The sequence below is a fragment of the Haemophilus haemolyticus genome (assembly GCF_003493685.1).
GTDB lineage: Bacteria > Pseudomonadota > Gammaproteobacteria > Enterobacterales > Pasteurellaceae > Haemophilus > Haemophilus haemolyticus_O.
In genome coordinates this window covers 1-91,072 of the sequence record NZ_QQJW01000008.1, presented here as the reverse complement: position 1 = coordinate 91,072, position 91,072 = coordinate 1, and the positions used below count along the sequence as shown (strand labels likewise).

78 protein-coding genes, 2 tRNA genes, 2 rRNA genes and 1 pseudogene are annotated in these 91,072 nt (G+C 38.0%); 34 read left to right on the top strand and 49 right to left on the bottom strand.

Annotation, left to right across the window (positions count from 1 at the left end):
- Both DV434_RS07545 and ppc read left to right on the top strand, forming a co-directional pair.
- Positions 1–101 (top strand): annotated as a pseudogene (locus tag DV434_RS07545) (IS1595 family transposase); the annotation flags it as partial.
- Positions 102–308: 207 nt separating this feature from the next.
- Complete coding sequence (ppc, locus tag DV434_RS07540) at positions 309–2,948, top strand: phosphoenolpyruvate carboxylase (protein ID WP_118785661.1); 2,640 nt, start codon at positions 309–311, stop codon at positions 2,946–2,948.
- A 36-nt stretch (positions 2,949–2,984) separates the two neighbouring features.
- Here the strand turns inward: ppc and DV434_RS07535 are convergent, their stop codons facing one another.
- The gene (locus DV434_RS07535) at positions 2,985–4,397 is read right to left on the bottom strand and encodes a YcjX family GTP-binding protein (protein ID WP_118785660.1); all 1,413 of its coding nucleotides are present in this window, start codon (positions 4,395–4,397) and stop codon (positions 2,985–2,987) included.
- A gap of 69 nt (positions 4,398–4,466) precedes the next feature.
- Between DV434_RS07535 and DV434_RS07530 the strand changes: the two genes are divergently transcribed.
- The 6 genes from DV434_RS07530 to DV434_RS07505 are packed head-to-tail and all read left to right on the top strand — an operon-like array spanning position 4,467 to position 10,893.
- On the top strand, positions 4,467–6,161 hold the full coding sequence (locus DV434_RS07530) for an ABC transporter substrate-binding protein (protein ID WP_118785659.1): 1,695 nt from the start codon (positions 4,467–4,469) through the stop codon (positions 6,159–6,161).
- Complete coding sequence (locus DV434_RS07525; RefSeq protein ID WP_118785658.1) at positions 6,161–7,126, top strand: ABC transporter permease; 966 nt, start codon at positions 6,161–6,163, stop codon at positions 7,124–7,126. The genes DV434_RS07530 and DV434_RS07525 overlap by 1 nt, the downstream gene beginning before the upstream one ends.
- Positions 7,116–8,003 carry an ABC transporter permease subunit gene (locus DV434_RS07520; RefSeq protein WP_005635811.1) on the top strand — a complete coding sequence of 296 codons (888 nt, stop codon included), beginning with the start codon at positions 7,116–7,118 and terminating at the stop codon, positions 8,001–8,003. The genes DV434_RS07525 and DV434_RS07520 overlap by 11 nt, the downstream gene beginning before the upstream one ends.
- A gap of 3 nt (positions 8,004–8,006) precedes the next feature.
- Positions 8,007–9,056 (top strand): peptide ABC transporter ATP-binding protein, encoded by a 1,050-nt coding sequence (locus DV434_RS07515; protein WP_118785657.1) that lies wholly within the window; start codon positions 8,007–8,009, stop codon positions 9,054–9,056.
- Positions 9,056–9,865 (top strand): peptide ABC transporter ATP-binding protein, encoded by an 810-nt coding sequence (locus tag DV434_RS07510; protein WP_118785656.1) that lies wholly within the window; start codon positions 9,056–9,058, stop codon positions 9,863–9,865. Before DV434_RS07515 ends, DV434_RS07510 begins: the two co-directional genes overlap by 1 nt.
- A gap of 11 nt (positions 9,866–9,876) precedes the next feature.
- Positions 9,877–10,893 (top strand): YeiH family protein, encoded by a 1,017-nt coding sequence (locus tag DV434_RS07505; RefSeq protein ID WP_118785655.1) that lies wholly within the window; start codon positions 9,877–9,879, stop codon positions 10,891–10,893.
- Positions 10,894–10,985: 92 nt separating this feature from the next.
- Here the strand turns inward: DV434_RS07505 and truA are convergent, their stop codons facing one another.
- Entirely contained in the window at positions 10,986–11,795 is an 810-nt protein-coding gene (gene truA / locus DV434_RS07500; protein ID WP_118785654.1) for a tRNA pseudouridine(38-40) synthase TruA, read from the bottom strand.
- A gap of 234 nt (positions 11,796–12,029) precedes the next feature.
- On the opposite strand from truA, the gene fbp reads away from it, so the two are divergent.
- The gene (gene fbp, locus DV434_RS07495) at positions 12,030–13,031 is read left to right on the top strand and encodes a class 1 fructose-bisphosphatase (protein ID WP_118785653.1); all 1,002 of its coding nucleotides are present in this window, start codon (positions 12,030–12,032) and stop codon (positions 13,029–13,031) included.
- 84 nt (positions 13,032–13,115) lie between these two features.
- Here fbp and DV434_RS07490 read toward each other — a convergent pair whose 3' ends face one another.
- The 3 genes from DV434_RS07490 to rsmI all read right to left on the bottom strand — a co-directional run bounded on the left by DV434_RS07490 (position 13,116) and on the right by rsmI (position 16,185).
- Positions 13,116–13,667, bottom strand: a complete 552-nt coding sequence (locus DV434_RS07490; protein WP_118785652.1) for an NlpC/P60 family protein — start codon at positions 13,665–13,667, stop codon at positions 13,116–13,118.
- A gap of 115 nt (positions 13,668–13,782) precedes the next feature.
- Positions 13,783–15,231: a metalloprotease TldD gene (gene tldD / locus DV434_RS07485; RefSeq protein ID WP_118785651.1), complete on the bottom strand. Its 1,449-nt coding sequence runs from the start codon at positions 15,229–15,231 to the stop codon at positions 13,783–13,785.
- A gap of 102 nt (positions 15,232–15,333) precedes the next feature.
- Positions 15,334–16,185, bottom strand: a complete 852-nt coding sequence (gene rsmI, locus DV434_RS07480) for a 16S rRNA (cytidine(1402)-2'-O)-methyltransferase (RefSeq protein WP_118785650.1) — start codon at positions 16,183–16,185, stop codon at positions 15,334–15,336.
- Positions 16,186–16,256: 71 nt separating this feature from the next.
- Here rsmI and DV434_RS07475 point away from each other — a divergent pair, with 71 nt between their 5' ends.
- From DV434_RS07475 to nrdB, 7 genes are all read left to right on the top strand, one after another.
- Complete coding sequence (locus tag DV434_RS07475) at positions 16,257–17,984, top strand: penicillin-binding protein activator (RefSeq protein ID WP_118785649.1); 1,728 nt, start codon at positions 16,257–16,259, stop codon at positions 17,982–17,984.
- Positions 17,984–18,343, top strand: a complete 360-nt coding sequence (locus DV434_RS07470) for a YraN family protein (RefSeq protein WP_118785648.1) — start codon at positions 17,984–17,986, stop codon at positions 18,341–18,343. Before DV434_RS07475 ends, DV434_RS07470 begins: the two co-directional genes overlap by 1 nt.
- 12 nt (positions 18,344–18,355) lie before the next feature.
- The gene (locus DV434_RS07465; protein ID WP_118785647.1) at positions 18,356–18,940 is read left to right on the top strand and encodes a D-sedoheptulose-7-phosphate isomerase; all 585 of its coding nucleotides are present in this window, start codon (positions 18,356–18,358) and stop codon (positions 18,938–18,940) included.
- A 55-nt stretch (positions 18,941–18,995) separates the two neighbouring features.
- Positions 18,996–19,577 (top strand): division/outer membrane stress-associated lipid-binding lipoprotein, encoded by a 582-nt coding sequence (gene dolP / locus DV434_RS07460; protein ID WP_118785646.1) that lies wholly within the window; start codon positions 18,996–18,998, stop codon positions 19,575–19,577.
- 244 nt (positions 19,578–19,821) lie between these two features.
- Positions 19,822–22,092, top strand: coding sequence for a class 1a ribonucleoside-diphosphate reductase subunit alpha (gene nrdA, locus DV434_RS07455; protein ID WP_118785645.1), 2,271 nt, complete (start codon positions 19,822–19,824; stop codon positions 22,090–22,092).
- Positions 22,093–22,109: 17 nt separating this feature from the next.
- A complete protein-coding gene (locus tag DV434_RS07450) occupies positions 22,110–22,871 on the top strand; it encodes a TIR domain-containing protein (protein WP_118785644.1) in 762 nt (253 codons plus the stop codon).
- A gap of 4 nt (positions 22,872–22,875) precedes the next feature.
- Positions 22,876–24,006 carry a class Ia ribonucleoside-diphosphate reductase subunit beta gene (gene nrdB / locus DV434_RS07445; RefSeq protein ID WP_118785643.1) on the top strand — a complete coding sequence of 377 codons (1,131 nt, stop codon included), beginning with the start codon at positions 22,876–22,878 and terminating at the stop codon, positions 24,004–24,006.
- Positions 24,007–24,120: 114 nt separating this feature from the next.
- Here the strand turns inward: nrdB and odhB are convergent, their stop codons facing one another.
- The 10 genes from odhB to proQ all read right to left on the bottom strand — a co-directional run bounded on the left by odhB (position 24,121) and on the right by proQ (position 36,518).
- A complete protein-coding gene (gene odhB, locus DV434_RS07440; protein ID WP_118785642.1) occupies positions 24,121–25,350 on the bottom strand; it encodes a 2-oxoglutarate dehydrogenase complex dihydrolipoyllysine-residue succinyltransferase in 1,230 nt (409 codons plus the stop codon).
- Positions 25,351–25,470: 120 nt separating this feature from the next.
- Positions 25,471–28,278: a 2-oxoglutarate dehydrogenase E1 component gene (sucA, locus tag DV434_RS07435; protein ID WP_118785641.1), complete on the bottom strand. Its 2,808-nt coding sequence runs from the start codon at positions 28,276–28,278 to the stop codon at positions 25,471–25,473.
- 255 nt (positions 28,279–28,533) lie between these two features.
- Positions 28,534–29,031, bottom strand: coding sequence for a hypothetical protein (locus tag DV434_RS07430; RefSeq protein WP_005664978.1), 498 nt, complete (start codon positions 29,029–29,031; stop codon positions 28,534–28,536).
- Positions 29,028–30,125, bottom strand: a complete 1,098-nt coding sequence (locus DV434_RS07425; RefSeq protein ID WP_118785640.1) for an AAA family ATPase — start codon at positions 30,123–30,125, stop codon at positions 29,028–29,030. Before DV434_RS07425 ends, DV434_RS07430 begins: the two co-directional genes overlap by 4 nt.
- A gap of 75 nt (positions 30,126–30,200) precedes the next feature.
- Complete coding sequence (locus DV434_RS07420; protein ID WP_118811574.1) at positions 30,201–30,833, bottom strand: MBL fold metallo-hydrolase; 633 nt, start codon at positions 30,831–30,833, stop codon at positions 30,201–30,203.
- Positions 30,834–30,842: 9 nt separating this feature from the next.
- Complete coding sequence (locus DV434_RS07415) at positions 30,843–31,598, bottom strand: TatD family hydrolase (RefSeq protein ID WP_118811573.1); 756 nt, start codon at positions 31,596–31,598, stop codon at positions 30,843–30,845.
- 52 nt (positions 31,599–31,650) lie between these two features.
- Complete coding sequence (gene mepK, locus DV434_RS07410; RefSeq protein WP_118811572.1) at positions 31,651–32,211, bottom strand: peptidoglycan L,D-endopeptidase MepK; 561 nt, start codon at positions 32,209–32,211, stop codon at positions 31,651–31,653.
- A 30-nt stretch (positions 32,212–32,241) separates the two neighbouring features.
- Positions 32,242–33,702 (bottom strand): L,D-transpeptidase family protein, encoded by a 1,461-nt coding sequence (locus DV434_RS07405; RefSeq protein WP_479680711.1) that lies wholly within the window; start codon positions 33,700–33,702, stop codon positions 32,242–32,244.
- 75 nt (positions 33,703–33,777) lie between these two features.
- A complete protein-coding gene (prc, locus tag DV434_RS07400; protein ID WP_118811570.1) occupies positions 33,778–35,853 on the bottom strand; it encodes a carboxy terminal-processing peptidase in 2,076 nt (691 codons plus the stop codon).
- A gap of 26 nt (positions 35,854–35,879) precedes the next feature.
- Positions 35,880–36,518 carry an RNA chaperone ProQ gene (gene proQ / locus DV434_RS07395; RefSeq protein WP_192881498.1) on the bottom strand — a complete coding sequence of 213 codons (639 nt, stop codon included), beginning with the start codon at positions 36,516–36,518 and terminating at the stop codon, positions 35,880–35,882.
- A 179-nt stretch (positions 36,519–36,697) separates the two neighbouring features.
- Between proQ and DV434_RS07390 the strand changes: the two genes are divergently transcribed.
- Complete coding sequence (locus tag DV434_RS07390) at positions 36,698–37,948, top strand: PqiA/YebS family transporter subunit (RefSeq protein ID WP_118785635.1); 1,251 nt, start codon at positions 36,698–36,700, stop codon at positions 37,946–37,948.
- Positions 37,932–40,574 (top strand): PqiB family protein, encoded by a 2,643-nt coding sequence (locus tag DV434_RS07385; RefSeq protein WP_118785634.1) that lies wholly within the window; start codon positions 37,932–37,934, stop codon positions 40,572–40,574. The genes DV434_RS07390 and DV434_RS07385 overlap by 17 nt, the downstream gene beginning before the upstream one ends.
- Positions 40,575–40,617: 43 nt before the next feature.
- Here the strand turns inward: DV434_RS07385 and DV434_RS07380 are convergent, their stop codons facing one another.
- The 3 genes from DV434_RS07380 to lptF form a co-directional block, all read right to left on the bottom strand.
- Positions 40,618–41,460, bottom strand: a complete 843-nt coding sequence (locus DV434_RS07380; RefSeq protein WP_192881499.1) for a patatin-like phospholipase family protein — start codon at positions 41,458–41,460, stop codon at positions 40,618–40,620.
- Positions 41,461–41,546: 86 nt separating this feature from the next.
- The gene (gene lptG / locus DV434_RS07375) at positions 41,547–42,623 is read right to left on the bottom strand and encodes an LPS export ABC transporter permease LptG (protein WP_118785633.1); all 1,077 of its coding nucleotides are present in this window, start codon (positions 42,621–42,623) and stop codon (positions 41,547–41,549) included.
- Positions 42,624–42,628: 5 nt separating this feature from the next.
- Positions 42,629–43,723, bottom strand: coding sequence for an LPS export ABC transporter permease LptF (gene lptF / locus DV434_RS07370; protein ID WP_118785632.1), 1,095 nt, complete (start codon positions 43,721–43,723; stop codon positions 42,629–42,631).
- 107 nt (positions 43,724–43,830) lie between these two features.
- Here lptF and DV434_RS07365 point away from each other — a divergent pair, with 107 nt between their 5' ends.
- The gene (locus DV434_RS07365) at positions 43,831–45,306 is read left to right on the top strand and encodes a leucyl aminopeptidase (RefSeq protein ID WP_118785631.1); all 1,476 of its coding nucleotides are present in this window, start codon (positions 43,831–43,833) and stop codon (positions 45,304–45,306) included.
- Positions 45,307–45,341: 35 nt separating this feature from the next.
- Here DV434_RS07365 and DV434_RS07360 read toward each other — a convergent pair whose 3' ends face one another.
- The 4 genes from DV434_RS07360 to modA all read right to left on the bottom strand — a co-directional run bounded on the left by DV434_RS07360 (position 45,342) and on the right by modA (position 50,381).
- Positions 45,342–47,369 carry a BCCT family transporter gene (locus DV434_RS07360; protein WP_118785630.1) on the bottom strand — a complete coding sequence of 676 codons (2,028 nt, stop codon included), beginning with the start codon at positions 47,367–47,369 and terminating at the stop codon, positions 45,342–45,344.
- A gap of 364 nt (positions 47,370–47,733) precedes the next feature.
- Positions 47,734–48,789: a molybdenum ABC transporter ATP-binding protein ModC gene (gene modC, locus DV434_RS07355; RefSeq protein WP_118808394.1), complete on the bottom strand. Its 1,056-nt coding sequence runs from the start codon at positions 48,787–48,789 to the stop codon at positions 47,734–47,736.
- Positions 48,776–49,504 carry a molybdate ABC transporter permease subunit gene (gene modB / locus DV434_RS07350; protein ID WP_180978658.1) on the bottom strand — a complete coding sequence of 243 codons (729 nt, stop codon included), beginning with the start codon at positions 49,502–49,504 and terminating at the stop codon, positions 48,776–48,778. The genes modC and modB overlap by 14 nt, the downstream gene beginning before the upstream one ends.
- A gap of 112 nt (positions 49,505–49,616) precedes the next feature.
- On the bottom strand, positions 49,617–50,381 hold the full coding sequence (gene modA / locus DV434_RS07345; protein WP_118808393.1) for a molybdate ABC transporter substrate-binding protein: 765 nt from the start codon (positions 50,379–50,381) through the stop codon (positions 49,617–49,619).
- A 137-nt stretch (positions 50,382–50,518) separates the two neighbouring features.
- On the opposite strand from modA, the gene DV434_RS07340 reads away from it, so the two are divergent.
- Positions 50,519–51,286: a TOBE domain-containing protein gene (locus DV434_RS07340; RefSeq protein WP_118811569.1), complete on the top strand. Its 768-nt coding sequence runs from the start codon at positions 50,519–50,521 to the stop codon at positions 51,284–51,286.
- Positions 51,287–51,380: 94 nt separating this feature from the next.
- Here DV434_RS07340 and DV434_RS07335 read toward each other — a convergent pair whose 3' ends face one another.
- The 7 genes from DV434_RS07335 to rsgA form a co-directional block, all read right to left on the bottom strand.
- Entirely contained in the window at positions 51,381–51,836 is a 456-nt protein-coding gene (locus DV434_RS07335) for an NfeD family protein (protein WP_118811568.1), read from the bottom strand.
- 84 nt (positions 51,837–51,920) lie between these two features.
- On the bottom strand, positions 51,921–52,838 hold the full coding sequence (locus tag DV434_RS07330) for an SPFH domain-containing protein (protein WP_005628412.1): 918 nt from the start codon (positions 52,836–52,838) through the stop codon (positions 51,921–51,923).
- A gap of 79 nt (positions 52,839–52,917) precedes the next feature.
- Positions 52,918–54,117, bottom strand: coding sequence for a mannose-6-phosphate isomerase, class I (manA, locus tag DV434_RS07325; RefSeq protein ID WP_118811567.1), 1,200 nt, complete (start codon positions 54,115–54,117; stop codon positions 52,918–52,920).
- A 174-nt stretch (positions 54,118–54,291) separates the two neighbouring features.
- On the bottom strand, positions 54,292–54,792 hold the full coding sequence (gene crr, locus DV434_RS07320; RefSeq protein ID WP_005632596.1) for a PTS glucose transporter subunit IIA: 501 nt from the start codon (positions 54,790–54,792) through the stop codon (positions 54,292–54,294).
- A 60-nt stretch (positions 54,793–54,852) separates the two neighbouring features.
- A complete protein-coding gene (gene ptsI, locus DV434_RS07315; protein WP_118811566.1) occupies positions 54,853–56,580 on the bottom strand; it encodes a phosphoenolpyruvate-protein phosphotransferase PtsI in 1,728 nt (575 codons plus the stop codon).
- 78 nt (positions 56,581–56,658) lie between these two features.
- Positions 56,659–56,916 carry a phosphocarrier protein Hpr gene (gene ptsH / locus DV434_RS07310; protein ID WP_005628404.1) on the bottom strand — a complete coding sequence of 86 codons (258 nt, stop codon included), beginning with the start codon at positions 56,914–56,916 and terminating at the stop codon, positions 56,659–56,661.
- 162 nt (positions 56,917–57,078) lie between these two features.
- Positions 57,079–58,119, bottom strand: coding sequence for a small ribosomal subunit biogenesis GTPase RsgA (rsgA, locus tag DV434_RS07305; protein WP_118785663.1), 1,041 nt, complete (start codon positions 58,117–58,119; stop codon positions 57,079–57,081).
- Positions 58,120–58,188: 69 nt separating this feature from the next.
- Here rsgA and orn point away from each other — a divergent pair, with 69 nt between their 5' ends.
- The 3 genes from orn to DV434_RS07290 all read left to right on the top strand — a co-directional run bounded on the left by orn (position 58,189) and on the right by DV434_RS07290 (position 59,006).
- Positions 58,189–58,737 carry an oligoribonuclease gene (gene orn / locus DV434_RS07300; RefSeq protein ID WP_118785622.1) on the top strand — a complete coding sequence of 183 codons (549 nt, stop codon included), beginning with the start codon at positions 58,189–58,191 and terminating at the stop codon, positions 58,735–58,737.
- A 93-nt stretch (positions 58,738–58,830) separates the two neighbouring features.
- Positions 58,831–58,906, top strand: a tRNA-Gly gene (locus DV434_RS07295).
- Between the two features lie 24 nt (positions 58,907–58,930).
- A tRNA-Gly gene (locus tag DV434_RS07290) sits at positions 58,931–59,006 on the top strand.
- A 126-nt stretch (positions 59,007–59,132) separates the two neighbouring features.
- Here the strand turns inward: DV434_RS07290 and wecA are convergent.
- Positions 59,133–60,200: a UDP-N-acetylglucosamine--undecaprenyl-phosphate N-acetylglucosaminephosphotransferase gene (wecA, locus tag DV434_RS07285; protein ID WP_105875568.1), complete on the bottom strand. Its 1,068-nt coding sequence runs from the start codon at positions 60,198–60,200 to the stop codon at positions 59,133–59,135.
- A gap of 377 nt (positions 60,201–60,577) precedes the next feature.
- Between wecA and DV434_RS11020 the strand changes: the two genes are divergently transcribed.
- Together DV434_RS11020 and DV434_RS07280 are read left to right on the top strand one after the other, a co-directional pair.
- Positions 60,578–60,772 (top strand): outer membrane protein assembly factor BamD, encoded by a 195-nt coding sequence (locus DV434_RS11020; RefSeq protein WP_239992771.1) that lies wholly within the window; start codon positions 60,578–60,580, stop codon positions 60,770–60,772.
- Positions 60,729–61,649: an SEL1-like repeat protein gene (locus DV434_RS07280; RefSeq protein WP_239994346.1), complete on the top strand. Its 921-nt coding sequence runs from the start codon at positions 60,729–60,731 to the stop codon at positions 61,647–61,649. Before DV434_RS11020 ends, DV434_RS07280 begins: the two co-directional genes overlap by 44 nt.
- Positions 61,650–61,747: 98 nt before the next feature.
- Here the strand turns inward: DV434_RS07280 and glnD are convergent, their stop codons facing one another.
- Together glnD and map are read right to left on the bottom strand one after the other, a co-directional pair.
- Positions 61,748–64,339 carry a bifunctional uridylyltransferase/uridylyl-removing protein GlnD gene (gene glnD / locus DV434_RS07275; RefSeq protein WP_118785621.1) on the bottom strand — a complete coding sequence of 864 codons (2,592 nt, stop codon included), beginning with the start codon at positions 64,337–64,339 and terminating at the stop codon, positions 61,748–61,750.
- Between the two features lie 93 nt (positions 64,340–64,432).
- Positions 64,433–65,239 (bottom strand): type I methionyl aminopeptidase, encoded by an 807-nt coding sequence (gene map, locus DV434_RS07270; RefSeq protein WP_118785620.1) that lies wholly within the window; start codon positions 65,237–65,239, stop codon positions 64,433–64,435.
- 136 nt (positions 65,240–65,375) lie between these two features.
- Here map and erpA point away from each other — a divergent pair, with 136 nt between their 5' ends.
- From erpA to argG, 5 genes are all read left to right on the top strand, one after another.
- Positions 65,376–65,720, top strand: coding sequence for an iron-sulfur cluster insertion protein ErpA (erpA, locus tag DV434_RS07265; protein WP_005632606.1), 345 nt, complete (start codon positions 65,376–65,378; stop codon positions 65,718–65,720).
- A 1-nt stretch (position 65,721) separates the two neighbouring features.
- Positions 65,722–66,075: a YacL family protein gene (locus DV434_RS07260; RefSeq protein ID WP_032826506.1), complete on the top strand. Its 354-nt coding sequence runs from the start codon at positions 65,722–65,724 to the stop codon at positions 66,073–66,075.
- A gap of 6 nt (positions 66,076–66,081) precedes the next feature.
- Positions 66,082–68,439 carry a penicillin-binding protein 1B gene (gene mrcB / locus DV434_RS07255; protein WP_118785619.1) on the top strand — a complete coding sequence of 786 codons (2,358 nt, stop codon included), beginning with the start codon at positions 66,082–66,084 and terminating at the stop codon, positions 68,437–68,439.
- Positions 68,440–68,608: 169 nt separating this feature from the next.
- Positions 68,609–69,481, top strand: coding sequence for a phosphoribosylaminoimidazolesuccinocarboxamide synthase (locus tag DV434_RS07245; protein WP_118785617.1), 873 nt, complete (start codon positions 68,609–68,611; stop codon positions 69,479–69,481).
- A 176-nt stretch (positions 69,482–69,657) separates the two neighbouring features.
- Positions 69,658–70,992 (top strand): argininosuccinate synthase, encoded by a 1,335-nt coding sequence (gene argG / locus DV434_RS07240; RefSeq protein WP_118785616.1) that lies wholly within the window; start codon positions 69,658–69,660, stop codon positions 70,990–70,992.
- Between the two features lie 70 nt (positions 70,993–71,062).
- On the opposite strand, the gene DV434_RS07235 is transcribed toward argG, so the two are convergent.
- From DV434_RS07235 to DV434_RS11075, 9 genes are all read right to left on the bottom strand, one after another.
- The gene (locus DV434_RS07235) at positions 71,063–71,446 is read right to left on the bottom strand and encodes a hypothetical protein (protein WP_118785615.1); all 384 of its coding nucleotides are present in this window, start codon (positions 71,444–71,446) and stop codon (positions 71,063–71,065) included.
- A 61-nt stretch (positions 71,447–71,507) separates the two neighbouring features.
- Positions 71,508–72,341, bottom strand: coding sequence for a PTS mannose transporter subunit IID (gene manZ / locus DV434_RS07230; protein WP_005635877.1), 834 nt, complete (start codon positions 72,339–72,341; stop codon positions 71,508–71,510).
- A gap of 10 nt (positions 72,342–72,351) precedes the next feature.
- Positions 72,352–73,146: a PTS mannose/fructose/sorbose transporter subunit IIC gene (locus DV434_RS07225; protein ID WP_005628385.1), complete on the bottom strand. Its 795-nt coding sequence runs from the start codon at positions 73,144–73,146 to the stop codon at positions 72,352–72,354.
- Between the two features lie 11 nt (positions 73,147–73,157).
- The gene (locus DV434_RS07220; protein ID WP_118785614.1) at positions 73,158–74,144 is read right to left on the bottom strand and encodes a mannose/fructose/sorbose PTS transporter subunit IIA; all 987 of its coding nucleotides are present in this window, start codon (positions 74,142–74,144) and stop codon (positions 73,158–73,160) included.
- A gap of 346 nt (positions 74,145–74,490) precedes the next feature.
- Entirely contained in the window at positions 74,491–75,309 is an 819-nt protein-coding gene (locus tag DV434_RS07215; protein WP_239994347.1) for an IS3 family transposase, read from the bottom strand.
- Complete coding sequence (locus DV434_RS07210; RefSeq protein WP_204628598.1) at positions 75,297–75,458, bottom strand: hypothetical protein; 162 nt, start codon at positions 75,456–75,458, stop codon at positions 75,297–75,299. Before DV434_RS07210 ends, DV434_RS07215 begins: the two co-directional genes overlap by 13 nt.
- A 38-nt stretch (positions 75,459–75,496) precedes the next feature.
- A complete protein-coding gene (locus DV434_RS07205) occupies positions 75,497–75,649 on the bottom strand; it encodes a helix-turn-helix domain-containing protein (RefSeq protein ID WP_118785612.1) in 153 nt (50 codons plus the stop codon).
- A gap of 111 nt (positions 75,650–75,760) precedes the next feature.
- Positions 75,761–76,474, bottom strand: a complete 714-nt coding sequence (locus DV434_RS07200; RefSeq protein WP_118785611.1) for a UTRA domain-containing protein — start codon at positions 76,472–76,474, stop codon at positions 75,761–75,763.
- 11 nt (positions 76,475–76,485) lie between these two features.
- Entirely contained in the window at positions 76,486–76,617 is a 132-nt protein-coding gene (locus DV434_RS11075; protein ID WP_275045296.1) for a hypothetical protein, read from the bottom strand.
- A gap of 142 nt (positions 76,618–76,759) precedes the next feature.
- Between DV434_RS11075 and malQ the strand changes: the two genes are divergently transcribed.
- Genes malQ through DV434_RS07185 form a run of 3 tightly spaced genes read left to right on the top strand, consistent with a single transcriptional unit; the run spans position 76,760 to position 83,011 of the window.
- A complete protein-coding gene (malQ, locus tag DV434_RS07195) occupies positions 76,760–80,533 on the top strand; it encodes a 4-alpha-glucanotransferase (RefSeq protein ID WP_118785610.1) in 3,774 nt (1,257 codons plus the stop codon).
- 11 nt (positions 80,534–80,544) lie between these two features.
- Entirely contained in the window at positions 80,545–81,336 is a 792-nt protein-coding gene (locus DV434_RS07190) for an endonuclease/exonuclease/phosphatase family protein (protein WP_118785609.1), read from the top strand.
- 10 nt (positions 81,337–81,346) lie between these two features.
- Positions 81,347–83,011: a PTS transporter subunit IIBC gene (locus DV434_RS07185; RefSeq protein WP_118785608.1), complete on the top strand. Its 1,665-nt coding sequence runs from the start codon at positions 81,347–81,349 to the stop codon at positions 83,009–83,011.
- A 210-nt stretch (positions 83,012–83,221) separates the two neighbouring features.
- Here DV434_RS07185 and rnb read toward each other — a convergent pair whose 3' ends face one another.
- Both rnb and DV434_RS07175 read right to left on the bottom strand, forming a co-directional pair.
- Complete coding sequence (gene rnb / locus DV434_RS07180; protein ID WP_118785607.1) at positions 83,222–85,201, bottom strand: exoribonuclease II; 1,980 nt, start codon at positions 85,199–85,201, stop codon at positions 83,222–83,224.
- Positions 85,202–85,266: 65 nt separating this feature from the next.
- Complete coding sequence (locus DV434_RS07175; protein ID WP_005644958.1) at positions 85,267–86,055, bottom strand: enoyl-ACP reductase FabI; 789 nt, start codon at positions 86,053–86,055, stop codon at positions 85,267–85,269.
- Between the two features lie 177 nt (positions 86,056–86,232).
- Here DV434_RS07175 and prfC point away from each other — a divergent pair, with 177 nt between their 5' ends.
- A complete protein-coding gene (gene prfC, locus DV434_RS07170) occupies positions 86,233–87,816 on the top strand; it encodes a peptide chain release factor 3 (protein ID WP_118785606.1) in 1,584 nt (527 codons plus the stop codon).
- A 75-nt stretch (positions 87,817–87,891) separates the two neighbouring features.
- On the opposite strand, the gene DV434_RS07165 is transcribed toward prfC, so the two are convergent.
- The 6 genes from DV434_RS07165 to DV434_RS10815 all read right to left on the bottom strand — a co-directional run.
- Complete coding sequence (locus tag DV434_RS07165) at positions 87,892–88,125, bottom strand: YgjV family protein (RefSeq protein ID WP_005628380.1); 234 nt, start codon at positions 88,123–88,125, stop codon at positions 87,892–87,894.
- 437 nt (positions 88,126–88,562) lie between these two features.
- Positions 88,563–88,892 (bottom strand): branched-chain amino acid transporter permease, encoded by a 330-nt coding sequence (locus DV434_RS07160; protein ID WP_118776082.1) that lies wholly within the window; start codon positions 88,890–88,892, stop codon positions 88,563–88,565.
- Positions 88,889–89,623, bottom strand: a complete 735-nt coding sequence (azlC, locus tag DV434_RS07155; RefSeq protein ID WP_118785605.1) for an azaleucine resistance protein AzlC — start codon at positions 89,621–89,623, stop codon at positions 88,889–88,891. Before azlC ends, DV434_RS07160 begins: the two co-directional genes overlap by 4 nt.
- Positions 89,624–89,632: 9 nt before the next feature.
- On the bottom strand, positions 89,633–90,562 hold the full coding sequence (locus tag DV434_RS07150) for a LysR family transcriptional regulator (protein ID WP_118785604.1): 930 nt from the start codon (positions 90,560–90,562) through the stop codon (positions 89,633–89,635).
- A 177-nt stretch (positions 90,563–90,739) separates the two neighbouring features.
- Positions 90,740–90,854: ribosomal RNA gene (gene rrf, locus DV434_RS07145) — 5S ribosomal RNA — on the bottom strand.
- 112 nt (positions 90,855–90,966) lie between these two features.
- Positions 90,967–91,072: ribosomal RNA gene (locus tag DV434_RS10815) — 23S ribosomal RNA — on the bottom strand; the annotation flags it as partial.

Sequence of the window (91,072 nt, the reverse complement as noted above, 5' to 3'; positions counted from 1 at the left end):
AGCATTTTGAGCTATATTTAAAGGAATGTGAATGGCGTTTTAACAACAGTGAAATAAAATCTCAAATTTCCATTTTAAAACAATTAGTTAAGGGGATTTAGATCTAGTTATCTAGTACAGCCCCAAACTTATTAAAAATAAACCGCACTTTTTAAACAATCCATAAAAAGTGCGGTTCTTTTTTATCTATTTTTTAGCTTTTCTTGATTATCTTCAAGGTTTCCTTGAATAGCATTTGCCCTATCTTCCGTTTTTAGCTATATCTATCACCAACTTACAAATTTTATTTTTTACTTTTAGGAGTTCCTATGACACAAGAGTACCGCACTCTACGCAATAACATTAGTATGTTAGGGCGTTTTCTCGGAGAAACCATCAACGATGCCCAAGGTGCCGATATTCTCGAATTAATCGAAAATATTCGTAAACTGTCTCGTAATTCTCGTGCGGGTGATGATAAAGCAAGACAAGAATTGCTCGACACGCTCGGTAGTATTTCTAATGAAAATATTATTCCTGTCGCACGTGCTTTCAGCCAATTTTTAAACCTCACAAACATTGCGGAACAATATCAAACAATTTCGCGTGAACATTCTCTTGCACAAAGTTCTTCTCAATCCTTAAGCGAACTTTTCAAACGCTTAAAAGAACAAAATGCTTCAGTGGAAGACGTGCATAAAACCGTCGAAAAATTATTAATTGAGCTTGTTCTGACCGCACACCCAACAGAAACAACACGTCGTTCACTCATTCATAAGCATATTGAAATCAACAAATGTTTAAGCAAACTAGAACACCATGATTTAACGGAAAAAGAACGCAATATTATTGAGCGTCTATTACTTCGTTTAATCGCTGAAGCATGGCATACCAACGAAATTCGTACTGTTCGTCCAACACCATTTGATGAAGCCAAATGGGGCTTTGCGATGTTAGAAAACAGTTTGTGGCAAGCTGTGCCAGAATTTTTACGCCAACTCAACGAAACCGCCCGTGAATTTTTAGGTTACGATTTGCCGGTGGGATTAAAACCCGTACGCATTTCCTCTTGGATGGGTGGCGACCGTGATGGAAACCCGTTTGTCACCGCACAAATCACTAAAAAAGTGCTTTATTTTGCCCGTTGGAAAGCAGCGGATTTATTCTTACAAGACATTAGCAAATTAGCCGATGAACTTTCAATGGTGAAATGTAGCGATGAATTTCGTGCTAAATACGGTGATCATTTAGAACCCTATCGCTTTGTGGTGAAAAATTTACGCAATCAGCTTACGGCAACATTAGCTTATTTTGATGATCTCCTATCAGATCGCACACCGCGCGTATCTGAAAGCGAGATTATTTTAGAAGATAATCAACTTTGGGAGCCGCTTTACGATTGTTATCAATCTTTAATTCAATGCGGTATGCGCATTATTGCAAATGGTTCATTGTTGAATATTTTGCATCGTATTAGTTGTTTTGGCGTGACACTTTCTCAAATGGATATTCGCCAAGAAAGCACTCGCCACACCGATGCGATTGCTGAAATCACGCGCTATATTGGTTTAGGTGATTACTCTCAATGGACAGAAGACGATAAACAAGCTTTCTTAATTCGGGAATTAAGCTCACGCCGTCCATTGATTCCGCAAAACTGGACACCATCGCCAGAAACCCAAGAAATTTTAGATACTTGTAAAGTCATTGCTCAACAAAAACAAGGTGTCATTGCGTGTTATGTTATTTCGATGGCACGCAGTGTCTCTGATGTTTTAGCCGTTCATTTACTCTTAAAAGAAGCGGGTGTGCCATATCACATTCCTGTTGTGCCGCTATTTGAAACCTTAGACGATTTAGATGCTGCCGAAAAAGTGATGACTCAACTTTTCAATGTGGGTTGGTATCGTGGCGTGATCAATAATCGTCAAATGGTGATGATTGGCTATTCGGATTCGGCAAAAGATGCAGGAATGATGGCTGCCTCTTGGGCGCAATACCGTGCACAAGAAGCCTTAGTGAATTTAACTGAAAAACTTGGCATTGAACTCACTTTATTCCACGGACGTGGTGGCACCATTGGTCGTGGCGGTGCGCCAGCACATGCGGCATTACTTTCTCAACCACCTCGTTCACTAAAAAATGGTTTACGTGTAACAGAACAAGGCGAAATGATTCGATTCAAACTGGGTTTACCCGCTGTAGCGGTAGAAACCTTTGATCTCTACGCCAGCGCCATTTTAGAAGCAAATCTTTTACCACCACCAGAACCGAAACCAGAATGGCGCACTATAATGGACGAGCTTTCCACGATTTCTTGCGATATTTATCGTGGCGTGGTTCGTGGTGATAAAGATTTTGTTCCTTATTTCCGTAGTGCGACACCAGAACAGGAACTCTCCAAACTGCCGCTTGGCTCTCGCCCTGCAAAACGTAATCCAAATGGCGGCGTGGAAAGTTTACGCGCCATTCCTTGGATTTTTGCGTGGATGCAAAACCGTTTAATGCTGCCCGCTTGGTTAGGGGCTGGTGCAGCTATTCGTCAAATTATTGAACAAGGCAAAGGCGATATTATTCATGAAATGTGCGAAAACTGGCCGTTCTTTTCAACGCGAATCGGAATGTTGGAAATGGTATTTAGTAAATCAGATGCTTGGCTTTCCCAACAATATGATCAACGATTAGTGAAAAAAGAACTTTGGTATTTAGGCGAAAATTTACGTAAGCAACTTGAAGATGATATTCAAACCGTCCTTTCACTTTCTCACCAAAGTGAATTGATGTCTGATTTACCTTGGATTGCAGATTCAATCGCATTGCGTAATATCTACACGGATCCACTCAATCTACTGCAAGTAGAATTGCTTCACCGTTTCCGTGAAAATCCAGAGCAAGTCAATCCCGATGTGGAACAAGCATTAATGATTACCATCACAGGTATCGCAGCTGGGATGCGCAATACGGGCTAGAAGGATGAAAAAAGTGCGGAAAATTTTCCGCACTTTTTATTCAAATCGATCACTTAATAAAAATTGTAAAACTGCATCCATTCTCAAATGAGGAATAGTTTCGCCTTGTTCTAAAGGCTGAGGTTCAAAACTATCGAAATCAAAGTACGGTTGTTTTTGCCAAAATTCTGTTCTTGGTAATTTACTCGGCACCGTTCCTGGATAAAGCGTAATCGGTTGTTTATCAATAGAACGAATCCCTTGAATTGCTTTTATTTCTTTTCCTTGCTGATTCACAATCACTTGCGTTGTGGTACGAACAGCCGCAATGGCGGTATATTCAGTATCGATTCCTTCAAATTCCACATGTCGCCCCCCCTCTTGCACAATTTGGCGCATTAAACTCACTAAATTAGGAATTTGATCACGAGTAATATGATCCGCTTTCGTCGCAACAAACATTAATCGATCAATTCGCGGAGAAAACAAACGATGAAGAAAATTTCTGCTGCCATAATGGAAATTATTAAATAACTGATTTAAGCCCATTTGCATATCTAAAAAGGCTTGCTGACTGTGATTTAAAGGCGTTAAACAATCCGCCAAAATCACTTGGCGATCAAAGGTAGAAAAATAATTTTTGTAAAAACCTTTCACAATTTTATTGCGATAATAATTATAACGTGTTGTCAGCACGGCAAAATAGCTATTCGATTCAGCTGTTTTTTTCAAGGTTTTCCACTGTTCTTCCGAAAGATGAATCAATGGGAAAAATTGTAATGCGGGCGCGCCCTCTAAATCACTCGGCAACACAAATCGCCCAGGCTGAATAAATTGCATACCTTGCGACTTACATTGGTGTAAATAATCCGTATAACTTTTCGCTATCTTGGCCAAAACATCTTCATTTGCGACCGCACTTAAATCCAAATCCTGCAACATGGAAAACCAATTCTGCGCCAATTCTTCTCGAATGCCAGTTGTAACCTTGATTTGCTCTTGTGACCATTGTTGAAAATCTAGATTTAACAACGGCAAATCGAGCAGCCACTCCCCTGGATAATCAAAAATATCCAGATAAAGCGTGCCTCGTTCTTTCAAATGGCGTAGCAAGCCAGATTGACGTTGAAAACGAATTGCTAAACGCGTTTCACTCACGCCACGAGTAGATTGAAACCACTGAGGCGGATTTTGTGACAAATCATTTAAATTACGTTCATAATCAAAACGTGGCACGCTGAGATCTTGTTGGGATACGCGTTTCACCGCCAAGATTGCACCATTTCTAGCCGCTTCAAACAAGGGCAAATGCTGTGATGAATGTTGATTAATAGAGAGAAGTTGATTAATTAAACTTGTAATAAACGCCGTTTTTCCACTCCGACTTAACCCTGTTACCGCCAAGCGCAAAGTGCGGTCAAAACCACGATTAATAATTTGATTGATTTCGTTTTGAACCCTATTAAACATTCAATATCCTAGCCATTTTTACTAATATGCCTTACAATTTGGCACATAATTTATCACAATGCATTTGTTATGTTACGCAAAAATCTTACGTTTTTCTGTTTTCTATTTGGTATTGGCTTGAACTCTCAACTTCAAGCGGCTCCGCGCGTACCAGAACACCTAACAGAAAACGGACTAACTTATTGTACTAATGCCTCCGGATTTTCTTTTAATCCACAAACTGCGGATGCTGGCACCAGTATGAATGTCGTCACAGAGCAAATTTATAACAAACTTTTTGAAATAAAAAACCATAGTGCGAATGTGACGCCCGTGCTCGCGCAATCCTATTCAATTTCACCAGATAACAAAGAAATTTTAATTAATTTACGCCGTGGGGTGAAATTTCATCATACGCCTTGGTTTACCCCAACTCGTGATTTTAATGCGGAAGATGTAATATTTTCAATCAATCGTGTGTTGGGTCATGATACTTACTTGCCCACCTTAGCAGAAACAGCAATTACCTATAAAAACCCACAATATAAAGTGTTTCACGAGCAAGCAAGAAAAGTTCGCTTTCCTTATTTTGATAGCATTAAGCTTAATGAAAAAATTAAATCAGTGACCGCACTTTCGCCTTACCAAGTGAAAATTGAATTATTTGAGCCTGATTCATCGATCTTGTCGCATCTTGCCAGCCAATATGCCATTATTTTTTCACAAGAATATGCCTATCAATTAAGCACTGACGATAATCTCACTCAATTAGATACTCACCCCGTGGGCACTGGACCTTATCAAGTAAAGGATTATGTGTATAACCAATATGTCCGCTTAGTGCGTAACGAAAACTATTGGAAAAAAGAAGCAAAAATTGAAAATATTATCGTGGATTTATCTACTGATAGAAACGGGCGACTCGTCAAATTTTTCAATAATGAATGTCAAATAGCGTCTTATCCTGAAGTGAGCCAAATTGGCTTATTAAAGAGCAATGATAAGCACTACTATATGCAATCCACTGACGGAATGAATTTGGCATATCTTGCTTTCAATTTTGAAAAACCATTGATGCAGGATCGCACCATTCGAGAAGCTATCTCACAAAGTTTGAACCGAGCACGTATTATTCACAACATCTATCACAATACTGCGACAGTAGCGAATAACATTATTCCTGAAGTATCTTGGGCTTCTAGCGTAAACACGCCAGAATTTGATTTTGATTACAGTCCAAAAGTCGCGAAGAAAAAATTAGAAAATAAACATCTTTCGCTCAATTTATGGGTGATTAATGAAGAACAAATGTATAACCCAGCCCCTTTTAAAATGGCGGAAATGATTAAATCCGATTTGGATCAAGTCGGCGTGAAAGTAAAAGTGCGGACAGTGACACGCACATTTTTGAGTGAGCAACTTCGTAATAAATCAGAAAATTACGATTTAATTTTAGCGGGATGGTTAGCAGGAAATCTTGATCCTGACGGATTTATGCGCCCTATTTTGAGCTGTAATACGCAAAATGAAATCACAAATTTATCTAACTGGTGTAACGAAGAATTTAATAATTTAATGGATCGTGCGATTGCCACCTCTAATTTATCTGAACGGGCGCGTGCTTATAATGATGCTCAAGAACTGATTCTACATGAATTGCCGATTATCCCTATTGCGAATGTAAAACGCATTTTGGTGGCAAATAGCCAAGTAAAAGGCGTGGAAATGACACCGTTCGGTAGCCTTAACTTTTCGGACTTACGCTTACACAAGGAGAAACCCTAATGTTGTGGTCTGTTGTTCGCCATACCCTTTGGGTAACCTTGCTTTTGCTTGTGTTATCTTTGCTAAGTTTTGTGATTTTATTGCGAGATCCGCTTAATGCAGATCTCGTCACGCACAATATTTACACCAGTTATTTTAATTATTTAAGCACCTTATTACATGGTGATTTTGGGATTACTTATAACGGTGGAAAATCTCTGATAGATTTGATTCTAACGGTGCTTCCACCCACATTAGAGCTTTGTTTTACCGCACTTTTATTGGCATTCATTCTCGGCGTGCCGCTTGGCATTATAAGTGCGGTAAATTCTCAGCATATTTTTGCAAAAAGTTTAAAAAGCTTATCTTATGTTGGTTTATCGATCCCGATATTTTGGCTCGCGCCGATTTTACTTTATGTCGCAGCGGTAAATCATTGGGAAATTGCATCTATAGGGCAATACAATTTACTCTATGAAATAAAACCGATTACTGGTTTCCCTGTCATTGATGTTTGGTTTATAGATGTGCCTTATCACACCAAAATTGTACAAAATGTTTTGCAACATTTAGCCTTACCGACACTGGTGCTTTGCATTTTGCCAACAATGGAAATTATCCGAATTATTCAACAACGAGCAGAATATGTTTTGAACCAAAATTTTGCCAAAGTTGCCACAACACGGGGTTGGTCAAAATGGAAAATTCTCCATCAATATGTATTCCGTAATACGTTTCCTCTGCTTGTTCCACAAGTACCTCGCGTGTTTACCCTAGTATTAACTCAATGTATGTTGGTAGAAACCGCTTTGGGTTGGCCTGGAATTGGTCGCTGGCTGATCGATGCCGTAACGCAACAAGATTACAATAGTATTTCTGCGGGTGTAGTTGTTATTGGCGTTTGCATTATTTTGATCGACACTTTCATTAAAGCGCTTACTTTCGTGCTCGATCCATTTAAAAAGAAAGGTTGGTATGCAAGATAAAGAACCTGAAGAATTTCGAGAAAATACCTCAATATTCCAAATATGGCTACTATTTCGCAAAAATACCGTTGCGTTGTTCAGCTTTTATTTATTAACGTTGTTAATTCTAACCGCACTTTTCAGCGGTTGGATCGCGCCTTATGCTCATAATATGCAGTTTGTCGGGCAAGAATTAATGCCGCCATCTTGGGTAGAAAAAGGCCAAATCGCCTTTTTCTTTGGTACTGATGATTTAGGCCGTGATGTGCTAAGCCGATTAATTATGGGCACAAGTTACACGATTGGATCATCATTGCTAGTCGTACTTGCAGTTGCCTTAATTGGTGGAACATTAGGCATTGTTGCCGGTATGCTGAAAGGCTTAAAAGCGCGTTTTGTCGGCCATATTTTCGATGCCTTTTTATCGCTCCCTATTTTGCTCATTGCCATCGTGATTTCCACTCTGATGGAGCCGAGTTTATTGAACGCAATGTTCGCAACACTTTTAGCGATATTGCCCTATTTCATCCATGCAATTTATCGAGCCATTCAACAAGAATTGAAAAAAGATTACGTGCTGATGTTAAAACTTGAAGGCATTTCCAACTGGGAGTTATTAAAAAGTACCATTTTGCCTAATATCACCGTAATCTATGTTCAAGAAATTGCTCGCGCATTTGTTGTCGCCATATTGGATATTAGCGCCTTGAGTTTTATTTCCCTTGGCGCACAGCGACCAACCCCAGAATGGGGCGCAATGATTCGAGATTCTTTAGAACTCCTCTATCTTGCACCTTGGACGGTATTACTCCCTGGCTTTGCAATTATTTTTACCATTTTATTAAGCATTATTTTTAGCAATGGCTTAACTAAAGCTATCAACCAATATTACGAATAATTTATGGCACTACTAGACATCCGTAACCTAAATATCGAAATACAAACCTCAAACGGCCTCGTTAAGATTGTGGACGGCGTAAACTTATCGATTAATGAAGGAGAAATTTGTGGGCTTGTTGGCGAATCAGGTTCTGGTAAAAGTTTAATCGCCAAAGTAATTTGTAATGCCATCAAAGAAAACTGGATTATTACCGCAGATCGCTTTCGTTTTCATGATGTAGAGTTACTAAAACTCAGTCCTAATAAACGTCGAAAGTTAGTGGGTAAAGAAATATCCATGATTTTCCAAGATCCCCTTTCTTGTCTTGATCCAAGTCGGAAAATTGGTAAACAATTAATCCAAAATATCCCGAATTGGACATTTAAAGGAAAATGGTGGCAATGGTTTGGTTGGAAAAAACGCCGTGCCATTGAATTATTGCATCGTGTAGGAATAAAAGAACACAAAGATATCATGGCAAGCTATCCTAATGAATTAACGGAAGGTGAAGGACAAAAAGTCATGATTGCTATCGCAGTGGCAAACCAGCCCCGCTTGCTCATTGCCGATGAACCGACTAATGCATTAGAAGCAACAACAGCATTACAGGTATTTCGATTACTTTCGAGTATGAACAAAAACCAAGGTACAACCGTTTTATTGGCTAGCAATGACATCAGAAGTATTAGTGAATGGTGCGATCAGATTTCTGTACTCTATTGCGGGCAAAATACGGAATCGGGTCCAACACAAATGTTGCTTGAAAGTCCTCATCATCCTTACACGCAAGCATTGATTTATGCCGTGCCAGATTTTACGCAGCCCTTAGGATTTAAAAGCAAACTAAGCACCTTAGAAGGTACCGTACCAATTTTAGAACAAATGCCTATTGGTTGCCGTCTTGGTCCTCGTTGCCCTTTTGCACAGAAAAAATGTATTGAAAAACCAACTCGATTCAAAATAAAACAACATGAATTTTCTTGCCATTATCCAATTAATTTACGCGAGAAAACCTTCAAAGAAAAAGCTACGAGTACACCATTAACACTTGCAAGCAAAGGAAATGAATAATGCCGTTATTACAAGTAGAAGATTTAACGAAAACCTTCAAAGGTCGCAAGCGTTTATTTGGTACGAGTGACTTTAATGCGGTAGAAAATGTAAGTTTTTCTCTTGAGCGCCAACAAACCTTAGCAATTATCGGCAAAAATGGTTCGGGGAAATCAACGTTAGTAAAAATGATCGCGGGCATTACTCAGCCCACTTCTGGCAGAATTTTATTTAACGATCATGAATTGCAATTCGAGGATTTTCAATACCGCGCGCAACATATTCGAATGGTGTTCCAAGATGCGAATTCAGCGTTTAATCCTCGCTTAAACATCGGTGAGGCATTAGATGCGCCGCTACGTTTAGCAACAGATTGGGATGAAGAACGTCGCAATCAAAAAATCTTTGAAACACTGTTACTTGTAGGGCTTTACCCTGATTACACTAATCTAAAAATCAAAAATCTTTCGATCAGCCAAAAACAGCGTGTCGCTTTGGCACGCGCGCTGATTTTAGAACCTGAAATAATTATTATAGATGATGCACTTGGCAATCTGGATGCTTCAGTGCGTATTCAACTACTAAATTTAACCCTTGATTTGCAGCAACGTTTAGGTATCTCTTACATTTATGTAGGCCAAGACCTCGGTGTGATTAAACATATCGCAGACACAGTCATCGTGATGGATAAAGGGAAAATGATAAAGAGCGGTACGCCTAAAACGCTATTTACCGATCCTCAAACAGATGTAACTGGGCGTTTAGTGGAAAGTTATTTTGGAAAAATTTTGGATGAAAGTGCCTGGGTAAAGAAAACTCATACTAACTAAGGAAATAAAAAATGAATACTCGTCCCTTTTATTTCGGACTTATATTTATCGCGGTTATCGCTGTACTTGCTAGCTACTTAGGAAGTACCGATTTTTCTCATCGCTATCATATCAGTGCCTTAATTATTGCCATTTTGCTGGGAATGGCAATCGGCAATACCATTTATCCTCAATTTTCTGCACAAGTGGAAAAAGGTGTATTATTTGCGAAAGGTCCTCTTCTTCGCACCGGCATTGTGCTGTATGGTTTTCGCCTCACCTTTGGCGATATCGCCGATGTTGGATTAAATGCTGTCCTCACTGATGCGATTATGCTAATTTCAACCTTTTTTCTTACCGCACTTTTGGGCATTCGTTATCTAAAAATGGATAAACAATTGGTTTATCTCACTGGAGCAGGTTGCAGCATTTGTGGTGCAGCAGCGGTTATGGCGGCAGAGCCTGTTACCAAAGCAGAATCTCATAAAGTTTCAGTGGCGATTGCCGTAGTGGTCATTTTCGGGACGCTTTCTATTTTTACTTATCCATTTTTCTACACCTGGTCACAAGATTTAATTAACGCTCATCAATTCGGCATTTATGTTGGCTCTAGCGTGCATGAAGTGGCTCAAGTTTATGCGATCGGGGGAAATATTGATCCTATCGTAGCAAATACCGCCGTCATTACCAAAATGATCCGAGTAATGATGCTCGCACCATTTTTATTAATGCTTTCTTGGTTATTAACACATAGTGATACAGTATCAGAAAATACGTCACACAAAATTACAATTCCTTGGTTTGCTGTACTTTTTATTGGCGTTGCCATTTTTAATTCTTTTGATTTATTACCAAAAGAACTTGTGAAATTATTCGTTGAAATCGATTCTTTCTTATTAATTTCAGCGATGGCTGCCCTTGGATTAACGACGCAAGCAAGCGCAATCAAGAAAGCAGGATTAAAACCGCTTGTTTTAGGAACTCTGATTTATTTATGGCTAGTGATTGGTGGATTTTTAGTGAATTATGGAATATCAAAATTAATATAAAATTCACTTAAGATTGACCGCACTTTTAAAGTACGGTCTTTTTTTATGAAGAATATTTTCAGATATGATTATTTAAAACATGAAATTACGCTTTACTTCAAAGTACGATTTAATAAACCATCCTCTAAAAATAAAGGACCAATTGGGCGTTTAGGAATATCAAACTTCTGCGGATAAATCACATCAACCAAATACAATCCATCGGGTTTTGCTGTTGGTGCGGCAAGCTGACGATTTTTCTGCTCAAGTAGCCATTGCATCCATTCAATCGGCTGATTTCCAGCGCCAACCTCAATCAAACTTCCCACGATATTGCGCACCATATGATGCACAAAAGCATTCGCCTGAATATCAACAATAATATATTTTCCGATACGAGACACATTCAAATGATGCACATTACGCCAAGGCGTATGAGACTGGCATTGTGCAGCACGGAAAGAGGAAAAATCATGTTCCCCTAATAAACATTGCCCTGCCTGATGCATTTTTTCAGCATCTAAATCTAAATGGCAATGGGTCATTCCTCCCGCTAAAATCGCAGAGCGTAATTTATTACAATAAAGAATATAGCGGTAACGGCGTGCTATTGCGGAAAATCTCGCATGAAATTCATCATCTACTTGTTTTGCCCAAGCCACCGCAATGTCATCGGGTAAATGAGCATTAGTGCCAAAAGCCCAAGCCTTCTCTGGGCGAACCGCATTGGTTTCAAAATGAACAACCTGCCCCGTTCCACTCACACCAGAATCCGTTCTGCCAGCACAAAATATTTCAATTTTTTCATTCGCAATACAAGAAAGTGCCTTTTCTAATTCTTCTTGTACGCTACGGACTTTTTCTTGTCTCTGCCAACCATAATAATTTTGCCCGTTATACTCAATGCCTAATGCGATTTTCATTTTTTACCTTTTGGCTTAATAAAGTGCGGTTATGGTAGCTCAAGTTTATTTGGAGCGCAAATTCACAAAATCGCTCCAGAATTAATTAACAAATAAATGATAGTTTCTAAAAATTACAGCAATAAATGTGAAATTTTTGTGATAAAGATCCCATTCTGATAATCTGCTATTAGAGTTTACACTCCAAACTCCCTATAATTGACTTACGCATTATGAAAAACTAAAAGGAAAATTATGAAAACATTGAGTGAATTTATCGTTGAACGCCAAGCAGAATACCCAAATGCAAAAGGGGAATTGAGTGGTATTTTGTCGTCAATTCGTCTTTTAGCGAAAATTATTCACCGAGATATTAATAAAGCAGGCTTAACAAATATTCTCGGCCAATCTGGTGTTGAGAACGTACAAGGCGAAAGTCAAATGAAACTTGATTTATTCGCCCATAACACGATGAAAGCGGCATTAATGGCGCGTGAAGAAGTGGCTGGGTTTGCCTCTGAAGAAGAAGAAAGTTTTATCGCGTTTGATACAGAACGTGGACGCAATGCAAAATACATTATTTTAACGGATCCCCTTGATGGTTCTTCAAATATTGATGTAAACGTATCCGTCGGTACAATTTTCTCCATTTATCGTCGCGTATCTCCAATTGGCACACCTGTCACCTTAGAAGATTTCTTACAACCAGGGAATAAACAAGTTGCCGCGGGTTATATTGTTTATGGTTCATCAACTATGTTGGTATATACCACTGGTAACGGAGTAAATGGGTTTACTTATGATCCATCAATCGGTACATTCTGTCTTTCTCACGAAAACATGCAAATGCCAAAAACGGGGCGTATTTATTCCATCAATGAAGGACAATACCTTAAATTCCCGCAAGGTGTGAAAAAATATATTAAATATTGCCAAGAAGAAGATAAAGCAACCAATCGCCCTTACGCCTCTCGCTATATTGGTTCACTTGTAGCAGACTTCCACCGCAATTTATTAAAAGGCGGTATTTATATTTACCCAAGTGCAACCAACTATCCAAATGGAAAGCTCCGTTTATTATATGAAGGCAATCCAATTGCATTTTTAGCGGAGCAAGCTGGTGGTGTCGCAACAGATGGTTATCGCCGAATTTTAGATATCGAACCAACCGCACTTCATGAACGTGTTCCATTATTTGTGGGTTCACAAGATATGGTGAAAAAAGCGCAAGAGATGATGGAAGAATTTAAAGAATAATAAAAATCCCCTCGACTAAAAGAGGGAATTTTTATCAATAAACCGATCAAAAAAACCGAACTTAATGTTCGGTTTTCTTTTTCATTACATAATGCGACGCGATTGAGTGTAAGTTCTAGCCCAATATTCTTCATCAAGGGAACTTATCGTCACACCTTGACCTGTACTTGCGTGCATAAATTGGTTATTACCAATATAAACACCAACGTGATTATTTTTACGGAAGAAAACTAAATCGCCTTTTTTAAGTTCTGATTTATTAATTTTTCTACCTAAATGACGCTGTTCAGCCGTAGAACGAGGCAATTCAATACCAAAAACTTCAGAAAAAGTTGTTTGCATAAATGCAGAACAATCAATACCACGTTTAGTTGTACCTCCCATACGATAGCGAGTGCCAACCCATTCATTATAAACACTAGCGAGAGCCTTATCGCCCATCAAAGCCGAGGAGCGGTTTGTTCTCACTTTGTGAAAAACGCCTGTTCGATTACCTTTTTCTAAATTACTAATCAAACCAGTTAATTGGGCATCATCACTTTCTGAAATAACCTGATGATTTACCGTTCGTGGACCATTAGAACAAGCGGTTGCGAGGGTCGCTAAACCGATAATAACTAAAATTCTTTTCAGCATAATTTCAAATAATTAAAAGAAATAAAATTTTGTAGAGGCTATCAAAATTTGAATAAAATTGCCAGTAAAAATCCAATTCTAATGGAATTTTTGTGATCTTTTGCACAATTTTGGTTTAATTTGTACCACCGACGGTAATTTCATCAATTTTTAGTGCGGGCTGTCCAACACCAACCGGCACGCTTTGTCCCTCTTTACCACAAACTCCGATACCTAAATCAAGTTCTGATTTATCTGCAACCATAGAAATCTTTTGCATCACCTCAATACCACTGCCAATTAAAGTTGCTCCCTTCACAGGTTTCGTGATTTTTCCTTTTTCAATTAAATAAGCTTCTGAAGTAGAAAATACAAATTTACCAGACGTAATATCCACTTGACCGCCACCAAAGTGCGGTGCATAAATGCCCTGTTCTACAGAAGCAATCAAATCATCAAACTGACTTTGGCCCGCAAGCATATAGGTGTTAGTCATTCTAGGCATTGGTAAATGAGCATAAGACTCGCGACGACCATTCCCCGTAGGTGCTACGCCCATCAAACGGGCATTCATTTTATCTTGCATATAACCTTGCAAAATCCCGTCTTTGATGAGTACATTGCACTGGCTTGGCACACCTTCATCATCAATAGTCAATGATCCTCGACGATTTTCAATCGTGCCATCATCCACAATCGTACATAACGGTGAAGTCACTTGCTCACCAATCTTACCTGTGAAAAGTGAACTTTCTTTACGGTTAAAATCCCCTTCTAAACCGTGCCCAACAGCCTCATGTAACAACACACCTGGCCAACCCGCACCTAATACAACTGGCATTAATCCTGCAGGTGCTGCAACTGCACTAAGGTTTACTAAAGCTTGACGAACCGCTTCTTTAGCAAATCGTACTGCTCTAATATCGCCATCAATCACTTCAAAGAACCAATCTAAACCGAAACGCCCACCTGAACCACAACTGCCTCGCTCACGTTTGCCATTTTCTTCAACTAAAACGGAAATAGATAAGCGAACTAAAGGACGAATATCTGCAGCTAACGTACCATCCGTCGCCATGACTAATATTTCCTCATAAACGGAACTAAGACTTGCTGATACGCGGGTTACTCGATGGTCTTCCGCGCGTGCTGTACGATCAACTAAATGTAATAGCTCAATTTTTTTCTCTTTAGTCAAACTTTCCAAAGGATTAATCGCTGCATAACGAGCAATAGGATTTACAACATTAAAAGCGGATGGCGAAATCAAATTTCCCTGTTTTACTTGCGCAATCCCCTTTACCGCCTCCGCACATTGCTGCAAAGAAGCAAGATTAATTTGATCAGAATAAGCAAAGCCTGTTTTCTCACCAGAAACTGCCCGCACGCCAACACCACGATCGATATGAAAACCGCCTTCTTTTATAATGCCATCTTCTAATACCCAACTTTCATCTTGGCTAAGTTGAAAATACAAATCAGCATAGTCAATATTACGATGCGACATCATATCGAAAATATTGAGCAATGCTTTAGTTGAAAGATTACTTGGTGTCAGTAATGTATTTGAAACTTGGTTTAACATATTTTTTCCAGTCTAAAAGTAAATATCTTGTAAGAACTTGTGTCCGTTTGGTGCAACAGCACAGATTAACATCAGATGAATAAAGTGCGGTTAATTTTGAGGTTATTTTTCCAAATGCGCTAATCCAAATTGGTACAAAGCATTCTTCTTATAACCATACAACTCAGCAACAATAGCCGCCGCTTTTTTTAGCGGTAATTCTTCTGCAATTAATTCAAGTGCCTTCACCGCTTGTGGAGAGATTTTATCGTTATTGTCAGATTTTGGTTTGCCTTCCACAATCAAAACCATCTCGCCTTTTGTACGATTTGGATCTTCTGAAAGCCATTCTCGTAAATTTTTAATCGTATTACCCGTAATCGTTTCCCAAGTTTTAGTAATTTCGCGGGCTAACACAATATATCGTTCTTCCCCTAACACCAATTGCATATCTTCTATCGTATCTAAAATACGGTGAGTGGATTCATAAAAAATCAAAGTGCGGTCTTCTTCTGCGATATTTTCTAATTTATCTTTGCGGGCTTTACTTTTCGCAGGTAAAAAACCCTCAAAACAAAATCTATCAGAAGCAATCCCCGATGCGCAAAGTGCGGTAATTGCCGCACATGCCCCGGGCAAAGGAACCACACAAATGCCAGCCTCACGACATTGGCGTACTAAATGAAAACCAGGATCACTAATTAATGGCGTCCCCGCATCAGAAATCAAAGCAATATTGCTACCTTGTTTAAGTTTTTCCACCAAAATATGGGCTTTTTCTTGTTCATTGTGATCATGCAAAGCAAAAAAGGGCTTTTTGATACCGTAATGACTTAATAAAAGGCCACTATGACGGGTATCTTCTGCTGCAATTAAATCCACTTGAGCAAAAGTATCTAAAGCACGCTGGGTAATATCCTGTAAATTGCCAATCGGCGTGGCAACAATGTATAAAATTCCGGTTAAATCAGTCATTTTTGTTTGCTTTTAAGTTATGAGATAAGTAAGATCTGCCACAACTATTGTCTGTTAATGATGGAGCAAGAATGTCTATTCTATTACAAGGCGGACGTTTTAAAAAACGTTTAATGCCAATTTTATTGTCAATGGCCTTAGCTGGCTGTTCAAATCTACTTGGCAGCAGTTTTACGCAAACTTTACAACAAGATGCGAATGCTAGTTCTGAATTTTATATGAATAAATTAGGACAAGCACAAGAACTCGAAGATCAACAAACCTATAAATTGCTCGCGGCTCGCGTGTTAATCAGTGAAAATAAAGTTGAACAATCAGAAGCTTTATTAAGTGAATTAGGTGAATTAAATGATGCGCAAAAATTAGATCGTACATTAATTGAAGCGAGAATTTCTGCTGCAAAAAATGCTAATGACGTCGCGCAAAATCAATTACGTGCATTGGATTTAAATAAATTAAGCCCGTCACAAAAATCTCGTTATTACGAAACCTTAGCTATTGTTGCTGAAAATCGTAAAGACATCATTGAAGCCGTAAAAGCGCGGGTAAAAATTGATGAGAATTTAACGGATGTACAACGTCGCCAAGATAATGTTGATAAAACTTGGGCATTGTTACGTTCAGCAAATACTGGTGTAATCAATAATGCTTCAGATGAAGGCAACGCAGCTTTAGGCGGTTGGTTAACGTTAATCAAAACCTACAATGATTATATTCGTCAACCAGTTCAATTAAGCCAAGCATTGCAAAGTTGGAAAAATGCTTACCCAAATCATGCAGCCGCAACGTTATTCCCAAAAGAATTGCTTACATTGCTTAATTTCCAACAAACGAATGTGTCACAAATTGGTTTACTATTGCCATTAAGTGGTGACGGACAAATTCTTGGTACAACCATTCAATCGGGTTTCAACGACGCGAAAGGTAACTCAACCATTCCAGTGCAAGTGTTTGATACCTCAATGAATTCTGTACAAGATATCATTGCGCAAGCAAAACAAGCGGGGATTAAAACGTTAGTGGGTCCATTACTAAAACAAAATCTTGATGTGATTTTAGCAGATCCTGCTCAAATTCAAGGTATAGATGTGCTTGCATTAAATGTCACACCAAATTCTCGTGCGATTCCTCAACTTTGTTATTACGGACTTTCGCCAGAAGATGAAGCTGAATCTGCTGCCAATAAAATGTGGAACGATGGCGTGCGTAATCCACTTGTCGCAATGCCACAAAATGATTTAGGGCAACGCGTAGGCAATACCTTTAATGTACGTTGGCAACAATTAGCAGGTACTGATGCGAATATCCGTTACTACAATTTGCCTGCGGATGTAACCTACTTCGTTCAAGAAAATAACTCAAATACAACCGCACTTTATGTCGTAGCAAGTCCAACTGAGCTGGCAGAAATGAAAGGTTATTTAACAAATATCGCGCCTAATTTAGCGATTTATGCCAGCTCACGAGCAAGCGCAAATGCAACAAACACTAACACGGACTTTATCACACAGATGAACGGTGTACAGTTTAGTGATATTCCATTTTTTAAAGACACCAATTCACCACAATATCAAAAACTAGCCAAAACAACTGGCGGTGAATATCAATTAATGCGTTTATATGCAATGGGTGCGGATGCTTGGTTACTCATTAATCAATTTAATGAATTACGCCAAGTGCCAGGCTATCGTTTGAGTGGCTTAACAGGGATTTTAAGTGCTGATACCAACTGTAATGTTGAACGCGATATGACTTGGTATCAATATCAAAATGGTGCAATTGTACCAGTTGCAAACTAATGTTTTCTTTAAAACGTCAACAAGGGGCGAGCTTTGAGCATCAAGCTCGCCTTTTTTTAGAATCAAAAGGCTTAACATTTATCGCTGCTAATCAAAATTTCAAATGTGGTGAACTTGATCTAATAATGAATGACAAAGGAACCATCGTTTTTGTTGAAGTTCGCCAACGTTCTAATCATGCCTTTGGCTCAGCAGTAGAAAGCGTAGATTGGAAAAAACAACAAAAATGGTTAGATTCGGCAAATTTATGGCTTGCAAAACAAAATATGAGCTTAGAAGATGCTAATTGCCGCTTTGATTTAATCGCCTTTGGCAAAACGCCCCAAGATATTCAATGGATTCCTAATTTTCTCGATTAACGGCTTTTTATGATGTTACAAAAAGTAAAAGATATTTATAGCGAAAGTATTCAAATTCAAATTGCTGCGTCTAGCATGCTTTCGGAAAATATTGCTAACGCCACCCAAATGGTGATGCAATGTTTGCTAGGCGGCAATAAAGTGATCGCTTGTGGCGTCTCGCGTTCTTATGCTAATGCACAGTTTCTCGTATCTAACTTGCTTAATCGATACGATTTAGCAAGACCTAGTTTTCCCTCTGTGCTCTTAAGTTTAGAAAGTGCGGTGGGTTCTTCTCTTGTTTTTGAACACTCGCCTGAAGAATTGTATTGTCACCAATTTAATGCCGTTGCCAAACCAGGCGACTTACTTATCGCTTTTGCGCCTTTGGGAACAGAGAAGATCGTGCTAAATACTATTTCTCATGCAGTAAATAAAGAAGTTAATGTCATTGCACTCACAGGCTCTAATAACGATGCCATTCAAGGAATTTTAGCAGATAAGGATTTAGAAATATCAATCCCAGCCAGCAAAGAAAGTCGCATTTTAGAAAATCATCTTTTTGTGATTAATGCACTTTGTGAATTGGTTGATCATACTTTATTCCCAAGTGCTTGACAGAAAAATAAATTACTTTCAAACTACCAGTAGTTCAATCTCAAAAGGAGTTAATATGAAATTATCCCCATTAAAAAAACTGGCTATCGTACTTGGAACAACAATCTTTTTACAAGGATGTGTTGCCGCTGTGATTGGAGGTGGCGCTGTAGCAGCTAAAGTAGGTACCGATCCTCGAACCACGGGGACACAAATTGATGATGAAACCCTAGAATTTAAAGTAGAAAATGCTGTAGAAAAAGATGCCCAAATTAAGGCTGAAGGCCGTGTAAATGCCGTATCTTACAATGGTCGAGTGCTTTTAATCGGTCAAGTTCCTAATAGTGGCGTAAAGGAAACTGCTACAGCTCTTGCAAAAGGTGTTGAAGGTGTCAATGACATTTATAACGAGCTGACTGTTGGCCCGAAAATCTCTTTTGCACAAATCAGCAGAGACAGTTGGATTACTACGCAAGTCAAATCAAAAATGTTAGTCGATGATCGAGTTAAAGCAACCGATGTTAAAGTTATTAGCGAAAATGGAGAAGTTTTCCTACTTGGAACCCTGACACACGCTCAAGCTGATGCAGCTGCAGATATTGCAAGTAAAATCAGTGGCGTGCAAAAAGTAATTAAAGTTTTCAAATATCTCAACTAATCTTCAAAGTGCGGTAAAAATTCAACGAATTTCAACCGCACTTTTCTCATTTTTACAAGTAAAAAATTTGATTTTTTTGCTCTTCGAAAAAACCGTTTATTTTTAAATAAGTTACCTATTGTCAATAATTCAAGCAAAAAATTTATTGCTTGATCTCAAGCAAAAAACACATTACCTTGTGCGTGATTTCATTACAAACACTATATATTGTGTTTAACATCGTTATAATAACAAGGGTCGTACAATGAATAAAAGCTTAATGGTAACCAAGCGTGATGGCACGCAGGAACAAATCAATCTTGATAAAATCCACCGTGTTATTACATGGGCAGCAGAAGGTCTAGACAATGTATCTGTTTCCCAAGTTGAGCTTCGCTCACACATTCAATTTTACGAAGGCATTCGTACTTCAGACATTCACGAAACCATTATTAAAGCAGCCGCAGATTTAATCAGCAAAGATACGCCTGATTATCAATTTTTAGCTGCTCGCTTAGCGATTTTCCATTTACGTAAGAAAGCCTACGGTCATTTCGATCCCCCTCGTTTATACGATCACGTCAAAAAACTAGTACGTATGGGCAAATATGATCATGCGTTATTGGATGATTATACCCGTGAAGAATGGGACACAATGGATGGATTCATCGACCATTGGCGTGATATGACGTTCTCTTATGCTGCCGTGAAACAATTAGAAGGTAAGTATTTAGTTCAAAACCGTGTGACGGGAGAAATCTACGAATCAGCACAATTCCTCTATTTACTCGTTGCAGCGAGTTTATTCTCTAAATATCCAAAAGAAACGCGTTTGGATTATATAAAACGTTTCTACGATGCAACATCCACCTTCAAAATATCCTTACCAACGCCAATTATGGCAGGAGTTCGCACACCTACTCGCCAGTTCAGCTCTTGCGTATTAATTGAATGTGATGATAGCTTAGATTCAATCAATGCAACGGCATCAGCTATTGTGAAATATGTTTCACAACGCGCGGGAATTGGTATTAATGCAGGTGCAATTCGTGCATTAGGCAGTGAGATTCGTGGCGGTGAAGCATTCCATACAGGTTGTATTCCATTCTATAAATATTTCCAAACTGCGGTGAAATCTTGCTCACAAGGTGGCGTTCGTGGCGGTGCGGCGACACTTTATTACCCTATTTGGCACTTAGAAGCAGAAAGCTTACTCGTGTTAAAAAATAACCGTGGTGTAGAAGACAACCGCGTTCGTCATATGGATTATGGCGTCCAGCTAAACAAATTAATGTATCAACGTTTAATTAAAGGTGGTGAGATTACTTTATTTAGTCCATCTGATGTACCTGGGCTTTATGAAGCATTCTTTGCGGATCAAGATAAATTTGAAGAACTCTACGTAAAATACGAACAAGATCCAACTATCCGCAAACGCACTGTCAAAGCTGTTGAGATTTTCTCTTTATTAATGCAAGAACGTGCATCAACAGGTCGTATCTACATTCAAAACGTAGACCACTGTAATACTCACTCTCCATTTGATCCACAAGTGGCACCAGTTCGCCAATCTAACTTATGTTTAGAGATCGCGTTACCTACGAAGCCACTTGAGCACATTAATGATGAAAATGGAGAAATCGCACTTTGTACGCTTTCCGCATTTAATTTAGGTAAGATTGAAAGCTTAGATGAATTAGAAGAACTTGCTGATCTTGCTGTTCGTTCACTTGATGCATTATTAGATTATCAAGATTACCCTGTTGTGGCGGCAAAACGTAGTTCACTTGCTCGTCGAGCATTAGGTATCGGTGTCATTAACTATGCTTATTACCTTGCGAAAAATGGTGTTCGTTATTCTGATGGTTCAGCTAATGATTTAACTCACCGCACTTTTGAAGCCATTCAATATTATTTATTGAAAGCCTCTATGAACTTAGCAAAAGAGCAAGGTGCTTGCGAATACTTCAATGAAACCACTTATGCAAAAGGCATTTTACCTATTGATACCTATAAGAAAGATTTAGATGCCTTAACACAAGAGCCTCTACATTATGATTGGGAAAGCTTGCGTAAAGATATTCAAGAATTTGGTTTACGTAACTCAACATTAACCGCTTTAATGCCATCAGAAACATCATCGCAAATTTCAAATGCGACTAATGGTATTGAGCCACCACGTGGTCATGTAAGTATTAAAGCCTCAAAAGATGGTATCCTAAAACAAGTTGTACCGGAATACGAAAACTTAAGCGACAACTACGAATTACTTTGGGATATCCCAAGCAATGATGGCTACTTACATTTAGTCGGTATTATGCAAAAATTCGTAGACCAAGCGATCTCCGCCAACACCAACTATGATCCAAAACGTTTTGAAGACGGTAAAGTACCAATGAAAGTGTTGTTAAAAGATCTTTTAACCGCTTACAAATACGGCTTAAAAACCCTTTACTACCAAAACACCCGCGATGGCGCTGAAGATGCTCAAGAAGATCTTGATGATGGCTGTGCAGGCGGTGCTTGTAAGATTTAATAATCAAGGAGAGGATTATGAAAGTTTTTTTAAGCTGGTCTGGTGAACGAAGTAAGGCAGTTGCAGAACTATTAAATGAATGGTTATGCTGCGTAATACAAGCTGCTCGACCTTGGGTATCAACTAGAGATTTAGATCGTGGCTCCCTTTGGTTTAGCGAAATAAACGATCAATTAAAAGATACTAGTGTAGGAATTATATGCCTCACACAAGAAAACAGAGTAAGACCTTGGATTTTATTTGAAGCAGGAGCTCTAGCGAAAGGACTATCTACATCTAGAGTATGTACACTACTTATTGATTTAGAACCCAAAGATGTAGAAGATCCTCTAGCACAATTTAATCATACTTTTCCGACAAAAGAGAGCATGTTTAATTTAGTTAGAACATTAAATACAGCATTAGGTGTAAATGGTCTTGATCCTAGAGTTCTTGAACAAGTTTTTGATACCTATTGGGTTCAATTTGATAAAAAATTTAAAGATATACTTAAAAATACAAAAGATATTCCTGCCGCTAAACCTAGAGCAAAAGATGATTTACTAGGAGAAATTCTAGAAAATACTCGGTTATTAAATAATCGAATTAGAAGATTAGAACTTGCCCAAGAGGAACCTAGATTGCCCGCTAGAGAAATCAGAAGAATTATTGAACATAAATTAGCATTCGGTGCATCTCGAGAAGATATCATTGGAGAATTAAGAGGAAGAGCCCCACTTCCTTTAATTCGTATGATTTTAAATGAGTTTGAATCCAAAAATACAACTACTGAGGAATAGGCAAATGGCATATACTACATTCTCACAAACCAAAAACGATCAATTAAAAGAACCAATGTTCTTTGGTCAAAACGTTAATGTTGCGCGTTACGATCAACAAAAATATGAGACCTTTGAAAAGCTCATTGAAAAACAACTTTCTTTCTTCTGGCGTCCAGAAGAAGTGGATGTGTCTCAAGACCGTATTGATTATGCTGCGTTACCTGAGCATGAAAAACACATTTTCATCAGTAACTTAAAATATCAAACCTTATTAGATTCTATTCAAGGCCGTAGCCCTAACGTGGCATTATTGCCTTTAGTGTCTATTCCTGAATTAGAAACTTGGATCGAGACGTGGACATTCTCTGAAACCATTCACTCCCGTTCTTATACACACATTATTCGTAATATTGTGAACGATCCATCTATCGTATTTGATGACATCGTGACCAACGAAGAAATTATCAAACGTGCACGTGACATTTCTTCTTACTACGATGATTTAATTCGCGACAGCCAACTTTATAGCCTATACGGCGAAGGCACTTACACTGTAGATGGCAAAGAATGTGTTGTCACATTACGTAATTTGAAAAAACAACTTTATCTTTGCTTGATGAGTGTGAACGCACTTGAAGCAATTCGTTTCTACGTATCTTTCGCTTGCTCCTTTGCCTTTGCGGAACGTCAATTAATGGAAGGTAATGCGAAAATTATTAAATTTATCGCTCGTGATGAAGCCTTACACTTAACTGGTACGCAGCACATTTTAAATATCATGGCAGCAGGTCAAGACGATCCTGAAATGGCAGAAATTGCTGAAGAATGTAAACAAGAAGCCTATGATCTATTCTTAGCTGCTGCGGAACAAGAAAAAGACTGGGCTGATTACTTGTTTAAAGACGGTTCAATGATTGGTTTAAACAAAGATATTTTGGTGCAATACGTGGAATACATCACCAATATCCGTATGCAAGCAGTTGGTCTTCCATTGCCATTTGGTGCACGTTCTAATCCAATTCCATGGATTAACGCATGGCTTGTTTCTGACAACGTACAAGTGGCGCCACAAGAAGTGGAAGTGAGTTCTTACCTTGTTGGTCAAATTAACTCAAAAGTTGATACGAATGATTTTGGCGATTTCGATCTCTAATTAAAAACACATCAGAAAATAACCGCACTTTGAAATATTCTCTTAAATATTTAAAGTGCGGTTAATTTTTTGTTCATTTTAAAAGGCTTTCTAACACAGAAAGCCTTTTATTTCTTAGATTTCTAATAACAATCTTGTTGGATCTTCCAATAATTCTTTAATCGTTACCAAGAAACCAACAGATTCACGACCGTCAATTAAACGATGATCGTAAGATAAAGCAAGATACATCATCGGGCGAATCACCACTTGACCATTAAGCGCAATCGGGCGTTCTTTAATAGCATGCATTCCTAAAATCGCACTTTGTGGCGGATTAATGATTGGAGTGGACATAAGAGAGCCAAACACGCCACCATTTGTAATGGTAAAATTGCCTCCAGTGAGATCTTCTACTGTCAATTTACCATCACGACCTTTTTCGGCTAATACTTTAATTTGTTTTTCGATCTCTGCCATGCTGAGCTTATCGCAGTCGCGAAGCACTGGTGTGACTAATCCACGAGGAGTCGAAACCGCAATACTGATATCAAAATAGTTATGGTAAACAACATCATCCCCATCAATAGAAGCATTAACTTCAGGATAACGTTTTAATGCTTCCACAACTGCTTTTATGTAGAAAGACATAAATCCTAAACGAACCCCATGCTGTTTTTCAAATTTTTCGCCATAGGTTTTACGTAGAGTCATTATCGGCTGCATATCCACTTCATTGAAAGTTGTTAGCATCGCCGTACTGTTTTTGGCTTCAAGTAAACGTTCAGCAATACGTTTACGCAAACGGGTCATTGGCACACGTTTTTCAGAACGTGCGCTATAAGCCACCGTACTAATTGTATTTTGCTCAGTGGCAGCTTCTTGTTTCGCTTGCAGTGCTTGTCGTTTTGCGATTTCACGTTCAATATCTTCACGCGTTAAACGGCCACCCACGCCCGAACCTTGAATTTGATCTGCTTGTAAATCATGTTCTGCTAATAAACGACGAATCGCAGGGCCCTGATCCGCATTATGATTATGACTATTTTCAATCGCTGCATTTTGACGATCAGACGGTGTGGGTTCATTCGCTGCTTTTAATGTCGCTGAACTCATATCCCCTTCTTGAGCCGTGGAAATTTTGCCCAGCAACTGCTTACTGACTACAGTTTCACCTTCAGCTTGAACAATTTCTGCCAACACGCCATCAGAAAGTGCGGGCACTTCTAGTACAACTTTATCCGTTTCAATTTCTACGATAACTTCATCACGTTTAACAATATCACCTACTTTTTTATGCCAAGTAGCAACGGTTGCATCCGCAACTGATTCAGGTAGGTCTGGAACAAGAATTTCAATGGTCATTTTATTTTTCCTTATCTCTCAAAGTGCAACTTATTGCACTGAATTACGCTTTTACTTTTATCCATGATGCAACAAGTGCACCTATACATTTATAAAAATATCTTAATTTTTAACCGCACTTTATAGGGTTAACGCATCTTCTACTAACTGTTTTTGCTGTTTAGTGTGAAGCGACATATAACCCACAGCAGGCGAAGCTGAAGCTGGACGACCTGCATATTTGAGTTTAACGGATTCTGGAATTGCTGATTCAAAATTATGTTTGCTGCAATACCAAGCCCCTTGGTTAAGTGGTTCTTCTTGGCACCATACATAATCCGAGACATGTGCATAAGGCTCAAGCGCTTTCCTCACATCCTCATGCGGGAATGGATAAAGCTGCTCAATGCGGATGATCGCCACATTCTTCTGATTATTAGCACGACGTTGTTCAAGTAAATCGTAATAAACTTTACCTGAACACATTACCACACGTTTTACATCTTTAGGCTCAAGCTCATCAATTTCTCCAATTACCGTTTGGAAAGCCCCATTAATCAACTCATCTAAACTGGATACAGCCAATGGATGGCGTAACAATGATTTTGGAGAAATGGCAATCAATGGACGGCGCATTTTACGTAAAGATTGACGGCGCAACATGTGATAAACCTGTGCTGGAGTTGACGGCACGCAGACTTGCATATTTTGTTCAGCACAAAGTTGCAAATAACGTTCAAGGCGAGCAGAAGAATGTTCAGGGCCTTGTCCCTCATAGCCATGAGGCAATAACATAACTAAACCACACATTCTGCCCCATTTTTGTTCACCGGAGCTAATAAATTGGTCGATAACAATTTGTGCACCATTAGCGAAATCGCCAAATTGCGCTTCCCAAATGGTTAACGTTTTTGGATCTGTTGTTGCATAGCCATATTCAAAAGCAAGTACAGACTCTTCTGAAAGTACAGAATCCCATACTTCAAAACGACCTTGATTAGCATGCAAATGTGTTAATGGTACATACCCCGTACCATCATTTTGATTATGCACAACGGCATGACGATGGAAAAAGGTTCCCCGCCCCGCATCTTCACCTGATAAACGGACATTAACACCTTCATCAAGCAAGGTTGCATAAGCCATGGTTTCAGCCATACCCCAGTCGAGCAATTTTTCGCCTTGATACATTGCTTTACGATCATTATAGATTTTTTCTACACGAGGATGCGCACGTAAACTTTCTGGATATTCACACACACGTTTAGCAAGGGTTAAAAAACGTTCCTGTGAAAATTTACTTTCATACGGCGCAGTCCAATCATAGTTGAGATATTGCAACCAATCCATTTTTGCCGTATCCATTTCTCGCCATTCTGATACGACTCGATCACCATTATCTAGCGCATCGCGATAATCATTCGCCATCTCAGTAACTTGTTCTTCAGTCATCACGCCTTCTGAAACTAAGCGATCTGCATAAACTTTACGAGGGGTAGGATGTTTTTTGATGATGCTATACATCATTGGCTGAGTGGCTAATGGTTCATCAGCTTCGTTATGCCCATGACGACGATAAGAAATTAAATCGATGAAAATATCTCGTTTAAATAAATTGCGATATTCCACCGCCATACGTGCAGCAAATGCCACCGCTTCAGGATCATCACCATTAACGTGAATAATCGGCGCTTGAATCATTTTCGCAATATCGGTGCAATATTCTGTAGAGCGCGTATCATTAGGATTGGATGTCGTAAAACCAATTTGGTTATTAATCACGATGCGAATAGTACCGCCCACACTATAACCACGGGCATTTGACATATTCAATGTTTCTTGAACAACCCCCTGCCCTGCCACGGCGGAATCTCCATGAACAGTAATCGCCAACACTTGGCTGCGTTCCGTATCATTAATGCGCGTTTGACGAGAACGCACGGAGCCAATCACAACAGGACTTACAATTTCCAAATGAGACGGATTAAATGCCAAAGTTAAGTGCACTCGCTTATCATCCACTGCGAAATCAGAAGAAAAACCTTGATGATATTTCACATCTCCCGTACGTTCACTCGAATGTTTACCCGCAAATTCATCAAATAAATCCTCAGGCTTTTTACCTAATACATTCACGAGCATATTCAAACGCCCACGGTGTGCCATTCCCATTACCACATCATTTACGCCTTGGCGACTGGCATGACGGATAATTTCTTTCATCAATGGAATAAACGCGTCACTTCCTTCTAAAGAAAATCGTTTCGCCCCCGGGAATTTTGCACCGAGATAACGTTCTAAACCGTCTGCCGCGGTAAGTTCACGAAGAAAATTAACACGTTCTTCAGATGTAAAAAGTGGTTTATCTAACACGCTTTCCATTTTGCTCTGAAGCCAAGTTTTCTGTGCCATATCTTGCACATGCATAAACTCTAAGCCAATTGAGCCACAATAGGTCTCTTTCAACATTTGAGCCAATTCGCCAAGTTTAATGGTATCTCGTTTATAAACGTAATGGTTAATATTGAAGGTTTCGTTGAGATCTTGTTCAGTAAAACCGTGATGACGATAATCTAGTTCAGGGACGGAAGATACTTTCCAACGATAATAATTGAGGGGATCGAGATTAGCCTCTAAATGGCCACGAAAACGATAGGCATTGATAAATTGTAGAACTTTCACCAATTTTGCACCAGCAGCAGGATCTATCACTGTCACCGCTTCATTATGATTTTCTCTCGCTAAACGACGAAAATAATCTCGTACTGGTGTATGAGGCTGTTCAAGTGCGGTGGTTTTTGGTAAAGAATCAAAAGTAGCTCGCCAGCTTTCCTCCACCGACTGCGGATCACTCAAATAGCTTTCATAAAGCTCTTCTATATAAGATTGATTTGCACCGCCTAATGCTGTGCTGGCTAACCAATCATCAAATGCCTTGTTTTGCTGCATAATTACCTCTTTATTATGATTATTTGGAACAATATTTTTCGCTCCATTTTTTATGCATTATACATAGGATTGAAAAGGAAATAAGCCTATTATCAGAAATTGTTACAGATTTGTGATATAATTCAAACTCTTTCCTTTTATCCTATAAAAAAGAGCCAAGAAAAATCAGCTTTATCAACCATCAAGATTTTTACGGAACGATCTGATAAATAAAAAATAGCTATAATTAAACATTAAAGCACGAGAAAAATAGAATTATTTTAAAAATGAATGAAAAATTTTTCTAAATCTTTCAATTTCATTTCCGTTATGTTGGAGCATTTCATTCTTCCATAATTGGCAATGTTCATTTTTACAATCATTTTCAAGCATTTCTCCCACTTTCTTCCATTTTCCTTGTTGAATAATAAAACGCTTAATGTGCTCAGCTTCGTATTTAGAGCCCAAAATGAAGATACGCTCTTTATATTCTGTAAATAAAGATTTTTTTAATTTTTCTATTTTACTTTCATTTTGGCTATCAAGATCTGCATCAATACAAGCTAAAACATAAGCGTGGTGATACTTATTTAATTCCTTTAATATTAAACTGTCTTTATCAGTGAGTTGCAAGAAGACATCACTAAACCCTTGACAAACAGGCTTTAATAATATTTGTTTATTTTTAGAAAATGAAAAGCCAAGAAAAATATCCTTATAAGCATTATCTTCAAAAAGGACAATTAAATAATCTTGATAGCGATTAACACTCATAATTCAACTAAGCCTGCCTTAATAAGATCTACAATATCATTTTTAACACCTAGCTCAGAAATGAATTGTAATCTAACAGGTTCAAAATGATTTTTTCTTGATAATATAAAAATATCATCTGTTGGAAACATCCGTATTGTTTCTGGGTTATGACTTGTGGCAATAAATAAAGCCTTATTATCAAAGTTTTGTTTTAAAGTATTAAAATAAAACTGAATTTCTAATAAAGAAATATAATTTTCTGGCTCATCCCATACACAAACTGAAATCAACCCTAGTTTAACGCTAGCCAAAATCGCAGCCCATAACACAAAAATTCGTTCCCCATAAGATAATTGAGAAAGTTTAAGATAGCCTTCGCCATTGCTCTTAAACTTAAAACTTAACTGTTCCTCACTATTATCTATTTCTTCCAGATCAGGAAATACTAAATTTAAGTATTCATAAATATATTGATAGCTTCTAGGTTTTTCTGAAAATAATTTCGTAATCCAAGAATTTAGATTATCAGAAAAATAATTAGGTTTTAACGCTAATTGCTCATTTTGATAGTTTGCCATCAATGCAGGAATAGGAGATATTACGATAATATTTGCCAACCAATTTTTAAAATTTTGAATAGATATTAGTTCTTGTTTTCGTGGTTTAAAAATAGGTAATGCAAATATATGCCAGTCTAAAAAGAAATCAGCAATTTCTTGATTATTTTTAGTTTTATAACTAACCTCACCATTCTCTCTATCTAATATATGTATATCATTAACAGTAAGCCGTTCTTTAATAACCCTACACGCATTAAAATCATTTGGAAAATCAAGCAAAAGAAGATATTTAATCTGCTCATTTTGTAGCTCGACCTCAAGCTCTAACTGCATAGGTAAATCATTATTTATAAAATTAAAACAGCTTTTATCAATCAAATCGGATAATTGTGATTTTCCTTCTCCTATTTTTTGAAAAATATGGAAAACTTCAACTAATGATGATTTACCCGCGCCATTCTTGCCTAAACAAAGCATTGAATCCAAATCATCAAATTTTATTTCAAAGTTTTGAAATGCCTTATAATTATGAATATATAATCGTTTTAACATTTTGTTTGCTCTCAATACGAAAAAATACTTGCATTATAGCAAAATTAAAAAACTTAACAAAAATTCACCGCACTTTTAACGATTTAAAAATGGGTTTGTCTGTTTTTCTCGAGCAATGGTTGTATAAGGCCCATGCCCAGCAATAATAATCAGATCATCATTCAACGGTAATAATTTTGTTCGAATTGAAGAAATCAATGTTTCATAGTCGCCACGAGGGAAATCGGTACGACCAATTCCACCTTGAAATAATACATCGCCTGTAAATGCCACTTTTTTCTCATGTTCAATAAAACCAATATGCCCTGGCGTATGCCCCGGTAAATGTAAAATCTCGAAATTAAAGCCATCTAATTTTAAAATTTCACCTTCCTGATTAAACCAACGATCAGGTAAAAAGGACTCAATATTTGGCAAACCAAAACGTTGAGCTTGTTCTGGCAAACTCTCAAATAAAAATTTATCTTCTTCATGAGAACCCCAAATTTCAACGCCAAAATGTTGTTTCAACTGCATGGCTGCGCCAACATGATCTAAATGACCATGGGTAAGCAAAATCACTTTAAGATTTAAATCCAGTTCTTCAATACGCTGAATTAGGCGTTCGGCTTCGCCGCCCGGATCAATGATTGCTGCATTTTTGTCGTCATCCCAAATCAAAGAACAATTTTGTTGAAATGCGGTGACTGGGATAATTTCGATATTCATTTTTGCTCCTTATAATCGATAAAATTGTTGAGTATTCCAAAGCATCTGCTCTTGAACATAATGTAATGGCAAAGATTTTAATTCAGCTACTTTCTTCACTACTGCGAATAATTGCTCAGAAACTACCGCACTATCAAATCCTTCATGTGACCAAGGACTATCAGTTTCAATCATCAAACGGTTTAACGACAAATGTTGAGCAACATATTGCGTTTTAGTATTCCATAAAATATCAGGCGTTAGGCTCGCAAAATATGGTGTAGATAAAAATTTCTGAAAAGATTTTTCATTTGTCTTAAACCAATGAAAATGGACACGTTGAATATTATGTTTCTGCAATAATTCAAGGGCAATATCCACATCATTATGCACAATATGTAAATTTAACGGAAAATCCCATCTTTTCGCTATCAGAATAAATCGTTCCAGTAATTCAATGTAAGGTGCGTAATCCAAATTTGGATTTTCACGTTTAGAATAATGTGGCAACCCCACCTCGCCAATCGCAGAAATCGATGAATGATGTTCATCAATCCATTGAAATAATTCTTTTTGTTCTTCTAAACTAGGTAATTGCTGTTCAGGATGAAAACCAGCTGCAATATAAAGTTTCTTTGGGTAAGTCTGTTTTAAATTCAATAGCTTTTTAGCACTTTTTAGATTCGTACTTACCGCAAGCATACCTGTAATCTTCGAATCACCAAGTGTTTTCTGAATATTCTCATCAGAGAGTTGATCTAAATGAAGATGACTGTCAAATAGCATAGTATTTTCCAATGAAAAACCGCACAAAAGTGCGGTTAATTTTAAATTTGTTTTACACGCCTTTCCAAGTTCTTACAGGACCTGTATCTACGTGAATAAAATTGCTTGTTGGATAATAACCCACTCCACCGTTTCGAAGACTTTCTGCAGAAGATTTCACTTTAATCAAAGGTACACCCGCAATACGGAAGTCAATAGCTTTTCCTTTAATATGATAGCTATTGCTTGCCACGCCCTTACTTTGGCGATGACGCATTGCATTAGTTGCGGCAGAACGATAGCCACAAATCACTTCAATTTCAGCATTGCGAATTCCCAAATTGCTTTGAATGTTATAAAACTTGTGGAATAAATTTGGATCCATTCTATGAACTTGGTTTGTTCGTTTATCGCGCATAAAATGGTCCAATTTTTTTAATGTGGCACTTGCGAAACCTTTTTGAGCAGAAAACTCACCACTTAATCGCTCTCCCGTATTAATGTTACGGAAAGTCAAAATACGAGGCTTAGGTGTTGAAACCATTGCTAAGACAGAATTTGGTAAAACTGATGCGCCTAAAACAATGCCACCGAGCGATAGCCATTTACGTTTCTGTTTATCAACCTTGTTCATCATCTCTCCTTTCTATTTTTTGATGGATTATTAGAGATATTTTTTGACCACATTCCAATTAATTTCACTGAAATTCATCAATCCATCATATTTATAAATATCTGGCAATGCCTGAATATTTCCGTTCTCAACCCAAGATGTCACATAGTATATAAATACTGGGTTTTCTGAACGAATTGGGGCAGAAACAGTTTTTTTACTTTCTAAAACATTTTTTCGACGTTCATCAGACCAACCGACTTCTTTTAATAAAATACTAGCAAGTTGATCGGACTTTTCAACACGTACACAACCAGAACTTAATGCGCGATCTTTACGGCTAAACAGTCCATGATTCGGCGTATCATGCAAATAAATGGCATCTGAGCTTGGCATATTAAATTTATAATTACCCAATGCACTATCGCCAGCAGCTTGTCGAACACGATAAGGGAATTTATTACTAATAGATTCCCAATCAATAGAAGCTGGGTCAACGACATTTCCCTGACTATCTAAAATTGAATAATTATGCTCCGCAATATAATTTGGATCCGCTTTCATTTTTGGCAATAAATCTTCATTGATTAAACGAGTTGGCGCATTCCAAGGCGGATTCACAACCACATTACTTAATTTACTATACATTACTGGTGTTCTGCGCGAATTTTTTCCAACAATTACCCGAGATTCTAAAATCAGCTCACCATCACGATAATACTGTAATTTATAGCTTGGAATATTTACAAAGATACCATTATGAAAATCAGGAATTACTCGCAAACGCTGTGCATTAATTGCAAGTTTCTGCCCAACTTCTGACAAGCCTGATGCAGATACCATTGATGATAACGCTTTAACAGTTTGATGATATAAGTGATTATCGCCCGATAAACTTTGTACAAAACCTAAAAGTTGGCCATTTTCTACCGCACTTAACCAACGTTGAATATGTTCATCTGCAGGTTGTTGAACTTGATAAGCGCTAGATGAATAAAGCCAACGTTGAGCTTGCACACCTACATTTTGAGTATAATACAAATAATCTAGCAATATATCGCTCAATAAAACATCATAAGCTAACCCGCCTTGTTGCTCGATCAATTCAAAGGATTCTAAGGATTTTGCTGAACGTTTAGAAATACCGCTAGCCACCATCGCAGCATAATCCTGTAATAATTGGCGAGCCGCAGTATTATCTTTCCATAATGGCGTATATTTACGTTCTGCATATAAACGAGCTAACAAAGGCTTAAACTGTAAAGCATGATCGCCTATTTCATGGGTTAGCGACATTTCTAAAATCTCTTGCTTTTCTTGTGCTAGACGAGATTGATCAAATTTAATTTCTTCTCCAAGCTTTTGTTTTTCTTCTGGAGATAAATGCGAAACATCAACGCCATGAAGTTTCTCCGATTGCCCATTTTTTGCAAAATCTGCTAAAGCACATCCTGATGTCATCATTGATAATGACAACGCAAATACTGAGAGCTTTGCAGTGCTTTTAAACATAACCATTCCTTAAACATTTCCTAAAAACAACCGCACTTTATTTAAATGCTAAAACAAAGTGCGGTTAAAATAATTTCATTTTTTCTCTTCTACTGTTTCTCTTGGTTTCTGAATTTCTTTACCAATATCCTGTTCGCTCAAATTCAACGTAACAAAATCTGCTGCCATTTTTTCAGCTTCTTTTAAGAAGAAATCTGGTGCTTCATAATCTTTTGGTAAATCATCAATATCCTTTAACGTTTTTTTGCCTTCACGTTTAAAACGTTCATTAATATCTTTTAAACGTCTTGCATCATCCTTATCATTTTCGGCTTTACGTGTTTGATAATTCAACGATAAGAATTTGCGATCACGGCGCTCATTACGAATTTTTAAATCTTCATTCAATGCAACAAATTCAGGATCTTTAGCAATACGCTCAAGATGTTTTTTATTTAATACATCAACATCTTTGCGAGCATTGCCAACTTCTTTATAAGTTGCGGATGGAATTTTATCCCACGGCAATGCATTATCTTCTTTATCTTCACCGTATTCTTTCGCATCGATAATTTCAGGGAAATTAATATCTGCTGCGACACCTTTTAATTGTGTTGAACCACCATTAATTCGATAGAATTTTTGGATGGTATATTGCAATAAACCTAACGGTGTCTGATCCAAATCATACACAAAATTCAAAGGACGACTTTGCTGAACGGTACCTTTACCGTAAGTATTTTGTCCAATAACAATACCGCGATTGTAATCCTGCATTGCCGCTGCAAAAATTTCTGATGCAGAAGCACTGTAACGGTTAATCATGACAAACAAAGGGCCTTTATATTGTTGCTCGGCATCATCATCTTCATGTACACGAATTCGTTGATAAGCATCACGTACTTGCACAACAGGACCATTAGTAATAAACAAACCACTTAAAGCAACCGCTTCTGTTAATGCGCCACCACCGTTCTCACGCAAATCAATAATTAACGCATCGGCTTTTTGTTTCTCTGCTTTAACCAATAATTTTTTAACATCATCAGTTAAACCAATATAGAAACTTGGCACTTTGATTACCGCAATATTTTTACCATCAGATTTATCCATGGTTAATTTTGCGGCTTGATCTTCAATACGCACTTTATCGCGCACTAAAGTAATAATACGGGATTTTCCACCTTTAGACGGCTCAATTTCTAACCGCACTTTTGTGCCTTTTTTACCTTTGATTTTCTCAACAATGTCTTCTAAACGCCAGCCAACGATATCTTCAATTTCACCTGTTGCTTGGCCCACACCAATAATTTTATCTCCTGGATGCAATTTTTTGCTTTTCTCCGCTGGTGCGCCAGGAACAAGTGACTTAATGCTTGTTTCATCATCTTCTGATTGTAACGTTGCCCCAATCCCCTCAAGAGAAAGATTCATACTTTCGTTAAAACTTTTTGCGGTTCTTGGTGCAAGATAGCTGGTATGTGGATCAATTTCGCGAGCAAATGCATTTAAATAAGTTTGAAGAATGTCATCTGCCTTTGTTTGAGTTAAACGGCGAATTGCCAAATTATAACGTTTGGTAAGTTTTGACTTAATTTCAGACCATTTTTTATCTTTTAATTTAAGATTGATAATGTCATTTTTTACTCGTTCTTCCCAAAGTTTGTTGGCTTCCTCTTCGTTTTTCGGAAATGCCGCTTTTTCACGATCAATTTCAATTTGATCCTGTCCATTCAAATCAGGCTCTTTATCTAATAAAGACAATGCATAAGCATAACGTTCATAACGACGCTTCATCATTACATTATAAATATCAAAAGCAGCAGAAAGATCACCTTGATTTAACTGGTCATCCAACTTAGCGCCATATTTTTGACGAAGTTCATCTACATCAGATTGCAAAAAGGTGTTATGGCTAAAATCAATATTTTTAATATAACGATCAAAAATCTTCTCAGAAAAAGCATCATCCAATGAGATTTTTCGATAATGCGATTGGGTTAATCGAGTCGTTGCACGCTTAGTTGCCAACTGATTCGCGTCGCTTGCTGTTGGAATAGTAATATCGCTCAGTTTTAATTTAGGCTGCACAGCAAAAGCAGGCACAGAGCCGATTAACAATGCCGATAACAATGCGCGAGTAATCACATTTTTTGAAATATTAGATCTCATAACCTTTCCCGAGTAGAATTAAATCATTATGCAAATAAACGATCTGCAGCTACGCTCATAACCAAACCGTTTTCAAGCTCAACACGAGCTGAATCTTTTAGAACTTCCACTACTGTTGCTTTTTTCGCATGATCACCAGCTTTCACTTTCACCACAGAACCAACAGAAATTTGTGAAAAATCAACCGCACTTAATGACGGCTTATTGAAATGTTTAGTATTTTTATTTGCAGGTTTACGTGGGCGTTGTTTTTGTTGTGCTTTTTTCGCTGCAGCCTCAGCTTTACGTTTTTCAGCAACACGCGCTTTAGCATCTGCAAGCTGTTGAGCTGCATGGGCTACATGTTCCGCTTCTAACACGCCGGCTGGATTACCTTGTAAATCTACGCGCACTGCACCTTCGCGACAACCATGTAAATAACGCCAATTTGATGTGTATTGACGAAGAGCCTGACGCAACTGAGTTTTGCTTACACGCTCATCATCTTGTAATGCATCCGCTAAATCTTGGAACAGACCAATTTTTAATGGTTTTGCTTCGCCTTCTAAAATAAAGCAAAGTGGGAATTTTTCAGCCAAATACGCAATAATATCTTTTGTATTGGTTAATTTTTGTGAATTTACTTGCGCATCAACTACCTGAACGCTAGATTGAGAATCAGTCATGTTAATTATCCTAAGGTAAATATAAACCGACTTAGTTTATCGCACTTTTTACAAAATTTACAATGAATCAAAACATAGTGAATAAATTTCGCACAAAAATAGTCAAGATCACTTCACATTCAAGCTGAAACAAGGCTAAAATGCGCCGTTTTTAACAATTGAATAAAAGATAATCTTTCGTGCAAGAATCAAACCTCACACAAAAATCATTTCAAATTATAAAATGCGAAGAATGTGATGCTAGTGTAACGACACCTTTAATATTAAATAAAGATGAACAAGCTGAATGTCCACGTTGTCATCACCATTTAGCGACAGGTGGACGCTGGTCTGTTCATCGTTGCGCGATGGTTGCTTTATCTATCCTTATTTTGATGCCATTTGCCCTGGGGTATCCCCTATTAAGTCTTCATTTATTAGGTATAAAAATTGATGCTTCTATTTGGGAAGGTATTTGGAAAATGTCAGTGGCAGGCTATGAATATACTGCTTTTATGGTGTTTATCTGTGCCGTCGTGATGCCAATTACCTTTGCAATTTTAGTCATCATGCTCTGGATTGCAAAAATTTTGCATATTAAACCACGTAGTATTTTGCTTTTTTTAGGTTATATAAAACCTTGGGTGATGTTTGATGTGTATTTAGTCGCGCTAGGCGTGACAATGTTCAAAGTGCGTGAATATGCAACACTGGAAATTAATGTTTACTTAATTCCCTTTATTTTTACCGCACTTTTGACAACCCTACTTTTTATCAAATTAAACCTTAAAGCATTGTGGAAAGAGTTTTATCCAGAAAATGAACCCGCTTATGATGCAAACAACATTGAATTATGTGATGCTTGTAACTATACATTTTCAAAAAATGGTATTTATTACGATAAAAGGAACAACCCACGGTGTCCGCGCTGTTTATCGCCTGTTCATATTTCAGATAATATTAAGTTACAACGCACCTGGGCAAGTTTAATTGCTGGGATTATTATGCTTTTTCCAGCAAATTTATTACCCATATCAGGCATTTATTTAACAGGTTTGCTCTCTGAAGATACATTAATATCTGGTGTAATTTCTTTTGTGAACATGGGCAGTTATTTTGTTGCTTTCGTGGTATTCTTTGCGAGTATTTTTGTCCCAATCAGTAAAGCTGCAATTTTACTTTACTTACTAAGTTGTGTTCATTTTAAATGGCGGCACTCTATAAAATGGCAAATACGTTTATTGCATATTGTGCATTTCGTTGGACGCTGGTCGATGCTCGATTTATTTGTATTAGCCTTAATGATGTCTCTAGTAACACGCGGTGAAATTATTAATTTTACCGTTGGTCCCGGCGCATTTTACTTCGGCGCTGCCGTATTTTGCAGCATGATTTCAACCTCACAATTTGATAGTCGATTAATTTGGAAAATTTATGACAGAGAAAAATAGTTCTTCAATGAAAGATCAACATACAGAAATGACAGCGGCAGTTCGAAAAACTCGTCGTATTTCTCCATTTTGGTTACTTCCCTTCATTGCATTATGTATTGGAGCAATTTTATTCTTCCAAATTGTTAAGGAACGTGGCACAAGCATCACGATTACCTTTACCAATGGTTCCGGTATCGTTGCGGATAAAACACAAGTTCGCTACCAAGGTTTACAAATTGGTGTGGTGAAAAAAGTAAATTTCACAGATAACATGCAAAAAGTGGAAGTTGTTGCCAATATCAATCCTGAAGCGTCAAGTATTTTGCGTGAAAATACAAAATTCTGGCTTGTTCAACCAAATGTTTCACTTGCAGGAATTTCAGGTTTAGATTCTCTCGTATCAGGCAATTACATCACTCTTCAACCAGGTGATGGCGATCGAGAAGACGAATTTATTGCGGAAGAACAAGGCCCCATTGCGCAAGTTTCGCCAGGAGATTTGTTGATCCACTTAATTTCTGATGATTTAGGCTCGATTTCTATCGGAGCGTCCGTCTATTTTAAAAAATTACCTGTGGGAAAAATTTACGATTACCGCATTAACAAAGACAATAAAGTAGAAATAGATGTGGTGATTGATAAAGCCTATGCACAGTTTGTGAAAAAAGATTCACGTTTTTGGAACATTAGTGGCATTAACGCTAACATTAGCCCATCTGGCCTAAATTTAAATGTAGAAAGTTTAAATGCGGTTGTACAAGGTGCCGTTTCTTTCGACTCTCCAGCTGACAGCCCAAAGGCAGATGAAAATAGCCATTTCACGCTCTATACCAATTTAAAAGCGGCAAAACGTGGAATTGAAGTCAACGTAAATATCCCAGCATCTGCTGGTCTCATTGCAGGACAGACCGAAGTTTATTCTCAAGATAATCCTATCGGGATTCTTTCTAAAATAAGTGCGGTTGAAAATAACGATGAAATTTTAGAAGGCAGTTTATTGATAGATCCAAACCAAGCCTCTTTATTTAAAGCGAATAGCAAAATCGTACTTCGCAATAAAAAAACGGATCTTGGTAATTTAGCAGATCCCAAAAAATTCTTTCGTAGCGAATATTTTGATGTCATTGCTGGAGATGGTGAAACTAAGCATCAATTTGATGTCATTAAAGAAAATGAGTTATTACTCAATGCACCTAATACATTAGTTTTAACACTCACCGCACCAGAAAATTATGGTGTAAGTGAAGGTCAAAATGTGTTTTATAACAACATGCCAATCGGACAAATTGTTTCACAAAAAGTGGATATAAATGGCGTACAATTTAAGGCAGCAATTGCATCCGAATATCGCAATTTAATTCACGAAAATACACAATTTGTCGCAGCAACCAACTTTGATATCAGCGTTGGATTAGACGGATTGCGTTTTGAATCCGCGACACCAGAAAAATGGTTACAAGGTGGCGTAAGAGTACTAACGAAACAAGGTCAGGGAAAAGCTAAAGATAGCTATCCGCTTTATCAAAATATTAGCAATGCTGAACATGGCATCATAGGAAATATTCTTACTCCAACGATAACCTTACAAACCCAAACGTTACCAAGCATTGATAAAGGCTCTCTCGTACTATATCGTCAATTTGAAGTGGGAAAAATTTTAAATATTAAACCTAAAACCAATAGCTTTGATGTAGAAGTTTATATTTACCCTGCCTATCAACATTTGTTAACAGATAAAAGCCGTTTTTGGGTAGAAAGTGCGGCTAAAATTGATATCACACCTAAAGGTATTAGCATTCAAGCAACGCCACTTGCACGTTCCTTAAAGGGTGCGATTAGCTTTGATAATAGTGGTTCGGGCAATAATCGAATACTTTACGCCAATGAAAGTTATGCAAAATCCATCGGACTTGCAATCACCTTAACGGCAGATGATGCAACCAATCTTAGCAAAGGGATGAGTCTGCGCTATTTGGGTTTAGACGTGGGGCAAATTGACAGTATTCAGCTTGATACCAAATCTAAACGCATCACTGCAAAAGCGTTAATCAACCCGAATTATATGAATATGATTGCAAAAGAAGGTTCTAACTTTACGATTATCTCACCACAAATTTCAGCAGGTGGAATAGATAACCTTGATAGCTTATTACAGCCTTATATCGATATTGAAATTGGGAATGGTAAAGCAAAAACACAATTCAATTTAGTTCAAACAGCACCACAACGTAATAAATTTAGTAATGGTACACCATTTATTTTAGAAACACGTAATGCCATGAATTTAAGTGAAAGTTCACCAATTCTTTATCGAGGCGTAGAAGTAGGTATAGTGAAAAAATTTGAGCTTAACACTCTTGGTGATCGCGTCTTAGTGCATATCGCAATCATGCCGAAATATAGTCATCTTGTTCGACAAAATACAGAGTTTTGGATTGCATCAGGTTATGACTTCACCTTAGGCTGGAAAGGTGCGGCATTTAATACAGGAAGTGTTCAACAGTTGCTAAAAGGTGGTATTTCTTTCTCCACACCAGCAGAAAAAGAAATTCAACCACAGGCGCAGCCAAACAAACGTTTCTTACTTCAGATAAAACGCCCTGAAGAAGTGCAAACTTGGGGAAGCGGCGCGTTACCACAATAAATAAAAAATGGATTAAACGGTAAAAGGTTTAATCCATTTTTTATTATCGATTTAAATAGTCCAATAAATTTTTCCACTGTAATTGCATATCTTTTATACCCAACTCATACATTGCCTGCAATTTATTGGGATCTTTTTCAATACGCTTAATCTTCAAATCAACAGAAGGTCGAATAACAAAAATATCGCCTTTTTCTGCTAGCTTAATCACATTTTCAACTTGTCGATTATACATGGCATAACGCTGATTTACGGCATCTGCAAAATGTGGATAACGTCGATAAAACCATTTGGCAATCCAAGTCATTGGCTTAGATTTTCTATAATCTAAAGTGCGGGTAAGAATAACAATGATTTTATCGTATCCTAGCTTCTGCATTTGTTCGACAGGAATAGAATCCGCAATGGCACCATCCAAATAAGGAATCCCGTCTATCTCAACAGGACGAGAAACATAAGGCATAGCGGAAGTAGCACGCAACACCTCCATTTGGACCAAAGGATCTATTAATTTGACATATTCCGCTTGTGCAGTTTGTAAATTAGTTACAGCCACATAAAAATCGATATCTGATTCTTTAAACGTTTTATTATCAAACACATCATATTTGAAAGGTACTTCATAAAAAGCAAAATCTTTATTCACGATATTGCCTGTGCTCACCAAACTTTTAAAACTGATATAACGCTTATCTGATATAAATTTCTTGTTGTAACGAATTGCACGCCCTTTTTGCCGAGAAGGATAATTAACACCAAACAATGCACCTGCGGAAACAGAAATGATACCATCAACCCAAAAATCTTTATCTAAGAAGGTATCTAGTACACCCGAGGTGTACATGCCTCGCATCGCCCCACCTTCTAATACCAAGCCAATTTTCATTGATTTTTTAACTTCTTCCATTTGAAAACAACACATAAAAATATTGCGTGCCATTTCTGAACACACAATTATTTAAACAATCTGGATTAATCCCGTTTCCGACTCAGCAGCCACCAAATCATCACAATAAATAGCAAACTTGGCATTAGCGCACCGAAAACAGCAGGCATGTTATAAACAACGCTCATTTGCCCGAAAATTTCATTTACTACATAGAACAAAAAGCCAAAACAAATGCCCGTTACAATTCTAGCTCCCGCTGTCACACTGCGTAGCGATCCAAAAATAAAAGATAACGCTAATAACATCATTACGCCAACAGATACAGGTTGAAAAATTTTCCGCCAGAATGTGAGTTCAAAGCGACTCACATCCTGACCTGTTTCACGTAAAAATGAAATGTAATTATACAAACCTGAAATAGACAATGATGTAGGACGTAAAGAAACCGCGCCTAATTTATCTGGCGTTAAATTTGTTTCCCATTTTTCCGATAAGCGATTACTTGTCGTGATTTCATCTTTGCTAATCATAGAATGGTTCACTTGACGTAAAGTCCATTTACTTTCATCTTCCGAATAACTTGCTTGATTAGCATGTTTCAACTCCGTCAAATTACGATTCTGATCAAAAGTATAAATATAAATATCGTTTAATTTTGCGTCATCCGTCACACGTCGAACAAAAACAAAATTATTACCATCTTTTGCCCAAACCCCATTTTTCATGGAAAGCATTGAACCACCAGAAAGCGCTCGAGCACGCATATCACGTGCGAACTGTTCTGTTTGCGGAATCCCCCACTCACCAATCACCATGGTTAATAAAACTAACGGTAATGCGGTTTTCATCACTGCCATACCAATTTTAAAACGAGAAAATCCAGCGGCTTGCATCACAACGAGTTCACTTCGACTTGCAAGGTTGCCCAAAGCCATTAGCGCACCAAGCAATGCTGCCATGGGAAAGAAAGTTTCGATATCTTTTGGAATGGTTAAGCCAGTAAAAACCACCGCTTGCCAAATATCATAAGTACCTTTACCCACACTACGAAATTGTTCCACAAATTTGATAATGGCAGAAAGTCCAACCAATGTAAGCAAAGTAGCAAAAATTGATCCAAGAATACTTTTTCCAATATAACGATCGAGGGTATTCATCATTTTGCTTATCCTTTTCTACTGAATAAATGGCGGAATTTATACATTACCGTGCTATCCCAACCGTTTAACACGATACCAAGCAACAAAAAGCCAATATTAACAAGAGGCATAAAAATAGCAGCCTCTAATTTTCCTGCTGCCCCCGCAGATTTAAAAGAACTTTGTAATAAAAAATAAATTAAATAGAGTAAAAGTGCGGGTAAAATTTTGGCAAATCTACCTTGTCGCGGATTTACACGACTTAACGGAACAGCAATTAACGCCATTAGTGGAACAGCTAGGATCAATGTTATACGCCAATGCAATTCTGATTTCGCAGAAGGAGAGTCTAAAGCGATAAGTTGAAACAACGTTAATTCCGCTACTTCACCATTCGTATTTTCTGTTTCCTGATGACCTAAATAGGCTTGATATTCATCAAAATGCGTAATGCGGAAATCAGGCAAAACAGACGTGCCTTCAACTCGTTGCGTATTTTGTAAATTCAGAATTTGATCGCCATTTGGCAGCGCTTTTAATTCGCCTTTTTCAGCAGTCACAACTGACGGTTTCGTTTGTCCTTTTGGTGCCGTTTGGAACAAATACACGTCATTAATTTGATTTCTCTTGATACTATCAATAAATAAAACAAAATTGTTGTTATTCGTTGCTATAAACTGACCAGAAGCAAGCGCCCCCATTGTTGGATTCGCTTTCGCATCTTCCACAATTGCAGCTTGTTTTTGAATTGACCAAGGCGAAAGCCACAAGACGTTATAAGCAGCAAGTCCCGCAGTAATCAATGAAAGCATTAACGCCACACGCACTAAAACACGCTGCCCGACACCACAAGCACGCATCACCGTTATTTCACTTTCAGCGTAAAGACGACCAAAAGTCAGTAAAATCGCAATAAACAAACATAATGGCAACATTAATTGCGCCATAGCAGGCATGCCTAGCCCAAGCAAGGAAAATACCAAGTCAGCTGGCACTTTACCATTAGCCGCAGATCCAAGTACGCGTACTAACTGCTGAGAGAAAAATATCAGCAATAAAATGAACAAAATGGCGACTTGGCTCTTAAATACTTCTTTCGTTAAATATCGAATTAAAATCATCTTATTTCGTTTGTTTTTCTAAATCTAAAACGGGGGAAAACTGGATAAAATCGGTCGCGTATGATACCTTATTTTCGCTGAATTAAACAGAAATTTAAGGACATCAAATGAAATATCAAGCAAAAAACACCGCACTTTCTCAAGCCGGTGATTGCATTGTTTTAGGCGTATATGAGAACAATGAATTTTCAAAAAGTTTCCATGAAATCGATCAATTAACCCAAGGCTATTTAAACGATTTACTGAAATCAGGTGAGCTAACTGGCAAATTAGCCCAAACTGTTTTACTTCGTGATCTTCAAGGTCTGACTGCTAAACGCGTATTAATCGTTGGCTGTGGCAAAAAAGGAGAACTCACGGAGCGTCAATATAAACAAATCATCCAAGCTGTATTAAAAAACTTAAAAGAAACCAACACACGTGAAGTCGTTTCTTATTTAACTGAAATTGAATTAAAAGATCGTGATCTTTACTGGAATATTCGCTTTGCCATTGAAACAATTGAACACACCAATTATCAATTTGATCATTTCAAATCTCAAAAAGCGGAAGCCTCTGTTTTAGAATCCTTCATCTTTAATACGGATTGTGATCAAGCACAACAAGCCATTGCTCATGCCAATGCGATTAGCTCAGGTATAAAAGCAGCACGCAACATCGCAAATATGCCACCAAATATTTGTAATCCAGCTTATCTTGCTGAGCAAGCAAAAAATTTAGCAGAAAATTCTACCGCACTTTCTTTGAAAGTTGTGGATGAAGAAGAAATGTCAAAACTTGGAATGAATGCTTATCTTGCCGTCTCAAAAGGCTCTGAAAACCGTGCTTATATGTCTATTTTGACATTCAATAATGCACCAGATAAAGACGCCAAACCCATTGTACTTGTAGGCAAAGGATTAACCTTTGATGCAGGCGGTATTTCACTTAAACCTGCCGCTGACATGGATGAAATGAAATATGACATGTGTGGTGCAGCCTCTGTCTTCGGCACTATGAAAGCTATTGCAGAGTTGAATTTGCCATTAAACGTTATTGGTGTTTTAACTGGTTGTGAAAATCTGCCTGATGGCAATGCTTATCGCCCAGGCGATATTCTCACTACCATGAACGGTTTAACCGTAGAAGTGCTCAACACCGATGCGGAAGGTCGCTTAGTCCTTTGTGATGCACTTACTTATGTTGAACGTTTTGAACCGGAGCTTGTGATTGATGTTGCAACCTTGACGGGGGCTTGTGTAGTTGCCCTTGGTCAACACAACAGTGGCTTAGTTTCTACAGATAACGATCTTGCCAATGCACTACTCCAAGCCGCAACAGAAACCACTGACAAAGCCTGGCGTTTACCATTAAGCGAAGAATATCAAGAGCAACTGAAATCACCTTTCGCCGATCTTGCCAACATTGGCGGACGCTGGGGTGGCGCAATTACTGCTGGCGCATTTTTGTCTAACTTCACGAAAAAATATCGCTGGGCACATTTAGACATTGCAGGTACAGCTTGGCTACAAGGCGCAAATAAAGGCGCAACTGGCCGCCCTGTTTCGCTATTAACCCAATTTTTGATTAATCAGGTTAAATAACCACAAAACTGGCACACGTTGCACCTTTAAATCGATTACTCTGCTAGTTCGGTTTGCTCATGTGCCATTAACTCTTGCCCCACATCATCAAGCAAACTTAGATAACGTTCATATTGTTTCAACATATCTGCAATCAATTCATCTTGATCCATATATTGAACATCGTAACCGACTCGTCCATCAAAAAAATAAGTGTAAGGTTCATAAGTAGTGCTATGCTGAATGTGCGGTAAATTTTCATCGTTAATTAATTGCTCTGACACTTCTCGCCCAACAGATTTAATACCATACATAAAATCTCGCATTGATTCTTTATGAATTACCAATTCCAAAGCTGGCTCTTCTTGTTCAAATAATGTATTGATTTCTACACTTAAATTATATTTTCCTCTTAATTCTTGACGTAATTCTCGCATAGCGGGTAACGCCGTATTTTTAAGAAAACGTAAAATATCTTTCTCTTGCGTTTGGTTCATCATTTGCTCTAAATGTGATTTCCATTTATCGCCGCTCCAGAAAATGCTAGTTGGATTGACTTTAGTAGAAAAATATTTTTTATCCGCAATTAAGCCTTTCCATAAACTAAAACACATTACCAACATCAATAAAGCAAAAGGCAAGGCAACAATTAATGTCATTGTTTGCAAATTAGCAAGTCCACCAGACTGCATAAGCACAATTGCAACAACTGACATCAAAGTGCCCCACATTATCGCTTGCCACGCAGGCGAAGCTAAACTTTTATCACGAGATGCAATGTTATTTAACACATAAATGCCTGAATCCGCTGAAGTGATAAAAAACAATGAAATCACTAATAAACTCACAAAGCCTGTTACTGTTGGCAAAGGCAGATAATTTAAAAATTTAAATAATAAAATTTCTGGAGAAGAAATAAATTCGCCAAGCCCGCCCGCAGCAATGCCATCATTTAGCCATACTGCTGTATTACCAAAAACAGTAAACCATAAAATACCAAATAAACTTGGAATAACTAATACGCCAAAAATAAATTCACGGATAGTTCGTCCTTTAGAAATACGGGCAATAAATAGCCCCACAAACGGAGCCCAAGAACACCACCAAGCCCAATAAAGCACAGTCCATCCACTAAACCAGCTAGTATGTTCTTGTTCATAAGCATAGGTTTTAAAACTGAGTTGCACTAAATTGCTGAAATAATTCCCCATATTGTCGCTAAATGCAGATAAAAGGTATAACGTAGGGCCTGCAATTAAAACAAAAAGAAGTAAACAAAATGCTAAAGTTAAGTTAATTTCACTTAATATTTTCACGCCTTTTCCAACACCAGAAATAGCAGAAAACACCGCTAAACACATCACCACAACAATAACGCCAACTTGTAAAGCAAAGCTGTTCTGGCTTATCCAACCTATTTGTTCAAGCCCTGCACCAAGCTGTGATGAACCGAAACCTAATGTGGTAATAATCCCAAATAATGTGGCAAGTAACGCCATAACATCAATCGCATCGCCAATTTTTCCATTAATACGATCTTTTAATAAAGGATAAAAACAAGAGCGCAATGCTAAAGGTAATTTATAACGAAACCCAAAATAAGCTAATGCTAAAGCAATGGTGCCATATACTGCCCAAGCGTGAATGCCCCAATGGAACAGAGTGTGAAGTAAAGCCTCTTGTTGCTTATGTTCTGCAGAACCTGCTGTAATGTCAGAAAGATAATGGGTTAATGGTTCTGCTACGCCAAAAAACATCAACCCCACCCCCATTCCAGCGGCAAATAACATCGCAAGCCAAGATAAGAAACTAAATTCAGGTTCTTCTTCATCCTGCCCTAGTTTTATATTGCCAAGACTACTTACTGATAAAATTAATAAAAATCCTAAAAACACTGAAAAAGTGAGTACATAAAACCAACTAAAATTGGCAAAAATGCTGGTTTTAGCTTGATTCAATAATGCTTGAGTTTGTGCTGGGGCAATTAAAATCATCGCCATAAGTAACAACACAAAAAATAATGTAACGCCAATTACCAAAGGATTAAATGACGTTCGATTTTTCATAAATTGAAATAAAAACAAACTTTTCTCCTTAAAAATTAAGTGAGTAAATTAAAAATTAGATTTTATAAATGTTGCCTAAAAGCAAAAGTGTGTAATGGAACCACTACAAATGACAGCACATAGAAGTGCGATTTTGAAGGAAACGTTCAGTAGGAATTGAAGGTTTGTTTCCTAAAAGCTAATACATAATAACAAAATGTATCTATTATTTCAAATTAGTGAAGATTTGTTTAAAAGTGCGGTGAACAATCAAATATTTTTCTTTATATAATTTTCTAAAATAAATCTTGATAAAGAGAAGGTTAGGATGAACTTTATTAAAATAGAATATTTATTTAATAAAAAACCGCACTTGGAGAAAAACAAAGTGCGGTCATTTTTACTACATCACCGACACCGCTTTAATTTGAACATAAACATCCTGCCCAATAGAAAAACGCAGTTCATTTTGCGCCCATTTACTGATACTTGCCCAAATCTTATGTCCATCCACCAGCACTGCAATATCCACTCGAGAATCTTGTATCTCAATTTGTGCAACTTGGCCACGTAAAATATTACGAATACTTGTTTGTTCTGGATTTTGCAGTGTAATAGAAACATCTGAACTATAAATACAAACTCGCACTCGCTCGCCTACATTCGCAAGCACTTGATGAATCCAAAGCGCTTGTTCGCCTAAGGAAAGTGCGGTCATTTTATAAGGTGGATTATGCAAATGAACGGGAAAGGAAAGTACACTACTCTGTTCGCTTTCCCCTTTCCAAGGAGCAAAAATAGGACTATTCCAAATTTTTTCTACGCTGTCATAGGCTTTCACAATGCCATTTTCCATCAGCACAACACGATCAGCTAAACGCAACAGTTCATCCAAGCTATGTGTAACATATAAAATCGGAATATTAATTTCTTTAGAAAGACGTTCCAAATATTGCATTAGCTCGCGTTTACGGGGAACATCAAGGGCAGAAAGTGGTTCGTCCATCAGTAAAATGTCGGGCTCAGCCAACAATGCTCGACCGATTGCTACACGCTGCTTCTCACCACCAGAAAGCGTGAGCGGATAACGCTTTAATAAGTGAGTAATCCCGAGAAGATCGACAATATAATTAAAATCATCTTGCGAGACATTTTTCATGCCATATCGCAAATTTCCTTTTACAGTATAGTGAGGAAATAAGCGCGCATCTTGGAATACATAGCCAATTTTACGCAAGTGGGTCGGTAACGATTCTTGGGTTTCCATATCCACTAAAGTGCGGTCATTTAAACGGATGAATCCTTCGTCTGGTTGTATCAAGCCACTCACGAGATTAATCAACGATGTTTTGCCTGAGCCAGACAAACCGAAAATAGCGGTTACACCTTGATCTGGCACTTGTATATTCGCTTGCAAGGCAAGTTGCCCGAGCTGTTTTTTCACATTAATCTGCAACATTTCCTTGTCCTAATTTTTTCTGCATTCGCTTGCTCAACCACTCTGACAATAGCAAAGAAATCAATGAAAGAATGATAGCAAATAAACATAAGCGAGCAGTTTGTTCTTCTGCTCCTGGTGTTTGAATAAAAGAATACATCGCAAGTGGAATCGTTTGAGTTTCGCCTGCAATGTTCGACACAAAGGTTATAGTCGCCCCAAATTCCCCTAATGATCGAGCAAAACCAAGAACCATCCCAGCTAAAACTCCTGGTAAAGAAAGCGGCAAGGTTATTGTAAAAAATACACGCCAAGCGGAGGCACCGAGTGTTTGCGCAGCTTGCTCCAATTTAATATCAATATTTTCTAAAGAAAGTCGAATCGCACGAACAACCAATGGAAAGGCAACCACTGCAGAGGAAAGCACCGCACCCTTCCAACTAAAACCAAAAGATAAGCCAAACCACTGATATAAATACTTGCCAATGAAACCATTGCGCCCCATTGCCACAAGTAATAGATAACCGATAACCACAGGTGGCAACACTAAAGGCAAATGAATCACGCCAGTAATCAGGGATTTGCCATAGAAGTTTTTGCGCGCTAAAAGCCACGCAACAAAAATGGCTAACGGCAAACTCCAAAGCATAGAACTGACGGCGACACTCAGGCTTAAATTAATCGCTGAGATTTCCATTGGCGTCAAATTGAAAAATGAAAAAAATTGGGTCAGCAAAATGAATAGCCTCTGTTTAAATGCCTGATTAATGGGAAAAATCCCACATTTACGAGAGATATAATAACAAAGGGAAGAAATATCCGCCCTTCATGACTATTAAGATTCTATCTTATTTTGCAGAGAAACCATACCCTACAAGCACTTTCTTCGCAGCATCTGATTCTAAATATTTCAAGAAGTCACGAGAATCCGTATTATCGTGACCTTTTACAATAGAAACAGGATAAACAACTGGTTTATGACTATCCGCTGGGAAAACCGCAACCGTTTTAACTTGTTGGCTCACTTTTGAGTCAGTGCTGTACACAATACCGTAAGGTGCTTCTGCACGTTCAACTAAAGCCAATGCACCACGCACATCTTTAGCACGCGCTAAACGATCTTGCACTTTATCCCATAAATTTAATTTGGTTAATGCTTCTTCTGCATATTGGCCAGCAGGTACGTGCGCAGGATCGCCAACAGATAAATAGCTATCTTTTAATGCATTGATCCATTCACCTTTTGCAATATCCACAGAATTTACCGCACTTTTTGCTGGTGCGATTAAGACTAAATCATTACCCACTAAAACTTTTTCGGTTTCTTTTACGGTTAAATCTTTTTCAGAAAGATATTTCATCCATTTATTGCTTGCAGATACAAAAATATCCGCTGGCGCGCCTTCTTCAACTTGTTTTGCTAAAGTTGAAGAAGAAGCGAAAGAAAACACTACTTCATTTTTCGGATTTTGTTTTGCGTAATCTTTTGCAACTTGTTGTAAAGCATCCGTCATTGAAGCAGCTGCAAATACAGTCACTTTAGCGGATGCCGCAAAAGAAAAGCCTAATCCTGCGATTAAAAGTGCGGTTGAAATTTTAGTTAATTTTTTCATGAATCATCTCCTATGATAGAACGTTATTTACTTAATTATATATTGAAATAAATAACAATCATATAGCAAAAGAAAAATTATTTAGTAAAATATATAACGCTTAGGCTTACCACTTAGGATTACTTAAGGACAGCAAAATGAAAAACACCGAAATTTTACTCACCATTAAACTTCAACAAGCACTTTTTATCGATCCAAAACGAGTTCGTTTACTCAAAGAAATTCAACAATGCGGTTCGATTAATCAGGCCGCTAAAAACGCAAAAGTGAGTTATAAAAGTGCGTGGGATCATTTAGAAGCGATGAATAAAATCAGCCCTCGCCCATTGCTGGAACGAAATACAGGTGGAAAAAATGGCGGAGGCACGGTGCTTACCACTTATGCCGAGCGTTTGCTACAGCTTTATGATTTATTAGAACGTACGCAAGAACACGCTTTTCATATCCTACAAGATGAATCTGTGCCGTTAGATAGTTTACTCACGGCAACCGCACGTTTTTCTTTACAAAGTAGCGCACGCAATCAATTTTTTGGGCGAGTGGCACAACAGAGAATTATTGACGCCCGTTGTGTTGTGGATGTGAATGTGCAAGGATTACCAACACCGTTGCAAGTTTCTATTACCACAAAAAGCTCAGCTCGTTTGAAACTCATCACGGAAAAAGAAGTGATGCTGATGTTCAAAGCCCCTTGGGTAAAAATCAGTGAACAACCATTAGGAAATCAACCGAATCAGTTCCCTGTAAATATCAAATCACTAAATGAAGAAGAAGCCATCCTTCAATTTGCTGACAGCGACATTGAATTTTGTGCCACTGTCAACCAGCCAAATCAATGGCAAATAGGGCAACAGGTTTGGATTCATATTGATCAAGAGCAAATTATTTTAGCGACACTAGGTTAATCCCAAAGTTCGGTAAATTTTGGAAGATCATTTTGATCATACACAAAAAGACAGGCTTGATGCCTGTCTTTTTGTTATTAATAAAAATCCTAAACTAATTAGAAATATTTTTTACAATTAGCGTAATGCCATCCACACGTTCAACTTCAATCAATGCGCCAACCGTGAGATTATCGCCTTGAATACGCCAAGTTGTATCACCAAAAGCACCTCGACCAATTCCATTTTCGCCAAAATCTTGAACAATGCCCTGCTTACCAAGTAAGGCATGATCACGTTGATTTAATGTTGAATGAGATTGATCATGGCGATCTTTACCATGTTGATATTTCCACCAAATCACAGAAAGTATACAAGCTAATAGCGCATAAAAAATAGCAAGTGAGGCAAGGGAAAGGCTTAGAAAAAGAAATTGTACAAATGCCGTCACTAAAGCAGCCAATCCCCACCATAGCAAAAATATCCCAGGTGTAAGCACTTCACCAATAAGCAAACTAAAGCCTAAAATCAGCCAGTGCCAAAGTGTCCAATTTATTAACCAGTCCGCCATAGATTCTCCTATTTGTTGTAAGGGCTTTTTATTACAAAAGCGCGGTGATAAACGATTAAAAAAATCACCGCACTTTATGCTCAATTAAGATTTTTTATCGCCCTTTAATAACTCAGCAATACCTGCAACAGAACCAATTAAATTGCCTGCTTCTAATGGCATAAGCACGACTTTACTGTTGCCTGAACTACCGATTTCTTTCAATGCTTCCGTGTATTTTTGTGCAATAAAGTAGTTAATCGCTTTGGTATCACCACTGGTAATTGCTTCTGATACCATTTGCGTTGCTTTTGCTTCTGCTTCTGCGGCTCGTTCTCGGGCTTCAGCTTGTAAAAAGGCTTCTTGTCGCTCCCCTTCCGCTTTTAAAATTCGAGCTTGTTTTTCACCTTCAGCACGAAGAATCTGAGCTTGGCGAATCCCTTCAGCCTCTAATACTTCAGCACGTTTATTGCGTTCCGCTTTCATTTGAGCATTCATAGAATCAATCAATTCACGAGGCGGACGAACATCACGAATTTCAATACGGGTTACTTTAATCCCCCATGGATTTGTCGCTTCATCCACAATAGCCAATAATCGACTATTAATAGAATCACGTTGGGAAAGCATTTCATCAAGCTCCATCGAGCCAAGTACAGTTCGAATATTTGTCATGGTTAAATTAATGATAGCTTGTTCCAAATGGTTCACTTCATAAGCCGCACTTCGGGCATCAATCACTTGCACAAAACAAACCGCATCAATAGAAACATTAGCGTTATCTTTAGAAATCACTTCTTGGGAAGGAATATCTAAAACTTGTTCCATCATATTAATTTTACGACCAATACGATCAACAAAAGGCACCACTAAATTTAGCCCAGGCATTAATGTTCTTGTGTAACGACCAAAACGTTCGATTGTCCAGTTATAGCCTTGTGGTACGGTTTTCACTGTAGAAAACAAAATTAATGCGACTAATATCACAAAAATCAATGTGGAAATAGCGAATCCATCAAGCATATTTTTCTCCTTTATTGGATAGATTGAATAAAAAGTCTATCAAATCCCCCCGCACTTTTATAGCCTATTTTGTATAAAATTAAGGCAATTTTGCTACCACTGCATAGCCTTCAATTAAGCCTTCCACTTCATAAGCCGCACCTGCAGTAATGAAAGCTGCCTCGCCTTGTTTCAAAGAAAGTGCGGTCGTTTCTGAGCGTAAATTTAATTGGCCATTCATCACCAATAAAATACTCACACTTTGTGCTTTTAAATGATGAGTTTCACCACATTCATATTGAATATTTTGCAAAGCGAAATCTTGCGCAGGCGTAGCATAAGTAAATATACGCGCGTCTTGAGGTGCTGACGGGATAATTTTAGGCTCTACTTCACGACAATCTACAATTTTAAGCAATTCAGGAATATCGACATATTTAGGCGTTAAACCACCACGAATTACATTATCTGAACAAGCCATCAGTTCAATATTTTGCCCACGTAAATAAGCGTGCGGAATGCCAGCATCTTGGTAAATTCCCTCACCTTTTTTGAGATGAACAATATTAAACAAATAGAAGCAGATTAAACCAGCATCTAATTTATCTAAAGAAATATTCATCGCATCAATGGCGTAAAGTACCCAATAATCTGGATTAGTTAAATCCAGCTTATTAGCCTCATAAGCTGCTTGATTCTCTAATAGAATTGGAGCAAGCCATTGGTGTAATTGAGCTTGTTCTGCTTGCATAATATCGGCATAGAAAGCGTGTAAATCTTGTTCATGCAATTTTTTTGCAAGCGGGACTAAAGATGATCGTGCCTCTAAAGTTTCGATAATATCCGATTTATTTTTAAAACCATGCAACAACCAGAAATCAGATAAAGCAATCATCATTTCAGGTTTATGATTGTTATCTTTATAAGTACGTGTTGATGCTTTTAACTCAATGCCTTTCGCATTTTCTTTCGCAAATCCTATTTCAGCTTGCGTTTTTGTTGGATGAAGTTGAATAGAAAGAGGTTGGGCGACATCAAGAATTTTTAATAAATAGGGTAATTCATCACCAAAACTTGCTCGGCTTTGTGCGCCAAGTGCGGTAGGATTTTTATGTAAAAATTCAGTAAGTAATACATGTTTACCATCGACTTCAATGGTTGAAGGCGCAGAATTATGAGTGCCTAACCACCATTCAGCGTAATATTGATTTTCTTCCGCAGGAATATTCACCAATTGAGGAATATATTGATTGCCGCCCCAAACATAGTTTTGGAGAGAGCCAGTAAGTTTATAGATCATTGCTTATTTCCATTTTAACTAGCGTAACCGTGGGTAAGTATACCCACGGTTAGTTATAGTAGTTCCTCTTTGAAGAACCTTAAACTACCCCAACGGGGTAGCACTTAGATTACCCTAGGTAACTAAAATAAATAAAAAATCCGCACAAAGGCGGACTTTTTTATCGTAAACAAATTATTTTTTTAAGGCTAATACCACTGACTCTCCAGCGACCACTTCACCTGATTTTTTCACGATGCAAGAAATTTCATCCATATTTGAAATCACGATTGGTGTTAATACAGATTTTGCTTTTGATTCTAATAAAGGAAGATCAAATTCAATCACGGTATCACCACGCTTAACCGATTGACCTTCTTGCGCAATACGAGTAAAGCCTTCACCTTTCAGCTCAACGGTATCAATACCAAAGTGTACAAATAATTCTACCCCTTCTTTTGATTCCATTGAGAAAGCATGGTTGGTTTCAAAAATTTTACCAATCACACCATCCACTGGCGCAACGATTTTGTTACCGGTAGGACGAATAGCAACACCATCACCCACGATTTTTTCAGAGAAAACTACATCGGGAACATCTTCAATATTTACAATCTCACCAGAGATAGGCGCATAAATTTCAACTTCCACAGATTTGTTTTCTTTTGAACCGAATAACTTGTCAAATAAGCCCATTTTAATCTCCTATCAATTCATAGATGGCTGTTATTTTAACGTAAAATCAAACAATTTTGTTTAATTTAATGCATTTTCCGCCAAAAATTCTTCGATTAACTGCTCAATTTCCGAAGCGGTCGGTTTTTGTAATGCGGCATTAGCAAGGGCTTTTGCATCTTGGAAATTCACATTACGGATTAATTTTTTAATTCGAGGTACGGAAATAGCACTCATACTAAATTCATCTAATCCCATACCAAGTAACAATAAGGTTGCACGTTCATCACCGGCTAATTCACCGCACATTCCCGTCCATTTACCCTCTGCGTGAGAAGCATCAATCACTTGTTTAATTAAACTAAGCACAGATGGCTGCATCGGATTGTAAAGATGAGAAATTAACTCATTGCCTCGATCCACCGCCAAAGTATATTGGGTTAAATCGTTAGTACCGATACTGAAGAAATCTACTTCTTTTGCTAAGAATTTTGCATTTACAGCAGCGGACGGTGTTTCAACCATTACACCCACTTGGATATGCTCATCAAAAGCTTTGCCTTCTGCACGTAATTCTGCTTTTAATGTTTCAATAACCGCTTTTAATTCTCGAATTTCTTCTACAGAAATAATCATCGGGAACATCACCGCCAATTTACCAAACGCTGAAGCACGCAACACCGCGCGTAATTGTGCATTTAAAATTTCACGACGATCTAAGGCAATGCGAATCGCACGCCATCCCAAGAATGGATTCATTTCTTTTGGTAAATCTAAATATGGAAGCTCTTTATCACCACCAATATCCATAGTACGAAGCACGGTTAAACGCCCGTTCATTGCTTCTACAACTTCTTTGTAGGCGATGAATTGTTCTTCTTCCGTCGGAAGCTGTTCACGATCCATAAATAAGAATTCAGTTCGGTATAAACCGATACCTTCTGCACCATTACGATCTGCCCCTTCACAATCACGGATTGTCCCGATATTCGCGACCACATCAACTTTATGTCCATCCAAGGTGATTGCGGGAAGATCTTTTAATTTAGCTAACTCGGCTTTTTCCTGAGAAATTTTAGCTTCAAGTGTTTTTAATTCATCAATCTGAGATTGTGTTGGATTGATATAAACTTGATTATTTATCGCATCTAAAATTAAGTAATCACCTGTATTGACTAATTCGGTCACATTATTTGTGCCTACAATCGCTGGTAATTCTAAAGAACGCGCCATAATAGAAGTATGAGACGTTCTACCACCAATATCAGTGACAACCCCTAATACTTTTTCAAGATTAAGTTGGGCAGTTTCTGATGGAGTCAGATCATAAGCAACAAGAATTGATTCTTCTTGAATATCGCCAAGATCTACTATGTACATACCCAAAATATTTTTAATTAAACGGTTACCAATATCACGAATATCGCCAGCACGCTCTTTCAAATATTCATCATCGATCTCCGACAACATTGTGACTTGTTGATCAATAATTTTGCTCGCTGCAACTGCGGCATTAACTTTATTTGAACGAAGATAATCAAGAATTTCTTCTTCTAATTCTTCATCCTCAAGAATCATCAAGTGACCTTCAAAGATTGCAGCTTTTTCTTCGCCTAAAGAAATTAATGCACGCTCTCTGATTGAATTAAGTTGTTCCACCGCCGCGCTACGTCCTTCGTAAAATCGAGCGACTTCTGCGTCAATTTGATCATCAGTAATTTTTTGTGTATCAAGAACAATCTTTTCTTCTTTAAGAACAAGTGCCTTACCAAAGGCAATACCAGGTGATGCGAGAATACCAGAAATCATAGATACCTTCCGAAATAATTAAAAAGGAATAGATAAACAATAGCCATAAAATTTCACAATTTTATGGCTAAGTAAGAATTATTCTAAAGTTGGAATCAAAGCGACTAAATGCTCAACTGCCTGCTGCTCATCTTCGCCTTCAGCAGAAATGGTGATCACCGTACCCTGTGTTAAACCTAGCGTTTGTAGCTTAAACAAACTTTTTGCACTTGCGCTCTTACCAGCAGATGTTACTGTGATATCAGAAGAAAATGCTTTCGCTTCTTTCACAAATTGTGCTGCAGGACGAGTGTGTAAGCCGTTTGGCGCAGTGATTTCAACATCTTTTGAGTACATAATGCTACCTCTACTAAATAATAGTTAAAAAAAATACAAAGATAAAATCCGCCTTAGTATCCTTGTTCAAAAGCGAATAATCAAGAATAAACACTAAAAAAATTGAATTAGATCATAAAAAAACGCAGGATTTGTTTATTTATCATCCAGCTTGCGCAATCGTTAAACTGCTGAAAAATGACGTTGTGATTTTGTTTCACTTAAACTTTCAATTAATCGATGATAATTATCATAACGAACAGGCGAAATCTTGCCTTGCTCGACGGCTTCACGTAACGCACACCCTGGATCGCTCAAATGTTTACAATCACGGAATTTACAGGTGCCCAAAACATATTGAAATTCTCGATAGCCTTTTGTGATTTGCTCCGCATCTAAATGCCAAAGCCCAAATTCTCTAATTCCCGGTGAATCAATTAAATTACCGCCTTGTGGCAAATGATACAGACGCGATGAGGTCGTGGTATGCTGTCCTAAGCCTGATGTTTCACTCACATCCCCTACTTGAGCATTTACGCTAGGCAAAATGTGATTAATTAAACTCGATTTACCAACGCCAGATTGCCCAACAAAAATCGCGGTGCCTTGTGCCAAAAGTGCGGTCAATTTTTCCATATTTTCACCGCTCTTTGCTGAAATCATTAAAATTTCATAGCCAATATCTTGGTAAATTTTAAGTTGTTCTTCAATTTCTTGACGCTGTTCTTGCGCCAATAAATCCACTTTATTCAAAACAATGAGAGGCGTAATTCCCGCAATTTCACACACAACAAGATAACGATCGATAATATTTAAGGAAAGCGTTGGCAACACCGCTGATACAATAATAATACGATCAATATTCGCTGCAATGGGTTTCAAACCATCGTAATAATCTGGGCGGGAAATTTCATTTTCTCGAGGGTGAATCGCCTCAATCACGCCACTCACACCTTGCAATTGTTCATTGCCTTTACGCCAAACGACTTTATCTCCCACCACCAAACTCGACAATGTACGGCGCAAATTACAACGATAAATTTCGCCTTGTTCATTTTCAACATCTGCGTGAATAGAATAACGTGTGACCACAACGCCTTCTTGTGATTCGCCCAGTATTTCATCTGACCATTCAATGTCTTTTTTCTTATGGCGATGCAATGTTTTCGCATTATTCGATTGAATTCTTCGAGTTTGGTTTTGAGTTAATTTACGTTTAGCCATAAAAGTGCGGTCGTTTTTTCCCTTGTTTTTGGTAAAATGAAGAAAATTTTGCATAGGATACCTGATATTATGCCATTCGATAAACAAAATCTTATTTGGATTGATTTAGAAATGACCGGTTTAGATCCGGAAAAAGAACGTATTATTGAAATTGCCACTATTGTGACAGATAAAAATTTAAATATTTTGGCAGAGGGTCCAGTATTAGCGGTTCATCAATCAGATGAATTACTCAATAAAATGAATGAGTGGTGTCAAAAAACACATAGTGAAAATGGCTTAATTGAACGCGTAAAAGCCAGCAAACTTACCGAACGTGCAGCAGAATTACAAACCTTAGACTTTTTAAAAAAATGGGTGCCAAAAGGTGCGTCGCCAATTTGCGGTAATAGTATTGCCCAAGATAAACGCTTCTTAGTGAAATATATGCCTGATTTAGCCGATTATTTTCATTATCGCCATTTAGACGTAAGCACATTAAAAGAACTTGCGGCACGTTGGAAACCTGAAATTTTAGACGGCTTCAAAAAAGAGAATACGCATTTGGCGCTAGATGACATTCGAGAATCTATTAAAGAGCTGGCTTATTATCGCGAATATTTCATGAAATTAGATTGACGAAAACTTCAACAAAAAATTTCTTTTTATGAAATTGCCCTTGCAAGCCCTAAAAATATTTGTATAATGCGACCTCATTCACTGATGTGAACTGCGGGAATAGCTCAGTTGGTAGAGCACAACCTTGCCAAGGTTGGGGTCGCGAGTTCGAGCCTCGTTTCCCGCTCCAATTTCACATTATAAAAGCATTATTGCGGGAATAGCTCAGTTGGTAGAGCACGACCTTGCCAAGGTCGGGGTCGCGAGTTCGAGCCTCGTTTCCCGCTCCAAATTTCAATCCCTAGCCAAAGGCTGGGGATTTTTTCTATCTACAAAACATATCGCCCAAACTCTAAAGTGCGGTGAATTTTCTCAAAAATAAAGGCTTGTGGTTTAATAACACAAGCCTTTATTTTTTATGCTTTCTTCAACCGTTTGGCACGACGTTTCATTCTTCTTACCCAACGAGTAATTCGCCATGCACGCGTAATTGAATATACATAAAGGAAAAATAAAATGAAAAAGCCGACAAACATCGCCCACTCATTCACATAATAAACTTCCCCTAAAATACCGATAGTTGCACAAACTGCCGAAACAAAAGTAATCAATAAAAAGGCTTGTCTTGATGTCAAACCCGCTCTCACCATTAAATGATGAACGTGTAAACGATCTGGGCGGAATGGGCTTTTACCTTTACGTACACGGCGATAAATAATCGCAACCATATCAATCAAAGGAATCGCAATAATCCAAAGTGCGGTGACTGGATTCATAGGATGCCCTTTTCCTTGCGTACTCAATAACAAAATCCAAATAATGGTAAAGCCAATTAATGTACTCCCCGCATCGCCCATAAACACCTTATATTTAGCCCCAAATGGAATGCCTAGATTGAGCATCAAATAAGGTAAAATCGATACGATTAAAGCAAAACTCCAGTGCGCCATATCCATTTGCCCATCTCGATACATTAAAATACCAATCGCCGCAAAAGAAACGCAAGAAAGCCCACCGAGCAATCCATCAATACCATCAATCATATTAAAGGCATTAATAATCGCAATAGTGGCAAAGACGGTAATAATCAAACCGATGGAACCGAGCGTTAACTGGAAAGGCCCTAAAATTTGACCGAGATGATCTAGATAAACATTCCCAAGATCGATCATTAAAATCGCCAATATCGCTTGAATCCCTGCTCTCAAGAAAGGGCTAATATCAAAACGATCATCTAAAATCCCAATCGCCAATAAAACAAAAATACTGAACAAATAGAGATACGGTAATCGAAGCTGATCCCATTCCATCAGGTAATAGCAAAGATTTCCAACAAAAAGCGACACGCCACCGATTAGCGGAATTGCACCTTGATGACGTTTACGATAGTTTGGCTTATCAACTAATCCAATCCAATTGGCAACTGGTCGCATCACAATCAATGTTAAAAATGCGCCAAGAAAAGTAACAAAAATACTCAACATAATGTGATCCTAAAAATTTTTTGCAAAGGATAACATAAGGCAAATTTACCTAGAAATATATTTTTCAAGAACCACTATTTTTCACTTCAACGCCACTGTTTTTATACTTAAATTTACAATCTAACTGCTACAGCCAAGTTATTTATAAGGACATCAAATATAATTTGTTTAGTACAATAAAAAAGATATCAACCTTACGAACAGCTACACATGTTGCCTTATTTAAACGTTAAAAAATTAAGAAAGTGTTTCAGTTAGGTTATAAATTCAAAGTATAATGACGACTCGTTTTTAGTTTGACAATTCAGTAGATACTAAAAATATATTGCCAAACAAAAATTTTGGCGTCTTCTATAAATCAATCTAGAGATTATTATATGAAACTGACACAAACATTTCTCACTAGCGCATTGTTAGCTACTTCAATTTTTTCTGTTCAATCTACGGCTTGGGCAGATACGCCAGAACAGCAATTTCAACAAGGCTTTGAAGCTGTTAATAAAGGAGACTATCAAACCGCCCTCAAACTTGCAACCTTTAGCCGCACAGGGACATGCAAAGGCTCAAAATAGTTTGGGTTGGATGTATTCCGAAGGAAAAGGCGTAAAACAAGATTATGCTGAAGCGATAAAATGGTATCAAAAAGCTATTGTACAAGGGAATGCAAAGGCTCAAAATAATTTAGGTTGGGCGTATTACCGTGGAGAAGGCGTCAAACAAGATTATACTGAAGCGATAAAATGGTATCAAAAAGCTATCGAACAAGGGGATCCAATGGCCCAAAATAATTTGGGTTGGGCATATTACCTGGGAGAAGGTGTCAAACAAGATTATGCAGAAGCGATAAAATGGTATCAAAAAGCCATTATACAAGGAAATGCAAAGGCTCAAAATAATTTGGGGTTGATGTATGAATTAGGAAAAGGCGTCAAACAAGATTATATTGAAGCGATAAAATGGTATCAAAAAGCTGCTGAACAAGAGGAAGCAATGGCTCAAAATAATTTGGGGTTGATGTATGAAAATGGACGAGGCGTCAAACAAGATTATTCTGAAGCGATAAAATGGTATCAAAAAGCTGCTAAACAGGGCTATGCAAAGGCTCAAAATAATTTAGGTAATATGTATTACAATGGTAAAGGCGTTAAACAAGACTATTCAGAAGCTGTTGCATGGTATCGCAAAGCTGCGGAACAAGGGAATACAAAAGCTCAAAATAATTTGGGTTGGGCATATTACCGTGGAGAAGGTATCAAACAAGATTATGCTGAAGCCATAAAATGGTATCAAAAAGCTGCTGAACAAGACTATGCAAAGGCTCAATTTAATTTGGGGACGATGTATCGCAATGGAGAAGGTGTTAAACGTGACCTTTCAAAAGCTAAAGAATGGTTCCGTAAGGCTTGTGATAAGGGTAATGAAAAGGCTTGTGATACTTTAAAAATGTAGCGAAATCATTTTGAAATTAGGACGCTGAAAAGCGTCCTTTTCTGTAGAAAATCAAACCTAATCTTCTACAACGAATATATCGTCGTAAAACTATACGATTAGTTAATTTCTTTCACTAGAACCTGTTTTAATATTTCTCTCTCCTCTCTTGCAAGTGCTTGCCCCAATTGGTTCGTCAAAATAAAAAAATCCTCGGCTTTTTCGCCTACAGTAGTAATTTTCGCATTCAATAAATTGAGATTTAACTCAGTAAAAATCTGGCTCACTTGGGCTAATAAACCTGGTTTATCCAACGCAACCAGTTCCATTTCAGTATGCTCTTTTTTATTTTCGTGTAAAAAACGCACGTCAGTTTGCACAGTAAAATGTTGAAGCTGACGATTCGGCGTAATAGAAAGTGCGGGTAATTTTTCACTTTGAAGGGCTACTGTTAGAGCTTGCTCTAGTTCTCGGCGACGATCAAATTCAAGCAATTCACCGTTAAGTTCTGTGATGATAAAGCTATCAAAAACATAACCATCTTGTGTCGTAATAATCTGCGCATCATGGATACTGAATTTTTTTGCGCCAATGGTACTCACTACTTTATTAAATAAGTGCGGTTGATCTTGGCAATAAATAAACACTTCCGTGCCGCCAAGTGAAAAGCGATTACTAATTTTCACTAATAATGATTCAGCGAAATCCACCAACAAACTTGTATGCCACGCGATTTGTTTTGGCGTATTACGCACAAAATAGTCTTCAGGACAACGAGCCCATAATTGCTCAATCGAAATTGGCGTAATATCGGAATAATCCTGCGTTAAAATTTGTTGTGCAAGTTTTCGGTTTTCTTCCGATTTTTCTGAGTAATCAAGCAATTCTTTCATGCCTTGTGCAAATTGCTGTTCAGTAAATTCATATAAAGAGGCAAAAAGCGAACGTTTCCAGCTATTCCATAAATTGCTGTTGGTAGCACAAATATCCGCCACCGTTAAACAGGTGAGATAATCTAGCCGAACTTGATTTTGCACGGCTTCCGCAAAATTCATGACGACTTCAGGATCATGAATATCACGGCGTTGTGCCGTAATTGACATCAGCAGATGGGATTTTACGAGCCAAGCAAGAGTATCAATTTCTCGACGATCTAAACCATGTAATTGCGCAAAGTCTGCCACATCTTCTGCGCCAAGTTCTGCGTGATCGCCACCCCGCCCTTTTGCAATATCGTGGAACAACGCAGCAATATAAAGCAAAGTACGGTCAGAAAGTTGACTAAAAATTCGATAAGCAATGGGATGCGCTTCCGCACTTTCCTGTGACAGAAAACTTTCCAATTTCAACATCACGCGCAATGTATGCTCATCCACCGTATAAATATGGAACAAATCAAATTGCATTAAGCCCTCAATGGCTTGCCATTGCGGAAGATACGCCGTTAATACGCCATATTGGTGCATCGGCATAAACGCACGCTTAATCGCATTAGGTTGATTAAACAAACGTAGAAATTTTTCCCGAGCAGCAGGAATTTCGCATAATTTTTGTGATAATTGCTCTAAGGAAATTTGTAATTGACGCAAGGTATCAGAATGAATATTGGCCTGTTCGTACTGTGTTAAATAAAAGAATAGATCTAAAATTCGCTCTGGTTTTTCTTGAAAAACACGGCTATTACGCAAACATAAGCATTGATTAATCAGTTGGAAATCATCGTCTAACTGATGAATCGCGCTATCCTGATTTGATGAAAGCACATTTTCTCGATAATGCTGAATCAGCAAATTACTAATCAGCGAAATTCGGTGCAATGCTTGGAAAAAACATTTCATCATTTTTTCCACAGCTTGATTGCCTTCACCTCGGAAACCCAACAATTCACTGACTTTAATTTGACGATCAAACAACAGACGATTATCGTAACGTTTCAAAATCAAATGCAAAGCGAACCGCACTTTAAATAAAAATGCACGACTTTCTTGTAGTTGCTGATATTCTTGAGGATAAATAAAACCACTTTGTAAAATGGCCTCAAGGGTCAAAGCCCCAGAATGGCGCAACGCCACCCAATACAACAAATGCAAATCACGCAAACCTCCAGGGCTATACTTAATATCTGGCTCAAGGTTATAAGCCGTATTGTGATAACGCTGATAACGTTCTATTTGCTCTTGCACTTTGGCGTTAAAAAAATCCTCTTTCGACCAAAAATCAGCATGTTTTAGCAATTCATTTAGCGCATCAAAGTGAGGTCGATTTCCAGCAAGAAATCTTGCTTCTAATAAATTGGTGGCAATCGTAATATCTTGTTTTCCTTCCGATTCGCATTGTTCTAAGGTTCGAACACTATTTCCCACCTCAAAGCCACAATCCCATAAAAATTGGATAAATTGAGTAATTTTTTCTTCAATTTCTGAGCTAGGTATTTGCTCGACCAAAATTAAAAAATCTAAATCCGACAAAGGAAACATCTCACGCCGTCCATAACCGCCCACCGCAATTAAAGAAATCCCCTGTTGTTCACTTAATCCCATTTCCTGCCAAAGTTGAATCAATAAGGCATCATAAAAATCACTGCGATTTTCAATAAGCTCAAAAATGGAATAACGAGAAAAATTCTCTAGCTCAAATTGCTTGAGATTTTCTCGCTCAATTTTGACCGCACTTGGCGTTAAAGGAGAAGATAGTGTCGGAGAAAACAGCATATGAATTGCCTTTTGTTAGAGCGAAGTCGTTTTATTATAAAGAAAAACAAAAAGGGCGTATATCTACGCCCTAATCTTATAATTTAATGTCAATTACACATTCACCATAATCCGTGAGATTCGACCTTCTGCAATTTCTTCATCACGGATAGTCATTACTTCACAACCTGTTTCGGTGACAACAAGTTGATGTTCGTATTGTGCTGAATGGCTGCGATCTTTGGTTTTTACTGTCCAACCATCTCCCATCACGCGCACTTCTTTTTTGCCTGCGTTAATCATTGGTTCAATGGTAAACACCATGCCTGGTTTTAAAATCACACCGCCATCATCTGCGTAATAATGCAATACTTGAGGTTCGCAGTGAAACTCTGTACCGACACCATGTCCGCAATATTCACGCACAACGCTGAAAGTTTGGCTTTCAGTATATTTTTGCACAGCTTTGCCTATTTCATTTAAACGAATACCTGGTTTTACTGTGCGCAATCCCACGTATAGGGCTTCTTGTGCCGCTTCCACTAACTTTTTACTACGAATATTTGTTTCTCTGCCCACGATATACATTTTTGAGTTATCGCCAAAATAGCCATCTTTAATCACCGTGACATCAATGTTCACAATATCGCCATTTTTTAGCACTTTATCGTCACTTGGAATACCGTGACAGACAACTTCGTTAATGGAAATACAGGTAGCCTTTGGGAAACCGTGATAATTCAAACACGCAGGGATAACCTTTTGTTCATTCACCATATATTCATGGCAAATTCGATCAAGTTCACCTGTAGTTACACCTGCTTTTACGTAAGGTTCAATCATCACCAGCACATCCGAAGCCAATTTGCAGGCCTCACGTAGTTTTACAATTTCTTTTTCTGTTCTAATTGGAATAGCCATTTTATTTCACCTTTTTTGAAAAAATTTTTGCCAGATTATAGCACGATTTCTAGGAAAAAACTGGATTACACTTGAATGGAGTAAATGGTTATTAGATAATAACGAAATTCAAATTTTCGGGAAGCGGGAAATAATTATGACAGATAACATTGCAGTACCATTGACATTTACTGATGCAGCAGCGAATAAAGTAAAAAGTTTAATCAGCGAAGAAGAAAATACTAATTTGAAATTACGCGTGTATATCACGGGCGGTGGTTGTAGCGGTTTCCAATATGGTTTTACCTTTGATGAAAAAGTCAATGAAGGCGATTTAACGATTGAAAAATCAGGGGTTCAACTTGTGATTGACCCAATGAGTTTACAGTATTTAATCGGTGGTACCGTCGATTACACAGAAGGTTTAGAAGGTTCACGCTTTACTGTAAATAATCCAAATGCTACCAGCACTTGTGGCTGTGGTTCATCCTTTAGTATCTAAGATGGATTTTCAATTTACACATTATCAAGGCAATGTATCCGTAAAATGTTCGATGGAACACATTGCCCTTGCTAACTGGTTCAATACAGAAGTGCGGTCAAATCCAAAGGCGATTTTGACCGCACTTTCTACTGCGCAATCACTCTCTGAAAATCAAGAAGAGATCTTAATCGGCGCAGAATATACATTGTTTTTAGATGCTGATGAAGTAATGGTACGAGCGAATAATCTCGCCATTGAAACAGATGAAATACTGGAAGACGATTTTCATTATTATGATGAAGAAAGCATTGCTTTTTGTGGCACGCAAGATTTTATCCATTTCCTCGAAGCTTATGTTGATTTTATCTCTTAACCGACTATGACCACCGAAAACGTTCAAAAAAATCCCGAAGAAAAAACACCGAAAAAACGCTGTTCTTTCAGAAACTTTCTATTAAAAGTCGCGTTTACTGGTGCAGTATTAACCGTATTTTATGGCGGATATTTAGATTGGCAAATCCGTTCGAAAATGGACGGGCAAATTTGGCGCCTGCCTGCTGAAGTGTATAGCCGCATTGAAAGTGTGAAAATTTCAGATAATCTCGCTTTTGATGAAGTGATTCAAATTTTATTAGATAACGAATATCGCCAAACGACCATGGTAGCCGCACCAGGCGATTTTAAATTGGAAGATGATACCATTGTGGTTCTTCGCCGCGCTTTCCCTTTCCCTGATAAACCAGAACCACAACGAGTTTTACGTTTACGTTTTGTCGATAACAAACTTAATCGAATTGAAGATCTCGTTGCCGTAAAAGCAATCGATGAGTTTCGCCTTGCGCCAAAATTAATTGCAATGTTGGAATCTGATAATGAAGATCGCCTTGCAATTCCTTTACAAAACTACCCGCGCTTATTGATTGATGCCTTAATTTTAACGGAAGATCGCCGTTTTTATGATCATTATGGTATAAACCCAGTGGGGATTATACGAGCATTAATTACCAATATCCGTGCGGGGCAAACGGTACAAGGTGGGAGTACACTCACTCAACAACTCGTGAAAAATTTATTTTTATCAAGCGAACGTACGATTACCCGTAAAGCGAACGAAGCCTTGATGTCATTGGTGTTAGATTGGCGTTATGATAAAAATCGTATTCTCGAAACCTATCTCAATGAAATTTATCTCGGACAAAATGGCGATACGCAAATTCATGGTTTTGAATTAGCTAGCCAATTCTATTTTGGTCGTTCAATTCGTGAAATTAGCTTAGATCAAATTGCACTTTTAGTCGGGATGGTCAAAGGTCCTTCACTTTATAATCCTTGGCGTAATCCTCAAAATGCCTTAGAACGTCGTAATGTTGTTTTAAAGCTCATGCTTGAACATAAAATGATCGGTGATGAACTTTACCAATTATTAAGCCAACGACCTTTAGGTATTCAACAAAAAGGACAAATCTCGCGTAAATACCCTGCGTTTATTCAAACTTTACAAGCAGATTTACGCCGTGAGCTTGGCGAACATAAAATGTCGAGCTTACTTGGCGCACGTATTTTTTCCACAATGGATTTAAAACAACAAGCTCAAGCAGAAAATGCAGTGGTGAATACCGTTTCACAACTACAACTGAAAACGAAAAATCCATATTTAGAAGGTGCCATGATTGTTGCGGATTACCGCGTGGGTGAAATTCGTGCGGTAGTGGGCGGTTTGCAAACGCAATATGCAGGCTTTAATCGTGCATTAATGGCAAAACGTCAGATTGGTTCTTTAGTAAAACCATCAATTTATTTGACCGCACTTTCGAATCCAGAACAGTTCCGTTTGAATACCCCAATTAATAACCAACCAATTACGATTAATGTCAAAGGTAGCCCGCCGTGGCAGCCGCGCAACTATGACAAAAAATATAGTGGTTCAGTGATGTTAATGGATGCCTTAGCACGTTCTTTAAATATTCCGACTGTGAATATTGGGATGAAAGTCGGCTTGAGCAAAGTCATTGATACACAAAAAGCGATGGGATGGGATAATGTGGAAATTCCAAAAGTGCCCGCTATGTTACTCGGGGCTTATACCATCTCACCTTATGATGTAACGAAACTTTATCAAACTATTGCGAATCAAGGTGGGCGGATTGAACTCACAACCGTCGATACCATTGCGGATCGTCAAGGAAATATCATTTATCAACATGATAAAACCGCAAAACAAGTGGTCCCACAAGAAGCGGCATTCCAAACGTTATTTGCAATGCAACAAACTGTTGAACGGGGTACAGCTCGTAGCTTGCAAAATGATTATGCGGATTTACGTTTAGCCGGTAAAACAGGGACAACAAATGATGCGCGTGATACTTGGTTTGTGGGGATCGATGGAAAAAATATCAGCACAGTTTGGCTTGGTCGCGATGATAATGGCGAAACAAAACTTACTGGTGCATCAGGCGCATTACAGATTTATAAAGATTATTTAAGCCATACTTATATTGAGAAATTGAAGCTAAATAAACCTGCGAATATGAAATGGGTTGGTATTACCCAACATGGTAGCTGGGATTGTGACAGCAATCAAGTGATCCCAGTTTGGGTGAATAATGGGCAGAATTTCTGCGGAGGAACATCAACGGCTTCTCCATCGCCGGCTACTCCATCAGCTGAAACCGAAATCGCCCCTCGACAAGAAAGTGTCTGGGATGTATTGGATAACCCAAATCCACCCGCTCAATAATTAATCGCGGTATATTTCTAATAATAATCAAATATTTTGAAGCGAAAAAACTACTCTTCCCCTGAAATTTCAGGGGATTTTTTTTATTTCTTTAAAAAAATAGCAAACGTTTGCTTTAAAAGTGCGGTACAATACGCGCCAGTTTTTACTTTCATACAGGTGCAAAACGATGACACAACAACTCCCCATTTTAAGTCTAAAAAAAATCTATTCAGGTAAAGTACGAGATCTCTATGAAATCGATGATAAACGCATGCTAATGGTTGCCTCTGACCGCTTATCTGCGTTTGATGTTATTTTAGATGATCCTATTCCACGAAAAGGAGAAATCCTGACTCAAATTTCCAACTTTTGGTTTAACAAACTTGCTCATATTATGCCGAATCATTTCACTGGTGAAAGTGTTTATGATGTGTTGCCAAAAGAAGAAGCTGATTTAATCAAAGATCGCGCTGTAGTGTGTAAACGTTTGAATCCCATTAAAATTGAATCTATCGTGCGTGGCTATTTAACTGGCAGTGGTTTAAAAGATTACAAACAAACTGGAACCATCTGCGGATTAAAATTACCTGAAGGCTTAGTTGAAGCAAGTAAATTACCAGAACCTATTTTCACCCCATCAAGTAAAGAAGCTGTTGGCAATCACGATATAAATATCAGCTATGCAGAATGTGAAAAACTCATCGGGGCTGATTTAGCCGCACAAGTAAAAGAAAAAGCTATCGCACTTTATACTGCAGCTGCAGAATATGCACTGACTAAAGGTATTATTATTTGCGACACAAAATTTGAATTTGGTTTAGATGAAAATGGCACGCTCACCTTAATGGATGAAGTATTAACACCAGACTCTAGCCGTTTTTGGTCTATCGATACTTATCAAGAAGGGATTAATCCTCCATCATTCGATAAACAATTTGTACGCGATTGGTTAGAAAATAGCGGCTGGAATAAACAAGCGCCTGCACCGAAAGTGCCAGAAAATATTATTCAGAAAACTGTTGATAAATATCAGGAAGCTCTGGATTTATTAACAAAATAGAGATCAAAATCCCTGCTATTTACAGCGGGGATTTTTATGCATGATGACAACTAAAGATTTTTAGTCTTAATACATAAAAGGCTAGACAAACATAAAAACTGCAGTTATATTTAAATGACTTTTTATTCAAATAAAATGATTAATTATTCAGTCTGAATTATAAATAAGGAAAAGATATGTCAAATACAATTCTACAACATTTACCTGAAGGGCAAAAAGTCGGTATCGCGTTCTCTGGCGGATTAGACACCAGTGCGGCATTACTTTGGATGCGTCAAAAAGGCGCTGTGCCTTATGCATACACCGCTAATTTAGGTCAACCTGATGAAGATGATTACAGCGCAATCCCTAAAAAAGCAATGGCGTATGGTGCAGAAAATGCTCGCTTAATTGATTGTCGCTCTCAGCTTGCTCACGAAGGAATTGCTGCAATTCAATGCGGTGCATTCCATATTTCTACAGGCGGAATTCCTTACTTCAATACAACACCACTTGGTCGCGCCGTAACTGGCACAATGCTCGTTGCGGCAATGAAAGAAGACGATGTGAATATTTGGGGAGATGGATCTACATTCAAAGGGAATGACATCGAACGTTTCTATCGTTATGGTTTATTAACAAACCCGAATTTAAAAATCTATAAACCTTGGTTAGATGCTCAATTTATTGAAGAACTTGGTGGCCGCTTTGAAATGTCTCAATTCCTTATCGAACATGGTTTTGACTACAAAATGTCCGTTGAAAAAGCCTACTCGACCGATTCCAATATGCTGGGTGCAACCCATGAGGCAAAAGACTTAGAGCAATTAAGCACAGGCATGAAAATTGTTAAACCAATTATGGGTGTAGCATTTTGGGATGAGAAGGTAGAAATTAAACCAGAAACAGTCACCGTTACTTTTGAAGAAGGTGTCCCTGTCGCATTAAATGGTAAACGTTTTGATAATGCAGTTGATATTATTCTAGAAGCAAATCGTATTGGTGGTCGTCATGGTTTAGGGATGTCAGACCAAATCGAAAACCGTATAATTGAAGCAAAATCTCGTGGTATTTATGAAGCACCAGGGATGGCATTATTGCATATAGCTTACGAACGCTTAGTAACCGGTATTCACAATGAAGATACCATCGAACAATATCGTATTAATGGTATCCGTTTAGGCCGTTTGTTATATCAAGGTCGTTGGTTTGATCCGCAAGCATTAATGCTGCGTGAAACAGCACAACGTTGGGTGGCAAAAGCAATTACGGGTACGGTAACGCTTGAGCTTCGTCGTGGTAACGACTTCACTATCTTAAATACCGAATCACCAAACTTAACCTACGAAGCAGAGCGTTTAAGTATGGAAAAAGTGGAAGATGCACCATTTGATCCAATTGATCGTATCGGTCAATTAACAATGCGCAATTTAGATGTATCTGATACCCGAGGTAAACTTGGCATCTATGCTCAAACAGGTTTATTAAGCGCAATTAAAGATTCAGTATTGCCACAATTAGGCAAGAAATAAGATAAAAGTGCCGGTGAAAACTGACCGTACTTTTCCGCTTATAAAAATGGCTACTTCATGTAGCCATTTTTTATTCACCCATCTTTTCTAATTCACCTTGAGAAAATGCTTGTAGCTTATGGATTTCATTTTTCGCTTTGTCAGAAAGCACTTTATTATCCTTTAGCATCTGCTCTGAACGCGCCATAATAAAACGTAAATAATCATAGTTTTGCGTTTTTTCAAATAAAGCCTGTGCTTGATACATATCAGCAAAATCCTTATTTGCTTGGGTAAGCAACATCTTTTGCCCAACTAAAACAATTAGTGCTAATGTCAATGCAATGACAGTGCCATAGCCATTTGTTGGATAATAAAGCACCCCACCTATAACAAATAAACCTGAAACAAGTCGAGAGCTATTTTTTATATAAGTTTCACTGGGTGGTGCTTGGATAAGTTCAGATAATTTCATTCAAATTCACCATAAAAAATAAGGGCGTTATCATCGCCCTTATTATTAACTTTCGCAAGGATTATGCAAGAATACCGGCCCAGTAACCTAAAATCCCTACACCAAATAAACCAAAGATAATAACCATTGCATTCACTTTTTTACGTAATAAATACATACATAAGAAAGTCAGTAATAAGGCTAATAAACCTGGAAGTAGGTCATTTAATACGCCTTGCAAGGTGACTACAACTTCTTCACCTAATTGGTTTTTATAGCGTGTAAGTTCTAATGGGACATTAATACTTGTCCATTTGGAAACAAGTGAGCCCATGACAAAGAGACCAAGAATAGAAGCCCCTTGAGTGATTTTTTGCAAACGTCCCCCCCCCATATCAGAGACGATTTCTGTGCCTTTTTCATAACCATATTTGAAACCATACCAACGAGTCACAGCACGGATCACATTGATTAAGATAAAAAACAATAATGGACCTAAAATGCTACCTGTTAAGGCAATTCCAGCACCCAGTGCGGCTAAAACTGGGCGTAAAGTTCCCCAGAAAATAGGATCGCCTACACCAGCTAATGGCCCCATAAGTCCGACTTTTACACCGCTAATTGCCGCATCATCCACATCTTTTGCGCCATTCGCACGCTCTTGTTCCATTGCGGCAGTCACACCCATAATTGCTGACCCAACCCAAGGTTGAGTATTAAAAAATTCAAGATGGCGTTTAAGTGCTGCAGCTTGATCTTCTTTTTTGCTATATAGGCGTTTGATTGTTGGGATCATCGAAACACAAAATCCCATTGATTGCATACGTTCAAAGTTAAATGAACCTAAAAGGAACGTTGAACGGAAATAAGTACTTAAAATATCACCCTTGGTAAGAGTTACTTTTTGTTCTGACATGATACGCTCCTTATAGACCTTCTAATTCGTTATCAGCAAGTTTTCTTTTACTTGCCACTGGCATCGCGACTTGGTTAAAACGCGGGTTTAATTGGATATAAAGCATGGCTAAACAAGTACCAAGAATACCCAATCCAACTAAGTTGTAATTAGTAAAGGAAGCAATAACAAAACCAAGGAAGAAGAATGGCATTAATGCACCTGCGCGCATCATATTAATCACCATTGCATACCCCACTACGACGATAAATCCACCCGCAATTTGTAAACCACGAGTAATTACTTCAGGAATTGCATCTAATGCGCTCGTTACGGCATCCGTACCTGCAACTAAACCAACTGCTAATGCTGGAATTGCAACACGCAACGCTTGTAAAGAAAGCCCTGCAAAATGGCAAAGTTCAATCCCACGGAAATTAGCTTGTTCGGCAAATTTATCCGCTTTATGTTGTAAGAAGATTGTTAGTGTACGTACGAAAATAGTAAGTACTTGACCTGCTGCTGCAACTGGCACCGCGATAGCAATCGCCGTCCCCACAGATTGACCGCCTTTAATAACAAGAATCGCGGAGATCACACTAGCAAGTGCCGCATCTGGCGCCATAGCAGCCCCAACGTTCATCCAACCTAGCGCGATCATTTCTAATGTACCGCCAAGGATAATACCGGTTTCAAGATCGCCTAATACCAAGCCAATCATCGTACAAGCAAAAAGTGGGCGATGGGTTTGACGTTCATCTAATACGCTCCCCATACCGCAAATTGCCGCGACAAGCACGACTAAAATGAGTTCCATTGTTGACATAAAATGCGCTCCTAGAATTTAATTGAATCAAGTTTTTCGCGAGTAAGTTCAACAGGCTTATTCGCTGCCACTTTTTGAAGGGAAAGTTTCACGCCCATATCAAGTAATTTTTTGAATGCAGCGACATTAGATGGATTCACTGTGACTGCATCAGAAAGCTGTTTATTGCCTTCTTTATGCGTCATTCCGCCCACGTTAATGGTATCAATACGCAAACCACCTTCGATTAAACGCACAGCATCTTCAGGCTTGGTCACAAGCATTAAAATATTACGACTCGCATATTTTGGATTGTTGTAAACCTTAATGGCTTTATCCACAGGAATGACATAGGCTTTCAAGTGTGGAGGAGCAATTTGAAGAAGTAATTCCTTACGCAATTCATCATTTGCCACTTCATCACTAATAGCAAAAATGGCTTCGCATTTCACTGCTTTTGCCCAAGAAGTAGCGACTTGACCATGAATTAAACGATCATCAATACGCAGTAAGTTGACACTCATACGTCCATTAGGATCGTATTGAGTATTATCTTCTTCGCTTTCTTGTTCTTCTTTTGCTTCCTCTTTTGGAGTTTCAGGTTGAGCGAAAGAGGCAATGTCATCTGGTTTCCGATAACTTTTCACTGCCATTACGCCAACTTCCTTGGCGACATCAGCAAGTGCTTCCGCTGATTTTGCATCATCCTTGGCATCTAATACTTCCAATAACATTGGTAAACTTACGCCAGTGATAATATCATCTTGAGGACGTTTTGCCGCTACTCGGGCTGCCGCGTTATACGGACTTCCACCAAATAAATCTACCAAAAATAACACGCTATCTGATGGCGAGCATTCAGCAATAATAGCCTCATACTTTTCCACCAAGGTGTCTTGCCCTTCTCCTGGAACGAATGTTACACCGTGGAGTCCTTCCACCTCACCGAACACCATTTCAGAAGAATTGACCAACTCAGCAGCAAGCTTGCCGTGAGCTGCAACGATTACTTGAATCATTGGATACTCCTAAGGTTGAAATAAATTGTCAAGAGCATAGAGTAAACGGTTGCCTAACTCAAGATAATTATAAGTGCTTGTACCATTAAAATTGACATACATCAATTTTTCAGAACAAAAAAAGCATTGCAAACTGAATAATTTGGTATGCTTTATGCTTAATTACACTTCATAACTTTTGGATAAAAAGTGCGGTGTAAACTAAGAAAGTTTTTAAAAAGAAAAACCGATTTTCAATCACTGAAAATCGGTTTAAAGAAGAATGTTATTGAACGATTTCGCCGACAATACTGCGAGTTACCTCTTTCACTTCCGTAAGTTGATCTGACCCCAAAAAGTTAGACTGTCATTTAAAGGATTGTTTTCGATATTGTATCGGACTCAGTCCTTTTAATTTTAGTTGAATCCGTCGGTGGTTATAGTAATCCAAATAATCCCTGACGGCATCAACTATCTCCTCTCTACTGTTAAATTCCCGACCATAAAAACATTCCGTTTTTAATCGTCCAAAGAAACTTTCCATTGCGGTGTTGTCCAAGCAATTCCCTTTTCTCGACATACTTTGAATGATGCCATGTTCAGCCAAGATTCGACGATAAGCTACCATTTGATATTGCCAGCCTTGATCTGAATGTAAAATGACACCACAAGCTTTATTTAATCCTTTGACGGCTTGTATTAACATGTCCTCTACTTGTGCCCAGTTTGGGGAATAGCTGAGATTATAGGAGACTATCTCATTGTTAAATAAGTCTAAAATAGGGGATAAATAGACTTTACTCCCATCTTTCGCTTTAAACTCGGTGATATCAGTTACCCATTTTTGTTTCGGGGCCGTTGCACTAAAATCGTGTTCAAGATGATTCGGTGCTATCACCCCTATCGTGCCTCGATAGGTGGTAAATTTCTTGCTTTTTCTTGACCGCATTTGAAGCCCAAGTGTCTGCATTAAGCGTTGGACTTTTTTATGATTCACGCCTGGCAAGCAGGCATGAACACGTCGATAACCATAATCAGGATGATTGGCTTTGATGCGTTGAATGATCTTTTTCAACAACTCATCCTTATCCGGTTTAATCTGAAGTTTAGCAAAAAACGTACTACGCGCTAACTGTGCAAAGCCTAAAAGCCATTTTAACGGATAGCGTGTTCTTAACCTTTGGATAATTTCTGTTGCTCGGCTTCGTCCTGAAGTCTGAGCCTTCTCAACTCCTTTAGGTAGGCTACCTCCGCTTCAAGCTGTAAAATTCTCAAACGTAAACGCTCTTCTTCAGTTTTAGGTGGCGGTGGCATTTTTGCATATTTGGGTTTCATCGGCGGTCGTCCTGATGGTTTATGGGGAATCAGTCCTTTTATGCCACTTTTTCAAACCGTTTCAACCATGTCCCGACTAAGGCGTTGGAAGGAATATTGTAAAAACGCGCAGCTTCTCTAATACTCATTTTCCCATTCAAAATAGGTTGGAGAGCCTGTAATTTAAATTCGATTGTGTAGTGTTTACCCATAAAAAATCTGCACCTCAATTGTTGGTTTGGTTAGTCCAACTTTTGGGGTGCAGATCAAAATGACCGCACTTTTTTATGAATTTTTTAATCACAATTTATCATTTACAAAAACTAGACATGCCGTTTTGCTGTTGATGTAAATGCAATCTTATCTGGTCGATAACTAATACTCCCATATTGAAATGGTCTCCCATCAGCCAAATAAGTGGTACTCGTCACATTCACAACCATGTCATACTCACCTAGATTTATCGCGTTTTTTTCTTCTTCGTTTGCATAGCGAAAGACAATTTTTCGTTGTGAGTGGCTAATTTTTAATTTTAATTCGTTTTCCAAGTAGTGATAAATAGAGTGCTCAGCGATTTCTCGGCTAATAAAAGGCACGATGCGGCGATCAAAATAAGATACTTCATGCTCAACCGCTTCACCATCAATTTCACGGAGACGAGCAATGCGGTAGAAATCGATCTGATCATTGACATTAAAGATATCCATCAATTCTTCTTCGCCTTGCACAATATACAAGCTGGTTAATGTCGTTTTTACTTGGTGTGTTGAGGCACTGTTTAATTCGCTAACGGTTTTAATTTCAGAAAGCATTTGTGGCTTAGATAAGTCATGCTCTAAAACAATCGAATTTCGGCCTTGTTGTTTTTGAATATAGCCATCAATTTCAAGTAGAGAAAGCGCTTTTCGAATAGTATCTTTGGAAAAACCGTAGCTTTGCATGAGTTCATTTTCACTCGGAAGTTCTTGCAATGGCGCTAGATTACCACTGTTAATTTGGGTTTTTATATCGTTATAAACCTTCTTGTACTTGCTCATTTTTAATCCTTTTATCTACCATTCGTTCCATAGGTATAGGTATAGGTATAGGTATAGGTATAGGTATAGGTATAGGTATAGGTATAGGTATAGGTATAGGTATAGGTATAGGTATAGGTATAGGTATAGGTATAGCATATCATAAAATTCAAAATGTTATACGTATAAAATGTGATTAATGTCAATCTTTTACGAAAATGTTTTAAACTTTTACGTAAAAGCTATTGCGTTAAAATATGTTTAGGTTAGAATGAGCCAAAATCATGACTTCCTAGAGGAAATATTATGCTTACTCGTTCAAGTGGTGTTCTCATGCACATTACCTCGCTACCAAATGCATTCGGTATTGGTAGTTTTGGGCAATCAGCTTATGAGTTTGTCGATTTTTTAGTTGAAACCAAACAAACTTATTGGCAAATTCTTCCACTTACCACTACCAGTTATGGTGATTCTCCTTATCAATCTTTCTCTGCGATTGCAGGCAATACTCACCTTATTGATTTTGACTTATTAACCCAAATGGGCTTGTTGAAAGAAGCGGATTATGCATCGGTCAATTTTGGTGATGATCCAACTAACGTGGATTATGAACGCGTCTTCTATGCGCGCCGCCCGATTTTAGAAACAGCCGTGAAAAATTTTTTAGCGAATCAAGCATTCCAAGCAGATTTCAAGAATTTTGAGAAAAACAACCGCTTGTGGCTAGACGATTTTGCTGAGTTTATGGCAATTAAAGAGCATTTTGGCAATCAAGCATTGCAAAAATGGGATGATAAAAAAGCGGTAGCGCGTGATCCAAAAACATTAGAAAAATATCGCACTATGTTAGCGGATCAAATTCAGTACTTTAAAGTAACGCAATATTTCTTCTTCAAACAATGGAGTGAGTTAAAAGATTACGCGAATCAAAGGGGCATTAAGATCATCGGTGATATGCCGATTTATGTGGCGGCAGATAGCGTAGAAGTTTGGACAAAACCAGAACTCTTCCAATTAGATAAAGAACGTAATCCGCTTTTTGTTGCGGGGGTTCCAGCCGATCAATTCAGTGCAACGGGGCAGCTTTGGGGCAACCCGCTTTACGATTGGGAAGAGCATAAAAAACAAGGCTATACTTGGTGGATTCACCGTATTGAAGAAAGCTTCAAGATTTATGATGTACTTCGTATCGATCATTTCAAAGGTTTCTCCGATTATTGGCAAGTAGATGGAAAAGCTGATATTGCTAAATACGGTAGTTGGCAGCCTGGTCCGGGTTATGACTTATTCAAAGTGGTTAAAGAACAACTAGGTGATTTACCAATTATTGCTGAAGATTTAGGTAATATTGATGAAAAAGCCAGAAAGCTACTTACAGATTGTAATTATCCAGGCATGAAGATTTTGCAATTTGGCTTTGAAGATGTCAGTGGAAAAAGCTTAGATAGCCCGCATTATTGCATACCGCATTCTATTGCTTATACAGGCACGCATGATAATGATGTGACCAATGGTTGGTATAACGGTCTTACCGCCCAACAGCAACAATATATCAATGATTATACGCACCGTCATAATGATGAGTCGATTTGCCAAGCAATGATTCGTCAGCTCTTTGCAACGGTCAGCAATACAGCGATTGCCACAATGCAAGATGTTTTAGATTTGCCTGCTAGTTCAAGAATGAATGTTCCTTCAACAATTGGTAGAAACTGGCAATGGAGAATGCAGCAATCAGATTTAACACAAGATAAAAAAGACTTTTTAGCAAAAATGACCACGTTATATCAACGTGCTAATCAGGAAAACCCAATGATTAAATTTAGTACATTTGTAAAAAACGAAACCAATAAATCGCTTGAGCAATTAAGTGATAAAGAAACTTATATTCAATTATTAAATTACGTAAAAGCACTTTCTGCAGATAAACCTAAAAACACGGGTAAACGTAAGGTTTACTATATCTCAGCAGAGTTTTTAATCGGTAAATTACTTTCTAATAACTTGATTAACCTAGGTGTGTATCAAGATATTAAAGGAGAATTAGAAAGTGCGGGTAAATCATTAAGCCATATTGAAGATATTGAGCCTGAACCGTCTTTAGGAAATGGTGGTTTAGGGCGTTTGGCTTCTTGTTTTATTGATTCAATGTCTACCCTTGGTTTAAATGCTGAAGGGGTAGGTTTAAATTATCATTATGGTTTGTTCAAACAAGTCTTCAAAAAGAATGAACAACATACAGAACCTAATGATTGGATTGAGGACAACTCTTGGTTAATTCCAACAGATATTAGCTATGAAGTTCCATTTAAGAAATTTACATTAACCTCTAAACTAGATCGCATTGATATTTTAGGTTATAAGAAGGAAACGAAAAACTATCTCAATTTATTTGATATTAAATCAGTGAATCCTAAACTGATTAAAAAAGGTATCGAGTTTGATAAAACTGCGATTGAAGAAAATCTAACATTATTCCTTTATCCAGATGATTCAGATAAAAATGGAGAATTACTGCGTATTTATCAACAATACTTTATGGTATCAAATGCGGCACAGTTATTGATTGATGAAGCGATTGCTCGTGGCAGCAATTTACATGATTTAGCCGATTATGCGTATGTTCAGATCAATGATACTCACCCTTCAATGGTGATTCCTGAATTAATTCGCTTATTAACGGAAAAACATCAGATTAAATTTGCAGAAGCGGTTGAAATTGTACGTAATATGGTGGGCTATACCAACCATACGATTTTGGCTGAAGCGCTAGAAAAATGGCCGTTAGATTATCTAGATGAAGTGGTGCCGCATTTAGTAGTGATCATTAAAAAATTAGATAAATTAGTGCGTGCCGAGTATAAAGATCCTGCCGTACAAATTATTGATAAACAAAAACGTGTGCATATGGCGCATATGGACATCCACTTTTCAAATTCTGTGAATGGTGTGGCGGCATTACATACAGAGATTTTGAAAAAATCAGAGCTTAAAGCGTTCTATGCGTTATATCCTGAAAAATTCAATAATAAGACAAACGGCATTACCTTCCGTCGTTGGTTAGAGTTTTCTAACCAAGCATTAGCGACTTACATTAAAGAATTGATTGGTGATGAGTATTTGTATGACGCAACGAAATTAGAAAAATTATTAGCCTTTAAAGATGATAAAAAGGTTCACCAACAATTAGCGAAAATTAAGTTTGAAAACAAATTGGCATTAAAAGCGTACCTTAAAGAAAATAAAGGCATTGATTTAGATGAAAATTCAATCATTGATACGCAAATTAAGCGTTTCCATGAATATAAACGCCAACAAATGAATGCGCTTTACGTGATTCATAAATACTTAGAAATTAAAGCAGGTAAATTACCAAAACGTAAAATTACGGTGATTTTCGGCGGAAAAGCGGCACCTGCTTATGTGATTGCACAGGATATTATTCATTTAATTCTTTGCTTATCTGAGTTAATCAATAATGATCCTAAAGTGAATAAGTATTTAAACGTGCATTTAGTGGAAAACTATAATGTGAGCGTGGCGGAAAAACTGATTCCTGCAACTGATATTTCAGAACAAATTTCACTTGCCTCTAAAGAAGCTTCCGGTACTGGTAATATGAAATTTATGCTGAATGGCGCGTTAACCTTAGGCACAATGGACGGTGCTAATGTTGAAATTGCAGAATTAGCCGGTGCTGAAAATATCTATACATTCGGTAAAGATTCAGAAAGCATTATTAAACTTTATGAAACAGCAGGTTATATTTCAAAAGCGTATTATGAAAACGACAAAGAGATTAAAAGAGCGGTCGATTTTATTCTGAATCCTGCCGTAGTGAAATTAGGCAATAAAACACGTTTAGAACGTCTGTATAACGAATTATTGAATAAAGACTGGTTTATGACGTTAATTGACTTTAATGCTTATGTCGAAACGAAAGAACAAATCTTAGCTGATTATGAAGATCAAGATAGTTGGAATGAGAAAGTGGTGCACAATATCGCAAAAGCGGGCTTCTTCTCATCTGACCGTACTATCGCTCAATATAATGCAGACATTTGGCATTGTGAGGGCTAAGGGGGGAGGCAATGAAACTACTTACCCTGAATGTACACGCTTGGTTAGAAGCTAACCAAGCGGAAAAAATAGAGATTCTTGCTGAGACTATTGTGGCAAAGGGTTATGACATCATTGCCTTACAAGAGGTTAATCAATTGATGTCGTCTCCTACTATTTCGCCAACGTTAAAGCAAGATAACTATGGTGTCATTCTGTTAAATAAAATCAATCAACGCGTTGCACAGAAATACTCGCTTTTTTGGAGCAATTCGCATATTGGTTACGATAAATATGATGAGGGCATTGCGTTTTTAACGCGCTTGCCCGTTTATGATGTTGATGCGTTTTATTGTAGCCAACATCAACATCTTGACTCGATTCTCTCGCGTAAAATCATTGGCTTGACGGTAGAATATCAAGGCCAGTTAATTGAATGTTATTCTTGCCATATCAATTTGCCAAATTGTGATGGTGAAAACCAACTTGATAATATTCGTTATATTGTAGAGCGAAGTCAAAGTGCGAATCTTAAAATCCTGATGGGGGATTTCAATACCGATGCAATAAGCGATCAGCAAGCTTACCAGCAGATTAAATCCTTAGGCTTATTCGATACATTTGAAATGGCAGAGCAAAAGGATAGCGGTATCACTGTGGAGAAAGCGATTGACGGTTGGAAAGGCCATAGTGAAGAAAAGCGATTAGATTATATTTTTTTAAACCAAGCAAAACGGGTTTTATCCAGTCAGGTTATTTTTAATGGTAAAAATAAACCGATTGTTTCCGACCATTTTGGCGTAGAAGTAGCTCTCATCTTGTAGGAGAATCAATATGAAAAAAATGCTCAGTTTTGAATTTTGGCAAAAATTCGGTAAGTGCCTAATGGTTGTGATTGCTGTGATGCCAGCAGCGGGTTTAATGGTGAGTATTGGTAACTCACTGCCTTTGATTAGCGATGCGAAATGGCTAGCGCTTGTCGGAAACATTATCGCCCAAATTGGTTGGGGGATTATTGGTAACCTTCATTTATTATTTGCTTTAGCGATTGGTGGTAGCTGGGCAAATGAGCGTGCGGGTGGGGCATTTGCAGCAGGCCTGGCTTTCATTTTAATTAACTTAATTACCGGTAACTTTTTCGGTGTGAAACTTGAAATGCTAGCGGATCCAAATGCACATGTAAGTACAGTATTGGCCGGTGAAATTCCTGTGGCAAATTACTTTGTGAATGTGCTTGGGCAACCTGCGTTAAATATGGGGGTGTTCGTTGGTATTATCGCTGGTTTTGTGGGTGCAACAACTTTTAACCGTTACTACAATTTCCGTAAATTACCTGAAGTACTAACGTTCTTTAATGGTAAACGCTTCGTTCCTTTCGTTGTTATTTATCGTTCTGTATTAGTAGCGATCTTCCTATCATTATTCTGGCCTTTAGTTCAGACAGGAATTAATCATTTCGGTCAATGGATTGCTAACTCACAAAACTCAGCGCCAATTTTAGCACCATTTATTTATGGTACCTTAGAGCGTCTATTACTTCCATTTGGTTTACACCATATGTTAACTATCCCAATGAACTACACTTCATTAGGTGGTACTTATGAATTCTTAACAGGTGTACAACAAGGTAAACAAGTATTTGGTCAAGACCCACTATGGCTTGCATGGATTTCTGACTTAATTAACCTTAAAGATGCAGGTAATTTAACGCAATATAACGAACTTCTTTCAACTGTGACACCTGCTCGCTTCAAAGTAGGACAAATGATTGGTTCAACCGGTATCTTAATGGGTTTGACTCTCGCAATGTATATCAATGTGGATGAAGATAAGAAAAAACTCTATAAAGGTATTTTCCTTTCATCAGCACTTGCGGTGTTCTTAACTGGTGTGACTGAACCAATTGAATACATGTTTATGTTTGTCGCCTTACCGCTTTATATTGTTTATGCGTTAGTACAAGGTTGTGCTTTCGCCATGGCAGATATTGTTGACTTACGTGTGCATTCATTCGGTAACATTGAGTTCTTAACCCGTACACCAATGGCGATTAAAGCCGGTATCGGTATGGATGTGATCAACTTTATTTGGGTATCTATCCTCTTTGCAGTGGCTATGTTCTTTATCGCGAACTTTATGATTAAGAAATTTAATCTCGCGACAGCAGGCCGTAATGGTAACTATGATGCGAAAGGTTCAGATGAAGCTTCTAGCAATGAGCCAAAAGTTGCGGATGCTAGCGCGCAAGTTATTCAAATCATCAACTTACTTGGTGGACGTAATAATATTGCAGATGTTGATGCTTGTATGACACGTTTACGTATCACCGTACATAATCCAGAGTTAGTGGGTGATGAAGCAAGTTGGAAACAAGCAGGTGCAATGGGCTTTATCGTGAAAGGCTATGGTATCCAAGCGATTTATGGACCAAAAGCAGATGTCTTAAAATCTGATATTCAAGACGTGCTTTCATCGGGCGTAGAAATTCCTAAAATGTAATTTAGCCTAAACATTCATTTTATCCCCGCTTTTTAAAGTGGGGATATCATATTAATACCTTATATCGATATTGCTCATCTTTAATCTATCCCAAGAATCCTTTTATTTGATACTATCAACGTACAAAATATTGTCACAACTTCGGCGCTATAAAAAATACCGCCCGTTGTGTAACGAGCGGTATTTATAGTGTTAAAAGGAAAGTGGTCATTAAATGATTAATTGACCAATAATACTGCGAGTTTCTTCTCGAACCTCGGTGAGTTTTACTTTCACTAAATCCCCAATTTTGTAACGGCGTTCCCCTTGAATATACAGTGCTAATTCATCAGCATTCACTTGCATTTCATCTTTATTCGGATGCAATGTAGAAGCTGGTACGAACATGGATGCCCCATTTTCTAATAATTGCACGCGTAATCCACCACGCATCACATCTTGCACTTCCGCCTCAAATTCGGCATTTGATTCAACTTTATCGACAAGATAACGGCAATATAACCAATCTGCAATATCACGCTCAACTAAGCGATTTTGGCGACGAGCCTCTTGTAAACGGGCAAGCACCTCATCTTGTGGCTTATTACAAGCTTTTTGTGTCAATACTGCTTTAATTAAACGATGGTTCACCATATCAGAATATTTACGAATTGGTGATGTCCATGTCGCATACCCTTCTAAACCAAGACCAAAGTGCGGTGCTAATTCCGATTTAAATTCGGCGAAAGTTAAATAACGACGCAAACGGAATTCTAAATAGTCGCCTTCTATCAGTTCAATATCATGGCGCATTTGGCAATAACCGTTTAATGTCGCCAAATTTTCTACCGAATAACGCTCAGCAAGTTCAGCTTGATTTTGTTCATTGGCTAAATTTGCCATTAAGAAATTGTGCGCATTCTCTAAGAATTTTTTATCAAAACCGCTATGGGTATTGAAAATCCCTGTTTGTGCCTGCTCTGCTAAGAATTGTGCGGCACAAATGTTAGCAATAATCATCGATTCTTCGACAATTTGATTGGCTATACGACGATATTCCGCTTTGATTTCTGCCACTTTGCCATTTTCAGTGAGCACAAAAGAATAATCCGGTTTTTCTTTAAATAACAAAGAATGAGTCTTACGCCATTGAATGCGTGCTCTAGTAAATTGATGTAACCAATTAATTTGTTGTGCAATTTCTGATGTTTCGGGCTGCCATGCGTTATCTGCCTGTTCTAAATAATCCGACACTTTATTGTAAGCCAATTTCGCTTTAGATTGAACATAAGCCGAAACAAAATACGGTTTAGCTGTGATATTGCCTTCAAGATCCGTTTCGATATAACAAACAAGGACTGGACGCGTTTCATTTGCGATTAACGAACATAATTCATCAGATAATTCGCGTGGCAACATTGGGATGTTAAAGCCTGGCAAATAATTGGTGAAACAACGCTGTTTCGCATCTTTTTCAATTTGAGAATCTAACGCGATATAAGCGGTTGGATCGGCAATCGCTACAACTAATTTCCAACCTGTTTGTTCACCATTTTGTTCAATAGGCTCGATATATAAGGCATCGTCCATATCCATTGTGCTTTCAGAGTCGATGGTCACAAAATGAAGTGCGGTCAGATCTTCACGAGTTTGTTGATCTAACATTTCATAACTTTCAGCGCCTTGCACAGGATAACGAGATTGGTCATGACGTGCCAATGTTACCCACCAAGGGGCAAATTCATCGTCAGCTCGGCAAATAAATTGATTAATCGTGGCATAGAAAAATCGATCATCGCGTAATGGGTGCGTTTTTAAATTAGCAATCACCCAATCGCCCTCTTGTAATTCTTCTTTTACGGATTTAGCTTGTTGTGCGCCAATGGGTTGGTTAATGCTTGGGTGATCCACCAAAACTTGTAATTTCTTGTCTTTATTGAACCGCACTTTTGCAATGAAACGTGCCAGCATTGGTTCAATTAAAGCTTCTGGCTCGGCTTGTTCTTTGTCGCCTTGCTTTTCAATAGTGGCTTTGATTTTGTCGCCGTGCATCACCTTTTTCATTGAAGGCGGTGCGATGAAATAGGTTTTCTTATCGCACTCTAAAAAACCATAGGCTTTATCTGTACTTTTTACCACGCCCTCAACGTGCTCTTTGCTGTCGTGGATTTGTTGTTTAAGCTGTGCGAGTAAAGGATTATCTTGAAACATAGTTATATTTTAAAAAAGAGAAAAGGCAGACTGAAAAGCCTGCCTAAAAAAGAATGTAAGAAAAATTATTCTTCGCCTAATTCGCCCATTGCGGTGATGCTGAAACCTGCATCTACGTGAACGATTTCACCAGTAATACCCGATGCTAAATCAGAGCATAAGAATGCTGCTGAGTTACCCACATCTTCGATAGTGACAGTGCGGCGTAATGCAGCGGTTTTCTCAAAGGTAGAAAGCATTTTCTTGAAGTTTTTAATGCCTGATGCCGCTAGAGTGCGGATTGGACCAGCAGAAATTGCATTTACACGAATACCTTCTTTACCTAAATCCGCTGCCATCACGCGAGTTGCAGCTTCAAGAGACGCTTTCGCTAAACACATGACGTTATAGTTAGGAATTGCGCGTTCTGCACCTAAGTAAGATAACGTTAATAATGCAGCATTTGGATTTAAATAAGGACGTGCCGCTTGAGCCATTGCAACGAAGCTGTATGCGCTAATATCGTGAGCGATACGGTAGCCTTCACGTGTTGCAGCATTGACATAATCGCCATCTAATTGATCGCCCGGTGCAAATGCAATTGCATGAACAAAACCATCAAATTTATCCCAACGTTTGCTTAATTCAGCAAAGCAGTTTTGGATGCTTTCATCAGTTGCCACATCTAAAGGAAGCACGATATCAGAACCAAATTCTTTGGCAAATTCTTCTACGCGCGGTTGTAATTTATCGTTTAAATAAGTGAAAGCAAGTTCTGCGCCTTGTTCTTTCATTGATTTTGCGATCCCGTAAGCGATAGAACGATTGCTTGCAAGACCAGTTACTAAAATGCGTTTACCTGTTAAGAAACCCATAATTTTTCCTATGTTGTTAGCGTAAAAAACTTGCGTAGTATAAGCGAAAATTTGTCTTTGTACAAAGCAGACCAATTTTTCTAAAAAACCAACCGCACTTTATTTATAAATTCGTTTGAGCAAAAACCTAAAATCAGCGAAAATAGCCCACATTTTTAATCGAATGAAGAAGAAACAATGAATTATCCATTAGAAGAAGTTAATAAACGTCGCACTTTTGCGATTATTTCCCACCCCGATGCAGGTAAAACAACCATTACCGAAAAAGTACTTTTATACGGCAATGCGATTCAAACAGCAGGCTCGGTAAAAGGCAAAGGCTCGACTGCGCATGCAAAATCTGACTGGATGGAAATGGAAAAACAACGTGGGATTTCTATTACCACTTCTGTGATGCAATTTCCTTATAACGATTGCTTAGTGAATTTGCTTGATACGCCGGGACACGAAGATTTCTCTGAAGATACTTACCGCACTTTAACTGCTGTGGATAGCTGTTTAATGGTTATCGACTCAGCAAAAGGGGTTGAGGAACGTACAATTAAACTAATGGAAGTAACTCGCTTACGTGACACGCCAATCATCACCTTCATGAACAAACTCGACCGCGATATTCGCGATCCGATGGAATTGTTAGATGAAGTGGAAAATATTCTGAAAATTCGTTGTGCACCAATTACATGGCCGATTGGTTGCGGGAAATTATTTAAAGGCGTTTATCATATTGCTAAAGATGAAACCTATCTTTATCAATCCGGTCAAGGCTCAACCATTCAAGAAGTTCGTATTGTGAAAGGTTTAAATAGTCCAGAATTAGATGCCGCGGTTGGCGATGATTTAGCACAACAACTTCGCGATGAATTGGAATTAGTGCAAGGCGCAAGTAATGAATTTGAGCACGATGCCTTTATTAAGGGTGAGCTTACCCCAGTATTTTTCGGAACAGCATTAGGTAACTTCGGGGTGGATCATTTCCTTGATGGTTTAACACAATGGGCGCCAAAACCGCAATCTCGTCAAGCTGATACAAGAACAGTCGAAAGTTCAGAAGAAAAATTCAGTGGTTTCGTATTTAAAATTCAAGCTAATATGGATCCAAAACACCGCGACCGTGTTGCCTTTATGCGCGTCGTTTCAGGCAAATATGAAAAAGGCATGAAACTAAAACATGTTCGAATTGGTAAAGATGTGGTGATTTCTGATGCGCTGACCTTTATGGCTGGCGACCGTGCTCACGCCGAAGAAGCTTATGCAGGTGATATTATTGGTTTACATAATCACGGCACGATCCAAATTGGCGATACCTTCACTCAAGGTGAAACCTTGAAATTTACGGGGATTCCAAACTTTGCGCCTGAGCTATTCCGCCGTATTCGCTTGAGAGATCCACTCAAACAAAAACAATTACTTAAAGGTTTAGTACAACTTTCAGAAGAAGGTGCTGTTCAGGTATTTCGCCCATTAATGAACAACGATTTAATCGTTGGTGCTGTGGGTGTTTTGCAGTTTGATGTGGTAGTTTCTCGTCTAAAAACTGAATATAACGTAGAAGCGATTTATGAAAATGTGAACGTTGCCACCGCACGCTGGGTGGAATGTGCCGATGCGAAAAAATTCGAAGAATTTAAACGCAAAAATGAGCAAAATTTAGCTTTAGATGGTGGTGATAACTTAACCTATATTGCGCCAACAATGGTAAATCTGAATTTAGCTCAAGAACGTTATCCTGACGTCGTTTTTTACAAAACTCGTGAACATTAAAACGACAAAGTGCGGTGAAATTTTACCGCACTTTCCCAGAAAAAAAGCGTTGAAATTTAATTCAACGCTTTTCTTTTATTTAGAGACTTTTTCTTGTCTTAATCGCCAAAGTTGATAAACATTCACAACGGCTAAAAATGCATTTAATAGTGCAACTGGATAAGCAGCGATAATTACGCTATAGATCACAAATAAAATTGCACCAATGCTGTTCACTATGCGTAAATGTACGATAGATTTAAACAAAAATGATACTGCAACAAAAAAGGTTGCGATATAACCCAATAATTCAACTAAATTCAATTCCATAATTCTGTTCTCTTCAGTTAAAAATAAAAACGGGCGCCATGATAAAAGATTTTTAAAACAAGGAAAAGATCAGAAAAAAAAGCAACCGATTGCAAGATGAAATTATTTTTTCTTATCAAAAATAAAGGTATTTTCACCATCATTAGTGCATAAAAAGCCGGAGACGAGTACGCACATCTAAATTTTGGGAGCTTATCCAATTTGGGGGAATTAGATAACATTAGCTCGCTCAACACGCACTTTGTCACCGGCTAAATTCTTTTAAGAATCCTGATGGTAATGCTATGAACAAGAAAGAAATTTAATAAAACGAGGTTCTATCTTTTATAATAACTAGAATTCCAATTTCTATTATTCTAGAAATGGGATTGATTATAAACTATGAAGTAACTTTAGATTCAAGAGGATTATAGAGAAATGAAAGTTATGATTTTATTCTAAATAAAGACAAGTTGTACTAAAAGCATATAGAAAAGCGTACCAACAGCAATAGATAGAAACATATTTTTTTTCCAAAAATGCAATCCTAGCACCACTATGCCCGCAAGAAAATCAGGGATACCATGATAACCAGTTAAAACATCAATATTCTTATAGCAATAAACTACAAGCATACCAAACATAGCTGGAGGTAAAACTTTCCCAAGATAGCGAATGTATTGTGGAATCGGACGATTAGCTGGGAAGACCAAAAATGGCAATAAGCGCGTAAATTGCACCGTAAGCACACAAATTCCAATCGTCATAATCTGTTCTGTAAGTGTCATTTTAGCGACTCCAATTTTGTGTCTAATTTAGGTCCACGCATAGTTAGAATTAACCAGATACCAATTAATGTGGGAATTAAGAAATATTCTTTGCCTACAGTCAGTAAAAAAGCTAATGCAATCCCTAAACCTAAGAGAGAGCTTTCATGGGATTTTTCCTTTATCCAATTTTCTGCAAAAATGACTAAGAAAAGAGCTGTCATCGAGAATTCGACACCTTTTAAATCAAAAGGTAAGACAGAGCCAAATAAGTTACCAATTGCAGCGCCAACCACCCAATAAATATGCAAATATAAGCTTACAAAAAACATATACCAACCTTTATCTAAGTGCGGTGGAATTTTTGCCATATAATTTAGAGAAAAAGATTCATCTACAAGGGTGGTAATTAAATACCAACGTTTATGACCAATATGTATTCCATATTTTTCTAACATTGATATGCCATAGAAAATCTGACGAGTACTGATCATCAAGGTAATTAATAACACACTGATTGGAGAAAAAGGTGCGATAAGTGCTCCAGCAGCAATAAACTCAACAGAACCGGCATAAATAAGTAAAGCCATCAAAGTAGGATATAAAAATCCGAAACCTAGTGCCTTCATATAAATACCATATGCCACACCAAGAAATAAAAATCCTGCAATCATTGGCGCACTGTAAGGAAAAGCAGCTTTAGCCGCCGCACTAATTGGGTGAGGCGGATGATTTTGTTGAGAAAAATTCATTTATTACTTCTATAAATCTAAAACAGATAGCCCTGGTAAAGTTGAAAAACTTTGAGCTTTTACGGTTTGATAAAAATCTTCTAAATAAGAAAGGGATTCATCTTCTTTGCGAATAGCTGCATATAGATTGCTATATAACCCCTCTTTTGTGACTTTTCTTGCTACGACATAACCCTTTTCCAAATAAGGCAACGCAGCCCAATAAGGGATAGTCGCAATGCCACGACGACTCGCCACTAATTGAATCATAGCAATAGTCAATTCAGTTGTGCGACGAGTAGGATTAATGCCTTTTGGTTTAAGCACTTTACGCAATAGATCTAACATATCATCAGGAACTGGATAAGTTACCCAGGTTTCATCTGAAAAATCTTCCGCATCCCAAATGTCTTTTTCTGCTAAAGGGTGATCTTTTGAGCAAATGCCAACCATCTCATAAGAAAAGAGCGGTTTAAAAATTACATCATCATTATGCTCTACTTCTGATACTATCGCCCAATCGGCTCGGTGAGAAAGCAACAAACCAACAGGATCTGTATGAAAACCAGATACAATATCCAACTCAACTAGCCCCCAATGTCGGCGAAATTCGTCCATAGCAGGCATTAACCAATCAAAACAAGTATGACATTCCACAGCTATTCTAAGCTGCCCCGCATCCCCATGTTTAACCCGAGCAAGATCGCGTTCAGCATCAACAACTTTTGGCATTACCTCATTAGCAAGACGAATTAAACGCTCTCCTGCCGAAGTAAAACGAAGTGGATTACTTTTACGCTCAAACAAAGGTAAACCGAACTGTTCTTCTATTAATTTAATTTGGTGAGAAAGAGCAGATTGCGTTAGATATACTCGTTTTGCTGCCAAAGAAACGCTCCCTGTCTCTTTTAAGGCTAATAAAGTTTTAAGATGTCTAAATTCTAGAAAGGTTGGTTTCATTAAAAATATTCATACAAAATAGAAAATTAGATGATAGATATAATACCTTAAAATACGAAATATTCGAATTAATATTCTATAGATAATAGTTGTTGGTTAACATTCTAAAGACAAGAACCCCATATCTTTCGACACGGGGTTCTTCTGTTTTTATTTAATTTAGATATATATTTGGTAACCTGGCGGTGCCCTACTCTCACATGGGGATGCCCCACACTACCATCGGCATTACAGCGTTTCACTTCTGAGTTCGGTATGGTTCAGGTGGTTCCACCGCACTATCGCCGCCAGGATAATTCGTTGATAACTTTTATTCTAACTTCTATCTATGTTCTTCATTGGCCACAAGCTGAACGTTTAGTTAATTTCTTTTACTCTCTTTTCCAAAAACACTTGAGCGTTGTATAGTTAAGCCTCTCGGGCAATTAGTATGCGTTAGCTCAATGTATCACTACACTTACACACCGCACCTATCTACGTCTTAGTCTTAAACAACCCTTACACACTTGA

Excerpts from the sequence above, each read along its gene's own strand:
- DV434_RS07150 (WP_118785604.1), bottom strand. The coding sequence starts at position 90,562 with ATGAAACCAACCTTTCTAGAATTTAGACATCTTAAAACTTTATTAGCC.
- DV434_RS07365 (WP_118785631.1), top strand. The coding sequence starts at position 43,831 with ATGAAATATCAAGCAAAAAACACCGCACTTTCTCAAGCCGGTGATTGC.
- DV434_RS07520 (WP_005635811.1), top strand. The coding sequence starts at position 7,116 with ATGCAAGATAAAGAACCTGAAGAATTTCGAGAAAATACCTCAATATTC.
- nrdA (WP_118785645.1), top strand. The coding sequence starts at position 19,822 with ATGAATAAAAGCTTAATGGTAACCAAGCGTGATGGCACGCAGGAACAA.
- DV434_RS07205 (WP_118785612.1), bottom strand. The coding sequence starts at position 75,649 with ATGGGTAAACACTACACAATCGAATTTAAATTACAGGCTCTCCAACCT.
- wecA (WP_105875568.1), bottom strand. The coding sequence starts at position 60,200 with ATGTTGAGTATTTTTGTTACTTTTCTTGGCGCATTTTTAACATTGATT.
- mepK (WP_118811572.1), bottom strand. The coding sequence starts at position 32,211 with ATGAACAAGGTTGATAAACAGAAACGTAAATGGCTATCGCTCGGTGGC.
- DV434_RS07490 (WP_118785652.1), bottom strand. The coding sequence starts at position 13,667 with ATGCTGAAAAGAATTTTAGTTATTATCGGTTTAGCGACCCTCGCAACC.
- DV434_RS07165 (WP_005628380.1), bottom strand. The coding sequence starts at position 88,125 with ATGGAATTGAATTTAGTTGAATTATTGGGTTATATCGCAACCTTTTTT.
- modC (WP_118808394.1), bottom strand. The coding sequence starts at position 48,789 with ATGTTGCAGATTAATGTGAAAAAACAGCTCGGGCAACTTGCCTTGCAA.
- DV434_RS07330 (WP_005628412.1), bottom strand. The coding sequence starts at position 52,838 with ATGCTTGATGGATTCGCTATTTCCACATTGATTTTTGTGATATTAGTC.
- DV434_RS11075 (WP_275045296.1), bottom strand. The coding sequence starts at position 76,617 with ATGATATGCTATACCTATACCTATACCTATACCTATACCTATACCTAT.
- rsmI (WP_118785650.1), bottom strand. The coding sequence starts at position 16,185 with ATGACTGATTTAACCGGAATTTTATACATTGTTGCCACGCCGATTGGC.
- DV434_RS07160 (WP_118776082.1), bottom strand. The coding sequence starts at position 88,892 with ATGACACTTACAGAACAGATTATGACGATTGGAATTTGTGTGCTTACG.
- DV434_RS07340 (WP_118811569.1), top strand. The coding sequence starts at position 50,519 with ATGAAAAACACCGAAATTTTACTCACCATTAAACTTCAACAAGCACTT.
- DV434_RS07515 (WP_118785657.1), top strand. The coding sequence starts at position 8,007 with ATGGCACTACTAGACATCCGTAACCTAAATATCGAAATACAAACCTCA.
- DV434_RS07245 (WP_118785617.1), top strand. The coding sequence starts at position 68,609 with ATGACACAACAACTCCCCATTTTAAGTCTAAAAAAAATCTATTCAGGT.
- DV434_RS07225 (WP_005628385.1), bottom strand. The coding sequence starts at position 73,146 with ATGTCAACAATGGAACTCATTTTAGTCGTGCTTGTCGCGGCAATTTGC.
- lptF (WP_118785632.1), bottom strand. The coding sequence starts at position 43,723 with ATGATTTTAATTCGATATTTAACGAAAGAAGTATTTAAGAGCCAAGTC.
- DV434_RS07190 (WP_118785609.1), top strand. The coding sequence starts at position 80,545 with ATGAAACTACTTACCCTGAATGTACACGCTTGGTTAGAAGCTAACCAA.
- sucA (WP_118785641.1), bottom strand. The coding sequence starts at position 28,278 with ATGCAGCAAAACAAGGCATTTGATGATTGGTTAGCCAGCACAGCATTA.
- tldD (WP_118785651.1), bottom strand. The coding sequence starts at position 15,231 with ATGTTAAACCAAGTTTCAAATACATTACTGACACCAAGTAATCTTTCA.
- DV434_RS07535 (WP_118785660.1), bottom strand. The coding sequence starts at position 4,397 with ATGTTTAATAGGGTTCAAAACGAAATCAATCAAATTATTAATCGTGGT.
- odhB (WP_118785642.1), bottom strand. The coding sequence starts at position 25,350 with ATGACCATTGAAATTCTTGTTCCAGACCTACCTGAATCAGTTGCGGAT.
- DV434_RS07510 (WP_118785656.1), top strand. The coding sequence starts at position 9,056 with ATGCCGTTATTACAAGTAGAAGATTTAACGAAAACCTTCAAAGGTCGC.
- argG (WP_118785616.1), top strand. The coding sequence starts at position 69,658 with ATGTCAAATACAATTCTACAACATTTACCTGAAGGGCAAAAAGTCGGT.
- DV434_RS07475 (WP_118785649.1), top strand. The coding sequence starts at position 16,257 with ATGTCTATTCTATTACAAGGCGGACGTTTTAAAAAACGTTTAATGCCA.
- erpA (WP_005632606.1), top strand. The coding sequence starts at position 65,376 with ATGACAGATAACATTGCAGTACCATTGACATTTACTGATGCAGCAGCG.
- DV434_RS07430 (WP_005664978.1), bottom strand. The coding sequence starts at position 29,031 with ATGAGTGTTAATCGCTATCAAGATTATTTAATTGTCCTTTTTGAAGAT.
- prfC (WP_118785606.1), top strand. The coding sequence starts at position 86,233 with ATGAATTATCCATTAGAAGAAGTTAATAAACGTCGCACTTTTGCGATT.
- DV434_RS07470 (WP_118785648.1), top strand. The coding sequence starts at position 17,984 with ATGTTTTCTTTAAAACGTCAACAAGGGGCGAGCTTTGAGCATCAAGCT.
- orn (WP_118785622.1), top strand. The coding sequence starts at position 58,189 with ATGCCATTCGATAAACAAAATCTTATTTGGATTGATTTAGAAATGACC.
- DV434_RS07335 (WP_118811568.1), bottom strand. The coding sequence starts at position 51,836 with ATGGCGGACTGGTTAATAAATTGGACACTTTGGCACTGGCTGATTTTA.
- DV434_RS07420 (WP_118811574.1), bottom strand. The coding sequence starts at position 30,833 with ATGAATATCGAAATTATCCCAGTCACCGCATTTCAACAAAATTGTTCT.
- DV434_RS07505 (WP_118785655.1), top strand. The coding sequence starts at position 9,877 with ATGAATACTCGTCCCTTTTATTTCGGACTTATATTTATCGCGGTTATC.
- azlC (WP_118785605.1), bottom strand. The coding sequence starts at position 89,623 with ATGAATTTTTCTCAACAAAATCATCCGCCTCACCCAATTAGTGCGGCG.
- DV434_RS07415 (WP_118811573.1), bottom strand. The coding sequence starts at position 31,598 with ATGCTATTTGACAGTCATCTTCATTTAGATCAACTCTCTGATGAGAAT.
- DV434_RS07200 (WP_118785611.1), bottom strand. The coding sequence starts at position 76,474 with ATGAGCAAGTACAAGAAGGTTTATAACGATATAAAAACCCAAATTAAC.
- DV434_RS11020 (WP_239992771.1), top strand. The coding sequence starts at position 60,578 with ATGAAACTGACACAAACATTTCTCACTAGCGCATTGTTAGCTACTTCA.
- DV434_RS07405 (WP_479680711.1), bottom strand. The coding sequence starts at position 33,702 with ATGTTTAAAAGCACTGCAAAGCTCTCAGTATTTGCGTTGTCATTATCA.
- map (WP_118785620.1), bottom strand. The coding sequence starts at position 65,239 with ATGGCTATTCCAATTAGAACAGAAAAAGAAATTGTAAAACTACGTGAG.
- crr (WP_005632596.1), bottom strand. The coding sequence starts at position 54,792 with ATGGGCTTATTTGACAAGTTATTCGGTTCAAAAGAAAACAAATCTGTG.
- mrcB (WP_118785619.1), top strand. The coding sequence starts at position 66,082 with ATGACCACCGAAAACGTTCAAAAAAATCCCGAAGAAAAAACACCGAAA.
- manA (WP_118811567.1), bottom strand. The coding sequence starts at position 54,117 with ATGATCTATAAACTTACTGGCTCTCTCCAAAACTATGTTTGGGGCGGC.
- DV434_RS07185 (WP_118785608.1), top strand. The coding sequence starts at position 81,347 with ATGAAAAAAATGCTCAGTTTTGAATTTTGGCAAAAATTCGGTAAGTGC.
- ptsI (WP_118811566.1), bottom strand. The coding sequence starts at position 56,580 with ATGATTTCTGGTATTCTCGCATCACCTGGTATTGCCTTTGGTAAGGCA.
- glnD (WP_118785621.1), bottom strand. The coding sequence starts at position 64,339 with ATGCTGTTTTCTCCGACACTATCTTCTCCTTTAACGCCAAGTGCGGTC.
- manZ (WP_005635877.1), bottom strand. The coding sequence starts at position 72,341 with ATGTCAGAACAAAAAGTAACTCTTACCAAGGGTGATATTTTAAGTACT.
- DV434_RS07210 (WP_204628598.1), bottom strand. The coding sequence starts at position 75,458 with ATGAAACCCAAATATGCAAAAATGCCACCGCCACCTAAAACTGAAGAA.
- rnb (WP_118785607.1), bottom strand. The coding sequence starts at position 85,201 with ATGTTTCAAGATAATCCTTTACTCGCACAGCTTAAACAACAAATCCAC.
- DV434_RS07450 (WP_118785644.1), top strand. The coding sequence starts at position 22,110 with ATGAAAGTTTTTTTAAGCTGGTCTGGTGAACGAAGTAAGGCAGTTGCA.
- DV434_RS07465 (WP_118785647.1), top strand. The coding sequence starts at position 18,356 with ATGTTACAAAAAGTAAAAGATATTTATAGCGAAAGTATTCAAATTCAA.
- DV434_RS07530 (WP_118785659.1), top strand. The coding sequence starts at position 4,467 with ATGTTACGCAAAAATCTTACGTTTTTCTGTTTTCTATTTGGTATTGGC.
- fbp (WP_118785653.1), top strand. The coding sequence starts at position 12,030 with ATGAAAACATTGAGTGAATTTATCGTTGAACGCCAAGCAGAATACCCA.
- proQ (WP_192881498.1), bottom strand. The coding sequence starts at position 36,518 with ATGACTGATTCTCAATCTAGCGTTCAGGTAGTTGATGCGCAAGTAAAT.
- DV434_RS07260 (WP_032826506.1), top strand. The coding sequence starts at position 65,722 with ATGGATTTTCAATTTACACATTATCAAGGCAATGTATCCGTAAAATGT.
- rsgA (WP_118785663.1), bottom strand. The coding sequence starts at position 58,119 with ATGGCTAAACGTAAATTAACTCAAAACCAAACTCGAAGAATTCAATCG.
- ppc (WP_118785661.1), top strand. The coding sequence starts at position 309 with ATGACACAAGAGTACCGCACTCTACGCAATAACATTAGTATGTTAGGG.
- DV434_RS07525 (WP_118785658.1), top strand. The coding sequence starts at position 6,161 with ATGTTGTGGTCTGTTGTTCGCCATACCCTTTGGGTAACCTTGCTTTTG.
- modA (WP_118808393.1), bottom strand. The coding sequence starts at position 50,381 with ATGAAAAAATTAACTAAAATTTCAACCGCACTTTTAATCGCAGGATTA.
- DV434_RS07385 (WP_118785634.1), top strand. The coding sequence starts at position 37,932 with ATGACAGAGAAAAATAGTTCTTCAATGAAAGATCAACATACAGAAATG.
- DV434_RS07425 (WP_118785640.1), bottom strand. The coding sequence starts at position 30,125 with ATGTTAAAACGATTATATATTCATAATTATAAGGCATTTCAAAACTTT.
- ptsH (WP_005628404.1), bottom strand. The coding sequence starts at position 56,916 with ATGTACTCAAAAGATGTTGAAATCACTGCGCCAAACGGCTTACACACT.
- DV434_RS07220 (WP_118785614.1), bottom strand. The coding sequence starts at position 74,144 with ATGATTCAAGTAATCGTTGCAGCTCACGGCAAGCTTGCTGCTGAGTTG.
- DV434_RS07380 (WP_192881499.1), bottom strand. The coding sequence starts at position 41,460 with ATGAAAATTGGCTTGGTATTAGAAGGTGGGGCGATGCGAGGCATGTAC.
- DV434_RS07175 (WP_005644958.1), bottom strand. The coding sequence starts at position 86,055 with ATGGGTTTCTTAACAGGTAAACGCATTTTAGTAACTGGTCTTGCAAGC.
- truA (WP_118785654.1), bottom strand. The coding sequence starts at position 11,795 with ATGAAAATCGCATTAGGCATTGAGTATAACGGGCAAAATTATTATGGT.
- lptG (WP_118785633.1), bottom strand. The coding sequence starts at position 42,623 with ATGATGAATACCCTCGATCGTTATATTGGAAAAAGTATTCTTGGATCA.
- dolP (WP_118785646.1), top strand. The coding sequence starts at position 18,996 with ATGAAATTATCCCCATTAAAAAAACTGGCTATCGTACTTGGAACAACA.
- prc (WP_118811570.1), bottom strand. The coding sequence starts at position 35,853 with ATGAGATCTAATATTTCAAAAAATGTGATTACTCGCGCATTGTTATCG.
- malQ (WP_118785610.1), top strand. The coding sequence starts at position 76,760 with ATGCTTACTCGTTCAAGTGGTGTTCTCATGCACATTACCTCGCTACCA.
- DV434_RS07235 (WP_118785615.1), bottom strand. The coding sequence starts at position 71,446 with ATGAAATTATCTGAACTTATCCAAGCACCACCCAGTGAAACTTATATA.
- nrdB (WP_118785643.1), top strand. The coding sequence starts at position 22,876 with ATGGCATATACTACATTCTCACAAACCAAAAACGATCAATTAAAAGAA.